Here is a 112,380-nt window from a genome sequence, read left to right on the forward strand (position 1 = left end):
GGCGGGCGCGGCGGCGCTGCTGAACTTGCCGATACGCGAGCCGGAAGCGGAGCGGTAAAGCTACCGCAAGAGGCCGTCTGAAAGCCCGTTTCCGAGCGGAAAAGGCGTTTTCAGACGGCCTTTTGCCCTGTGTGCCGCTGCTTTTGCCGCCGCGGCTTTTCCCGTAGAATGCGGCCTTTCCATTTTTCAGACGGCCTGCGATTACGCAGGCCGTCTGAAATACGCAGAGCAAACAACAATATGATTAAAAAAATTTTTTCCTGGTTTGAAAACCGTATCGAAACCTATCCCGACGTGGCGCCGATGACGCCGAAAAAGGGGCTGTTTCCCTTTATCTGGTCGGCCACCGACGGCGTGCGCAAATGGATTGCCGTACTCGCGCTGATGACGGCGGGCATCGGCATTATGGAAGCCTTGCTGTTTCAGTTTATGGGCAAAGTGGTCGACTGGCTGGGCAGATACACGCCCGATACGCTGTTTGCCGAAAAAGGCTGGGCTTTGTTCGGTATGGCGGCGATGATGGTGTTCGGCGTGTTTTGGACGTTTTTCACTTCCAACGTGCGCCTGCAAACCTTGCAGGGCGTGTTCCCCATGCGCCTGCGCTGGAATTTCCACCGCCTGATGCTGGGGCAGAGCCTCGGCTTTTATCAAGACGAATTTGCCGGACGCGTGTCGGCCAAAGTGATGCAGACCGCGCTGGCGCTGCGCGACGTGGTGATGACCGTGGCCGATATGGTGGTGTATGTGCTGGTGTATTTCATCACGTCGGGCATTATTCTGGTGTCGCTCGACGGCTGGCTGCTTTTGCCCTTTGTCGGCTGGATTGTCGGCTTTGTGCTGGTGATGAAGCTGCTGATTCCCAAGCTGGGCAAAACCGCCGCCGCGCAGGCCGATGCCCGCAGCCTGATGACCGGCCGCATCACCGACGCCTATTCCAATATCACGACGGTAAAACTTTTCTCCCACGGCGCGCGCGAGGCGGCTTATGCCAGGCAGTCGATGGAAGAATTTATGGTAACGGTACACGCGCAGATGCGTTTGGCTACGCTGCTGCACACGTCCAGCTTTATCGTCAATTCCTCGCTGACGCTCTCCACCGCCGCGCTGGGCATCTGGCTGTGGCATCAGGGTCAGGTCGGCGCGGGCGCGGTGGCCACCGCCACGGCCATGGCCTTGCGCGTCAACGGCCTGTCGCAATACATCATGTGGGAATCGGCGCGCCTGTTTGAAAACATGGGCACTGTTTCAGACGGCATGGCCACACTCTCCAAACCGCAGACGATTTTGGACAAACCGGCCGCGCTGCCGCTGAAAGTGAGCGCGGGCGAAATCAAGTTCGACCACGTCGATTTCTCCTACGAAGCGGGCAAACCGCTGCTCAACGGCTTCAACCTCACCATCAAGCCGGGCGAAAAAGTCGGCCTTATCGGCCGCAGCGGCGCGGGGAAATCCACGATCGTGAACCTGCTCTTGCGCTTTTACGAGCCGCAAAGCGGCACGATTTCCATCGACGGGCAAAACGTCGACAGCGTTACCCAAGAGAGCCTGCGCGCGCAAATCGGCCTGGTGACGCAAGACACCAGCCTCTTGCACCGCTCTGTGCGCGACAACATCGTTTACGGCCGCCCCGATGCCGGCGACGAAGAAATGGTGGCCGCCGCCGAGTTGGCTGAAGCCGCCGACTTTATCCCCAACCTGTCGGATGCCAAAGGGCGGCGCGGCTACGATGCCCATGTGGGCGAGCGCGGCGTGAAACTCTCCGGCGGCCAGCGCCAGCGCATCGCCATCGCCCGCGTGATGCTCAAAGACGCGCCGATTCTGCTTCTTGACGAAGCCACCAGCGCGCTCGATTCGGAAGTGGAAGCCGCGATTCAGGAGAGCCTCGACAAAATGATGGACGGCAAAACCGTAATCGCCATCGCCCACCGCCTCTCCACCATCGCCGCAATGGACAGGCTCATCGTGCTCGACAAAGGCCGCATCGTCGAAGAAGGCAGCCACGAAGAGCTGCTGGCGCAAAACGGGCTGTACGCCAAACTCTGGTCGCGCCAAAGCGGCGGTTTCCTCAACAGCGAACAGCACGGATAAACAGGCACAGAGGCCGTCTGAAAGGTTTTCAGACGGCCTGAAATTTTACGCCTGAGGCCGTCTGAAACCCACGAAACCCGCTTTCAGACGGCCTCAGGCCGTGTTCCCACACCAAACAAAGGAGCAAACGGATATGGAACAAACAGCCGAACGCCAATCCTGGCTGAAACTCGCCCTGATGCCCCATATCGGCGCGGAAACCTTTTTGCAGCTGGTCGGCCACTTCGGCAGCGCCGCCGCTGCGTGGCAGGCCGGTGCGGATGCCGTGCGGCCGCTGCTTGCCCGCAAACAGGCGCGGGAGGCTTGGGCAAACAGGCGCGGCGAGGCCGAACGCGCCGCCGAAGCCGCCCTGCGCTGGGAAGAAGGCGAAGGCTGCCGCCTGCTGATGCTGTGCGACGGCGACTTCCCCTCCATGCTCGGCGAGGGCATGACGCCGCCGCCTTTGCTGTTTGCACGCGGCAATACCGCGCTGCTGCACCGCCCGTCCGTCGCCGTGGTCGGCAGCCGCCACGCCACGCCGCAGGCCGAACGCATCGCCCGCGATTTCGGCCGCGCCCTGTCGCAGCAGGGCATCGCCGCCGTTTCCGGCATGGCGGCGGGCATCGACACCGCCGCCCATCTGGGCGCGCTCGAGGGCGCGGGCGGCACGGTGGCCGTGTGGGGCACGGGCATAGACCGCATCTATCCGCCGTCGAACAAAAACCTTGCCTACCAAATCGCCGAACGCGGTCTGATTGTCAGCGAGTTCCCGCTGGGTACGCGGCCGCTGGCGGGCAACTTCCCGCGCCGCAACCGCATCATCGCCGCGCTGGCGCAGGCCGTTTTGGTGGTGGAAGCCGCTGTGGAATCGGGCTCGCTCATCACCGCGCGGCTGGCGGCGGAAATGGGACGCGAAGTGATGGCCGTGCCCGGCTCGATCGACAACCCGCACAGCAAGGGCTGCCACAGGCTGATTAAAGAGGGCGCGAAACTCACCGAATCGCTGGAAGACATTCTGAGCGAATGCCCGCAACTGTTGCCAAACGGCGCGGCTTCATCATATTCTATAAATAGAGAAACGCGGCAGGACACGCCGCGCCAAGTTCAGACGGCCTCTGCCCAAGTGCGGCAGAGGCCGTCTGAAACGCAGGAAAAGGCGCAAACGGCAGACGGCGGCACGGGTAGCTTGCTTGATAAAATGGGCTACGACCCCATACACCCCGACACTTTGGCCGAGCGCCTCGGCCTGTCTGCCGCCGACATTTACGCCGCGCTGCTCGAAATGGAACTGGAAGGCCGCGTGGCGGCGGCATCGGGCGGGCGCTACCAGAGAATCCGCTAGAAAGCGCAGGCGCGGCGAGGCCGCATCACAGTAAGAGGAAACAGCACTATGGCGGAACTCATCGCCTTTCTGATCGAACATTTCCAAGACTTCGACGCCTGCCCCTCGGGCGGCGATTTGGGCAGCCTGCTGGAAGAAGTGGGCTTCGGCGAAGACGACATCCACAAAACGCTGATGCTGATCGACGTGTTGAACGAAGAATCGCAATGGCAGGCGGCGGAGCAGGGCAGCGGCGCGCTGCGCGTCTACTGGCCGGAAGAATGCGACCGTCTGCCGCCCGAAGTGCGCGGACTGCTGCACCAGCTCGAACAGGCGGGCGCACTGAGCACTGGCCAGCGCGAGTTTGTCGTCAACGCCCTGATGTTCATGCCGACGGAAGAAGTGACGGCGGACACGGCCAAAGTCGTGTGCCTTTTGGTATTGTGGGCGCAGAAAGCCGAGCTGCCCGTGCTCATCGGCGACGAACTGATGGCCGCCCTGCACGGCAAGGCGACCATGCACTAGGGCTGTTGACAATCAGTCAAGGCCGTCTGAAAACAGGCGGCGGCAGACGCAGGAAAACCTTTTCAGACGGCCTCATCCCCCCTTAATGAGGCCGTCTGAAACACCCGAAAACCATTCAGACACAGAGAAGAGCGATGGCAAAAAACCTTTTAATCGTCGAATCCCCGTCCAAAGCCAAAACCCTGAAAAAATACCTCGGCGGCGATTTTGAAATTTTGGCCTCCTACGGCCATGTGCGCGATCTCGTGCCGAAAAACGGCGCGGTCGATCCCGACAACCATTTCGCCATGAAATACCAGCTGGTCGCCCGCAACGCCAAACACGTCGATGCCATCGTGGCCGAAGCCAAAGAAGCCGAAAACATCTATCTGGCTACCGACCCGGATAGGGAAGGCGAAGCGATTTCATGGCACTTGCAGGAAATCCTCAAATCCAAACGCGGTCTGAAAAACATCCATCCCAAGCGCGTGGTGTTTCACGAAATCACCAAAAACGCCGTGCTCGATGCCATCGCCCACCCACGCGAGTTGGAAATCAACCTCGTCGATGCCCAGCAGGCTCGCCGCGCACTCGATTATCTGGTCGGCTTCAACCTCTCGCCGCTGTTGTGGAAAAAAATCCGTCGCGGCCTCTCCGCAGGCCGCGTGCAAAGCCCCGCGCTGCGTCTGATTTGCGAGCGCGAAAACGAAATCCGCGCCTTTGAAGCGCAGGAGTATTGGACGGTACACCTCGACAGCCACAAAAGCCGCAGCAAATTCACCGCCAAGCTGGTGCAGTTCGACGGTAAAAAACTCGAACAGTTCGACATGCCGTCTGAAACCGCGCAGGCCGAAGTGCTGGCCGCGCTCGAAGGCAGAGAAGCCGTTGTCTCCGCCGTGGAAAAGAAAAAACGCAGCCGCAACCCGGCCGCGCCGTTTACTACATCGACCATGCAGCAGGACGCAGTACGCAAGCTCGGCATGACCACCGACCGCACCATGCGCACCGCCCAGCAGCTTTACGAGGGCATCGACGTAGGGCAGGGTGCAATCGGTCTGATCACTTATATGCGTACCGACAGCGTGAATCTTGCCGACGAAGCGCTCACCGAAATCCGCCACTACATCGAAAACAAAATCGGCAAAGAATACCTGCCAAGCGCGGCCAAGCAGTACAAAACCAAATCGAAAAACGCGCAGGAAGCCCACGAAGCCATCCGCCCGACTTCCGTTTACCGCACGCCCGAAAGCGTGAAACCGTTTCTCACCGCCGACCAGTTCAAGCTCTACCAAATGATTTGGCAGCGCACCGTCGCCTGCCAGATGACGCCCGCCAAATTTGACCAAACCACGGTGGACATCGCCGTGGGCGAAGGTGTGTTCCGCGTAACTGGCCAAGTGCAGACCTTCGCCGGTTTCTTGAGCGTCTATGAAGAAGGCAGCGACGACGAAGAGAGCGAAGAAAGCAAAAAACTGCCCGAAATGGCCGAGGGCGACACACTGCCGGTTGACAAACTCTACGGCGAACAGCATTTCACCACTCCGCCGCCGCGCTACAACGAAGCCACGCTGGTCAAAGCCCTCGAAGAATACGGCATCGGCCGCCCCTCGACCTACGCCAGCATTATTTCCACGCTCAAAGACCGCGAATACGTTACCCTCGAGCAAAAACGCTTCATGCCCACCGACACCGGTGACATCGTCAACAAATTCCTGACCGACCACTTCGCCCAATACGTCGATTACCACTTCACCGCCAAACTCGAAGACCAGCTCGACGAAATCGCCAGCGGCAAACGCGAGTGGGTGCCCGTGATGGACAAATTCTGGAAGCCCTTCCACAAACAAGTGGCCGAAAAAGAAGGCATCGAGCGCGCCAAATTCACCACCGAAGAGCTGGACGAAACCTGCCCTAAATGCGGCGAACACAAACTGCAAATCAAGTTCGGCAAAATGGGTCGTTTCGTCGCCTGCGCCGGCTATCCCGAATGCAGCTACACCCGCAACGTCAACGAAACCGCCGAAGAGGCAGCCGAGCGCATCGCCAAAGCCGAAGCCGAACAGGCCGAACTCGACGGGCGCGAGTGCCCCAAATGCGGCGGACGGCTGGTGTACAAATACAGCCGCACCGGCAGCAAATTCATCGGCTGCGCCAACTATCCCAAGTGCAAACACATCGAACCGCTGGAAAAACCCAAAGACACCGGCGTCGAATGCCCGCAATGCAAAAAAGGCCATCTGGTCGAGCGCAAATCGCGTTACGGCAAACTGTTTTACAGCTGCAGCACCTACCCCGACTGCAACTACGCCACCTGGAACCCGCCGCTCTCCGAAGAATGCCCCAACTGCCATTGGCCGATTTTAACCATCAAAACCACCAAACGCTGGGGCGTGGAAAAAGTCTGCCCGCAAAAAGAATGCGGTTGGAAAGAGCAGATTGAACCGCCTGCGCCCAAAGAATAGCGTGTTTGGTTTAATGGATAAAAAAGGCCATCTGAAACCCTGCAACAGGTTTCAGACGGCCTTTTATAGTGAGCCAAAATAGAAAAGATACAAGGCAGCAAGCCGCAGACAGTATGGGTAATACGGCAAGGCGCAGCAACGCCGTATATTTTTTATTTTGGCTCACTATATTGTCTGCGGCACGGATATCATGCGCGGCACGATTGGAAGGCCGTCTGAAAGTGCGGCCGGCCGTTTTCAGACGGCCTCGGCCTGCCTTTACCGCAGGATTGGCTATATAGTGAAACAACACGAAAATCTACGGCGTTGCTGCGCCTTAGCTCGAAGAGGGCGGTTTTCTACGGTATTGGAAATGCCAAGAAAACCTGCCCCGTACTACTTGTACTGTCTGCGGCTTGCTGCCTTGTATCTTTCCTATTTTGTTTCACTATAATGCGCCGCAGACAAAACGACAGAGGCCGTCTGAAAGCCTGAAAAACGGAGACGGTTTCCGTTCCGCGCCATATTTTCAGACGGCCTTCGGATATCCGCGATAAGGCCGTCTGAACACCACAGAGAGAAAATCATGCGTACAACCAAACCCATCCTGCTTTTGCCCGTCACACTCGTCCTGCTGGCGGCCTGCGGCCAACACGCGGAAGAAAGCGCCCCCGCCGCCTATGCCCCCGCCGCCGCGATGGAATACAGCGAAGCTGCGCCCGAGCGCGAGCAGGAAAACGCCGTCCGCGCCGACAACATGGTGCTGGCACAAAAGGCGGAAGGGCGGCAACTGGTAGTGGAAGCTGATATCGAGTTTAAAACCGAAAACACGCGTCAGACCGTGGCGGAAGTGGAAAAACTCACGCTGCAATACGACGGATTTATCGAAAAAAGCGGCATTTCCGCCTCGGTGTCCGACGAACAGACCTATCCGCAGCAGGACGGACAGCTGCTGGTTATCCGCCGCTACGGGCAGGCGGGCGATATGACCGTGCGCCTGCCGAAAGACAAAACGGCAGACTTTTTGCGCGATATGCAGAAACACATTGTGTTTTTGCAGGAACAGAATTTCAGCGCGGCCGATGTCGCTCTCGATTTGCGCCGCGCTGCTTTGGAAGCCGCACGGCAGCGCGAGTTGGCCGAGCGTTTGCAGAACACCGCCGATTCGGCGGAAAAAAGCGACAAAAGCGGCACGGCCGACGTGCAGGTCAGGCAGTCCGACGCCCGCGCGCAGCAGGAATACGCCGAATTGCAGCGGGCATACTGGCAGGACAGAGTGGATTTCGCCACCGTTCGCCTGCGCTTCGAGCAGCCCGAAGCCGTGTTCCGCTACACCCGTCCTGACAGCGACGCCGAAGCGCGGCAGTATGCGCCGGGCTTCTGGCAGTCGGTCGGCGTGATGCTGAAACAGGGCTGGGCGGGCTTTTTACGCGGCGTTCTGTTCCTGTTCGGCCTGTGGCCTCTGGTTTTATTGGCTGCCGCATCGCTGTTCGGCTGGCGCAAAATCAAACGGATGAAAAAGAAAACAAAATGAAAAATGCCAAACACAACAATCAGGTGCGCATCGTCGGCGGGACACATCGTGGTCGGAAAATCGCTTTCGCCGATTCAGACGGCCTGCGTCCCACGCCCGACAGCGTGCGCGAACGCCTGTTCAACTGGTTGGGGCAGGATTTGACAGGCAAAACCGTGCTGGATTTGTTTGCGGGCAGCGGCGCGCTCGGTTTTGAAGCCGCTTCGCGGGGGGCGGCAAAAGTGGTGATGGTCGAATTTGAACGTAGGGTTGCGCAGAATCTTGTGCGTCAGGCAGAAATTTTCGGTTGGGATGCCGCCGTATCCGTCGTCCGCCAAGATGCCGCTGCGTATCTGCAAAGCGCAGCGGTGCAATTTGATGTCGTGTTTCTCGATCCGCCGTTCTCCTGGCAGGGGTGGGACGATTTGTTCGGATTGCTGTCAGGCCGTCTGAAACCCGGTGCCGAAGTCTATATCGAAGCGGGAAAAATACCCGATTTGCCGCAATGGCTCGACGTCCGCCGAGAGGGACGGGCGGGGCAGAGCAAATACCTGCTTGCCGTGTATCAGAGCAGCTCCCGATTTAATGATAATTATTCATAAATATATAAAAAACAATCATCTAGCGAAAAGCGTGCTATAATCCGCGCCCGCTAAATTTCAGACACACACATTTCAGAAGGATTCCGATATGTCACTCTTTATTACAGACGAGTGCATCAATTGCGACGTTTGCGAGCCCGAGTGCCCCAACGACGCCATCTCGCAGGGCGAAGAGATTTATGAAATCGACCCGAATCTCTGCACCCAGTGCGTCGGCCACTACGACGAACCACAATGCCAGCAGGTCTGCCCTGTGGACTGCATTCTGATAGATGAAGAACATCCTGAAACGCATGACGAGCTTTATGCCAAGTATATTCGTATCATCGAAGAAAAATAATTAAAACAAGTATAAATATAAACTTAATGCGGATTGGCAGGGATTTTTAAATATTTTTCTTGACGAAGATGGGCGGTGTAAGTAATATTCCGCTTCTCTTTGGTGGGATTCCCGAGCGGTCAAAGGGGGCAGACTGTAAATCTGTTGCGAGAGCTTCGAAGGTTCGAATCCTTCTCCCACCACCAAATTCCAATTTGTTGGAGCTGGATTACAGGCAGTAAGTCTGCGGGTGTAGCTCAATGGTAGAGCAGAAGCCTTCCAAGCTTACGGTGAGGGTTCGATTCCCTTCACCCGCTCCAATATCTATTGGCCCATGTAGCTCAGGGGTAGAGCACTCCCTTGGTAAGGGAGAGGCCGGCAGTTCAAATCTGCCCATGGGCACCAAATAATTACCCTTAAACTCATTTTCTTTATTAGTAAGCTTTAGATAGGAAATTTGCTATGGCAAAGGAAAAATTCGAACGCAGCTTAAAGAGCCTTCGGTCATTATTATGGATAACGCCCGTTTTCACAGGATGGCGGTACTGCGTGAAATGGCACAGAGGGAGGGACACATCATTCTGCCGCTGCCGCCATATTCGCCTGAGTTGAACCCGATAGAAAAGGTGTGGGCGAATATCAAACGGCATCTGGGGAAAGTGATGTCCGGCTGTTTGTCTTTTGAGCAGGCTTTGTTGGATATTTTTTGTTTTGTTTGACTATATATCGGCAGGCCGTCTGAAAATCGATTTACTAAGGTCACATGCTTTCAGACGGCCTTGACAATAAAAGAGCCTGCTTTCGCAGGCTCTTCAATTTTATCCAATCATTAGATTAGAATTTGTGACGCAAACCAACCAAACCACCAGTTGTTTCTGTTCTGTCTTCTTTTTTACCGGCACGTAACCAACCTGCTTGCGCGAAAGCGGTAGTGCGTTTGGAGAAGTCGTAGTCAGCACCCAAAACAACTTGGTTGTACTCAGTGTGGGCTTTATCTGCGTTGGAAAGGTTTTTGCCTTTAGCTTTAAAACCGTGAGCGTAGGAAACACGAGGAGTAACGTTACCCATGGTGTATGCACCAGTTACCGCAACTTCGTGAGTTTTCAAACCAGCACTTTTATCGGAATCAGCATCGTAGTTGTCATTGCTTGCCAATGCAGCTTTATAGCTGTTTACGCTATCCCAGCCGTTGGTATATTGGTAAGCAGCACCGACAAACAGGTTGTTTGCATCGTAGCCAGCTTCAACACGGTGAGCCTGGCCGGATTTGCTTTGGTTATTAGCAGTTACATAAGCAGATTTTTTGTAACCGAAACCATACTGGGCGAAGAAACCAGCATTTTCATAGTTCAAACCAGCATAGTAAGCGGCATTGTCTTTTGCAGGAGAGGCATCACGACCGGAAGTCGGGTTAGCAGTACCACGAACAGTGTTTACTTTGTTATCACGCGGAGTGAACTGTACGTTTGCGCTGAAACCTGCGAAAACAGGGCTGTCGTAACGGACAGAAACGATTTTCTGACCAGTACGGGTCAGCATACCCAGACCCAAAGCGCTGTTGGAGTACTCCCAAGCGTCAACTTTGTCCATATCGTCCAGTTGAGTCGGGATTTTACCAGCGCGAATAGTACCGGCGGTAGTTTCCAAACCAATGTAAGCTTGGCGGTTACCCCAGCCTGCGTTATTACCTGCTACGGAAGTTTTAGATTCAACTTTCCAAATTGCATTCAGGCCGTTACCCAAGTTTTCATGACCTTTAAAGCCGATACGGGAACCGAAGTCGGCAATAGCTGTTTCGGTATGGCCTTTGTATGTTGTTTGACCGTTAGTAGTTTGTTTTACACGTGCAGTCTCAACACCGGCTTTGATAGTGCCGTACAAAGTCACGTCTGCCATTGCAGCAGAAGACAAAGCGGCCAAAGACAGAGCAATCAGAGTTTTTTTCATTGCTGTATTCCTTTTCTATGTTTAAGAAAATCAGGCAGAACCGGATGACTCCGATTAAGCTGTTGCGTCGACCACCCGCTCGGGTGATTACATGACTGCTAATATAAATGCTCCGCTGTAAAAAAACAAACTTTATTGCCTTTTTGTCAGACGGATGCGGCAAAAAAGTGTGGGATTTATCCAACAGATTTTAATTTATTGCTGGAATTTCATTTTGTTATCCGTTTATCGGTTTTGCAGCAGAACAACGGCAGGCGCTTTATCGATTTGTTGCCTTTGTACACTTCAAACGCAATCAAGCAGGCCGAAGCTGCTTAAAAGGCCGTCTGAAAACCCTGTCTTCATTTTAAAAACAAGGTATTTTCAGACGGCCTTTTATCCGCAGCGGCACGGTCAGCGGCATTTATTGCGGCTTAGTCTGCCATAGCTGCCGACGATGTTTTGGATGGCTTTTGCATCGGCATCGTTGACGGTCATAAACGTCACCTGCATTTTTGCCACGCTCTGCCCGCCCGAGCCTGCGGAATTGATTTCGCGCAGCTGCCCGCTGAAACCCGCGCCCTGCAAACGGGACAGCAACGCCTGCGCCTGCGCACGGTCGGCGCGGATACCGACGCTGATTCCGCCTTCCATCAGAACGGTATTGAAGCCTTTTTCCTGCAATGCCTGCATTTGGCTGCCTGCGTCAATCTGTATCGGCGTCCACACGGCATAGGTGGTTTTGCTTTTCGGCGCTTCGCGGCGTTCGACGGTACGGTTGGCGGCGTGCGGCCATTTTACCAGCAGGCCTTTGATGCGGTGGTAGTCGTCTTCGGGCATGGTGACATTGGCTGTGGCCGTGCATTGTCTGCCGCCTGCTGCCTGCGGGGCGGGCGGCTCGCCGCCGTAAGAACCGCCGTTATCGGCAAAGCCTCTGTTTTGCCGGTTGCGGCGCTCGGCTTCTTCTCTGGCAAGACGGAGTTTGTTTTCTTCCTGCCATCTCTCGCGTTCGGAAATGCGTTTGGCAACGTCTTCTTCCGTGTCGGTGGGCTCGATGAACACGTCTTGTGCGCCGCCGTTGTCGTGCAGCCAGTCGCCCGAAGCGGGGGCGGATGCGGGACTTTCAGTCGGCCTTATGCCGCCTTTTGGTTTGACCATAGGCTCTGCCAGCGAAGCCGAGGTCTGCGCCAGTTTTTCTCCCGCGGCTTTGCGCCGCGCGAGCATTTCAGCTTCCTGTTCGGCGGCAATTTTATGAAGCGTTGTTCCGCCGAATACAATGAGGTTGAGCGCGACGAGCGCAAAAAACAGCCATTTCATTCTTGTCCTACCCAGCTTGACAGTCCGTAGATAACGAGGTTGTCCACGACTTTGATATTGTTTTCCGAAGCGAGGGCCTGCGGCATGGCTTGTGCCACTCTGGCCGCTCCGCCTCCCGTAATGACGATGTCGACAGGTTTTTCCTGCCCCACTTTTTCTTTCAGACGGCCGTGCATCAATATGATGGCGCCGCATACGGCATCCATCATACCGCCCGCTAGCGCGTTAGGGGTGGTGGTGGGGAAGGGGTATGCGCGGCCGATAGGGCGGTTGAGGTTGGCGGTTTTCTGTGCCATCGCTTCTTTCATAAGATGGAAACCGGGCATGATGCTGCCGCCGAGATAGTGGTTGTCGTCGGTGAGGGCGTCGATGGTAACGGCTGTTCCACAGCTGACAACCACGCAGGCATTGGTGCTGAACATACGGCTGCCGAGCGTGTTAAACCAGCGGTCGGCGCCGTGTTCCGCAGGATTGCGGTAGTGGTTGCGGATGCCGAGCGCCTGTGACATCGAAGACAGCCAGCTTACCGGCTTGCCTAGCTGCTCTTCCACCAGTTTTTTCTTTTCTTCGCCGCATACGGCGCTGCCGACGATAACGGTATCTTCGCTACCTCCCTGCCGCCAGGCATCGCCCAGCGGTTTCAAATCGCGGTAGGGCGCGTTTGATACGGCGCCGAGTCTGCCGTTTTCCAGCCATGCCCATTTCAGACGGCTGTTGCCGCCGTCGAGCAGCAGATAGCGGCGCGGGGCATTCTCCAAACGCACGGGATGGCGGCGCAGGCTGATTTCGCCGCAGACAATCTGTTTTTCGCCCGCCGCCGTTTGCAGGCGCAGCGCACCCTGTTCGGCAACGCCTGCCACGATACCCTCTTCCAGAGCCTGCCCGTCAAGCAGCAGGCGGACGTATTGCCCGTGGTCACGGTTGGCTTGCGAATAGTCGGCAAGAAAAGGGGCGAAACCGTGTTCGGCAAAGCGCGGCAGCACATCGGCCAGCTCTTGCGTCAGCGTCCGCAACAATATGTCTGCGGTGGGCGGCGCAGTTTTACAGACGGCCTGCACCGAGGCAGCGTGCTCCACCTCTTTGGGCAGGACGAAATTCAAACCGATGCCGATAACGGCGGCCGTTTTGCCTTCGGCGCGGACGGTTTCAATCAGAATGCCGCCGAGCTTGCCGTCTCCCGCCACCAAATCGTTCGGCCATTTAACCTGCGCGGCGACATTCAGCTTGGCAAGTGCGTTGCGGCAGGCCAGCCCCACCACCAACGACAAGGCGCCCAGCTGCGCCTGCGGCACATCGAACACCCAACCGAAGCTGAATGTCAGGCATTCGCCGATGCGGCTGTGCCAGTTGCGCCCCTGCCTGCCGCGCCCGTGCGTCTGTTCGTGCACCAGACAGAGGCGGCGGTGGGCGGCGGTGATACTCTGTTTGGCCTGCGCGAGAATGACATCGTTGCTGGACGGATGCCTGTGCAGCAGTTCGACGGAAAAACCGGGCGCGGCAGCGGCAAGGCTTTCCGCAGAAAAAACCGCCAGCGGTCGGATAAGGCGCCAATAGCCGTCGTGTTGGCGCAGCAGGCCGCGGATATGGCCGGGCATTTTCAGCCACAGGCCGTTGAGCTGCTGCGGCTTCTCTCCGACTTGGCGCGCCAGTTGGGAAATATGCTGCGGCAGGCCGTCTGAGAGCGCGGCCAACAGCCGCCAATGCGCTTCCTGCATGTTATTTCCGTTCCGTTTGGCGGATTTTCGCCAGCGTCTGCGTGGTAGACGTTTGGTGCAGGAAGGGAATGGAAAACACTTTGCCGCCGCGCGCCAGCGTTTGTTCCGCGCCGACGATTTTCTCCACCGGCCAGTCTCCGCCTTTAACCAATATGTCGGGCTTGATCTGCTCGATCAGTTCCGCAGGCGTATCCTCGTCAAACCAGGTCACCAAATCGACATCGGCCAAAGCCGCCGCAACGGCCGCGCGGTCGGCTAACCCGTTAATCGGACGGTCGTCGCCTTTTCCCTGCCGCCGCACGGAAGCGTCGGTATTCAAGGCCAGCACCATCGCCGCGCCGGTTGCGCGCGCCTGCGCCAGATAGGTTGCATGGCCGCGGTGCAGGATGTCGAAGCAGCCGTTGGTAAACACCAGCGGGCGCGGCAGTTCGGCAAGCCGCACCGCCAATTCTTCGGGCGGGCAGATTTTTTGTTCAAACGCGGGCAGCGGCCAAGTTTCCATGTTTTTACTCGGGCGGGCGAAAAGCGCAAATCATACCGAAAGCATGGGATTACGGCAACGGAAGCGGCCTTTACCCACCCCGGGCGCACACGGCCGGTGCAACAGTTTTCAGACGGCCCCCGCATCGGAATTGCCGGAAAACAGAAAACCCGCTTCGCAAACGAAGCGGGTTTGTATGCTGGGGTGGCTGATGGGGCTCGAACCCACGACAACCGGAATCACAATCCGGGGCTCTACCAACTGAGCTACAGCCACCACAAAAAACTTTAATTTCAAAATCTGCCGTTTTGGCGCGCCCGACAGGAATCGAACCTGTAACCGCCCGCTTAGAAGGCGGGTGCTCTATCCGGTTGAGCTACGGGCGCATCAACTTTTGCGGGCTTTGTTTTCCGTCGGGTATCTGGTCGGGGCGGTGGGATTCGAACTCACGACCCTCTGCTCCCAAAGCAGATGCGCTAACCGGGCTGCGCTACGCCCCGACGAGAAGACGCGCACTATACAAGCCGTCTGAAAAAGCGTCAAGCAAAAGGCGGCGGATTTTTTCAGACGGTCTGTTTAGCCCTTATTTCCGCAACGCATTTATTTTCTTTCAGACGGCCTTTCCCGCGCGTGAAAAGCGCGGCACGACATGACATAATGCGCGCTTTCCCATCCGCACAAACGAAAGGTTTTCCGATGTCCGCACAACTTATCGACGGCAAAGCCGTATCGCAGCAACGCCTGTCCGCATTGGCGGAGAAGGTTGGCGAACGCAAAAACAAAGGGCTGCGCGCGCCCTGTCTGGCCGTGGTTTTGGTCGGATCCGACCCCGCCAGCCAAGTGTATGTGCGCAACAAAAAAACCGCCTGCGCCAAAGTCGGTTTCGAATCGCTCTCTTATGAGCTGCCCGCCGATACCGCAGAGGACGAACTTTTAAACCTGGTAGACAAACTCAATGCCGACGAAGCCGTGGACGGCATCCTCGTCCAGCTGCCGCTGCCGCAGCAAATCGACAGCCAGGCCGTGCTCGAACGCATCGCGCCGCACAAAGACGTCGACGGCTTCCATCCCTACAACGTCGGGCGGCTGGCGGTGAAAATGCCGCTGCTGCGCCCCTGCACCCCCAAAGGCGTCATGACGCTGCTGGCACACTACGGCATCGATCCCGAAGGCAAAAAAGCCGTGGTCGTCGGCGCGTCCAACATCGTCGGCCGCCCGCAGCTTTTGGAACTGCTGCTCGCCCGCGCCACGGTCACCGTCTGCCACAGCAAAACGCAAAACCTCGCCGCCGAAGTGGCGCAGGCCGACATCGTCGTGGCCGGCGTGGGCATTGCCAACTTCGTCAAAGGCGCGTGGATCAAACCCGGCGCGGTGGTGATCGACGTGGGCATCAACCGCCTGGACGACGGCTCGCTGTGCGGCGACGTGGAATTTGCCGCCGCGGCCGAACGCGCCGCGATGATTACGCCCGTTCCCGGCGGCGTCGGCCCGATGACCATCGCCTCCCTGCTGGAAAACACCTTGCAGGCCGCCGAGCTGCACGACCGCAACGGAACCGCGGCCTGATTCGGGGAGCAGCCGATGAAACCCATCTAAATCAGGGCAATCACATCGTCAAACCGAACACTTTGTTTGCCAAAAAAACGATGAAAGAGGCCGTCTGAAAATGCCAACCGCCCTTCCGCCCTGCCGTATCCGCTGGCACGACCCGACCCGCCCGCTGCCCTATGTTTCCCGCCTCTACACCCAGCTTCGCCCGTTCGACGGCAAAGACGCATGGAGCGTGGTATTTGAGTTTGACGAAGGGCACACGCCATACGAGCAGAACACCCAATCATTCGCCGCCGACCGCGTATTCTTCCTCGTCGAAACTGCGCCGCACCACCTGCTGCAACCCGGTTTCGCCTTCCCCTTTATGGACGGCGGGCGCGAAATCGGCGTCTGCACCGTTGAAGCGGCCTGACTGCTTTAAGCCGTTCCCGCCTGTGCGGAAATGACGTCTCCGAAAGCGGTTTTGCAGTCTTCCGCGAAGCAGAAACACAAAACGGTAATAATATGAAACTCTCCCTCATCCCCATCCTGCTGGCTTTGGCAGGCTGCGCCCCCGTACCCCACGTCGTCCGCATCCAAGCGCAAAACGGCAATCTGGTGCCCAACCTTGCCACGGAAACCAATCCCGACTGCGGCAGCATCAGCCTGGGCGCGGAACGTATCAGCTACATCATTGCCTGCAAACAGGGAGGCAAGGCCAACCTGCCGCGCCACAGCGTCCGACTGGACCGGCAGGCAGGAGAACTCGCCGCCACCCGCGCCGACAGCGGCAAACCGCTCTTCAACATCCGGTGCAGCCGCGCACAGTTCGACCAAATCAACGCATGGCAAAACGCCGCGCCCGCACAATAAACACAGGCCGTCTGAAAGCCTTTCAGACGGCCTCAACACAGGAAACCCCGCCATGGACGACCGCGACCTGCTGCGCTACAGCCGCCACATCCTGCTTGACGAAATCGGCATTGAAGGACAGGAAAAACTCCTGTCCGCCACCGCCCTCGTTATCGGCTGCGGCGGCCTCGGCGCAGCCGCCCTGCCCTATCTCGCCGCAGCGGGCATAGGCCGTCTGAACATCGCCGACGGCGATACCGTCGACGAAACCAACCTGCAACGGCAAACCGCCTTTGGCGAAGCCGACATCGGCCGCAACAAAGCCCAAGCCCTCGCAGACCGACTGAAAAGCATCAACAGCCGCTGCACCGTCCGCGCCCTGCCCGACTTTCTCGACGCAGAACGCTTGGCGCAACATGCCGCAGAGGCCGACATCGTGCTCGACTGCTGCGACAACTTCGCCACCCGCCAAGCCGTCAACCGCGCCTGCGTGTACCACAAAAAACCCCTCGTCTCCGGCGCGGCCGTGCGCTTCGACGGCCAGCTCGCCGTCTACCGCCCCGACCTGCCCGACAGCCCCTGCTACGCCTGCCTCTTCGACGGCGAAACCGCCGACGACGGCGCCTGCGCCCTCTTCGGCGTGTTCGCTCCGCTGGTCGGTATCATCGGCACCATGCAGGCCGCCGCCGCGCTGAACGTCCTGCTGGGCACCGGCACGCCCGCCCACGGAACACTGCAAACCTACAACGCATTGGGCGGCCGATGGCACAGCTTCGCCATCCCCAAAGACCCTCATTGCCGCGTCTGCGGCTGCACATCACAAAAGACCGTCTGAACGCCCCGCATCCGCTTTCAGACGGCCTCTGCCGCTAAGGTAGGGGGTACCGTCAAAGCGGCACATGCGATTTTTGGCAGACAGCCGCGCAGACACACGCCTACGGCATTCAAATAAAAGGCCGTCTGAAAACTTTTCAGGCGGCCTTTGTCAGCACGAAAGCAAAGAAGGCATAAGGTATCGCATGGAACGCGTACGTTGCCGTGCAACACGCCCACACACGGCTTTCAGACGGCCTCTGCATAAAGACACCGCCGCCGTCATTCCCGCGCAGGCGGGCATCTTTTTGACGATACGGAAATTGCCGAACCGCAAGATTGTTTTGATTCCGCCAAGATTCCCGCCTGCGCGGAATGACGCCGCTCGGGCGGATTCGGGGTTGCGAAGCCTGCAAGCCATAGAAAGGCCGTCTGAAAACCCGTTTCGTTTTTTATAGTGAGCCAAAATAAAAAATATACGGCGTTGCTGCGCCTTGCCGTATTATCCATAATGTCTGAGGCTTGCTGCCTTGTATCTTTTCTATTTTGGCTCACTATAACTCCGTTGAAGCTGCGCTTTCAGACAGCCTGTACATAAAAACCGCCGCCGTCCGCAAACGGCAGCGGTTTATCCGATATGGCCGGGAATCTTTGCCAAGCCTCGAAGGCCGTCTGAACGGCAAGGATGCCGTTATGCCCGCGGGGCGGGCGTTTGCCAAGGCGGCAGACGGGTCAGAGAATCAGGAAATGGCAGTGGTCAATGGCGTCGCGCTTGGCTTTAAATTTCTCTTTCAAGGCGTTGTCTTCTTCACGCCACCGTTCCCAAACCTCTTTGCCGCCGCCTACCTGCGGCTGGGGATGGGCATCCCGCGCTGCCTGGTATTCTTTTTTCGCCGCTTCGCAAAGCTGTTCGTTTTTCGCATATTCGGCGTTTTCCTGCTCGACTTGCTGCCGGATGCCGTCGAAGTCGCCGGAGCTGATTTTGTCATATGCCCTGCGTTCCGCACGCAGGGTTTTGCCGTCTTCCGACAGCATCAGCGGAATGCTGCCGAAGCCGGTGTCTACGGCCAGCGTGCCGTCGTCTTTCTGCGAGAGGACGAGGCTTTTTTCGTGCACTTCGCCTTTGCGGTTGGGCAGCAGGTTTTCTTTGAGCAGATAGGTTTTGCTGTCTTCTTTCACGATTTGCACGACGTCCGGCCGCTTGTCGCCGTCGCCCTGCCGTTTCCAATAGCCTTCATATTGCTCGTGACCGCCGCCGCAGGCCGCCAGCAACAGCGCGCCCAATACCGCCAAAGACAATTTCTTCATGTTTTCTGTTTCCTATGTGTTAAAAAACGTGCGGATTATATAACCGTTTTAAGCGGAATACATATCAACCGTAGACAAAACCTGTCCGCCCGCCCCGCAAATCGGGTAGATAAGGCCGTCTGAAAGCCTGTTTCCCGCGTTCAGACGGCCTTATCGGCTTTTCCCGCGTTCGGCTTGCGGCGGCAGATGCGTTATAGTGAGTCAAAATAAAAAAGATACAAGGCAGCAAGCCGCAGACAGTACAGGTAGTACGGGGCAGGTTTTCTTGGCATTTCCAATGCCGTAGAAAACCGCCCTCTTCGAGCTAAGGCGCAGCAACGCCGTAGATTTTTTATTTTGGCTCACTATACAATCCTTAACGAAAACATTTACACGAAAGGAACAAACCATGCGTGCCGTTATCCAAAAAGTCACCCGTGCCGAAGTCGGGATTGTGCACGGGGGCGGCTGTGAAACCGTCGGGCAGATTTCAGACGGCCTCTTGGTGCTGCTGGGCGTGGGGCAGGACGACGGCGAAGACGACGCCCGCTATATCGCCGACAAAACCGCCGGCCTGCGTATTTTTGAAGACGAAGCGGGCAAGCTGAATCTGTCGCTGCGCGAAACGGGCGGAGCGGTGCTTTTGGTATCGCAGTTCACGCTGCACGGCGACGCGCGCAGCGGCAGGCGGCCGTCGTTTTCCGCCGCCGCCAAGCCCGACGAGGCGGAGCGGCTGTATCTTTTGACGGCGCAGATGCTGCGCGATCGGGGCATCCGCGTGGAGACGGGGCGTTTCCGCACGCATATGCAGGTGTCGTTGTGCAACGACGGGCCGGTGACGCTGCTGCTCGATTCGAAAAAACTGTTTTGAGACCGAAATGAAGACTGCACGCGATACCGCGCCGCTTGCGCTGTTTCTGATTGCCGTCGCGCTGCTGGCGGCCAACCTGCGCGCGCCGCTGGCCGCTTTGGGCCCGCTGGTGGGGATGATACGGGCGGATTTGGGCAGCTCGGGCACGTTTATGGGCGTGGTGGCCGCGTTGCCCATGCTGGCGTTCGCGCTGTTTTCGCCGCTGGCGGTGCGCCTGTCTGCCCGTTTCGGCGCGGAGAGGGTGCTGGCGGCGGCGGCGGCGCTGATGGCGGCGGGCATGGCGGTGCGCTCGTGGGGGCCGTCTGAAACGCTGCTGGCACTCGGCACGCTGCTGCTGGCGGCAGCGGTGGCGATGGGCAATGTGCTGCTGCCGGCGCTGGCCAAACGCAATCTGCCGACGCGCGTCGGGCTGGTGGTGGGCACGCTGTCGGCGGGGATGTCGCTGTCGTCGGCGCTGGCTGCCGCAGCCGCCGTGCCACTGGCGGTGCGTTTCGGCTGGCAGTGGTCGCTGGCGGTGTGGCTGTTTGCCGCGCTGGCCGCGTGTGCCGCCTGGCTGCCGCTCTGCCGCCGGGGTGCCCAAAGGCCGTCTGAAACGGCGGTTTCAGACGGCCTCAATGCGTGGAAACTGCCCGCCGCGTGGTGTTTGAGCGCGTTTATGGGCGTGCAGTCGCTGCTGTTTTACACGCTGGTGAACTTTCTGCCCTCGCTGCTGGCGGAAAAAGGGGCGGACGCGGCAGCGGCGGGCAATTATGTTTCGCTGTTCCAAGTCGGCACGCTGGCTGGCAGCCTGGCGGTGTCGGCACGGTTTGCCCGCAGCGGGCGCAGGCAGCTTTTCAATCTGGCGGTGGCCTCGCTGATGCTGTTCGGCGTGCTGGGCTTGTGGCTCGCGCCTGCGGGCAGCGCGTGGCTGTGGGTAATGCTGGCTGGCGCAGGCGCGTCGGGCAGCTTTTCTTCCGCCCTGATGCTGTTCGCTCTGCGCGCCTCCGACAGCCGCACCACCGCCGCGCTCTCGGGCATGGCGCAGACGGTGGGCTACTCCATCGCCGTCGCCGGCCCGCTGGGCATGGGCATGCTCTACGACCGCTTCGGTTCGTGGTCGGCATCGCTGTCGCTGCTGGCGGCGCTGATGGTGTTCGAGTGCGTGCTGGCATGGTTTGCCGCCAAGCCGGAAATTATCCGCTGAGGAGGCGGACACGGGATACGGAAAGGCCGTCTGAAAGGGCTTTCAGACGGCCTTTTGGGCAAGACGCAGCTGCGGTTTCACTTCGTTATAGTGAGCCAAAATAAAAAATCTACGGCGTTGCTGCGCCTTAGCTCGAAGAGGGCGGTTTTCTACGGCATTGGAAATGCCAAGAAAACCTGCCCCGTACTACCTGTACTGTCTACGGCTTGCTGCCTTGTATCTTTTTTATTGGGGCTGTACTAGATAAGCAGTCATGTCAGACTGCAAAAATGAAGATAACCCGTTGTAAACTAAAAAAGAGTATTCAAAAGAAACTGCTTCAGTTTTTTGTACTCGAAGTTACTGCCCGTTCGGCTGCTGATTTATTGGGCATCCACCCTAATTCGGCAGTGCTGTTTTACCGCAAGATTCGGTTTGAAGCGTGGTTTGGGCAGTTTCTGTTGAAGGAACTTAAAGAGCCTTCGGTCATTATTATGGATAACGCCCGTTTTCACAGGATGACGGTACTGCGTGAAATGGCGCAGAGGGAGGGACACATCATTCTGCCGCTGCCGCCATATTCGCCTGAGTTGAACCCGATAGAAAAGGTGTGGGCGAATATCAAACGGCACCTGGGGAAAGTGATGTCCGGCTGTTTGTCTTTTGAGCAGGCTTTGTTGGATATTTTTTGTTTTGTTTGACTATACAAAGAAAGGATGCAGAACAGCCTGCCCGTCAGCCAGAGGGCGGCGGCATACCATGCGGAAAAACCGGCGGCGAAGGATGCAATCAGAGCAGCAAAGGCGGCCAACGTGCAGTAGTCGGAGGCGGCACGCAGCAGGTCGTCGGCGCGGGAGCAGCGGGCAAAGCCGATGCGTTCGACTTCGTGGCACCACATCGGGGAAAACAGGAGCATGGTTTCCTTTCGTCAAAACGGGCGGCGGATATTCAGACGGCCTGACGCAAAATGCGTCAGGCCGTCTGAACTGGCTTATTTGAAGAAATCGCCTATGCCTGCGGGCAGTCTTTGGGTGAACTTGCCCATGGTGGAGGCGGTGAGCGATTCGGCGGCCTCGTGCGCGGCATTGACGGCGGCGAGGACGAGGTCTTCCAGCATTTCTTTGTCTTCGGCGGCTTCGGCGATCAGCTCGGGGCTGATGCTGACGCTGCGGATTTGGTGGTTGCAGGTCATGACGACTTTCACCAGGCCGTTGCCCGCTTCGCCGCCCACTTCGGTGGCGGCCAGCTCGGCCTGTGCTTTTTTCATGTTTTCCTGCATTTTTTGAGCCTGCTGCATCAAGCCGCCCAGTCCTGCTTTTCCGAACATCGAGGATACTCCTGTGGTTGGTGGTTTAAAAAAGAAAAAGATGATGCCGCGCCCTTTGACTCGGCGTTTTTCACTCCGTTAAAACTTCGTTTTCAGACGGCCTGAACGCCGTATTCTTCGAGATCTTCCGCACGCAGCAGGCTGTTTTCGTGCCAGCCTTCGGCGTTTAGGGCGACCATCAGCGCGCGGCAGTCGGGGTCGGCTTCGAGGCGGCGGCGGGCTTCTTCACGGCCTTCGCGTTGCAGGCGCGCGCGGCGCATAGCGGGGGTTTCCCAGCCTTTGTCTTCCTGCCACGGCACGGTTTGCAGGCTGAGGCCGTTCAGGCCGTAGGCTTCGGCGAGGGCGTTGCGGATTTTGTCGAAATATTCTTTGGTGGTGGTGGCCGGGGCGTTGCCGTTGAGGGCGAACAGAAGGCGGTTTTGCGCGGTGTCGTAGTTTGTCCAAGCCATGTGGTCGGCCAGCATCTGCGCAGCACCGAGACGTTTGTTCAGACGTTTGATCACGGCGTGCCAGTTGGCGGCGGACAATTCGGGCAGAGGAGCGAAGTCGGCTTCTTCCGTGCCTTCTTCTTCCGCGTTTTCCTGCTCCTGCGCGGGCTCTGCGGTGGGCAGTTCGTCGAAGGGGATGTCTTCGTCGCGCTGCCATGCGGCGGGTGTGGCGGGCAGGCTGCCGTTTTGTTCTGTGCGGCCGTCTGAAACGGGCGCGCTTGGTGCCGCTGTTTCGTCCTGTGGGTTTTCAGACGGCCTTTCTGTAACGGGTTTCGCGCTTTCGGATTCGGTAACGCGGTCTGCGGCGGGTGTTTCAGACGGCCTTACTTCTGTTTGCGGCGCGGCGGTGAGGCCGTCTGAAACGGGGATTGTTTCGACGGCGGCGTCTTCCCACGGCGGGGTTCCGTCTGCGTCGTTTTGTTCTGCCGTGTGGTTTTCAGACGGCCTTTCGGCTGCGGCAGTTGTTGTAGTGCTTGCTGGCAAGCTGTTTGCGGGGCTTTCAGACGGCCTCTGTTGTCCGGCCTGCGTGTCGGCGGGCGTTTTGTGGCCGTCTGAAACGGGGGCGGCGGTTTCAGACGGCCTGTGCTTTGTTTCTACCGCTCCGTTATCGGCAGAAGCGGGGGCGGGGTCGCTGAGGCCGCTGCCGGCGATATGGCCGCCGACATGGGCGGGGGCGGCCATGGGGGCGAAGGCGAGCATGCGCAGGAGGGTCATGACGAAGCCGGCGTATTCGTCGGGGGCGAGGCTCAAATCCTGTTTGCCGCGGATGGCGCATTGGTAGTAAAGCTGGATTTGTTCGCCGCCCAGTTGCGCGGCGAGGGCGGCGAGGGCGGGACGTTCGGGGTCGTCAGCGGGCACGGCGGCGGGTACGGTCTGCATCAGGGCGAGGCGTTGCAGCAGCAGGGCGAGTTCGCTCAGGGCGTTGTCGAAACCGACGGCGCGTTCGGCCATTTCCTGCGCTTTTTGCAGGAGGGCGGCGCCGTTTTGTGCGGCGATGCTGTCGAGCAGTTCGTATAAATAGCGTTTGTCTACCGCGCCTATCATTTGCCGCACGTCATTTTCCGTTACCTGCCCCGAGCCCATGGCGATGGCCTGGTCGAGCAGGCTGAGGGCGTCGCGCATCGAGCCTGCGGCGGCGCGGCCGAGCAGTTGCAGGGCGGCGGGCTCGAAGGGGATTTGTTCGGCGGTGAGGACGTGTTCGAGGTGGGCGGCCACCTGCTGCGCGGTCATGTTGCGCAGGACGAATTGCAGGCAGCGGGAGAGGACGGTGACGGGGACTTTGTGCGGGTCGGTGGTGGCGAGGATGAATTTGACGTGCTCGGGCGGCTCTTCGAGGGTTTTGAGCATGGCGTTAAACGCACTTTTGGAGAGCATGTGCACTTCGTCGATGATATAGACTTTGTATTTGCCCGCGGTGGGGGCGTATTGGGCGTTTTCCAGTACTTCGCGGATGTTGTCGATGCCGGTGTTGGAGGCGGCGTCGATTTCCAGAAGGTCGACGTAGCGTCCGGCGTCGATGTCGCGGCAGCTTTGGCATTCGCCGCAGGGTTCGCCGTGCTGCGGCTTTTCGCAGTTGAGGCTTTTGGCGAGGATGCGGGCGATGGTGGTTTTGCCGACGCCGCGCGTGCCGGTGAGCAGGTAGGCGTGGTGCAGACGGCCTTTGTCGAGGGCGTTTTGCAGGGCTTTGACGACGTGTTCCTGGCCGACTAGGTCGGCAAAGGTTTTCGGACGCCATTTGCGGGCGAGGACTTGGTATGCCATAGGGAAAGCTCGTGTGGCCGTCTGAAAGGCGGCGGGGGAAAAACGCGGCATTATAAACGAAACGCTATGCGCGGCGGCGGAAGAAAGGCCGTCTGAAAACGCCTGAGGCGGTTTTCAGACGGCCTGATGGGAAGTTTAAGACGGGTTTACACGGCGGCGGCGCTGGTTTCTTTTTCAAAGTCCAGCTCGGCTTCTTCTTTGCCGGCATTCCAGCCGATGCGTACGAAGCCGCCGTCGGCGAGGCGGCCGAAGAGGAGTTCGTCGGCGAGGGCGCGGCGCAGTTTGCTTTGGATGAGGCGGTGCATGGGGCGGGCGCCCATTTGCGGATCGAAGCCTTTTTCGGCGAGGTAGGCGCGCAGTTCGGGCGTGAACTCGGCTTCCACTTTTTTCGCCAGCAGCTGTTGTTCGAGTTGGAGCAGGAATTTGTCGACGACGCGGGCGATGACGGCGGCATCGAGCGGAGCGAAGGGGATGACGGCATCAAGGCGGTTGCGGAATTCGGGGGTGAAGGTTTTGCTGATGGCCTGCATTTCGTCGCCGCGTTCGCGTTTGGCGGTGAAGCCGAGGGTCGGGCGGCTGAGGCTTTCGGCGCCGGCGTTGGTGGTCATGATGAGGATGACGTTGCGGAAGTCGGCGCTTTTGCCGTTGTTGTCGGTGAGCCTGCCCGCGTCCATCACTTGCAGGAGGACGTTGAAGATGTCGGGGTGGGCTTTTTCGATTTCGTCGAGAAGCAGCACGCAGTGCGGCTGTTTGTTCACGGCTTCGGTGAGCAGGCCGCCCTGCTCGAAGCCGACGTAGCCCGGCGGCGCGCCGATAAGGCGGGAGACGGCGTGGCGCTCCATGTATTCGGACATGTCGAAGCGTTGCAGGGGCACGCCGAGGGAGAAGGCGAGCTGGCGGGCGACTTCGGTTTTGCCGACGCCCGTCGGGCCGGAAAAGAGGAAGCTGCCGACGGGTTTGTCGGGCAGGCCGAGGCCGGAGCGGGACATTTTGACGGCGGCGGCGAGGGCGTCGATGGCGGCATCTTGGCCGAACACCATGTTTTTCAGGTTGCGGGCGAGGTGTTTGAGGATTTGTTTGTCGTCGTGCGACACGGTTTTTTCGGGGATGCGGGCGATTTTGGCGACAACGGCTTCAATCTGCGCTTTGCCGATGACTTTTTTCTGTTTGGACTTGGGCAGGATTTTCTGCGCCGCGCCCGCTTCGTCCATGATGTCGATGGCTTTGTCGGGCAGGAAGCGTTCGTTGATGTAGCGGGCGGAAAGTTCGGCGGCGGCTTCGATGGCGCCGTTGGTGTAGCGCACGTCGTGAAACTGTTCGAACATGGGTTTGAGGCCGCGCAGGATGTCGGCGGTTTCGGCCACGCTGGGTTCGGCGACGTCGATTTTTTGGAAACGGCGGCTGAGGGCGTGGTCTTTGCTGAATATGGTGCGGAATTCGTCGTAGGTGGTGGCGCCGATGCAGCGCAGGCGGCCTTTGGCGAGGGCGGGTTTGAGCAGGTTGGAGGCGTCCATCGTGCCGCCCGATGTGCTGCCCGCGCCGATGATGGTGTGGATTTCGTCGATAAAGAGAATGGCGCCGTCGGTTTCGTCGAGGGCTTTGATGACGTTTTTGATACGCGCTTCAAAGTCGCCGCGGTATTTCGTGCCCGCCAAAAGCGCGCCCATGTCGAGCATGTAGACGGTGTCGCCCGCCAGCACGTCGGGCACTTGGCCGCCGACGATTTGGTGCGCCAGCCCTTCGGCCAGCGCGGTTTTGCCCACGCCCGCCTCGCCGACGAGCAGCGGGTTGTTTTTGCGGCGGCGGCACAAAACCTGCACCAGCCGCTCCATTTCGGCTTTGCGGCCGATCAGCGGGTCGATGCGTCCGGCGCGCACTTCGGCGTTGAGGTTGACGGTGTATTTGGCCAGCGCGTCGCCGCCTACGGCGGGTGCGGCTTCGTCTTCTTCGTTTTCAGACGGCCTCTGCACCTCTTCGCCGGTTTCGCCGTGGGCGAGATAGCGCAGGATTTCCACGCGGCCGACGGATTGCAGTTGCAGGAAATACACGGCGGGACAGTCTTTCTCGCCCATCATCGACACCAGCACGTCGACCGGGCGCACTTCGCGTTTTTCCACCGACTGCGCGTGGATAATCGCCCGCTGCATCACGCGCTGGAAGCCGAGCGTGGGCTGGGTGTCGGTTTTGTCAAGCAGACCGGCGGGCAGCATGGGCGTGTTGTCCTGTATGCTGCTCAAAAGCTGGCCGGAGAGCACGTCCAAATCCACATGCAGCGCTTCAAGCACTTTCTGCACTTCGTCCGACTGCTCCAACAATGCCAGCAGGAGCTGTTCGAGCGTAATCATCTCGTAGCTGCGCGCGCGGGCGTCGGCGTAAAGCTCCTGCAAAATCTGTTCCAAAGCATCCGAAATCATGAAACCTCCTCTATCGTACATTTGAGCGGGAAACCCGCATCGGCGGCGCGGCTGTGCACCTGCATCTGCTTGGTTTGCGCCACGTCGCGCGTGTAGGTGCCGCAAAGGCCTTTGCCCTCGTGGTGCACCAAGAGCATCACGGCCACGGCGCGCTCCTCGGGCAGCATAAATACTTCGGTAAGTATCTTCACCACGAAATCCATGGTGGTGTAGTCGTCGTTAATCAGGAAAACGCCGTATTGGCGCGGCGGACGCAGTTTCAGGGCGCTGCCGCCTTCCGATTGTTGGTGCTGTGTTCCCATAGGGCAGGTCTTCTTGTCGGTGTGGTCGAATCCGCCCATATATTGCCTGCGGCCGCGTTTTTCAATCTTTCAGACGGCCTGTGCGCCCGCAGCGGCAATGAAATAAGAATAATTATCTTATCACAGACAAATCACGTCCGCCCGCCGATTTGCACAAGAAACGGCAATAATTTGACATCCGTCAGACCCTACTCTTTTCAGACGGCCTCCATTACAATCCGTCCGCCATATCCTCGTTTCACAAGCCAAATACCAACAGCCTCCAATACGTTAAAGGCCGTCTGAAAACCTTTCAGACGGCCTCAAACACGAAAGCCCCTCATGCTATACGCCCTCTACCCGCACAAAAAAACCGACATATTAAGCATCGACTGGACATCGGAAAACTACGATCTGCTAGACCAAGAAGGCTGGCTGGACACCCAGTCAGTGCAACTGAAATTCAACCTGAAAGCAGGCAAACCCCCCGCCGCACTCAACCGTTACGACATCATTTTCCATTTGGGGTATTTAATCATCAGCCAAAAAGTCAAAACCCTTTTGCAGCCCGAAGCCGAGCGGCGCTGGGTGCAGTTTTTAGGCATTGCCATCAACGGGCACGGCGTATCCGATGATTTCTTCGCCCTGCACGTTACCAACCACGAACACGCCACCGATTTTTCCCGCAGCGTTTACGAAAAAACGGGCTTTGACGGCTGCGAAGAATACGAATTTGACGTGCAGCAGCTTAAAGACGCATTTGACTGGGACGTATCCATCGTCGCAGACGCCGATTACCCCACGCAAACCATCGTCAGCGGCGATTTGTGCCGACGGCTGATGCAGGCGGGCTTGAAAAACACCGTCCGCTTTTACCACCGCATCGACAACCGCGACGCGGAACAATCCGTATGGCTTGCCAGCGAGTAGTTCAGCCATCCATGCCCGACAAAACACCGATAAACCCGACAACCGCCCGTTATCGAGAAAGACCAACCCATGCCCCACACCCCTGAACCAGGCACCGTTTACGCCGTCCATTCGCCGCTCGACCAACGCTGGCATGCCTACCAGCTTGTCCACGCCGTTTCCGCGAAAGCCAACAAACGCAGCCATGTCCATATTTGGGAGATGCAGGGCGCGTTTGCGCGTTTGGAAGACATCGTATTAGGCAAACTCAAACACGCGCCTGCTTACATCTTGGCGCACGACCCCGCCCCGCGCCTGCCGATTAAAAGCTATATGGGTAAAATCCCTGCTGACCATATTCCGCTGGGCGTACTGCCCCTGCCCGGCGACGAACCGCCTAACTCCTACTGCGGCGACATCAACTGCTTCCCCTTCGTGCCCGAAGCAGCGCATATAACGGATGCCGCAGACATTGAGCAAGCGCATTACCGCAGCCAAGAAACCGCCCCGTTCGACTGCGCCGCCTTCGCCCGACAATACCCGAAAATGCGCGTGCTGTCCCTGTTCGATTCCGAAATCGCCCACTTCGCCGCCCTCGCGCAACTGCCCGAACTGCGCAGCCTCACCCTTATCCGCTGCTTCCCGCTCGGCGGCGGCCTGCCCGATTTGTCCGCGCTGCCGCATCTCAATTTCCTGTGGATAAGCGGTTTTCCCTATGCCGCAGGCAGCGCACTCAAAGCCCAAGCAAAAAAACTGCCGCAGCTGGGCTACGAAATCACGGGTTTGCGCAAACCCGAATGGTATGCCGCCAACCGCGACAACCCGCTCGCCGCCCTTGCCGATGCCGAACACATCCGCGCCGCCGATGCCAAAGCCGCCGCCAAAATCTACACAGGCAGCCTAAAAACGGCTCTCGCCCTGCCCGCCGACGGCTTTCAGACGGCCTTGGAACAGCTTGCCGCCCAATACGCCGCCGCGTTCAACGGACTCAACGCCCAACGCGGCTGGATAGAAACCGAAGAACGCGAAACCCTGTGCGATGCGTTTCACACCCTTGCCCGCCTCGCCGCCGAAACCGTCGGCGCAAGCGCGGATGCCGACGCGCTGCAAGCCGCGTTGGACAAAGCGCGCGATTGGTAAAGGCAGCCTGAAAGCCGTAGCTCGGGCATTCATGCCCGACAAAACACCGATTAATCCAACAACGTCGGGCATCCATGCCCGACCTACATTTTCAATCCCAAAAACCATGACCCACCCCCTTCCCACAAAATCCGCCCCGCGCGTGCGCTGGCTGAACCTTACCGCCGGCAGCCTGCCGTATTTTTTAACACAAAACCTGCCGCCCAAAACGCTGAAAATCGTGTTTACGCCCGATGCGGAGAGTGCGTTGCGGCTGCAAACGGCGTGGCAGTTTTTCCGACCGCAGGACAACGCGCTGTTTCTGCCCGACTGGGAAACGCTGCCCTATGAGCGTTTTTCGCCGCATCAGGATTTGGTGTCGGAGCGGCTGTCGGTGTTGTGGCAGCTGAAAAACGGTTTGGCGGATGTGTTGTTCGTACCGGTTGCCACGGCGATGCAGAAGCTGCCACCCGTGCCGTTTCTGGCGGGGCGCACGTTTTGGCTGAAAACGGGGCAGACTTTGGATATAGGCCGTCTGAAAACCGATTTGGTGGATGCGGGTTACAACCATGTTTCCCATGTTGTCGCGGCGGGTGAGTTTGCCGTGCGCGGCGGGATTGTCGATTTATTCCCAATGGGCAGCGAGATGCCATACCGCATCGATTTGTTCGACGATGAAATCGACAGCATCAAAACCTTTGACCCCGACAGCCAGCGCACCATCGCGCCCGTATCGGAAATCCGCCTGCTGCCCGCGCACGAGTTTCCCACCGACGATGCGGCGCAAAAAATCTTCCGCAGCCGTTTCCGCGAGGAAGTGAACGGCAATCCGAACGCGGCGGCGGTGTACAAAGCCGTGAGCGGCGGGCAGTTTGGCGCGGGGGTGGAATATTATCTGCCGCTGTTTTTTGAAGGGGGCTGCGCGACGCTGTTTGACTACATCGGCGGCGACGCGCTGGCGGTGTGCGTGGGCGATGTGCACGCCGAGGCGCGGCGGTTTGAGGCGGAGGTGAAATCGCGTTTCCAGATGGCGCAGGGCGACGAAACCTATCCGCCGCTGCCGCCGCAGCATCTGTATTTGGCGGCAGACCAGTTTTCAGGCTGCCTGAAAGCCTATCCGCAGATTCTGCCCGAGCTGGGCGGCGCGGCGTTTGCGTTGCCAAATGTGGCGGTGAACCGCCAAGCCGAGCAGCCTTTGCAGGCCTTGCAGGATTTTCAGGCTGCCTTTGAAGGACGGATTTTGCTGTGCGCCGAAAGTTTGGGACGGCGCGAAACCATGCTCGGCTTCTTGCAACAAAACGGCTTGAAGGCCAAACCGGTGTCCGACTGGCAGGCGTTTTTGAATGACGATGCACCACTGTGCATCACAGTAACGTCATTGACACACGGTTTTCAACTGCCGTTCGATGCAGCGGAATGCCTTCCCAACAGCCATGCCTGCTTTGTGGCGGGCACACTGGTGCATACTGACAAAGACCTTGTTCCCATCGACCAAATCAAAGTCGGCGATATGGTCTTGTCGCGCGATGAGAATAACCCCGACGGCGAAAACGCCTACAAGCGCGTACTTTCCACCTTCAAATCGGCAGAAAAACAGCGGATTATTTATCAGAGTTATATTACAGAAGACGGATATGGCTATCTGTTCTGCACCGAAGACCACCCGTTTTGGGCGGACAGGCTGATTGATCAAGAGATTGATATTGATGAAAACGGTAGGAAAATACTGCACCGCGAACCGGTAGGCTGGACACCTGCGCTGGAATTGGAAGGAACGGAACGTCATTTTTTACGAACATTTGATGACATTCTGGTTGGTGTTGGTACATTTGAAGATTCTGCAAAATTATTAGGCACTGCCTTTCCCGACCCCGACTGTCAAGTTGTTCTTCTGTATAATCCCAGCGATGCAGCTGGTATCATTGATTTTAGTGCGGGGCGGCCTGTGATTGTTGATGATGAAACTCTCGGCCTTCTATTGCCCACCGAAGAATGCAGCGATACGTTGATGACGGAGAAAAGCCGTGCCATGTCGGAGAATTTTAAGGCGGCTATTAAAGATGCTGACAGGTCTTATATTGGTGGATACCATCAGGAATATCACGACTATGTTTATAACATTGAAGTGGAGGACTATCACACTTATTTTGTCGGTCATACGGGTATTTGGGTGCACAACTGCGCCCCATCCACCACGGAGCGGGCTGTAAACGCCATCGCCCTCATCACCGAATCCGATCTCTACCAATACGTCGCCAAAAGCCGCAGCAGCACGCGCCGCAAGAAGCATGCCGCCGTTTCAGACGGCCTGTTGCGCGACCTGGCCGAAATCAGCATCGGCGACCCCGTTGTCCACGAAGAACACGGCATCGGGCGCTATATGGGCTTGGTGTCTATGGACTTGGGCGGCGAAGCGCAGGAGATGATGTTGCTCGAATACGCAGGCGAAGCGCAGCTTTATGTGCCTGTTTCGCAACTACATTTAATCAGCCGCTACTCCGGCGCGGCGCATGAAAACGTGCAGCTGCACAAGCTCGGCAGCGCGGCATGGAACAAAGCCAAGCGCAAGGCCGCCGAAAAAGCCCGCGACACCGCCGCTGAGCTGCTCAACCTTTACGCCCGCCGCGCCGCGCAGGAAGGCTACAAATTCCAGTTTGACGAAGAAGGCTACCGCGCCTTTGCCGACGGCTTCGGCTACGAAGAAACCGAAGACCAAGCCGCCGCCATCGCCGCCGTGATTGCCGATTTAACCCAAGCGCGCCCGATGGACAGGTTGGTGTGCGGCGACGTGGGCTTCGGCAAAACCGAAGTCGCCCTGCGCGCCGCCTTTGTTGCCGTGATGGGCGGCAAACAAGTCGCCGTGCTCGCCCCGACCACGCTGCTGGTAGAACAGCACGCGCAGAATTTCGCCGACCGCTTTGCCGATTTCCCCGTGAAAGTCGCCCAGCTTTCGCGCTTCAACAGCAGCAAAGAAACCCGCGCCACGCTCGCAGGCATGGCAGACGGCACGGTGGACATTGTCATCGGCACGCATAAGCTGGTTCAGGACAATATTTCTTTTAAAAACCTAGGCTTGGTGATTATCGACGAAGAACACCGCTTCGGCGTACGCCAAAAAGAGCAGCTGAAAAAACTACGTGCCAACGTCGATATTCTCACCCTCACCGCCACGCCGATTCCGCGCACATTAAGCATGGCATTGGAAGGGCTGCGCGACTTCTCGCTGATTACCACCGCCCCCAGCCGCCGCCTTGCCGTGAAAACCTTTGTCAAACCGTTTAGCGAAGGCAGCGTACGCGAAGCCGTGTTGCGCGAACTCAAACGCGGCGGGCAGGTATTTTTCCTGCACAATGAAGTAGATACCATCGAAAACATGCGCGAGCGGCTGGAAACCCTGTTGCCCGAAGCCCGCATCGGCGTGGCGCACGGACAACTGCGCGAGCGCGAGTTGGAGCAAGTTATGCGCGACTTTTTGCAGCAACGATTCAACGTGTTGCTCTGTTCCACCATCATCGAAACCGGCATCGACATCCCCAACGCCAACACCATCATCATTAACCGCGCCGACAAATTCGGACTGGCGCAACTGCACCAGCTTCGCGGGCGCGTCGGCCGCAGCCACCACCAAGCCTACGCCTACCTGCTAACGCCCGAATACATCACCAAAGACGCAGAAAAACGCCTCGACGCCATTGCGGCGGCAGACGAACTCGGCGCAGGTTTCACCCTCGCCATGCAGGATTTGGAAATCCGCGGCGCAGGCGAAATCCTCGGCGAAGGACAATCCGGCGAAATGATACAGGTCGGCTTCACGCTCTACACCGAAATGCTCAAACAAGCCGTGCGCGACCTCAAAAAAGGCCGCCAGCCCGATTTGGACGCGCCATTGGGCGTAACCACCGAAATCAAGCTGCACAGCCCCGCCCTGCTGCCCGAGGGCTACTGCCCCGACATCCACGAACGGCTGGTACTCTACAAACGCCTCGCCACCTGCGAAACCGAAGCCCAAATCAACGCCGTGCACGAAGAACTGGTTGACCGCTTCGGACTGCCCGAACAACCCGTAACCACCCTGCTGGAAAGCCACCGCCTGCGCCTTGCCGCCAAAGCCTTGGGCATCACCGCGATTGATGCTTCATCCGACGCGCTCACGCTCACCTTCGGCAAACACACCATGGTCGAGCCTGCCGATATTATTCTGCTGATGCAGAGCAATAAAAATTATCGTATGGCGGGCGCGGACAAGCTGCGCGTGAGCGCGGTGATGGAAGACATCGAAACACGCATCAAAACCGTGCGCGCCGTATTGAGAAAACTGGCGAACAAAGAAACCTAGCAAACAAAGGCCGTCTGAATCTTTCAGACGGCCTCAAGCCCAACCCACGTAAAACCATGTCCCAACCCGATTTCACTTTTTTCATCTACGACTACGAAAGTTTCGGCATCAGCCCCGCCGCCGACCGCCCCGCGCAGTTTGCCGGTATCCGCACCGACGCGGATTTCAACATCGTCGGCGAACCGGTCATGTTCTACTGCCGCCAAACAAGCGACTATCTGCCCTCGCCCGAAGCGGTGTTGCTTACGGGTATCACGCCGCAGGAATGCAACGCAAAAGGCGTGTCCGAGCCGGAATTTGCCGCGCGGATTTGGGCGGAGTTTGCCCGCCCCAACACCTGCATCATGGGCTTCAACAACATCCGCTACGACGATGAAATGACGCGCTACCTGTTTTATCGCAACTTCATCGACCCCTACGAATACAGCTACAAAAACGGCAACTCGCGCTGGGATTTGCTCGATGTCGTCCGCGCCTGCTATGCGCTGCGCCCCGAGGGTATCGAGTGGCCGCGCGATTCAGACGGCCTGCCCGTGTTTAAGCTGGAACAACTCACCGCTGCCAACGGCATCGCCCACGAACACGCCCACGATGCAATGTCCGACGTGTACGCCACCATCGAAACGGCCAAACTCATCAAGCAAAAACAGCCGCGCCTGTTCCAATATTTCTTTGAACACCACAGCAAAGAAGCACTCAAAGCCATGATCGACACCCAAGGCCTCACGCCGCTGGTGCACGTATCGGGCATGTTTGGCAACCGGCGCGGCAACACCGCCCTCATCGCGCCGCTGGCGTGGCACCCCACCAACGCCAACGCGCTGATTGCCTGCGATTTGTCCGCCGACTTGGGCGATTTGCTGACCCTCGATGCCGACACCCTGCGCGAGCGGCTGTACAGCAAAAAAGAAACCCTGTTGGAACAAGGCATTCTGCCCGTGCCGCTCAAACTGGTGCACATCAACAAATGCCCGATACTCGCGCCGCTGAACACTTTGCGCGCCGAAGATGCCGAACGTTTGGGCATCAGCCGCGCCGAGTGCCTCGACAATCTCAAAGAGCTGCAAAGGCCGTCTGAAATCCGCAGCAAAGTACAGGCAATCTTCCGCCAAACGCGCGAATTTGCGCCCGGCGACAATGTGGAAACCGAGCTTTACAACGGCTTTTTCAGCCCCGCCGACAAAAACAGCATGACCGCCCTACGCAGCCTGCCGCCCGAAAAACTCGCCGACAGCGGCCTGGTTTTCCAAGATACGCGCATCGGAAAGCTGCTGTTTCACTACCGCGCCCGCCATTTTTACCCCAGCCTCAGCCGCGCCGAACAAATCCGCTGGCAGAAATACCGCCGCAAAAAACTGGAAACCGCCCTGCCCGACTTCAGCCTGAGCCTGCAAAGCCTCGCCGAACAATACGCCGGCAATCCCGACAAACTCATGCTCCTGCAAGACTTGTACGAGTACGCCGAAAAGCTGGTTGGCTGACCGCCTATCGCGCTGCGTAAGAAATAACCGTCAGGCCGTCTGAATAATCTCGCAGGTATGTGAATTTATTGTTTAGACCCAAGTCCCGATAGATTCTTAAAGAGGGGTAGTTTTAGCTTTTTTGCTCATTTTGCAGAACTCCAATTGAATGGGCGCAATATAAGGCCGTCTGAACACCCGAAAGGGTTTTCAGACGGCCTTTTTCAAACAGTCTTTCGGAAACGTCAACCCCGCGCAGGCGGGGGCGGCCTAACGTATCACGTTGCGCCAGTCCTGTTCAAAATAATTCACCAACGCCTGTGTGTTCAGATAGTTGGGTTCGACTTCGCGCCGCGCCATGTCGGGCGGGAAGCGGAACATTTCGGCGGCGGTGTCGGCGTTGAGGTAGCGCGTGGGTACGTCAAACCGCTGCGGCACGGCAAAATCCGTGTTGAAACCGGCCAGCACAAAGCCCCATTCGCCAAACGAAGGTACATACACATGATAGGGCGCGGTGTGGAGTCCGGCCGCTTCGAGCGTGGCGACCACCGACCAGAAGGCATTGGGTGCGAAATAGGGTGAGGTGGATTGGACGACGATTTTGCCCTGCGGCGCGAGATGGCGGGCGACGAGGCGGTACATCGGTACGGAGTAGAGTTTGCCCAGCGAAAAATTCGACGGGTCGGGCAAGTCGATGATAATCACGTCGAATTTCTGCGGCGCGGTTTCCAGCCATTTGGCGGCATCGTCGTTGATGACGCGCATTTTCGGGTGCGACAGAGAGCCGTGGTTGAGCGCGCTTAGGGTGGCGGAATTTTTGAATACGGCGGTCATGTCGGGGTCTAAATCGACCAGCGTGATTTGCTTGACCTGCGGATATTTCAACACTTCGCGTGCGGCCAGGCCGTCGCCGCCGCCGAGTATCAAAACGTGTTCGGCGCGTGAGGCTGTCTGCATGGCGGGCAACACCAGGGCTTCGTGGTAACGGGCTTCGTCGCGCGAGGAAAATTGCAGGTTACCGTTGATATAAAGCCGCGTGTCGTCTTTCCAGCGCGTGACCACCAGCCGCTGGTAGGGCGAGTGGCTTTCAAATACAACCGGGTCGCCGAAGTAGCTTTGTTCGGCTTTGAAAGTGATTTGGTTGGCGTAAACAAAGGCGGCGGCGAGCGCGGCGAGTACGAGAAAGGCGCGCAGGCGGATGGCGCGGTAGCGGGGCAGCTCGGCTTGGAACACGCGGGCGGTGAGATAAGCGACGGCGGCGTTTAACAGGCCGAACAGCAAGGCCGAACGCGCCATGCCCAGCTTGGGCGCGAGCACCAGCGGAAACAGCAGCGATACGGCCAACGCGCCGAGATAGTCGAAGGTTAATACGCGCGAGACGAGTTCCTTAAAATCCGTATCGCGGCGGTTGAGCACGCGCATCACCAGCGGAATTTCCATGCCGACTACCGTGCCGACTATCAGCACAAAGGCGTAAAGCAGCGTGCGGAACGGCGCGGCCGACAGCCCGAAGGCGACAAACAGAGCCAGCGCCGACAGCCCGCCGATGATGCCCACCAGCAATTCGATTTCGACAAAACGCGAGAGCGTGTCTTCTTCTTTGATGTATCGGGTCAGGTGCGCGCCGATGCCCATCGAGAAAAGATACAGGCCGATAACCGACGAAAACTGCAAAATGCTGTCGCCCAAAAGATAGCTCGCCAGCGCGGCGATGATGAGTTCGTAAGCCAGGCCGCAGCTGGCAACGATGAAAACGGAGATGATGAGGATGCGTTGGGACTGGGATTTCATGTTTCAGACGGCCTCGACGGAAGCGGGCGATTATACGGCAAACGCAGCGGGAGGCCGTCTGAAAAACGGGGCGGCTTTCAGACGGCCTCTGCGCTTGGCCGCGGCACTATACTTTTTGCTTATGCCGTTGTGCCGATAAAGCCGTCTTGGCGCTTTCTGTATCATTCCTTACCCTGATTTACACAACATAACGCAAACCCATGAACGCCAAAATTCTTTTTTGTTCGGCCGCCTCTTTGCTGGCGGCCTTTCCCGTGTCTGCTGCCGAAACGCAGGAAGGCGGCGCGCAGGAGAGTGCCGTATCCGGCGGGCAGCTCGAAACCGTACGCGTACAAGGACGCAACCGTTCCACCCGAACCGAAAACCGCGATTCCTTCACCACCTCCGCCATGCGCACCACCACCGGCCTTGCGCTTTCGCCCAAAGAAACCCCACAGTCGGTCAGCGTGATTACCAAAACCCAGCTCGACGGCCGCGGCATCAGCAATCTCGAAGACGCACTACGCACCACCACCGGCGTAACCGTACTGCGCGATTCCGACCGCGCCCGTTTCCAATCGCGCGGTTTTTATATCGACCAAATCGAAGAAGACGGCATTTCTTCTTCCATTTCCGGCTTTGTCGGCGACACCATCCACAACGCCGAAAGCCTTACCGACCTTGCCCTGTACGACCACATTGAAGTCGTGCGCGGCGCAACCGGTCTCACCCAGGCCGACGGCGAACCCGGCGGCACCGTCAACGCCGTGCGCAAACGCCCCACCGCCGAGCGCACATTCGGCGGCAACATCAGCTTCGGCCGCTATGATGCCTACCGCGCCGACATTGACGCTTCAGGCAGCCTGAACGGCAGCGGCAGCATCCGCGGCCGTTTTGTTGCCGCCGGCGAAAAATCCGGGTCGTTCACCGAGCGCGTCAACAGCCGCCAGCGTCTGCTTTACGGCGTGATGGATTTCGATCTCGGCGACAATACCATTCTCACCGCCGGCGCGATGCACCAGCACCGCGATGCCGTGCCCGACGTGTTCGGCCTGCCGCGCGGCAGCGTCGATCACCCGCTGGATCTGCCGCGCAACAGCTACTCCGGTGCATATTGGAACGACAGCCGTTTTAGCAAACTCAACTTTTTCACCGAACTGCGCCACCAGTTTAACGACAACTGGCGGCTTACCAGCACCCTCGACTACCGCCGCGACCGCGCTTTCCGCGAATACTCCGCACTCAACAGTACCCAAGTCTGGCAGAACAGCAACGGCACCATCTTCACCAGTGGCAGCCGCCGCTCCGACAACGATGCTAAACAGCTCGTCTTCCAAAACATTCTTACCGGCCGTTTCCAAGCACTCGGCCGCAGCCACGACGTGTTCGCCACCTACAGCTACAACCGCCGCCGCACCGAATCCGAAACCATGCAGCACTGGGATTTGTGGCTCGATCCCAATGATCCGAACAACCAATTCTGCGCCGGCATGGGCTGGCCGCGCTGGTGTGATCCCATGCTCAGCCGCGATTTTCCGCTCAAACCGTTTAACGGCGCACTGATTCCCCGTCCTCAATGGGACAAACTCGCCGAACTGGACTACCGCTACAACCCCATCCACCGCCGCCAGGAAGAAAAAACCGTCTCGCACGCCGTCAGCGCAGGCATCCGCTTCAACCCCACCGACAAGCTGCACATTCTTGCGGGTGGCCGCTATACCCGCTGGAGCTACCGTCTTGATGCCTACAACATCCTACGGTCCGACCAACCCAAATACCTTGAAGACCTCGCCCAAGACAGCAAACGCAGCCGTTTCGTTCCCTATTTGGGCATCACCTGGGACATCACCCCTCAGCAAAGCCTGTATGCCAGCTACACTTCCATCTTCAAACCCCAGCTTGACAAACGCGGCGCAGGCGGCAACTACCTGCCGCCCGTAACCGGCACCAACTATGAAATCGGCTGGAAAACCGCCCTGCGGCAAAACCGCCTCAACACTGCCGTCGCCCTCTTTTGGATAGACCAGAAAAACCGCGCCGTCTTCTCGCACGACGACGACGGCATCGCCGTGTACAACAACAGCGGCCGCGTCGTCAGCCGGGGCATGGACGCCGAAATCTCCGGCCACCTCACCGACAACTGGCAGCTGTTTGCCGGCTACACCCTCAACGCCAGCAAACACCGCAACACCGGCGACGAAGGCGAAGCCGGCGCGAATTACAGCCGCCACACCCCGCGCCACATCTTCCGCCTCTACACCCGCTACCGCCTGCCCGGCGCGGCGGCCAAATGGAGCATAGGCGGCGGCCTCAGCAGCCAGAGCCGCACCTCCGACTACTACGACCAGCCCCACCTGCGCCAGGGCGGCTACACCCTGTGGAACGCCGACATCCAATACCGGCCCACCCCCAACATCCGCCTCAGCCTCATCGGCAACAACCTGTTTGACAAGCATTACTTTGAAAACAACGCCAACCGCAGCAACGGCGGCTACAACTTCTACGGTACCCCGCGCACGCTGACCTTCAAAGTCAATTGGCAGTTTTAAGCCGCCTACAATCGGCAAGGCAGCCTGAAAGCCTTTTCAGGCTGCCTTTTGCAAACAAACGGACGGTTTCAGACCGCATTCCCCATACTGATCCGCAGGCCGTCTGAAAAACCTTTCAGACGGCCTTTCGGCAATGGGCGGATACTTTCAGACGGTCTGCCCGAACCATCATAAATGCCGTCTGAAAGCCCGTTTTTTGCTTTCAGACGGCCTCTTTTCTGAATTATTCCAACGGCGGCGCGGAAAGCAAAAGGCCGTCTGAAAACCTTAAAACGGTTTCAGACGGCCTCTGACAAACTAAGCAACGGCGTTTACATCAAAAAGAAATACGCCCACGCCGCTACCAGCGCGATGCTGAGGATATTGAGCACCATGCCCACTTTGAGCATATCGCGCTGGGTGACGATGCCGGTACCGAACACAATCGCATTCGGCGGCGTGGCTACGGGCAGCATAAAGGCACAGGAGGCACCGATGCCGATGATGAGCACCATCACTTCCTTGGGCATACCCATCTGTTCGGCCACGCTGGCGAACACCGGCACGAGCAGGGCGGCGGAGGCGGTGTTGCTGGTGAATTCGGTGAGGAAGATGATGAAGGCGGACACGGCGAGGATCACGATAAAGGGATGCGCCAGCACGAAGGTGCTCGCCATTTCCTGCCCCAGCGCGGCGGAGGCGCCCGATTTTTGCAGCAGCGTGCTCAGGGTGATGCCGCCGCCAAAGAGCAGCAGCACGCCCCAGTCGGTATTGCGCGCCACTTCGCGCCAGCGTACCACGCCGAAAATCACCACGGCTACGGCGGCGGTGAGGGCGACGAAAGAGTCGGGGCTGGAAATGCCCAGCTCTTTTTTCAGCGTGTCGCCGAAGATCCACGCCACGGCGGCAGCCAGGAAAATCAGCATGGCAATCACACGGTGCAGCGTCCACGGGATGTCTTCGTGCTCCACCTCTACTTTGGCCGACAAATTGGGCTTGAGCACGATAAACAGCGAAAACAGCATCAGCGGCAAAAGCGCCAGCATCATCGGCAGGCCGAACTTCATCCAGCCGGCAAAATCCAAATTCAGCGCTTTGGCGGCAATCGCGTTGGGCGGCGAACCGACCACCGTGCCCAGGCCGCCGATGCTGGCGCAGTAGGCGATGCCCAAAAGCACGAAGACAAAGGTGTTGCGGTCTTTTTCCTTGTCCAGATGGCTCATCAGCCCCATTGCCAGCGGCAGCATCATCGCCGCCGTGGCCGTGTTGCTGATCCACATCGACAAAAAGGCGGTAACGGCAAACAGCAGGTGCACGGCGACAAAAGTATTGCCGCGCGAGAGCGAAATCAGCCACACGGCGATTTTGCGGTCGAGCTTCTGCATATGCAGCGCCGTCGCCAGCGCAAAGCCGCCGAAAAACACATAGATAATCGGATCGGCAAAGCCCGCCAGCGCGGCCTTGGTGTCCATATCGGGGATTTTGAACAGAATGGCAAACAGCGGCACGATCAGCGCGGTCACGGTAATGTGCACCGCTTCGGTAAACCACATAATCGCCACGAAGGCCAAAATGGTCAGCCCCTTATTGACATCGCTGTCGTAGGGCAGGATTTGGTAGAGCACCGCACTGATAAGCGCGGCAACGATGGCGATCACCAGCCCGCGAAAATCGGTTATCGGCGCCTGCGCGCTCAATAACTCGACGTTTTCCGGCTGCTGTTCGCTTTTCGGTTTGTCGGTCATGGAAATCTCTCCCGGGTTGGATTTTTCTTGCGGCGGTTTACCCGCCTGCCGCATAAGATAACATAAGTTTACACGGCTGCGCAAAAGGATTGCGCGAACGGCGGGAGGCCGTCTGAAAAAGGCTGCGGAACGGCTTTGCGGGCGGCACAAGGGCAGGGCGGCAGACACAAGGCCGTCTGAAAAGCGGGGGCTGCGTGTTTGGCGGTGGCAAGGCAAAAGGCCGTCTGAAAGCCCTGTTTCGGGTTTCAGACGGCCTTTTCAGACGGCCTGTTTGCCCGCATCAGGCAAACAGGCGGCAGGCCGCGTAGGAGAGCGCGCCGCCGCCGATCAGCAGCCAGAGCGCCAAAAGGGCGGCCAGCAGCAGAGGGCGCATCCCCGCCTGACGCACGCTCTGCCAGCGCGTGCTGAAACCGAGGGCGCACATCGCCACCGTCAGCAGAAAAGTGTCGGCCTGCAAAATGCCGCCGTGCAGCGCTGCGGGCAGCGGTATGAAGCTGTTGAACACCGCCGCCGCGAGAAAACCGAGGGCAAACCACGGCACGGACGCGCCGCCGCCGCCCGCATCCGCGCCGCCGTTAAAATGCCGCATCAGGCGCGGCAGCAGCAGCAAAAAGGGCGCGAGCAGCAGCACGCGGATCATTTTGGTAATCACCGCCACGTCGGCCGTTACCGGGTTCGCCGCCGCGCCTGCCGCCGCCACCTGCGCCACTTCGTGCACCGTCGCGCCCGTGTAGATGCCCCAGCCAAACCACGCGGCAGCGGGCGCATCGTGCGGCAGCAGCGCCGCCGCCATCAGGGGATAAACAAACATCGCCAGCGTGCCGAACACCACCACCGTCGCCACCGCCACGCCCACGGCCGCCTCTTTCGCCTTCAACACCGGCTGCGCCGCCAGCACAGCCGCCGCGCCGCAAATCGCGCTGCCCGCGCCCACCAGCGCCGCCGTGTCGGCATCCAGCCGCAGCCGTCTGCCCAGATACAGCGCCAGCACAAACGTGCCCGCCACAACGCACACATCCGCCAAAAGCGCCGGCCAGCCCGCGTAAAGCAGCTGCGGCACGGTGATGCGGAAACCGTAAAACACGATGCCCAGCCGCAGCAGCGTGCCCTTGGCAAACAGCACGGCATCGCCCAAAGCCGCCGTGTGGCGGTTAAGCGGGCTGTTGCCCGCCGCCATGCCCAGCACGATGGCGAGCGTCAGCGGGCTGACGCCCGACTCGCGGAAAAACGGCAGCGAAGCGGCGGCCATGCACAGCACGGCCACCGCCGCAAAGGGAATCAGTGTGTGGATTTTTTGGGGGGACATGGTTTTCTCCTTTGTTGTTTTGTTTTTTCACTTCGTTGAAACTGCGCTTTCAGAAACGTCATTCCCGAGCAGGTGGGAGTGGCCAAAACCGCAGGGTGCGGCTTCGCACGGCGGGCTATCTTAACACCGATTTACTTTATGACGGCAGGGGAGGGCGTGAGGAGAAGAGGGAAGAGGCCGTCTGAAAAACGGCAAAGGACTTCTGTTGTGCAGAAGCCCTTTGCCGTTTTCATTTCTTTGAAACCTTGTTTTCAGACGGCCGGATATGTCGGATATTCAGTTGCGCTTGAATTTTTTCGGCAGGTTGACCCGGGCGGTTTTGTGTTTTTGTTCCAGCCTGTCGGGCGCGGAAATATCTTGTAGGTTTTTGGCGTAGACGGTGTGTTTTGCCGCATCCGAATAGGTTTTCAGACGGCCTTTGCGGCCGTCTGAAAACAAAAAACGGAAAACGCCGTTTACAGCAGCAGCGATTTGCCGTTGTGGGGATTGGCGGCTTTGGCGGCGGCGAGGAGGGCGGGGAAGTCGAGGCCGTATTGCTGCGCGAGTCGGCCGGCGCGTTTTTTCAGGGCGTCGAAACGCATCTCGCGCGGGCTTTGTTTGAAGGCGGCAACGGCGATGTTGCCGTGGCTTTCGGCGGGGATGTGCAAAACGCGTCCGTCGAAGCAGTTAGACAGGGTTTGCACGAAATGCGGGAAGCGGCGGTCGCCGCTCCACCAGTTGGTGACGAAGATGCCGTCTGAAGAGAGGGCGCGGCGGCAGTCTTGGAAAAATTCGGCGGTGACGAGGCTGTCGATGATTTGTTCGCCGTCGAAGCCGTCGACCAGCAGGATGTCGGTGCCGCCGAGCAGGGTTTTGACATATTGCGCGCCGTCGGCTTCGACGATTTCGAAGTTCTGTCCTTCAAACGGCAGTTCGAACAGGCTGCGGGCGACGGCGATAACCTGGGGATTGATGTCGACGGCGGTTTGCCGCGTGTCGGGCAGGTACGCGTCTATCCAGCGGGCGAACGAGCCGCCGCCGAGGCCGATTTGCGTGATGTGGGCGGGCGGGTCGGCAAAGAGCAGCCAGGCCATCATGGCGCGGCTGTACGAGAGGACGAGTTCGGCGGGCTTGTCGAGGCTCATCGAGCTTTGGATGGTGCTGCTGCCCAGATGCAGGGAGCGGATGCCGTTTTCTTCGGAGATGCCGACTTCGGGCAGGGCGTCGCGGGCGGGGCGCAGGCGGCGGTAGGGATGGCGGGGCGGCATTATTCGGCTTCTTCAATCCAAGCCTGCTGCACGGCTTCGAGGATGCGCTCGCCGCAGCGGGCAGGGTCGTCGTCAAACTCGGGCAGGGCGAGAATCATGTCGCGCAACTGGGTGAAGCGCAGGGTTTTGGGGTCGATGCTTTCGCCGTGCAAATCGTAAAGCTCTTCGGCGATGCGTTGGGTGTCGGTCCATTTCATCATCGGTTTCCTTATGTGTTGTTTTTCGTGAAGAGGCCGTCTGAAAGGTGCGGGCGGGCGTTGGGGCTTTGCATGGTTTGGAGTTGCCAAATTTGAGAGTCCGACCCGCGTAGTGGTTTGCGGACATCTGCAACCGCGTGTGTCGCAAAGCGGCATACCCTGCCAATGTATTCAGACGACCTTGGTTTTAATGGTCTTCGCGGGCGTGGTTGATGGTGTATTTGGGGATTTCGACCACCAAATCTTCGTCGGCCACCACGGCCTGACAACTCAGGCGCGAGTCGGCTTCCAAGCCCCAAGCCTGGTCGAGCAGGTCTTCTTCAAGCTCGGTCGGCTCTTCCATGCTGTCGAAACCTTGGCGGATGATGACGTGGCAGGTGGTGCAGGCGCAGGATTTTTCACAGGCGTGATCGACTTCGATGTCGTGATCGAGCAATACGTCGAGTACGGTTTTGCCCTCGGGTGCGTCTTCGATGACCGCACCTTCGGGGCAGAGTGTGGCGTGTGGGAGTACGGTGATTTTGGGCATTGTTTTTTCTCTTTATGAAAGTGGTTTGGGTTTTGCCGTTTCAGACGGCCTGTGTGCCGTCTGTATGGTTTATGTCGATTTCGATGCCTTTGTTTTTTAGGTTTTGCAGGCATTCGGCCAAATAGGCGTCGTCGTGTTCGGGGTAAACGGGGCTGCTTTGGGTTTCAACGGTTTCCATCTGCTCGGCCGGCAGGCTTTTGCCGCGATATTCGGACGCGAGCCATTGTGCGTTGGGGCGGTAGCCGCGTTTTTGCATTTCCTGCATGATAAGCAGGTGGTAGCGGTAGAGCAGATAACGCGGATGGCGGAACACATAATTCACCGTCGCGTGCGGCCTGCCCCAGCCCGCGCCGCGTAGGGCGGCGCATTCGCGGTGCTGTCCCAAAAGCTGGGCGCGGGGCAGGTGGGGAATGAGGGCTTCGTGCCAGAGGCGCATATTGTTTTACCTTTTCAGACGGCCTTTGGTGTGCCAATGTTTCAACAGGCCGTCTGAAACCGTTGTCCGTTTAAATATTAAATATCGTCCACGCTTTGGCCGGTGAGGGCGCGTTGGATATTGCGGTTCATGCGTTTGGCAGCGAAGTTGTCTGTGGCGTTGCCCAAGTCGGACACGGCGGCGCGGATTTCTTCGGCGCTGCCGCTGTTCAGACGGCCTTCGAGCGCGGCGATGCTGCTTTGGATGGCGGCAAGCTCGGCTTCGTCGAGCAGGTCGGCATCGAGTTCCAGCGCGGCGGCTACGGCACCGAGCAGCCCTTCGGCTTCGACGGCGGCTTCGGCGCGGGCGCGGGCGGCCATGTCTTCAGCGGCGTTGGCCATGCTGTCTTTGAGCATCTGCGTGATGGTGTCGTCGTCGAGGCCGTAAGAGGGTTTGACTTCGATTTGCGCCTGCACGCCGGTGGACTGCTCCTGCGCGGATACCGACAACAGGCCGTCTGCATCGACTTGGAAGGTAACGCGGATACGCGCCGCGCCGGCGGCCATCGGCGGAATGCCGCGCAGGGTGAATTTGGCGAGGCTGCGGCAGTCGGACACCAGTTCGCGCTCGCCCTGTACGACGTGCACGGTCATGGCGGTTTGGCCGTCTTTAAAGGTGGTGAAATCTTGGGCGCGGGCGGTGGGGATGGTGGAATTGCGCGGAATGATTTTTTCGGCAAGGCCGCCGTAGGTTTCAAGGCCGAGCGATAGGGGAATCACGTCGAGCAGCAGCCATTCGCCGGCAGTTTTGTTGCCCGCGAGCACGTCGGCCTGCATGGCCGCGCCCAGCGCGACGACTTGGTCGGGGTTGAGGTTGTTGAGCGGCGTTTGGCCGAAGAATGTGGCTACGGCCTGTTGGATATGCGGCATACGGGTCGAGCCGCCTACCATAATCACGCCTTTGATGTCGGCTTTGGATACGCCCGCGTCTTTGAGCGCCTGCTTCACCGGTTCGATGGTTTTTTGCACCAGATGGCGCGTTAACTCTTGAAATTCTTGGCGGGTAACGGTGGCGCGGATTTGGCGGCCGTCTGAAAGCGCGGTTTCGATAAGGGTTTGCTCGTGTGCGGTCAACTCTTCTTTGGCGCGGCGGGCGAGCGAGAGCAGGAGCCGGCTGTCTTGGTCGGATAATTGCGACAGGCCGTGTTGTTCGAGCAGGTGGCAGAACAGGCGTTGGTCGAAATCGTCGCCGCCCAAGGCGCTGTCGCCGTTGGTAGATTTGACTTGAAACAAGCCCTTGCTCAATTCGAGTACGGACACGTCGAACGTACCGCCGCCGAGGTCGTACACCACAAACGTGCCTTCCGAGCCGTTGTCGAGGCCGTAGGCGATGGCGGCGGCGGTCGGCTCGTTGAGCAGGCGTAACACATTGATGCCGGCCAGACGCGCCGCGTCTTTGGTGGCTTGGCGTTGCGCGTCGTCGAAATAGGCGGGTACGGTAATCACCGCGCCGACCAGCGCGCCGCCGAGGCTTTCTTCGGCGCGGGTTTTGAGGGTTTTGAGGATTTCGGCGGATACGTCGATGGGGTTTTTCACGCCCTGGCGCGTGGCCAGACCGATGATTCGCTCGCTCTCGTCAAACCGATATGGCAGCGAGGCGGCGTCGATGTCTTCGAGTTTGCGGCCGATAAGGCGTTTGGCCGAGCTGATTGTGTTTTGCGGGTCGGTTTTTTGCGCGGCGAGGGCTTCATGGCCGACGGTGATGCCGTCTGAAAGATAGCGTACGACCGAAGGCAACGCGGCGTGGCCTTGTTCGTCGGGCAGGCAGGTGGCGCTGCCGCTTTTAACGGTGGCAACGAGGCTGTTGGTGGTACCCAAGTCGATACCGACGGCGAGACGGTGTTGGTGTGGGGCGGCAGACATGCCGGGTTCGGCGATTTGCAAAAGAGCCATGGTGTTTTGGGAAGTTTGTGTGTTCGGGTTGGAAGGAGACGTTTCAGGTTTCAGACGGCCTGTCAGGCTTGGCGGATTTCGCGCAGCAGTTTGTCGAAAAAACGTCCCTGCCGCACTAGCTGCGCCGCCTCGTCGTGCCGCTTGTCGGCAAATGCCTGATGCAGTTCGGCAAACAGTTTTTCTGCTTCGGCGGCGATCTCGTTTTCCAGATTTTTCAGCGCGGCGGCTTCGTTTTCCATCTGTGCTTCCATCAGCGTTTCGCGCCATTCCATCTGCTGCATCAGAAATTCGGGCGCAAACGAAGTATGTTCGGGCGCGTCGGCGTCGATGCCCTGCTCTTTGAGCAGGTAGGCGGCGCGATCGATGGGGCTTTTCAGCGTGCGGTAGGCTTCGTTGACGGTGGCCGACATCATCACGGCCTGCTTCTGTTCAAACGCGGATGCGGCGGCAAAACGATCGGGGTGGAAACGCGCGGCCAGCGTGCGGTAGCGGCTTTCCAGCGTATCTTCGTCAAGCGTAAAGCCTGCGGGTAGATTGAACAATGTAAAGTATTGGTTCATAAAAATATATAGTGAAACAAAATAGAAAATCTACGGCGTTGCTGTGCCTTGCCGTATTACTCATGCTGTCTGCGGCTTGCTGCCTTGTATCTTTCCTATTTTGTTTCACTATTTTTGCCGTTTCAGACAGCCTTGTATATAATCCGCCGTCCGTAAAACAAAAGGAAAATCAAATGAGTGCGAAAGTGCAGCACAATAAAGGCAAAATCCGCGACAATGCCTTAAAAGCCCTGGTGAAATCCAATTTGTTCCGCCACAAAACGGAGCGGAAGAAAAAAGGCAAAGGCAGCTACCACAGGCAGTCTGCTAAAAAATGGCGGGACGGTTTTGAAAACTGTCCCGTCTTTTTTGCGCGTCTCAAACGTGGAAACTCTCGCCACAGCCGCATGATTCTTTGACATTCGGGTTTTCAAATTTGAAACCTTCCTGCAAGCCTTCTTTGGTGTAATCCACCTGCGTGCCGTCGAGATAAACCAGACTTTTGGGGTCGATGAACACTTTGGCGCCGTGCTCTTCAAATACCATGTCTTCGGCGGCGGGCTCGTCGACAAATTCGAGGTTGTAGGCCATACCCGAGCAGCCGCTGGTTTTTACGCCCAAGCGCACGCCGATGCCTTTGCCGCGTTTGGTCAGGTAGCTGTTGATGTATTTGGCGGCGTTTTCTGTGATGGTAATCATGTTTTTCCTTTGCTTTGTTTTTCAGACGGCCTTTCGGGTTTTAGAGGCCGTCTGAAACGGTTTGTTTAGCCCATGCGACTGCGGCGGCGATGGCGGCTTTGGCCTGCGGGCCGTTTTTCCAACAGGTCGAGCCGGTTAAAGCCGCGCCCTGCTGCAAAATATCGGCGGGGTCGGCGGCGGCGAGTTTTTCCGCATCATCCAAACCCATTTGCTGCAAACGCTGCAATACCGTTTTGCCCACGCCTTTCACAGCCAAGAGCGAGACGGTTTGCGCTTCGGTAAAAGGCATAAATGCTCCCGATTCGGTTTCAGACGGCCTCTGTCGTCGGCCAAGGCTTAGGCCGTTACCGCTTCTTTTTTCTTGCGGTAGTCGGCTACAGCGGCTTTTACCGCATCTTCGGCCAGAATCGAGCAGTGGATTTTTACGGGCGGCAGCTCCAACTCTTCGGCGATGTCGCTGTTTTTAATCGCCAAAGCATCGTCGAGACTTTTGCCTTTGACCCATTCGGTAATCAGGCTGGAAGAGGCAATGGCCGAGCCACAGCCGTAGGTTTTGAATTTGGCATCTTCGATGATGCCCTCATCGTTCACTTTAATCTGCAAACGCATTACGTCGCCGCAGGCCGGTGCGCCGACCATGCCGGTGCCGACCGAGTCGTCGCCTTTGTCGAACGTGCCGACGTTGCGGGGGTTTTCGTAATGGTCAATTACTTTGTCGCTGTATGCCATGATGTGGTTTCCTTGTGTATTTGCGTTTGTTGACAATATGTTGTCGTTTCGCTTGGTTTCAATCCGGTTGGTTTCAGACGGCCTCATGAAGGTGGGTAGAGGCCGTCTGAAAGGCTTATTCCTGTTTCTGCAAATTGTATCGGCTGTTTTCTTTAAAGCCGCTCTGCTCTGCCGCGAGCATTTGCACATAGCCCTCGGCCACGAAAAAACGTGCTTGAGCGGCGTGTTCGTCTAGCTTCACGATGCTGCCGTCGCCCTCCCATGTAAAGCTGCCTTTTTCTACCGTTTTCAGCGGCTCTTTGCCGCCTTGCGAATCGGTGGTCAGGATATAGGTTTTATCGTCATTGAGCTGCAAAGTAACGAGGTTTTTGCTGCAATCGGCGCAGGGCAACGCTCCTTGATAAATACCCGGCCAGTCGAGCGAGTTTTCGGCATTGTGGCCGTCTGAAACGGCTTCTGCCGATGTTTCCGACGCATTGCTTGCGGCTGAAGCGGTTTGCGTCGGTACGGAAGCGGCTGCGTTATCGGGCTGATGGTTTTCCGCCTGGCCGCCGCAGGCTGCCGAAAGCAGCACGGCGGCAAGGGCGGAGAGTTTGGTAGAAAGTAATGGTTTCATTTTTACTGTATCGGGTTAAGAGCGTTTCAGACGGCCTGAGTCATTCGCCGTGCCATTCGATAACGGGCTTTTTATGTTTGGCTGCACACTCGTGTAAAAACGAATGAATCAGGACTTGATACGGCACACCCATTTCTTTCGCCAGATTTTGAAAATAGGCCATATCGGTTTCATCAATGCTGACGAGCACGTTTTTTTTCAACTGCTTGGCGTAGGGGTTTTTGACTGCTTGGCTGAAGTCGTATTCGGACTGCATGACTATCTCCTGTTCCTATACTGTTTGTTCTCATTGGTGGTGGCACGACGCGCGGAAATGATGCGGATATTATCTCCGCGTTCACAATGTACGACCACCAAAACCCGCAAGGATTCGCTCATGCCTAAAAGAACAAAGCGGTCTTCGTCGTCAGAATGCTCGGTATCGGCAATCAACAAAGCGTTTTCATCCCAAAAGACTGTAACTGCCTCTTCAAATGAAACACCGTGCTTTTCCAAATTAAGCGAAGCCTTTACCGAATGCCATTCAAACCCTTCAATCATCAATGCGCTGCCCACTCGATCGAGTTCAAATCGATGCCTTCTTTAAACATTTCCCACAGGGGCGACAGCTCGCGCAGTTTGCCGATTTTGGACTTAATCAACTCGGCGGCGTAGGCGGCTTCTTCTTCGGTGGTCATGCGGCCGAAGGTGATACGCAGTGATGAGTGTGCCAATTCGTCGTTGCGGCCGAGTGCGCGGAGTACGTAGCTGGGTTCGAGGCTGGCGGAAGTGCAGGCGGAGCCGCTGGATACGGCCAGCTCTTTAACGGCCATAATCAGGCTTTCACCTTCGACGAAGTTGAAGCTCACGTTCAGATTGTTGGGCGCACGGTGTTCGAGGTCGCCGTTGATGTACACTTCTTCGATGCCTTCGATGCCTTTGAGGAAGATGTCGCGCAGTTTCAGGTAATGCGCGGTGTCTTGCTCAAGCTCTTCTTTGGCGATGCGGAAGGCTTCGCCCATGCCGACGATTTGGTGCGTGGGCAATGTGCCGCTGCGGAAGCCGCGCTCGTGGCCGCCGCCATGCATTTGCGCTTCGAGGCGCACGCGCGGTTTACGGCGTACATACAATGCGCCGATACCTTTGGGGCCGTACACTTTGTGGCCGGACATGGAAAGCAGATCAACTTTGGCGGCTTCTACGTCAACGGGTACTTTGCCGCAGGCTTGGGCTGCGTCAACGTGGAAAATGATTTTGCGTTCGCGGCAGATTTCGCCGATGGCGGGAATGTTTTGCACCACGCCGATTTCGTTGTTCACCCACATTACGGAAACCAAAATGGTGTCGTCGCGGATGGCGGCTTTCAATACTTCAAGGTCGATCAGGCCGTTTTCCTGTACATCAAGATAGGTTACGTCGTAGCCCTGACGCTCGAGTTCGCGCATGGTGTCGAGTACGGCCTTGTGCTCGGTTTTGACGGTGATTAAATGTTTGCCTTTGCTTTTGTAAAAATGCGCCGCGCCTTTGATGGCGAGGTTGTTGGACTCGGTTGCGCCGCTGGTGAAGACGATTTCTTTCGGGTCGGCGTTAATCAGTGCGGCGATGTTGGCGCGGGCTTGGTCAACAGCTTCTTCGGCCACCCAGCCGAAGCTGTGGCTGTTGGAGGCGGGATTGCCGAAAGTTTCGGTGAGGTAGGGAATCATTTTTTCGGCAACGCGTTTGTCAACCGGAGTGGTGGCGGCGTAATCGAGGTAAACGGGGGTTTTGACGGTCATGGTGTGGTCTTTCTGATGTTTGTGTGTCGGGTTCAGTTTATATGGGTGAGGTTGATGACTTTGCCGGAGTGGTGGTCTTTTTGGCTGAGCACGCTTTGCAGGGTGACGCTGCTTAAGTATTGGTTGATGGTGCGGTTCAGGTTTTCCCACAAATCGTGGGTCAGGCAGGGGGTGCCGTTGTGGCAGTTGGCTTTGCTGCTGCATTGCGTGGCGTCGAGCTTGTCTTCTGCGGCAGTGATGATTTGGGCGATGCTGATTTGGCCGGCGTCTGCCGCCAGTACATAACCGCCGCCGGGGCCGCGTATGCTGTCTACCAGCCTGGCGCGGCGCAGTTTGCCGAAAAGTTGTTCCAGATAAGAGAGCGAGATGTTTTGGCGCTCGCTGATGTCGTTTAGTTTGACCGCGCCGTTTTGCGCGTGCATCGCCAAATCAAGCATGGCGGTAACGGCGAAGCGTCCTTTGGTAGTCAGTCGCATGGCGGTTTCGTGATGTTATGTTTTGTAGACGCGATTGTGCTATAGTTGAGTGAATCGGTCAAGTATTTGAGGCTTGTTTGACGATAGTCAAGGCTTGGCTAAATTTTAAATGATATGTGTTTGCGTTCTCTTGTTTATTTCGATAGAGTGCGCGGTTTTGCGGCTTTCTGCAAAAGGCCGTCTGAAAATCCGGTATTGCCTGCCGATGTGTGAGGGGATGCCGTTTTCGGGAATGCAGATAACGAAGGAAAAGGAACAAAACAATGCGTGATTTAAGCAAAATGACCTGCATCGAAGATTTGCGCCGCGTGGCGAAATTCAAAATGCCGAAGATGTTTTACGACTACATCGACTCGGGCTCGTGGACGCAGCACACCTACCGCGCCAACAGCACCGATTTCGAGCCCATCCAGTTCCGCCAGAAAGTGCTGGTAAATATGGAAGGCCGCTCGTTGGAAAGCGAGATGATCAGCCAGAAAGTGAAAATGCCGCTGGCCATCGCGCCGACCGGTTTTACCGGCATGGCCTGGGCCGACGGCGAAATCCTCGCCGCGCGGGCGGCCGAGAAATTCGGCGTGCCGTTTTCCCTGTCCACCATGTCCATCTGCTCGATTGAAGACGTGGCCGAAAACACCTCCGCGCCGTTTTGGTTCCAGCTTTATGTGATGCGCGACCGCGAATTTATGGAAAACCTGATCAAGCGCGCGCAGGATGCCAAATGCTCCGCCCTGATTCTCACCGCCGATTTGCAGGTACTCGGCCAGCGCCACAAAGACATCAAAAACGGCCTGTCCGCGCCGCCCAAGCCCACCATCATGAACTGCATCAACCTGGCAACCAAATGGGAATGGTGCTGGAACATGCTGCACACCGAGCGCCGCACCTTCCGCAACATCGTCGGCCATGCCAAAAATGTCGGCGATTTGTCTTCGCTTTCCTCTTGGACATCCGAGCAGTTCGACCCGCGCCTGTCGTGGGACGACGTTGCCCGCATCAAAGACTTGTGGGGCGGCAAACTCATCATCAAAGGCATTATGGAGCCCGAAGACGCCGAACTGGCCGTCAAACACGGCGCGGACGCCATCGTCGTGTCCAACCACGGCGGCCGCCAGCTCGACGGTGCCCCCTCGTCCATCCATGCCCTGCCAAATGTCGTGCAGGCCGTCGGCAGCCAAACCGAAGTCTGGCTCGACAGCGGCATCCGCAGCGGCCAAGACATGCTTAAAGCCTGGGCGATGGGTGCGCGCGGCTTCATGACCGGCCGCGCCTTCCTCTACGGCTTGGGCGCATACGGCGAAGACGGTGTGCGCCGCGCCCTCGAAATCATGTACAACGAAATGGACGTCACCATGGCCTTCACCGGCCACCGCAACCTGTCCGAAGTGGACAGCAGCATTTTGGTGGGCGGCACCTATCCGCTGCCGACCCGCTGATTGTCCGAATGGCAAAAAGGCCGTCTGAAAAAGCCCGAACAGGTTTTTCAGACGGCCTTTTCTTGTTTCTGCCGCTTTTCGTTAGGAAAACGGCAAACCGAGCCGGAAGAGGGCGGCAGGGTAGGAAATGGCGTGCCGGTGCGGCGTGCCTTATATAGTCAAACAAAATAAAAAATATCCAACAAAGCCTGATCAAAAGACAAACAGCCGGACATCACTTTCCTCAGGTGCCGTTTGATATTCGCCCACACCTTTTCTATCGGGTTCAACTCAGGCGAATATGGCGGCAGCGGCAGAATGATATGTCCTTCCCTCTGCGCCATTTCACGTGTTAGAAAAGTTCGCGTTATTTACACCACAGGTTGAGAAAAATAAGCCTGCAGCACTTCAAAGGGCGTATCCCCTTTCAGGCTGCTGTGGGGCTTGACGGTATTGTAGAAATTCACAAAACGGCACAGCTCTTTTTGCCCCAAGACTTCCTGCTTTTTCTAGAAAAATTTTCCGCCGAAGCGGCAAAGGGCGGCCTCACCAACGCAAGCCTGCCCGAATTCCTCGCCGCAATGGCAGGCTGGATAGAAGACATGGACGGCTACTACACCAATATGAACCAACCCTTTTGCGACGGCGAAACCCTCACTTGGCGCACACTGGCCGACATCCTCTGCGCGGCGGCGGTGTACGAATAAAGGCCGTCTGAATTTGGCCGTCTGAAAAACCTGCTTCGCAGGTTTTTCAGACGGCCTTTTCGCGTTGTGCCGCCGTTTACAGCCCGCCGTAGGAGTGCAGGCCGCTGAGGAACATGTTGACGCCGACGAAGGCGAAGGCGGTTATCAGCAGGCCGACAATCGCCCACCAGGCAAGGATTTTGCCGCGCCAGCCGGCAACGAGGCGCAAGTGCAGCCAGACGGCGTAGTTGAGCCAGACGACAAACGCCCAGGTTTCTTTCGGGTCCCAGCTCCAATAGCGTCCCCATGCGTCGGCCGCCCACAGTGCGCCGAGGATGGTGGCGAGGGTGAAGAAGAGGAAGCCGACGGCGATGGCTTTGTACATGATTTCTTCGATGAGGGCGGAATCGGGCAGGCGGCGGGGGGTGTCGGCTTCTTCGGCGCGGATCGCCAAAAGCTGCGCCACACCGAGCATGGCGGCGATGCAGAAGGCACCGTAGCCGATGAAGTTGGCGGGGACGTGGATTTTCATCCACCACGATTGCAGGGCGGGGATGAGGGGCTGGATCTGCTGGGCGTTGCGGCTGAGGCTGTACCAGAGGACGAAGCAGACGACGCCGGCCATGAAGAGGTAGACGAAGCCGCCGAGTTTCTGTACGGCAAAGCGGCTTTCGTAGTACCAGTACATCAGGGCGCAGATGACAAGGAAGAGGATGAAGACTTCGTAGAGGTTGGACACGGGGATGTGCCCCGCGCTGCCGAGGATGAGGTAGCTTTCGTGCCAGCGCACGAGCAGGCCGGTGAAGCCGGCCAGTGCGGAGAGCCAGCCGAAGGCGGTGGCCATGCCCAGGAGGGTGTTGCTCTGCCGTTGTTGGCGCACGGCGATGAGGCCGCCTGAAAGATAGGCGAAGAGGGCGCAGAAGATGAGGGCGCACTGCCACATGATGGCGGACTGGCTGCTGAGGAAGTAGCGCAGCAGGAAGCGGTCGTGGTTGGCGAAGTCGCCGCCGTAGAGGGCGACACCGCCGTAGGCCAGAGCCAGGGCGAGGGGGACGAACCAGCGCAGGGGCTTGAAAAACCAGCCGATGGCGGCGGCGGCGGCGGCGCTGAGCCAGAGCATGACGGTTTCGTAGCCGTCCATGCGGTACGGCAGGCTGTATTGGGCGAAGGCGGCGACGGCGAACATCAGGGCGGCATAGAGCCAGTCGGCGGCGGAGAGGGTCTGCCAAACGGTGTGTTGCGCGAGCAGGCGGTGTTCGGGGACGGGGGAGTCAGTGGGGCGTGTCATGGTTCAGGTCCTCGGCAAGCTGTTGCAGGTTTGCCAGATGGGCGGGAAATTCGGTTTTCAGGTCGCGCTCGTGGCGGTTGGACGACATGGCGAAGCGGATTTGTCCGCCGTCATACAGCAGCCAGGCGCGTTTTTCGCGGATATAGAACATGAATACCGTGCCGAGCACCAGCAGCAGGGAGCCGAGGTAGACCAGTGAGGCGCCGGGCGATTTGGTCATTTGCAGGCCGGAGGAGCGGACTTCTGTGAAGCCGTCCAGTTGCAGCAGCACGGGGGCGGGGTATTCGGTGAGGCCGGTGTAGGCGTCCATGGCGGCGAGCAGGTAGCGTTTGTGCGCTTCGTCGTCCATAGGCGGCAGGTTTTGTTTTTTCAGGGCTTCGTCGAGTATGGGGCGGGCGCCGGCGAAGAGCATTTGGTAGAAATATCCGTTCATTTTGTCGCGCTCGTTTTCGGGAACGGCGGTTTGCACGAAGCGGTCGAGTTCGAGATAACCGCCGCGCGCGAAGAGGGCGAGGGTGTTTTCCACGGCGGTGGCAAACTGGGCGCGCACGGCCTCGGGCGCGGCCTGGGCGGCATCGGCGGCGGTACGGCGGCGCAGGGTTTCGTCGTTCATCAGTTCGCGCCAGAGCATAAAGGTGTCGATGTTGTTTTTGCCGTCGGCGGGAATGCGCAGCCAGCGGTATTGCTGCTCCAAGCCCGAGCGCGTGCCGGTGACGAAAAACAGGCCGTCTTCCTGTTTGACGGGCAGCATGTAGTTTTTGAATTCGACGGCCTGCCCGGCTTTGTCGCGCAGGCGGTAGATGATGCTGGGGCCGAGGTTGGTGAATTTTTTGTCCTGGCGCACGCTGCGCACGTCGTTGATTTTGCCTTGGAGGCCGTCTGAAGCCTTTTCAGACGGTCTGCCCATGTCTTCGACATTGGTGGAGGCGAATTGGTCGAGTTCGAGCGCGTATTTCTGTTCGCCGCCCATATTGAGCGGGAAGGTGTTCATCGAGCGGCCTTTCAGCTCGGCGAAGCGGCTGCTGGCGGAGGCGAGATTCCAGGCTTTGAAGGCGACGTCGGAGCCGCCGTCGGCAAAGCTGGCCTGATAGATGGTGACGCCGTGCAGGGTGTAGGGATGGTTGACGCGCACGGTGTGCGTTTCGCGTTTGCCGCTGGCTTTGTCGGTGATTTCCAGCTCGCTGGCAAAATCGCTGGGCATGCCCGTGTGGTAGAAGTCGATATTGAATTTTTTCAGTTTCACGGCAAAGGGCAGCTTCTGCACCAGCATGCCTTTGTCGGCGTTGAGAAACACCACGTCGGCTTCCTGTCCCTCGCTGAGGCTGACATTGCCGCGAAACGACAGGTTGCCCGCGCCCAGCACGCTTTGCGGCTTGAAATCGCGGGCGAAAACGGCGGCATCGTCGGGGACGATTCTGCCCGTGAGCATGCCGATTTTCAGCAGCAGGTTGCTGTCGATCAGGCCGCCGACGCAGATAACGATAACTGCCAGATGGGCGAAAATATAGCCCCATTTGTTCATCGCCCCTTTTTTCGCCGCCACCAGCACCGAGCCGTCTTCGCGCGCGCTCTGTTTGACGGCGAAACCCTGCACGGCGAAATAGCGTGCCGCCACTTCGGGGGCAACCGCGCTTTCCAGCAGCGCGCTGTGTTTCATCGCCGCGAGCGAGCGTTTGGAAGCTTTCAGGCGGAAAGAGCGCATTTCTCGCCAAAACGGCGGCACGTTGCGCCACAGGCACAGGCCGGTACTGAGGACGAGAAACAGCATGATAACGACGAACCAGCCCGAGGCGTACACGTCGTAAAGGCCGAGGAACTCGAAAATCTTCGCCCAAAACGGGCCGAACTTGACGATGTAGTCCGCCGGCGCCTGGTTCTGCTGCAATACCGTGCCGATCACCGAAGCCACCGCCAGCACGCACAGCAGCGCCACGGCAAAGCGCATGGAGCTTAGAAAGGCAAACCACGGGCGGCGGATAAGGGGGATTTTTTCGGAACGGGTCATTTTGAAGAGAGGGAAGGGACAGGCGGGAAACGGAAGGCGCGGATTTTACTACAAACCGGGCTGCCGATACGCTGGACGTAGCGGCAGCCCGATGTCTGATTGACCGAATCAATCGCAGCTGTTTTCAGACGGCCTCCTGCAGCGCAAGAGGCCGTCTGAAAACCAAGATGCCGTCTGAAAGCCGCGTTTTGCAAAAAACGCGGCTGCTGCGGTTTGGGGTGTGTCGACATTTGGCTTGCGAAGCGGTTTTTTGAAGAAAATTCGCGAATGCAAGGAAAAGAGCACAGCAGAATTGGACATCTGCGGGCATTTTTGACGCGGCAGGCGTGGATTTTTACCAAAAATACCGCTGCAGAGCCGAATGTCAACACACCCTAGTGCAGGCCTTGGATGAAGTTGGCTACAGCGTTGATTTCTTCTTCCGACATGCGTTTGACGATGTCTTCCATCATGCCGTTCGGGCTGGTACGCTGGCCGGATGCGTAGGCTTTGAGCTGGGTGACGGTGTAGTCTTTGTGCTGGCCGCCCAGTCGGGGATAGGCGTTGACATCGGTGCCGCCGCCGACCATACCCGCGCCGCTGGGGCCGTGGCAGGACATACAGGCGGGCAGTTTTTTGCCGGCGAGGCCGCCGCGGTAAATCTGCGCGCCGAGTTTGAGGTTGTCTTTCGGATTGGCTTCGCCCGATTTGGGGGTCTGCGTGGCGTAGAAGGCGGCAACGTTGGCGATATCCTGCTCGCTGAGGCTCATCACCATCGGCTTCATCGCCGCCGCGCCGCCGGTGGTGCGCTTGCCGTCTTTGATGGCCGCTGTTTCCACGGCGATGTATTTCGCGTGCTGCGCCGAGAGTTTCGGATAGGTGGAAATACCGCTGTTGCCGTCGGCGGCATGGCACGCCGCGCAGACGGTTTGGGCAATCTGCTTGCCTTTGGCCACGTCGGCCTTGGGCGCGGCAAAAGCCGTACCGGCGGCCAGTGCCAGAGTCAGTAGGGTTAAACGTTTCATGGAGGCTCCTGATTGCAGCATTGCGGTATCCGCAACACCCTTTTTTCTATATTTTCGATACTCGATACGCGGCGCTTTTTTACCGCTGCGTTAAACCGTTGGTCTGCAAACGTGGTATTCTATACCAAATTTAACTATTTTTTCCATAGTTATGAACTTATTTCAAAACGCAAAATTCTTCACTACGGTCAACCATTTGAAAGACCTGCCCGACACGGGCGCGGAAATCGCCTTCGTCGGCCGCTCCAATGCGGGCAAGTCCAGCGCCATCAACACGCTGTGCAACCATGTGCGGCTGGCCTATGTGTCGAAAACGCCCGGGCGCACGCAGCACATCAATTTTTTCGAGCTGGCCGACGGGCATTTCATGGCCGATTTGCCGGGCTACGGCTACGCGCAGGTGCCCGAAGCGGTGCGGCGGCACTGGGTGGCGCTGCTGGGCGACTATCTGCGCACGCGCCGCCAGCTGGTCGGGCTGGTGCTGATTATGGACTGCCGCCATCCGCTCAAAGAGCTGGATATGCAGATGCTGGATTTCTTTGCCGAAACCGGCCGTCCTGTGCATATCCTGTTGTCCAAAGCGGACAAATTATCTAAGAACGACCAAATCAAAACCTTGTCTTCTGTCAAGAAAGCGTTAAAACCGTTTTCCGAGCGGCAGGAGGTGACGGTGCAGCTTTTTTCCAGCCTGAAAAAGCAGGGCATGGCGGAAACGGAAGCGGTTGTCGCGGGCTGGTTCGCGCGTTTGAACGAAGGGCAGGCGCAAGAACCGCAGAAACCTGCAAAACCGGATTGAAACTGTCCGCAGGAGGCCGTCTGAAACGCTTTCAGACGGCCTTTTTTCTTGGTGTGCGGTTTGAAAGCCGTGCGGCGGCTGTTTTCAGACGGCCTACTCGGCCATCTCGCCGTCTATCAAACGGTAAAGCTCGGCGAAATCGGGTTCGCCGACAAAGGTTTTCAGCACCCTGCCCTCTTTGTCGACCAGAAAAGAGGTGGGATATACCGCCGTGCCGAAGGCGCGGGCGGCGGCTTTGTCGGCGTCGTACACCACGGTGAAATCCATGCCGCGCTCTGCGGCGTAGGTTTTCACGCTCTCGAGCGGGTCGTAGGGTTCGGCGACGGCGAGGATTTGGAAGCCGTCGCGGTTTCGGTAGTCGTGCGACATTTTCACGATTTTCGGCATTTCCGACACGCAGCCGGGGCAGGAGGGAAACCAGAAATTGATAAAGGTGACCTTGCCGCGCAAAGCGGCGTCGGACACGGTTTTGCCGTGCAGATCAGGCAGCGAGAAGGCGGGGGCGGGCGTACCCGAAGGAATCAGGATAAAGGCCAGCAGGCCGCAGACCAGCGCGGCGGCGGCGAAAACGGCGGTTTTTTTCATGAGCGGAACATCTGTTGCAGGGTTTGGAAGACGGCGGCGGGAAACTCGGTGCTGCGGCCGTCTGAAACGGGCACGAGGGTGACATCGGCCTGCGCGGAGGTTTTGCCGCTGTCGGCAAAGGAGACAATCTGGCGGATAACGGCCAGACGCGGCTCGACGGTTTTGACGCGGTTGCGCACGGTAAGCACGTCGCCCGCCACCGCGCTGCGGCGGTAGCGGATATCGACGCGGGCGACGACTATCTGCACGCCTGCCAGCCCGCCGAGCAGGCCGTGCTGTTCGAAAAAGTGCCAGCGCGCTTCTTCGAGAAATTCGAGGTAGCGCGCGTTGTTCACATGGCCGTAGCCGTCGAGGTGGTAGCCGCGTATGCGGAAAACGGCGTCTTCCATCTCAGTGCGTTTCAAAGGGCACGAAGCTTTCGCGCGCCAGCGGTTCGGCAGACAGGTCGGTAACGAGGGAGGCGGGGCGGATGTCGAACCATTCGGCGAAAATGTCGGGATGGAGATCCGGCCACAGGCTTTCGTCTTCGCACCAGTCGGCCAGTTCGGCGGCGAAAATCTCGGCGGCGCGGTGTTCGATGATGTCCCAAACATCGTCGGCATGGTCGCACGGATCGGTAAGGTAGGCGTTGGCGTCGGCCTGCAAATCTTCGAGGGTGACATCCCTGACACCGACCGAGTGCAGCCAGTGCAAAAAGGGCTCTTGCGGAATCAGAAGAAAGGCGCTGCGGTTGACTTCATACATGGTTTTGCTCCTTGGTAAACAGCGGGAATGACGTTTCCGAAAGCGGGGCTTCAACAAAGTGAAAGCGTTTCAGAAGGCCTTTTCGGTTTCGCTCCACCCGGCATACGGGTGTTTGCTCAGATAGGCGTTGGTAAAGCGGCCGTCGGAGGTGATTTCGCGGCCGAGCCAGGCGGGGCGGGGAAAGGCGGCGTCTTCGGCGGGCAGCTCGATTTCGGCCACGACCAGCGGCGCGTTGTCGCCCGCGTATTCGTCGATTTCAAAGGTAAAGCCGTCGCGGCGGATTTCGTAGCGGCGCTTTTCCATACGGAACGGGCACATGGTGTGCAGAACCTCCCGCGCGTGCGCTAGTGGGATTTCATACTCGAATTCGCTGCGCGTCACGTCGGAAATATAGCCTTTGAGCGTCAGCCACGCTTGTTCGCCGACGATGCGCACGCGGATGGTGCGCTCTTTTTCCACGCTCAGATAACCCTGGCTCAGCAGGAGCGGTTCGCCCGCTTCGGCGCGCCAAAGCTCGTTTGCCAACAAAAAACGGCGTTCGATTTCCACAGTCATTCAGACGGCCTCTTTGCTTAAAACGGTTTGAAAACCACCAGATACAGCGCGGCAATCATTGCCAGCACGGGAATTTCGTTAAATACGCGGTACCATTTGTGGCTGCGGCGGTTGCGGTGCGCGGCAAAACCGCGCAGCAGAAAAAAACAGCAGACATGATAGGCGGCGAGAAACAGCCCCAGCGCCAGTTTGCCGTACACCCAGCCCTGCCCCCACCAGCCCGCGGCAAAGGGCACAAGCAGGCCGAACACCAGCGCACCCGCACCCAGCGGCGTCATAAAACGCAACAGCCGCCGCGCCATGTCGAGCAGACGGCGGTATTCGGCCGAACCTGCGTCTGCCTGCGCCAGATTCACATAAATACGCGGCAGGTAAAACAAACCCGCAAACCACGAAATGATGAAAAACAGATGGAGAAACTTAAACCACAAATACATTTTTCAGACGGCCTCCCCCCGAGAGGCGCGCATTATATAGCAGCCCGCCGCGGCCTGCGGCGGCTTTTGCGCTATAATGCGCGCCTTTCAAACCAACCGACAAAAAGGGAAACAAAGTCATGCTCAACCAGTTTGAAATCCACGGCGGCGTGGTGAAAAACCTCAACGCCTTCCTCGCCGAAAAAGCCGTCGATCTGAAAACCGCAATGGACGACGAGGCGCTGAACAAAGAAGTCGCCGCCATCATCCACGCCGGCCTGCCCGGCATGGTGCGCCGCATCTACTCCCTGCAAAAAATGGAAACCTTTTTCTGGGAGAAAAAAGACCTGATGGTGGACTACGTAGCCGCCCGCCTGGAAGCGTCGGCAAAAAAAGCCGAAGCGCGCGAAAAGAAAGAAAAGAAATAAGGTCTGCAATACACAAGGCCGTCTGAAACCCGTTTTTCAGACGGCCTTTTGCCTGCCTGCCGCACTATTGAGGCCGTCTGAAAGCCCGTTTCCCGCCATCACTTCGTCGAGGCTGCGCTTTTGGAAACGCTATCCCCGCGAAGGCGGGGACGGCCTTGTCCAATGTTGCCTTTTGTTAAGCCGCCCGCTATATTCCGCCGCAGACCAAAACATTCATCCTTTAACTACAACTACAAGGAGCACGCCGCCCATGCACCTCATCCGCGCCCTGAGCATTATTTTCGGTTTTCTCGCCGCCGGAGAGGCGGTGATTCATTTCACCGGCCTGCAACTGCCCGGCAGCATCATCGGCATGGCGCTGCTGTTTGCCGCCTTACAGGCCGGCTGGGTGAAAACCGCGTGGCTGCAGGGCGCGGTGGACACGATGATGGCCAATTTGTCGCTGTTTCTCGTACCGCCCTGCGTGGCGGTAATGGAATATCTCGATCTGGTGGCGCGCGACTTTTGGCCGATTGCCGTGTCCACCGTGTTCAGCACGCTGGCGGTAATGTTCGTCACCGGCAAAACGCACGAACTGCTGCGCAAACGCTGATGGATATGCTGCGCCACCCCGCCGTGCTGCTCTGGCTCACCGTCACCGCCTACTGGCTGGTCAACATTGTGCGCGCCCGCACCGGCAACGTCCTCTTCAATCCCGTGATGTGCACCACCGCGCTGGTCATCATCTATCTGAAACTCTGCGGTATCGCCTATCCCGACTACCACCAGGCGGCGCAATTCATCGATTTCTGGCTCAAACCCGTCGTCGTCGGCCTGGCCGTGCCGCTGTATCTCAACTGGGACAGAATCCGCCGCCAGTGGCTGCCGATTATCCTGTCGCAAACCGCAGGCAGCGTCACCGGCATCGTCAGCGCGGTCTACCTCGCCAAACTCGCGGGCGCGGGGCGGGAAACCGTGTTGAGCCTCGCCGCCAAATCGGTCACCAGCCCCATCGCCATCGAAATCACCCGCAGCATCGGCGGCCTGCCCGCCATCACCGCCGCTTCAGTGATTGCCGCCGGCATGATCGGCCAGACGGCGGGCTACCGCATCCTGCAACTGGGCACGGTGAAAAAACCGATGTCGCAGGGCATGTCGGTGGGCGCCGCCTCGCACGCGATGGGCATGGCCGCCTCGCTCGAACGCAGCAAGAAATACGCCGCCTACGCGGGCTTGGGCCTAATCGTCAACGGCGTGCTCACCGCCTTTCTCGTGCCGCTGCTGCTGCCGCTGATGGGTTATTGAACCCTGCCAAACAGCACAGAGGCCGTCTGAAAAAGGCCGTCTGAAACTTTTTCAGACGGCCTCCCGCCATGCCGCTGCGTTAATTTTGCTTTACAATACCGCCCTTTTCCCCCAACCCTCCCCGCGCATGATTCACGACACCCCATCCCCCGTTTCCGACCACGACACCCTGCTGCTCGGCCAATACGCCGAACGCGCCTATCTCGAATACGCCATGAGCGTGGTCAAAGGCCGCGCCCTGCCCGAAGTTTCAGACGGCCAAAAGCCCGTGCAGCGGCGCATTCTCTACGCCATGCGCGACATGGGGCTGACTTCGGGCGCGAAGCCCGTGAAATCCGCGCGCGTGGTCGGCGAGATTTTGGGCAAATACCATCCGCACGGCGACAGCTCGGCCTATGAAGCGATGGTACGCATGGCGCAGGATTTCACGCTGCGCTATCCGCTTATCGACGGCATCGGCAACTTCGGCTCGCGCGACGGCGACGGCGCGGCGGCGATGCGCTACACCGAAGCGCGGCTCACGCCGATTGCCGAACTGCTATTGTCGGAAATCCATCAGGGTACGGTGGATTTTGTGCCCAACTACGACGGCGCGTTTGAAGAACCCGTTACCCTGCCCGCGCGTTTACCGATGGTATTGCTCAACGGCGCGTCGGGCATTGCAGTGGGCATGGCTACGGAAATCCCGCCGCATAATTTAAACGAAGTGACCCAAGCCGCCGTCGCGCTACTGAAAAAACCGCATCTCGACACGGCCGACCTGATGGAATACATCCCCGCGCCCGACTTTGCCGGCGGCGGCCAAATCATCACGCCGGCGGCGGATTTGCGCCAGATTTACGAAACGGGCAAAGGCAGCGTGCGCGTGCGTGCGCGTTACGAAATCGAGCGGCTCGCGCGCGGCCAGTGGCGCGTGATTGTTACCGAGCTGCCGCCGAACGCCAATTCCGCCAAAATCCTCGCCGAAATCGAAGAGCAGACCAATCCCAAGCCCAAAGCGGGCAAAAAGCAGCTCAACCAAGACCAGCTCAACACCAAAAAGCTGATGCTCGATTTAATCGACCGCGTGCGCGACGAGTCCGACGGCGAACATCCCGTTCGCCTTGTGTTCGAGCCGAAATCCAGCCGCATCGACACCGACTCGTTTATCAACACGCTGATGGCGCAGACTTCGCTGGAAGGCAATGTGTCGATGAACCTGGTGATGATGGGTTTGGACAACCGCCCGGCGCAGAAAAACCTGAAAACCATCTTGCAGGGATGGCTGGATTTCCGCGTGGTAACGGTTACGCGCCGCCTGAAATTCCGCCTGTCGCAGGTGCAAAAACGGCTGCACATCCTCGAAGGCCGTCTGAAAGTGTTTTTGCACATCGACGAAGTGATTAAAGTCATCCGCGAATCAGACGACCCCAAAACCGATTTGATAGCCGCGTTCGGCCTGTCAGAAATCCAAGCCGAAGACATTTTGGAAATCCGCCTGCGCCAGCTTGCGCGCTTGGAAGGTTTCAAGCTGGAAAAAGAGCTGGTCGAATTGCGTGAAGAAGAAGGCCGTCTGAACCTGTTGCTTGGCGACGAAAACGAAAAGAAAAAGCTCATCATCAAAGAGATGCAGGCCGACATGAAGCAATACGGCGACGCGCGCCGCACACTGGTGGAAGAAGCAGGCCGCGCCGTACTCACGCAAACCACCGCCGACGAGCCGGTTACGCTGATTCTGTCGGAAAAAGGCTGGATACGCAGCAGAGCCGGCCACAATCTCGATTTGAGCCAAACCGCGTTTAAAGAAGGCGACGCCCTCAAACAAACCCTCGAAGGCCGCACCGTGTGGCCGGTGGTGATACTCGACACACAAGGCCGCACCTACACGCTCGATGCCGCCGAAATCCCCGGCGGACGCGGCGACGGCGTGCCCGTATCTTCATTAATCGAGCTGCAAAACGGCGCAAAACCCGCCGCCATGCTCACCGGCCTGCCCGAGCAGCATTACCTGTTGGCAGGCAGCGGCGGCTACGGCTTTATCGCCAAACTCGCCGACATGGTCAGCCGCAACAAAAACGGCAAAGTGCTGATGACGCTGGAAACGGGCGAAACCGTTTTGCCGCCCGCGGCCTTGTACGCCTCCTCGCTCATCAATCCCGACTGCAAAGTCGTTACTGCCGACAGCGGCAACCGCCTTTTAGCCTTCCCGCTGGGCGAACTCAAAGTCATGCCCAAAGGGCGCGGTTTGCAGCTTACCCCGCTTTCGGACGGCCTCACGCTCGAACACACCGCCGTGGTATCCACGCCCGAATTTGTCGTCGAAACCGTCGGCAAACGCGGCGCGGTGCATCAGGAAAAACTGCGTATCCAAGACATCGCGGGCAAACGCGGCCGCAAAGGGAAAATTTTGGAAGTTTCAGGCCGTCTGAAAGCCATTAAAGCCAAAGATTAACCGCAAATGCCGTCTGAAAAACGGGCGCGGCCGCAATTTGCGACAATGCGCGCACCAAACACAAAAAGGCCGTCTGAAACCTTTTAACTCCGCTTTCAGACGGCCTATACGGAAAAATGCCAAACAACAATATGAAAAACTCCTTCCTCAGCAGAACCGACGACTGGGAAGAGCAGATCGACCGCATCCCGTGGCTCATCAACATCTGCCGCCTCACCATCGTCACCGCCATGACCGCGCTGCACCTGATGGCCATGTTCTCCGACAACGCCGGCCTGCGCAAAATGGTCACCCCCGCCACCTTCTACCTGTGGGCGGCGGTTTACGCAGGCATCACCCTGTTTTCCTTCGTCCGCCCGCACTGGGTGCAGCAGAAAACCGACCGCCTGCCCAACGCCAGCGCCGTCATCGACATCCTGATGATTATGGTGCTCGTCTACCTCACCGGCGGCATCGGCACTGGCATCGGCATCCTCGTGCTGCCCTTCATCGCCACCTCCTGCATGCTCAGCTACGGCCGTTTCCCCGCGCTTTACGCCGGCTTCACCACCCTGTGCATCGTCTGCGTCATGTTCCTCACCGACCAGCTCGTCCTCGACACGCAGCAGTGGGACGGCCGCAACATCGGCACGGGCATAGTCCTCATCGCCGCCTCCTTCGCCGTCGCCTACCTCACCTCCTACAGCGCCAAATTCCTCAAAGCCGCCAACGCCTCCGCGCTCAAACACAAGCGCAACTACAACCGCGTGCGCGGCCTCAACCTGCTGGTGCTCAACCGCGTGCAGGAAGCTGTCATCGTCATCGACCCCGAGCTGAAAGTCTGGCTGTTCAACCGTCAGGCCAAAACCTACTTCCCCGGACTCGCGCCCGAACAGAAAGAGCCGATTTTCGAAGACCTGGCCGGACGCTGGCTCTACAACCCCGACCGCCCCTTCGAAACCGACATCCACCTGCACCAGCATTCGATGCACGTGCGCGCCGTGCCGCTGGTTCAGGAAGACGGCCAGCTCCTCATGCTCTTCGTGCGCTCGCTGCGCGAAATCGCCGCCGAAGCGATGGCCACCAAACTCGCCTCGCTCGGCCAGCTCACCGCCAACCTCGCCCACGAAATCCGCAACCCCATGTCGGCCATCCGCCATGCCAACGACCTCTTGCAGGAAGGCGTGGAAGACCCGATGAGCCGCAAGCTGCACGGCATCATCGACGGCAACATCCGCCGCATCGACAAAATGCTCGAAGAAGTGTCGATGCTCAACAAAAAAGACAACCTCGGCCGCGAACACATAAACCTGATGAAATTCTGGCTGGCGTTCAAACAGGAATTCACCCTCAGCAATCCCGACGCGGTGCACTGCATCAAAATGGAAATGCAGGGCAAACAGCTGGCCGTCACCGCCGACCCGATGCACCTGCAGCAAATCATGTGGAACCTGTGCAACAACGCCTGGCGGCACAGCAAAAAAGACGAAAGCGCCATCCGCGTGCTGATACGCCCCAGCGGCAAACTCAACATTTCGATAGTGGTGTCCGACAACGGCGCAGGCGTGCCGCCCGACATCCGCAACCAACTCTTCGAGCCCTTCTTCACCACCGAAAAAACCGGCACCGGCCTCGGCCTCTACGTCGCCCGCGAACTGGCACACGCCAACCTCGGCCAGCTGCACTACCACCCCGAAATGAACGGCTTCGAGCTCATCCTTCCGAAGGACAACAACCATGAAGAACAGTGACCTGCAACACCCCGTACTGGTCGTAGACGACGAAGCGGACATCCGCGACCTGATGGAAATGACCCTGATGAAAATGGGGCTGCGCGTCGACACCGCCGTCGGCGTGGAAGACGCCAAAGACAAGCTGGAAAACAGCGACTACTCGCTGGTGCTCACCGACATGCGCATGCCCGACGGCTCGGGACTGGAAGTCGTCCAGCACATCAACCGCCTGTCGCTGGACACGCCCGTTGCCGTCATCACCGCCTTCGGCAACGCCGACCAGGCCGTCGAAGCCCTGAAAGAAGGCGCGTTCGACTACCTGCAAAAACCCATCACCCTCTCGCAGCTGCGCTCGCTGGTGAAATCGGCGGTGAAAGTGAACGAACCCGAAGCCGCCGAAACCAAACCCGCAGCGCCCGCTCCGCAGCCCGCGCCGGCCGCGCCCTATATGCCGCCGCCCGTGCCGCCGCGCCCGCAGCCCGTCGCCGCCACGCCCGCCCGTGCGCCCGACGCGCCCAAACCCGTGCGCAAAGGCATTTCCGGCGGCATCGACCGCCCCGTCACCCCGCCCAGCGCCCTCAGCTCCCTGCGCGAACGCTTCCGCAGCGCCACGCCGCAAACCGCGGCCGCATCAGACGCGCAGGCGCCCGCACACCACGAAAACGAAGTCGGCGGCGATGCCGACATGCCCCGCCTGCTGGGCATGTCGCCGCAGATGGTCGAAGTGCGCCACCTCATCCGCCGTCTCGCCGGCAGCGGCGTGCCCGTCTACATCTCCGGCGAATCCGGTTCGGGTAAGGAACAGGCCGCCCGCAGCATCCACGAACTCTCGCCGCGCGCCGACGGCCCCTTTATCGCCGTCAACTGCGGCGCGATTCCCGAAAACCTGATGGAAAGCGAGTTTTTCGGCTACAAAAAAGGCAGCTTCACCGGTGCCGACCAAGACCGCATGGGCTTCTTCCAACACGCCGACGGCGGCACCCTCTTCCTCGACGAAGTGGCCGACCTGCCGCTGGCCATGCAGGTCAAACTGCTGCGCGCCATTCAGGAAAAAGCCGTACGCCGCATCGGCGACGCCAAAGAAACGCCGGTAGATGTACGCATCGTCTGCGCCACCCACAAAAACCTCGAAGCGCTGGTAGAAAGCGGTGCCTTCCGCCAAGACCTTTACTACCGCCTCAACGTCGTCACCCTGCACATGCCGCCCCTGCGCGAAATGCGCGAAGACCTCGGCGGCCTCATCATGCGCATGCTCAACAAACACGGCAACGGCATCCCCGGCGGCTACCGCCTCAGCCCCAAAGCACAGGAAGCCCTGCTCTCGTACAGCTACCCCGGCAACTTCCGCGAACTGGAAAACATCCTCGAACGCGCCGTCGCCCTCACCGCCGGCAGCGTCATCCAAATCGACGACCTGCAAATCACCGCCGGACACGGCCCCCGCCCCGCCGACCTTGCCCCCGCCGCCGCACCGGCAGGCGAAACCCGCGCCCCGCGCCCAGAACCGGCCGCCGAAAGCGAAGAGCTGCCGCCGATGAACTTCGACGCCATGCCGCCCTTCGTCCCCGGCCAAAGCCAGATACAGGAATACCTCGACCTGCTCGAGCGTTCCATCATCGAACAGGCGCTGAACATCACCCGCTACAACCGCACCCAGGCCGCCAAACTCCTCGGCATCAGCTTCCGCTCCATGCGCTACCGCATGGAAAGGCTGAACATCGAATAAGGCCGTCTGAAATCAGGCCGTCTGAAAACGCAGCCCCGACGAAGTGAAAAACACGGCGGGCAAAACGGATCATCCGCAAAGCATCCCACCCCGTCCGCCGCCCAAAAAGGCCGTCTGAAAAAAGGGTTTCCCCCTTCAGACGGCCTCTGTCCGCCAACCACCGCCCCGCTGCCATGCCCAAACGCCTACCCTTCCTGCTCCTGCTTGCCACCCTGTCCGCAGCGCGTGCCGACGAGTTGCCGAACCCCGCCGCACGCTCCGCCCTCAGCCAACCCGACACCCGCTTCGACCTCACCGGCTCCGACGAACTGCCCGCCCCCGCATCCGCACCCGAGAGCAGCGTTTCCCAAAACGGCGGCACCCTCACATGCAGCAACCCCGAAGAACTGCTGCAACACCCCGGCCTGCTGCACCGCGCCCTCTCCTCCTCCGTCATCGCCGCCAACACCGCCGCCATCAAACTCCTCCTGCCCGTCTACCGCCGCCTGCCCGAAGGACAAGACCCCGTCCTGCTCGAGACGGCCGAAGGCATGGCCGCCCAAAGCGACGGCCGCTACCGCGAAGCCGTCAGGCGCCTGCAAAACGCCCGACGCCAAATGCCCGACGCCTTCCTCGTCCGCCTCCGTCTGGCGCAGGCACTGAAAGACGACCGCCGCAACGTCTCCGCACAAGCGCACTACACCAACCTGCTCGCTCCTCCCGACCTCGACCCCCAAACCCGCGCCGCCCTGCAAAGCCAGCTCGACGAAATCCGCAGCCGCAGCCGCTGGACGCCCCGCCTGAGCGCCAACTACACCCGCGACAACAACGTCAACAACGCCGCAAAAGAACACACCCTGCGCTACGGCAACGGCGAATGGACGCTGCCCGCCCCCGAAAAAGCCCGCGGCCTCTCCTACTCCGCCGGCCTCGCCCGCGACTTCAACCTCGCCGACAATCTGCTCCTGCGCAGCGAAACCGACCTCTACGGCAAATTTTATTGGGACAACCACCGCTACAACGATCTCACCGTCCGCACCGCCCTGGGCGCCGCCTACCAAAGCGGCCGCAGCGAAGCCGCCCTGCTCCCCTATTACGAGCGCCGTTGGTACGGTACCGAACCCTACTCCCGCGAAACCGGCCTGCGCGCCGAATGGCAGCGCAGCCTCAGCCCGCGCCACCGCCTCGCTGCCGCCGCCGAATCGGACTACCAGCACTACGACACGCGCAAATTCCTCGAAGGCCGCAACAGCAGCCTGTCCGCCACCTGGATATTCCAACACAGCCCGCGCCAATACTTTACCCTCGGCGCCAACTTCTCCCGCAAACGCGCCCGCACCGACGACGCCTACCACAGGCGCGGCATCCGCGCGTCCGCCGTGCGCGTCTGGGGAAAAGGACTCGGCACCGCCCTCTCCGCCGGCTACGGCCGCCGCTACGACGCCGCCGACTTCCTCGCCATCCGCCGCGACGACAAAGAATACTCCGCCTCCCTCTCCCTCTGGCACAAGCGCCTGAGCCTGTGGGGCGTCACCCCCCGCCTCGTCACCGTGTGGCAGAAAACCACAAGCAACCACCCGCTATACGGCTACCGCAAAGCCAACGCCTACCTGCAAATCAGCAAATCCTTCTGACCCGCCTTTTCAATTCGTCAAAACCATACTTTCAGACGGCCTGATGTTCCGTGAGGCCGTATGAAAGCACGGTTCACAGCCAAAAACGCGGCAGCGTCCAACGCCCTCCGCCGCACACAATGACGGCGCATCCCACCGCCCCGCCTGTTTTCAGACGGCCTCACAGAACATCAGGCCGTCTGAAAGCATAGCCCCCAACGAATCAAAAAACCGAAGCCGCCCGCCGCAAAGATTGCTGTTCCCGACAAAAAACGGCCTGAAACCGCAAAGGTTTCAGGCCGTCCGCACACGGCTTGGTCAGAATGTGTACTGCAAACCTGCGCCGAGGTAGTGGTTGGCTTTCCAAGTGAACTTGTCGCCGTCGGTTTGCGACTCTTTCTTGCGGAAATAGTAGTCGTAGTCGGCACGCAGGGCGAGGTTGTCGGTGAAATTGTAGGTCATGCCCACGCCCACGGTCGGGCGCGCTTTGGTTTTCGAGCTGACTTTTTCGCCGTCGGCATCGGTGATTTTGTGCTTCACGCCCGCCACGCCCGCTTTGCCGAACAGGCGGAATTTGTCGGACACATTGCCGCCGACGGTGGCGCGTGCGCCGTAAGTGTGGTTTTGCGTGCGCACTTCGTCGTTCGAGCCGTCGTCGTAGCGGTAGCGGTGTTTCTGGCCGCCCTGGTAGAAGGCTTCCGCGCCCAAGAGTTCGTTAAACTGCACGCCCGCGCCGACCTGTCCGGCAAAGCGGGTGTCGTGCGCCTGCTCGGTTTCGGCGGCGCTTTCGTATTTATAGCCGTCGCGCAGCGCGCCCAATGTGCCGAACACATAGGGGCGCACGGACGATTTGGCCTGCGGCTCGGGTACGGGCTGCGGTGCGGGTTCGGGCGCCGCAACCGGCTCGGGCTGGCGCTCGGGCATCGGCACGGGGCGCGGAACGTTGTCGGAGAAGCGGTTGTCGCACTGCTGCATGCTGACGCGCACGGGCTGCCCGGCAGCATCGGAATAAACGTTCACCGCCATGTCGGGGCTGTAGGGCACATATTTGCCCTGCAAGGCTCTGGCGACGCCGTCGCGGTTGAATTTGCGGCCGACGCCGATGTCGCACGCGCCCAGCGCGTACTGCGGGCCGAGATCGCGCAGAGTGGCGGTGGCGACGGAGCGCTCGCCTTTGTGCAGCAGCGGTTTTTGATGGGTGGCCGACTGGTAGAAACGCGCCGTGCCGTTTTGAACGGCGGCGTCGCACTCGGCGGCGGTGTCGTAGCCGACGTTGCCGTGCGCGTCGCTGACCATGCCCGCCTGCGCCGATGCCGACATCAGGGCAAGGGCGGAAACGGTGAGGGCGGGAAGAAGTTTCAAATGCTTCATAATCTGTCTCCTGTGTGGGGTAGGGAAACCGCCGCACCGAAAGGCTTCGGTTTTGCGGAGGACTTGCCGGAAGTTTACTATCGGCAGCGTTTTTGCGCGTATCTTGGAACAAAAGGGAAGGCGCACCGACAGGCGGCGCGTTCAGACGGCCTCTGAAGCCCTAAGGCCGTCTCGCGCTGCTGTTGCCGATACGCCAAGCAGGCAGAAAGATTGTCTATAGTGAACCAACACGAAAATCTACGGCGTTGCTGCGCCTTGCCGTACTACCTGTACTGTCTGCGGCTTGCTGCCTTGTATCTTTCCGTGTTGTTTCACTATGCATTTTCACGGCCGCTGCTGCGTGCACCGCGAAAATAACGGATAATGTGCGCCGCAAAAACATCCGCCGCGCCGTTTCAGACGGCCTTTTTCCTGCCCGAATTTTCCGATTCACCCGATGCAAAGGAACATCATGTCCACCGTAAAAATCCAACGCGCCCTGATTAGTCTCTCCGACAAAAACGGCGCAGTCGAATTTGCCCGCGCCCTGCACGAAGCGGGCGTAGAAATCCTCTCCACCGGCGGCACCGCCGCGCTTTTGGCCGATGCGGGCATCCCCGTTATCGAAGTGGCCGACTACACCGGCTTCCCCGAAATGCTCGACGGCCGCGTGAAAACCCTGCACCCGAAAATCCACGGCGGCATCCTCGGCCGGCGCGATTTGGCCGAACACGTCGCCAAAATGCAGGAACACGGCATCGGCAACATTGACCTGGTGGCTGTAAACCTGTATCCCTTCGCCGCTACCATCGCCAAGCCCGGCTGCACGCTGGAAGACGCGATTGAAAACATCGACATCGGCGGCCCGACTATGGTGCGCTCGGCGGCGAAAAACTGGAAACACGTCGCCATCGTTACCGACAACGCCGACTTTGCTGCCGTGATTGCCGAGTTGAAATCTTCAGACGGCCTCAGCGACAAAACCCGCTTCAACCTGTCGCGCAAAGCGTTCAGCCACACCGCGCAATACGACGGCATGATTTCCAATTATCTGACTTCGCTGTCAGACGACAAACTCGCGGGCGAACCCGAAATCGGCGAATTTCCGCAGCAGTTCAACCAAAGCTGGCTCAAAGTGCAGGAAATGCGCTACGGCGAAAACCCGCACCAGCGCGCCGCGTTTTACCGCGACGTTTATCCTTTTTCAGGCTGCCTGTCGAATTACACCCAGCTTCAAGGCAAAGAGCTGTCCTACAACAACATCGCCGATGCCGATGCCGCGTGGGAAGCCGTCAAATCGTTTGACGCGCCCGCCTGCGTGATTGTGAAACACGCCAACCCCTGCGGCGTGGCCGTGGCCGACAACACGCTTGCCGCCTACCGCCTGGCCTACGCCACCGACACCACCAGCGCATTCGGCGGCATCATCGCGTTTAACCGCGAAGTCGATGGCGACACCGTGAAGCAGATTACCGACAACCAGTTTATGGAAGTGCTGATGGCGCCCAAGTTCACCGCCGAAGCGCTGGAAATCGCCGCCGCCAAGAAAAACGTGCGCGTGCTGGAAGTGCCGATTGACAGCGGCGCCAACCGCTTCGAGCTCAAACGCGTCGGCGGCGGCCTGTTGGTGCAAACGCCCGACATCCACCGCATCCGCCGCGAAGATTTGAAAGTCGTGTCCAAACGCCAACCCACCGAGCAGGAATGGAAAGACCTGCTGTTTGTGTGGAACGTGGCCAAATACGTCAAATCCAATGCCGTCGTGTTCGGCAAAGGCGGCCAAACCTACGGCATCGGCGCCGGCCAGATGAGCCGCGTCGATTCCACCCGCATCGCCGCCCGCAAAGCGCAGGACGCCGGCTTGGATTTAAACGGCGCGTGCGCAGCTTCGGACGCATTTTTCCCCTTCCGCGACGGTGTGGACGTGATTGCCGAACAGGGCATTAAAGCCGTCATCCACCCCGCAGGCTCGGTACGCGATGAAGAAGTGTTCGCCGCAGCGGATGAACACGGCATGGCGATGGTCATCACCGGCGTGCGCCACTTCCGCCATTAAGAATAAAACGCCAAGGCCGTCTGAAAGCCAAAAGAGTTTTCAGACGGCCTCTTCACAACCAAGCCGCAGGTAATTCCCCAAATAAAAAAGGCCGTCTGAAACACCGTTTTCGGGTTTCAGACGGCCTTTTCTTTGCGCCGCTGTTTTTTAACTTTGTTGAAGCGGCGCTTTCAGACGGCCTCTTCCGCTTCCCCATCCGTGCCGAAGACTTGGCGCTGCAAGGCGCGCACGGCGGTGTAGGCGGAGAGGGTTTCGCTGTCGGCGGCGGGGGTTTGCGCTTCGTCGAGGACGGCGCTGTGCTGGCAGGCGCGGAAGCGGCGGTAGGCGCGGCGGGCTCGGCCGCAGAGGGTGGGGTCGGCGAGACCGTTTTCCGCCGCCGTGCCCAAAAGGGCGATGTTGCCGTAGTTGTCGAGCAGGGCGGGAAATTCGCGGGCGTGGGCGAGGATGAGGTATTGCACGGTGAATTCGACGTCGACGATGCCGCCGCGTGCGTATTTGACGTCGTTATCCTGCGGCGGGTGGGCGGCGGCGATTTTTTCGCGCATGGCGAGGATGTCGTTTTTGAGGGCGGCTCTGTCGCGCGGCAGGGTGAGGATGTCGCTGCGGATGCGTTCGAAGGCCGTCTGAATGGCGGCATCGCCGCAGACGAAGCGGGCGCGGGTGAGGGCTTGGTGCTCCCATGTCCAGGCGTGGCCGCGCTGGTATTTTTCAAAGGCGGCGAGGCTGTGGACGATGAAGCCGCTGTCGCCGTCGGGGCGCAGGCGCAGGTCGGTTTGGTAGAGCGTGCCCGCGCCGGTGGCGGCGGAGAGCCAGTTGGTGAGGCGGTTGGCGAGGCGGGCGTAGGTGTGGGCGGCATCGGGATGGGGGTCGTCGTAGAGGTAGACGAGGTCGAGGTCGGAGGTGTAGCCGAGTTCTTTGCCGCCGAGTTTGCCGTAGCCGATCACGGCGAAGGCGGGGTGTTGGCGGTGTTTTTTCGGCATTTCGCGCCAGGCGTGTTCGAGGGTGAGGGTAAGGATGGTGTCGGCCAGTTCGGAGAGTTGGTCGGACAGGGCTTCCACCGTCCATTTGCCCGCCAAATCCTGTACGGCGAGACGGAAAACGCGGGCGTGGCGGAAGCGGCGCAGGGCGTCCATTTTCGCTTCGGCGTCTTCGCAGGCATCGAGTTCGGCGGCCAACTCGCACCGCAGCTGCGGCCAGTCGGGGCGGCTTTCGGTGAGTTGGGCGCTGAGCAGTTCGTCGAGGAGGGCGGGGTGTTGTTGCAGGTAGCCCGCTATCCAGGCGCTGCGGCTCATCAGGGCGGCGACGCGCGCGAGTTCGTTGGGGTATTCGAGCAGGAAGGCGAGGTAGGCGGGGCGGCGGCTGACGGTTTCGAGAAAGTCGGTGAGGCGGAAGAAGGTGTCGTCGGGGCGGGGGTATTCGGCGGCGGCTTCGGCAGCCTGCGGCACGAGGGTGTCGAAAAGGCGCAGGCTGCGCGGCGACAGGCTGCGGTAGCGGCTGCTGCGGGCGAGGCTGTTCAGACGGCCTGCCACGGCCTGCGGCGAGAAGCCTGCTTCGGCCAGTTGCGCGTAAACGGGGGCGTCGGGTTCGGCGGGCGGGTTCGGCCACAGGGCGGCGAAGCGGGCGGCGTTTTGTTCTTCGGGCGCGGCAAGGATGTTGTCGAACTCGGCGGACACGGCGGCGCGGTGGGCGTTGAGGCCGTCTGAAAAGGCGGCGTAGCTGTCAAAGCCCATGCTCTCAGCGAGCAATTGCTGCTGTTCGGGGTTGTGCGGCAGGGTTTGCGTTTGTTGGTCGTCCCAATATTGCAGGCGGTGTTCGACATCGCGCAAAAAGCGGTAGGCCGCCAGCAGCGTTTGCGCGGTTTCAGACGGCATGATGCCCTGTTCGGCCAACACGGCGAGCGTTTCCTGCGTGCCTTTCAGTTGCAGGGCGCGGTTTTGGCCGCCGCGTATCATTTGGAAAATCTGCGCGACAAACTCGATTTCGCGGATGCCGCCCGCGCCGAGTTTGATGTTGTTTTCCATGCCTTTGCGGGCGACTTCGGCGCGAATTTGGCTGTGCAGGCCGCGCATGGCTTCGTATGCGCCGTAATCGAGATATTTGCGGAACACAAACGGCCGCACCAAAGCCGCGATGCCGTTGGCGTGCGGCGTGACCACGCGGCCTTTGCACCACGCATAACGCTCCCACTCGCGGCCGTGGGCAATCAGGTATTGCTCCAGCGCGGTTTCGCTGCACACCAGCGTGCCCGAGTCGCCGTCCGGCCGCAGGCGCATATCGACGCGGAACACTTGGCCGTCGGCGGTGATGTCGTTCAAGAGCGCAATCAGTTTCTGCCCCACTTTGGTGAAAAATTCCTGATTGCCGCGCTCGCGCCGCCCGTTAGTGTCGCCCGATTCGGGATAGACGAAAATCAAATCGATGTCGGACGACACGTTCAACTCATAGCCGCCCGCCTTGCCCATCGCCACCACGCTCAAATGCTGCGTTTCGCCCGTGTAGCGGCCGATGGGCGTGCCGTACATATCGCGGTAATAGGCATAGGCAAAATCCAGCGCGGTATTGACGGCAAAATCGGCAAACAGCGTAATCGTACGGGTAACTTCGTTTAAATCGCTGATGCGGTTCAAATCGCGCACCATAATCTGCGCCACCACATAGCGGCGCAATTCGCGCAGCTTTTGCGCCAGCGTTTCTTCGTCTTCCGCCGCCAAAATGCCCGGCCAGTCGGCAAAATCATGAAAATCCTGCGCGGTGAGCACCTTATCCGTCATGACGCGCAGAATGTCGGCATTCAGACGGCCTGAATCGAGGTTGCGGGCAAGAAAAAGCGAAAAGCGGCGGGCGTATTCGATTGGGTTCATGGCGGTTTTACCGGAGCGGATAGGGAGGAAAATATGCGTGAGGCCGTCTGAAAATGCCTGTGCGGGTTTTCAGACGGCCTCCTGCTGCATGGCGGCGGATTATTTCAGGCGCACATCGACAAAGGCGCCCTCGTGCAGCTGCTGCAAGAGCTGCGAACCGGCTTGGGCGGCTTTCTGTTCCATGATGTATTGGCGCACGGCGTTGCGGCGGCGCTCTTCGGGCGTGCCCGCCTCGCGGGTGTCGGTGAGCTTGATCAGGTGCCAGCCGAACTGGGTTTTGACGGGGCGGCTGATCTGGCCTTTTTTCAGTTTTTTCACCGTGCTTTCGAATTCGGGCACCATCACGCCGTCGCCGAACCAGCCCAAATCGCCGTTTTGCTGCGCGCTGCCGGGGTCTTGCGAATACTGCCGCGCCAGCTCGCCGAAATCGCGCCCGGCGGCGGCCTGGTTTTGGATTTTGCGGATAACGGCTTCGGCGGCGGCCGAGGCGTTTTCTTTTTCGGCTTTGATCAGGATGTGTTGGGCGCGGTATTGGCGCACGGGTTCGCCTGCGGGGATGGCGATGCCCTGCTGCTGCGCGCGGGCGATGGCGGCATCCACTTCGGCGTCGCTGACGCGCGCGCTCTGCAATACGGCCTGCTGCTGCACTTTTTCGGCGATGATCTGCTCTGCGGTTTCGCGGCGCACGGCGGACTTGGGCGCGCCTTCTTTCAAGGCGTCGGCATAGAATTTGTCGATGGAAACGTGTTTTTGCGCGGCTGCCAGGGCGATGGCTTCGTCTACCTCGGCCTCGCTGGCGGAGAGGCCGCGCCGTTTGCCCGCCTGTACGACAAGCGCGCGGTTGACGAGTTGGGCGAGGACGTGGCGGCGCAGTTCGTTTTCAGACGGCCTCTGCGCGGCGGGGATACGGCGTTTGGCTTCCGCCAGCGCGCGTTCGAACTGGCTCATGGTGACGACGCTGTCGCCCGCTACGGCGGCGATGCCGTCCACGGTTTTGATGTCGGCGGCAAAGGCCGTCTGAAAGGCTGCGCCGATAAGGGCGGCAGCGAGGATTTTCGTGTGGGATTTCATTTGACTACCTCGTTGGTCTTTTTGTAGCCCGGAATGGCCGGGCGCAGGGTTTCGTCGGCTTTGTTGCCGATGTTGCTCAGGTTTTTCAGTTGCAGGGTGAAGAAGAAGGCGTTTTTGTAGCTCGGTTTGTTGCGTTCGGTATCCCAGCCGGAAACGTAGCGCTGGGCGGCGGCGCTGACGCTCCAGCAGCCGCAGTCGTTTTTGTATTCGAGTCCGGCGAGGATGTCGAGCGGCTTGCGTACGTTGAGGGCGTAGTTGTAGCGCGCGAGGGCGTAGAGGTTGGAGGTAATCGGCCATTGCGCGCCGAGGTCGATCTGGCTGATTTTGTCGCGGTAGTAGCTGCCGTCGTCCTGCAGCCAGATGGCTTTGTCGCGGCCGTAGCGGTAGCGGGCGGACAGGGTTTTGCCGTCTTCGGGCGTGTAGCGGATGCCGGCGGCAAGGTTCTCGAAGCGGGATTGGTTTTCGTTGAAGTGGGCGGTGGCGTAGCCGCTGACGCTGCGGCTGATTTCGCCGTCGGCAAAGGCTATCCAGTCGGAACGGTTGCGTTTGCCGCTGCCGATGTTGCCGTCGGCCAAAACGCTGTCGTTTTTGAAATAGAATTTCTGGCCGATGCCCGCGCGTATGCGCTCGGCGCCGCTTGCGCGGTCGAGATAGCGGGTTTGCAGGGCGAGGCTGAGGCTGTTGGCGGCGTTGATGCGGTCGTTGCCGGAATAGAGGTTTTCGCGGAAGAGCTGATCGTAGCTGAAGCTGTTTTCGGAGCTGTCGAAGTTGGGCAGGTCGTTCTGCGATTTGGTGGGGATGTAGTTGTAGAACAGGCGCGGTTCTAGGGTTTGGATGTGGTCGCGGCCAAAGAAGCGGGTTTCGCGCTCGAAGGCCATACCCGCATCGATGTTGGCAATGGGGATGCTGCGTCCTGCGGTGCGGCCGCTTTTGTCGTTGAAGCCGTCGAGGATGTAGTGGGTGTAGTGCAGGCCGACTTTCGGGCGGATGTAGCCCCAGTCGTTGTGGATGTTGCGGCTGAGTGAGGGATAAAGGACGAAGCGCTGTCCTGCCTGTTTGCTGTCGTGGGCAAAACGGGTGTACTGGCCGCTGAGGGAAAAGAGGTTGCCGGCAAAGTTTTTCTGCCAGCTGCCCGACAGGCGCGGCAGGATGGCGTAGGGTTCGTTTTTGTAACCGTCGGCGTTGGCGAGGGTTTGGTATTTCTGGACTTTCAGATTGGCTTCGAGCCACTCGCCAAGCACGTCGGTTTTGTAGTCGAGACGGGCTTCGCGGTTGAGGTTGACGTTGCGGGCGATGTCGGTGCGGTTGTAGAAATCGCGGTAGTAGTCGTCGTCGGAGACCTGGTTGAAATCGACTTTGCCGCTCAGGCCTTTGCCGAAGTCCTGCGTGTGCCGCCATTGGGCGGTGTAGCGGTTGTTGTGGCGGCTGCGGCGGTCGTCGGGCATCCATTTGCCGGCAATTTCGCCGTTGTATTTGGGCTGCAGGTAGCGGAACTCGCCGCCCAGCTGCACGCCGCGCGCGCTGATGATGCCGGGGGTGAGGGTGGCGTCGTAGTTGGGGGCGAGGTTGAAATAATAGGGCTGGTCGATTTCGGTGCCGTTGGAGCCGATTTTGAGGGTGGGCACGAGCAGGCCGCTTTTGCGGTTGCCGTTGAGCGGGAAATCCGCCCACGGGGTGTAGAGCACAGGCACGCCGTGGAAGACGAGTTTGGCGTGTTTGGCCACGCCGACGCCTTTGCCGTAGTCGGCGTCGATGCTGTCGGCGGCGATATACCACGATGCGTCGCCCTTTTGGCAGGTGTTGAACTGCACGTCGGTGAGCTTGTAGCGGTTTTTGCGTTCGATTTCGGCTTCTTTGCCGACGGCCTGCAAACGGCGGCCGTCGCGCTCGGCTTCGATTTCGACGTTTTGCGCCGTGCCGCTGCCTTCGGTCAGGTTGTATTGCAGCTTGTCGCCGCGCACGGTCGAGCCCGCATCGTCCAAAATAAAGCCTTCGCCCGCTTTGACGGTGTCTTCGGGCTGGTCGTAAACGACGCGCTCGGCGTTGAGCACCTGCGCGTTGCGTTCGATGATAACGCCGCCTCGCGCTTCGACGCCGACGCCCGTTTGGCCGCGCACGTCGTCGGCGGTGATGCGGGTGTAGTCGGCGGGCAGCGTTTCTTCGCCGCTGCGCCGTACGGCGTTTTCGGGTTGGGAGGCCGTCTGAACCGGTTTGCCGTCTTTGCATTGCGGGCAGGTGCTGCCCAATGCGGACGTTGCGGCGGCGGCGCTGCCCGCAGCGGCGGCCATGCCCACGGCGATCGCCAGCGGTTTGACTGAAAATAAACGTGCCAAAGTATCACCCAAGCGGTTTTGACGGTTAAAATGGCGGCCATTCTAACACCGTTTCACCGAAAAACCGTCATGCAGCGCCAATCCGAACTGAAAAACTGGCTCGCCGCCGTTTATCCGAACCAAGCCTTCGAACTCTCTTTCGCCGCCGCCGATGCCGACTTCCGCCGCTACTTCCGTGCCGCGTTTTCAGACGGCCAAACCATTATCTGCATGGACGCGCCGCCCGACAAAATGAGCGTCGCGCCCTATCTCAAAGTGCAAAAACTGTTTGATATGGTAAACGTGCCGCAGGTTTTGCACGTTGACGAAGCGCATGGCTTTATGGCGCTCAGCGATTTGGGCAGTACTACCTACCTCGCCGCCATGCAGCACGATACGCGCGAGATCGTGCACAAAACCCTGCTGCTCGAAGCCATCGACGAATTGGTTACGCTTCAGACGGCCTCCAAGCCCGATGTGCTGCCCGAATACGACCGCGAAACCATGTTGCGCGAAATCAATCTGTTTCCCGAATGGTTTGCCGCCAAAGAGCTGGGCAAACCCTTGAATTTCAAGCAGCGCCAACTCTGGCAGCAGGCAGTCGATACCTTATTGCCGCCGCTTTTGGCGCAGCCCAAAGTGTATGTGCACCGCGACTACATCGTCCGCAACCTGATGCTCACGCGCGGCCGCCCGGGCGTGCTCGATTTCCAAGACGCGCTCTACGGCCCGATTTCCTACGATTTGGTTTCGCTGCTGCGCGACGCCTTTATTGAATGGGAAGAAGAGTTTGTGTTGGATTTGGTTATCCGCTACTGGGAAAAGGCCCGCGCCGCCGGTTTGCCCGTGCCGCAGGATTTTGACGAGTTTTACCTCTGGTTTGAATGGATGGGCGTGCAGCGGCATTTGAAAGTGGCCGGCATCTTCGCGCGGCTCTACTACCGCGACGGCAAAGACAAATACCGCCCCGAAATCCCGCGCTTTCTCAACTATCTGCGCCGCACTTCGCGCCGCTATGCCGACCTCGCGCCGCTTTACGCGCTTTTGGTCGATTTGGTCGGCGATGATGATTTGCAGACGGGTTATACGTTTTAAAACCTGTTCAAACATACACAGAGGCCGTCTGAAAGCATTCAGACGGCCTTTTCGTGCCAAGCTGCAAGCAAGTCTTACGCCCTGCGGCGGAACAAGGGAATCCAAACCATCGTACCAAGCAGGATGGCGGCGACAGAAGTGTAGATGTTGCGGTGGTAAAACTCGAGCCAGCCGAAGAAATAGCAGACGCCGTAAGCCGTCAGCACGCCGACCGTGCCCAGCAGCCAGGTGCGCAAAAAGCCCATGCCGTTGTCGCCCGGCAGCAGCGCGCGCGCCGTCAGGCCGATCAGATAGCCGGCTGCCAGCATCAAAAGCAGTTTCAATAAAAACGGATTCGACATTTTTTTCACTCCCTTAATGTAATGACCTTATTTTTAAGTCCTTAATAAGCATAACGCTGTTTGTATTGCAGGCCGTTTGAAAGCGTTCAGACGGCCTCGTTTTATTCTGCCGCTACGGGCGGCTCGGGCGCACCGGCGGGCTGTTTGTAGCGGTTGTAGGCGAAGAGATATTGCTGCGGGAAGCGGCGTATCCAGTATTCGGTGTTTTCGTTGATGATGCGGGCGTCGTGTGCCTTGTCGCCGTTGAGCGTGCCGCGCAGGGGTTCGATGTGGAGGACAAAGCCCTGCCCGTTGGGCAGGCGCTCGCCGCAGAAGAAAAAGGCGGCGACGTTTTTCACCTGCGCGAGCTTGCCGGCAAGGGTCATGGTGTAGGCGGGGCGGCCGAAGAAGGGCGCCCAAACGCCGTCGCCGCCCTCTTCCGGCGCGGGAACGTGGTCGGGCAGGACGATGGCCGCTTCGCCCGCGCGCAGGGTTTTGATGATTTGTTTGACGCCCTGGATATTGGTGGGCGCGGTTTTGCCCTTGCCGCGCACGCGCCCCGCCTGCATCACGGCGTCGAAAGCTTTGATTTTCGGCGGTTTGTACATGGCAGTCAGCGGAAAGGGCAGACGCTGGCTGATGTAGCGCCCAGCCAGATCGTAGCTGCCCAGATGCGGTGTGATAAAAAGCAGGCCGCGCCCTTCGGCCAGCGCCTGTCCGACGTGTTCCCAGCCGTGTACCGCTTTGAAGAGGGCTTCGATTTCTTCAGGCCGTCTGAAAAAGGCGACGGGCAGCTCCAAGCCGCCTTTGGCGGTTTCACGCAGAATGGTTTTGACGGCTGCGTCGCCACTCGGTAAATCGGCGGTTTGCAGGTTGGCGCGGATGCGGTCGCGGTCTTCGCGCAGGATGTAAAAGGCAAGGCCGCCCCAGAAGTGGGCGATGCGGTGCAGGACTTTGAGCGGCAGGGCGGCAAAGAGGCGGAAAAGGAAGAAAACGAGGCTTTGCATGGCGTTGGGGCAGGTTGGTTCAGCCGCGATTGTATAGTGAGTCAAAATAAAAAATCTACGGCCTTGCCGCGCCCGAATGCGCCCGTCAGGCAGCAGGAGGCCGTCTGAAAGCGCATCTTCAACGGAGTGAAAAGCGGTTTCAGAGGCCTTTCGCCTGCGCTAATTAAGCAAGGATGCCGCTTTCGTTCAACACAAACAGCACGGCGAAGCCGACCAGATACACCAGCCCGACCACGGCCAGCGCGTTCATGGCGGGGGTGAGCCTGTGTTTTTTGTCGCCGCGCACCAGGCGGTAGTTGAGCCAGGCGAAAACGGGGGCGGCGAGGAAGGCGGAAATCATGGCGAATTTCAAAAGTTCGGCCAGCGCGCTGTCGAACCACAAAATCAGGGCGAGGCCGGAGAAGGACACCCAGCCTATCCAGGCCAGAAGTTCGCGCGTACGGAAGGTTTCGCGGCCGCGCACAAGGCGCACGGATTCGGCCACGGCGCGGGCATAGCCGTCGATGACGGTAATCGTTGTGCCGAACATGCAGGCGAAGGCGATAAAGCCGACCAGCGGCCGCGACCACGCACCGATGGTGCCGGTGTACATATTGATAAGCTGGCCGACGTATTTGCCGCCCGCCATCTGCACCGCCTCGCCGTTGCCGTATTGCACGAATGCGCCCAGCGCGAGGAAAACGACGGCAAGCACCGCGCTGGTGATGTAGCCGACGTTGAAATCGAACATGCCGTCGCGGTAGCTGGCGGGGTCGCTTTTCTGCTTGGCCGTTACCCACAGCGAATTGATGGCGGAAATTTCAATCGGCGCGGGCATCCAGCCCATCAGGGCGATGATGAAGCCGAGTCCCGCCAGCGTCCACGGCGAGGGTTCGACAAAATCGGGCTTCATCTGCATGCCTTTCGAGGCGGCGATGGCGGCGGCGGCCACGGTGGTGATGCTGAGGCTGACCACAATGATTTTCGACAGATTGTCCAAAGCCTTATAGCGGCCGGTGAGCAGAATCAGCACGCATGAGCCGACCACAACCACCGACAACACGCCGACGGAAAACGGCAGCGAAGGCACGGCCATTTTGACGATGGCGGCAGTCAGCAGCGCCACCGCGCCCGTGCTGATGGTGGACGACAAAAAGCACATCACAAGAAACACCCACAAATAGGCGCGGCTTTTCTCGGCGTAGCCCTCAATCAGGCTCTTGCCGCTGTCGAGCGTGTAATGGGCGCTGAAACGGAAGAAAGGATATTTGAACAGATTGGTCAGCACGATAATCAGCGCCAGCTGCCAGCCGTAGAGCGCGCCCGCCTGCGTCGAGGCGATCAGGTGCGAACCGCCGATGGCGGCCGAAGCCATCAGGATGCCCGGCCCCAGCGCGCGCAGGCGGGTTTGCCAGGTGGAAACTGCGGGAGTGTTTGGTGTGTTTTCAGACATGTTTTTTCCGCCTTTTCAGACGGCCTCTGTAATCTCAAACGGCGGCAGTTTAACGCAAAGCCGCACAAGGTAAAATTTTCGGCTTTGAAATTTTATACTGCACAAGATGAAGAAAATTTGTCTGCGCTTCGTTTGAAATGCGAAAACGGCAGAAAATGGCAAAACGCCTGCGGACGCGGGAACAAGCGTGCTTTCGCCGCCGGACGTTTCAGACGGCCTTTTTACCCATTCTCAAACCGCGTACGTACCTGCGGCACACACCCTACTCATGGGAAAAAAGGCCGTCTGAAAGCGCAGCTTCAACGAAGTTAAAAACAGCGGCGCAAAGAAAAGGCCGTTCCCGCCTACGCTGGAACGGCCTTTTCTTTTGCTTATTCTTCGGGCAACGCGGCGGAACCCATGCGGCGCAGGATGATGTTGGTTTTGCTGCGCAGGCGTTTGCTTTGCGGGTGGTCGGCGTAGTACAGCGGGGCGGGGACGCGGGCGGCGAGGGCGGCGGCCTGCTGTTTGCTGAGATTGGCGGCGGGTTTGCCGTAGAACTTTTGTGCGGCGGCTTCCGCGCCGTAGACGCCGTAGTCCCATTCGATGATGTTGAGGTAGAGCTCGAAGATGCGGTCTTTGTCGGTGGTGGCTTCGAGCATGGCGGTGATGGCGGCTTCTTCGCCTTTGCGGATGTAGCTCTGCCATTCGCTCAAAAACAGGTTTTTCGCCAGCTGCTGGCTGATGGTGGAGCCGCCGCCTTTGATTCTGCCGCTTTTTTCGTTGCGTTTGATGGCGTTGCGGATGCCGTTCCAGTCGAAGCCGCCGTGTTCGGCGAAGGCGGCGTCTTCGGAGGCGATAAGGGCTTTTTTCAGGTTGGCGGAGATGTCGGGGTAGGCGCGCCAGCGGTAGTCGAGGGGGATGTCGCGCCCTTCGCGGCGGAACTCGGCCATGCGGGCGGTCATGAAGGCGCTGTGGTGCGGGGCGACGGCGCGGAAGGTAAGGATGCTGCCGTAGACATAGGCGTTAAAGAGGATGAAGAGGGCAAAGGGCAGGGCAAGTATCCATTTGAGCATTTTCAGACGGCCTTTCGCAATGCGGCGATAACGGGGGCGGTGTCGGGGGCGAAGCCGCGCCAGAGGCGGTAGGACTCGGCGGCCTGGCAGACGAGCATGCCGAGGCCGTCGGCGGTTTGTGCCGCGCCATTTTTTGCTGCAGCCGTCTGAAAGGCGGTGGCGGTGTCGGCATAGGCCATGTCGTAGGCGAGGGCGCAGTTTTGGAAGACGGCGGCGGGGATGTCGGGGGTTTGGCCGGAGAGGCTGCCCGATGTGCCGTTGACGATGATGTCGAAGCCGCTTTTCAGACGGCCTGTTTCCACGGCGGCGATGCCGAACTGCCGCGCGAGGGCTTCGGCTTTGGCGTGGGTGCGGTTGGCAATCGCGAGTTCTGCGGGGTTTTCGCCCAGCAGGGGTTGCAGTACGCCGCGCACGGCGCCGCCCGCGCCGAGGACGAGGATGCGTTTGCCGCAGAGGGAAATGCCGAGGTTGCGCGTGATGTCGCAGACGAGACCGAGGCCGTCGGTGTTTTCGGCGCGGATAAGGCCGTCTGAAAGGAGGATGAGGGTATTGGCCGCACCGGCGGCGGCGGCGCGTTCGGACTGTTCGTGCGCCAGTGCGAGGGCTTGGGTTTTGAACGGCAGGGTAACGTTGGCGCCCGCGCCGCCTGCGGCGAAAAACGCGGCGATGTCGCAGGCGAAGGTGTCGGGCTGCGACAGGCGGCGCTCGTAAACGATTTGCACGCCTTCCTGCGCGGCAAACATTTGGTGGATGGGCGGCGATTTGCTGTGGGCGACCGGGTTGCCGAACACGGCGTAGAGCGGGGTTTGCGTCATGGGTTTTCCTTTCAGAAACGTCATTCCCGCGTTTATGCCCCGAAGGGGTATAGGCGGGAACGGCCTTTTCAGACGGCCTGATTGTTGCGGTAAATCTTTTTGTCCACCAGATACACCAGCAGCAGCACGGGCAGGCCGAGCAGGGCGGTGAAGAGGAAGAAGCCGGGGTAGCCTATGCTTTCCACCATCGTGCCCGAGTAGCCGCCCAGCGTTTTCGGCAACAGGGTCATCAGCGAACTCAAAATGGCATATTGCACGGCGGTGAAGCGGATATTGGTGAGCACCGACAAAAAGGCGACGAACACCGCGCCCGCCAGCCCCGAGGCAAGATTGTCGCTGCCGACGGCCAGATACATCAGCGTCAGATCGCGGCCTTGGTAGGCCAGGGCGACAAAGAGCAGGTTGGTGGCCGCCGCCAGCACCGCGCCCAGCATCATCATTTTCATCAGCGAATAACGCTGCGACAGCGCGCCGCCGACAAAACCGCCCGCAATCGCCATCAGCACGCCGAAGGTCTTCACCGCCCAGGCGATTTCCTCTTTGCTGAAGCCCAAGTCCTGATAGAAAACATTGGAAATCACGCCCGCCACGATGTCGGAAATGCGGTAGAGGCCGATTAAGGCCAGAAGCAGCAGGGCTGAGCGGCCGTAGCGGCGGAAAAAATCGGTTACGGGCGATACCCAGGTCTGCACGGCCAAAGCGGCGGGCGCGACTTTCGCCGTCACCAGCAGCGCACCCGCCGCCGCCGCCGAGGCCAACGCCGCGGCCAGCCGCAGCGTCTCCCACGCCAGGCCCGACAAAGCGCCGTCCGCCTTCGGCAGCAGGCCGCCGACCCAAACGAAGGCGGCGACAAAAGCCGACACCGCGCCCAAAAACAGCAGCACCAGCCGCAGATGGTCGAGCGGCGGGCAAGACGTTTGCACGGCAGCAGCCGCTTCCGGCTCGCGCATCAGCAGCGTCGTCAGCACACCCGCCGCCATTACCGCCGCCATCGCCAGATAAGTCTGCCGCCACGCCTCATAAGAATAATGTTCTGCCGCCGAGCCCAGTTTCGCCGCCAGAAACAACGCCCCCGCCCCCGACACCACCATGCCGATGCGGTAGCCCGCGCTATACGTTGCCGACATCACCGACTGCATCGCCGCATCGCCCGCCGCCGCCTCGATGCGGTAGGCGTCGATAACGATGTCCTGCGTCGCCGAAGAAAAACCCAGCAGCACCGCCGCGGCCGCCATCAGCCGCAGAGCCTGCGGATCGGCGGGGTCGACCATCGCCATCGCCGCCGCCGCCGACACCACGCCCGCCTGCGCCAGCAGCAGCCACGAGCGACGCCGCCCCAGCATTTTGTGCAAAAACGGCAGCGGCAGGGAATTGACCAGCGGCGCCCAGACGAATTTGAAGGAATAGGCCAGCGCCGCCCAGCTGAACATCGTCACCGTCTCCCGCGCCACGCCCGCCTCGCGCAGCCACAGCGACAGGCTGGAAAAAATCAGCAGAATGGGCATGCCGGCGGAAATGCCTAGGAAAAACAGGATAATGGCGCGGGAGTCGGTGTAGGCGGCAAAGGCGGAACGCCGGCCGGGAGAAGGTTTGTTCATGGGGAATACGGGTGCGGGCAAAGGCGGCATTGTAGCAAAAAGGCCGTCTGAAAGTTTTCAGACGGCCTTTGCGCTCGGCGGACACCGGATTCCCAAATATTCCGTTGTAAAATGCGCGCCCCGAAAGCAATCAACAATCAATAAGGAAAACATCATGCGCGACACAGAAAACTATTACGGCTACGGCGGCTACGGCAGCGACTACGATAACGGCGTGCCCTATCTGCTCGATGCCCCTTCGTGGCGGCCGATAGGCGACATTGCAGTATGGCTCAAACACACGCTGCTGCTGGTCGGCGGCAGGCTGCCCCAGTGGATTTTGGCGATACTGCTGATGCTGGTCAGCATTGTGGTCATGGCATGGGGATCGTTTTTTGCGATGGCCGCGCTGGATATACAAACGGCAACGGCGCAGCATAAATGGTGGGCTTATGTGCTGTCGTTTGCGGTTCTTTTATTTGTACAGATGCTGCCCCTGCTTTTTGCCGCCGGATTCGTCTCGATAGCGGCGGGGGTGTCGGAAGAGCGCTCGTTTGTGTTCGGCCGCCTGTTCAGCGGCTTTGGCGAACGGAAATGGGTATTGGTGAGGCTGTATCTGTTTTGGTTCTTGGCAGCGACGGCCTGTTTGATGGCAGTGGCAAATCTGAAAAATCCCGGCGAGAGCAGGATTTTTTGGGCACTTTTCGGCATCGTCCCCCTGTTTTTCCTGTGCAACTGGATGTCGCTGCCGCTGATTATGCTGCAAGGCGTGCCCGCCGCCAAAGCCATGTGGATGAGTCTGACGGGCAGCCTGAAAAATATTGCCCAGCTGGGCGTCTTTCTGTTGATAACGCTCGTGCTGGGATATGGCGCAGTGACATTGTTGCTGTTCAAAACCGCCAAAATGACAGTCGAACACAACAACCTGATATTTGCGGCCGGTCTGCTGCTGTTTTATGCAGTCGTGTTTCCGCTGCTTCCGGTAATCAGCTACGTCTCCTACCGCAACATCTGGACGACCAGCCCGCTGAAATAAGCATCCCGCAGCGAAAGGCCGTCTGAAAACCGTGTTTGCGGTTTTCAGACGGCCTCCTTGTTATAATCCGCCGCCAAGCAACCCACGAAAGCCCAGCCATGCAATTCTCCCGATTCGGCCAAAAATTCACCCGCCAAAGCGGCATCCTGCAACTGATGGACGACCTCGGCCGTGCCCTGTCTGAAGGCAAACCCGTCAATATGCTCGGCGGCGGCAACCCCGCCCACATTCCCGCCGTGCAGCAGGCTTTCGCCGACACCCTGCGCCAAATCGCCGACAACGGCGCCGCCATCGAAAGCCTCGCCAACTACTCCACCCCGCAGGGCGACGCCCGCCTGATCGCCGCCCTGGCCGCCTACTTCCGCCGCCAATACGGCTGGGACATCGGCGAAGAAAACATCGCCCTGACCAACGGCTCGCAAAACGCCTTCTTCTATCTCTTCAACCTGTTCGGCGGCCCATTCGACGATAACAACGACAAATCCATCCTGCTTCCCTTCGCCCCCGAATACATCGGCTACGCCGACGCCCACATCGATGCCCCCCGCTTCATCTCCGTCCCCCCGCAAATCGAGCACACACAATACCAAGGCCAAGACGGCTTCTTCAAATACCGCGTCGACTTCCCCGCCCTCGAAAACCTGCCCGAACTGCAAAACGGCCAAATCGGCGCCATCTGCTGCTCCCGCCCCACCAACCCCAGCGGCAACGTCCTCACCGACGACGAAATGGCACGCCTCGACGCCCTTGCCCGCGCCCACCACATCCCACTCATCATCGACAACGCCTACGGCCTGCCCTTTCCCGACATCATCCACGTCCCCGCCCGCCTTACCTGGCACGACAACATCATCCTCTGTTTCAGCCTGTCCAAAACCGGCCTACCCGGCGTGCGCACCGGCATCGTCGTCGCCGCCCCCGAAGTTATCCGCGCAATCGGCAGCCTGAACGCCATCACCAACCTCGCCCCCACCCGCTTCGGTGCCGCCATCGCCGCCCCCCTAATCGAAAGCGGCAAACTGCAACAGCTCTCCGCCGACGAAATCCAACCCTTCTACCAAAAACAGGCCGATCTCGCCGTCTCCATTCTCAAAAAACACTTTTCAGGCAACCTGAAAGAGCGCCTGCTTATCCACCAACCCGAAGGCGCCATCTTCCTCTGGCTCAACTTCCCCGGCCTGCCCGTCCCCGCGCAAACCCTCTACCAGCGCCTCAAAGCACGCGGCACCCTCATCATCCCCGGCGAGCCCTTCTTTATCGGCTTCGATACTGCCGACTACCCCCACGCCCGCGAATGCATCCGCATCAGCATCGCCCAAAACGAAGCAACGCTGGAACAAGGCATCGCCGCCATCGCCGAAGAAGTGAAACGCGCGTTCGCCGAAGCCTAAACCGCTCAGAGGCCGTCTGAAAACCCGTCAAACCGGTTTTCAGACGGCATCCCACCCAACCGAAAGGACAGCACCATGAACTTCCAAAACCTGCTCAACCAAGTACTCGACGGCGTACAAAAAACCGCCGGCGACAAAAACCTGCTCGGCAAAATCGGCGGCGGCACGGCCGCAGTCGGCCTCGCCTCCATGCTGCTGGGCAAAAAAACCCGCAAAAACCTGCTGAAAACCGGCTCGTCCGCCGCCCTCGGCGCACTGGCCTACCACGCCTACCAAAGCTGGCAGCAAAGCCGCAACACCGAAACCCCGCCCGCGCAAAACGCCTTCGCGCCGCAGGGCACGCAAAGCGAAGACAGCGGCCGCCTCATCCTCAAAACCATGATTGCCGCCGCCGCGGCCGACGGCAGCATAGACGAAACCGAACGCAGCCTGATCGAACAGGAAAGCGGCAGCAGCGAAGAGAGCCAATGGCTGCTGGCCGAAACCCGCAACCCTGCCGCCCCCGCCGAACTGGCCGCCCTGGCAGGCGGCAACACCGCCGCCGCAGCCGAAGCCTACCTTGCCGCCCGCATGGTGTGCGGCGAACTCTCGCGCAAAGAAATCGTCTTCCTCTCGCAACTGGCCGACGCCTTCCGCCTCGACCCGCAACTGGTCGAACAGCTCGAAAGACAGGCCGGGTTTTAAACCACTCGAAACAAAAGGCCGTCTGAAAACGTCTGCCCCCTTTCGGGATGCGATGTTTTCAGACGGCCTTCCCCGCCGCCAAGCAGATGCGGCAACGCATTCAGACGGCCTGACGGATTACGGCTTCGCATAAACCGTTTTCAGGCGGCCTTTGTGCACCCGTCCACCCATTCGCGCCGCGGATACTCCCAATCGTCGCTTTTCAGCACGAAGCCTTGGATTTCGTCGGGATAACGGCGGACGGTTTCGGCGAGGACGGCGCGGTAGAACCGCAGGGAGAAGGCGGTTGCCGCCGATCCCTCGGGCATAAAGCCGACGACCTGCCACAGACGGCCGTCTGAAACAACCTGCCAGTCCCTGTATTGCAGGGTAACGCTGCCGCGCCCGTATCGCGGGCATCTTTATCATCATCTTCGCTTTCGCCGCCATTCCCCATCTGCCTAGGGTGTGTTGATAATCAGCTTGCGAAGCGGTTTTTTGAGGAAAAATTCGCGCCTGCAAGGAAAAAAGCGCAGCAAGATTGGACATCTTGCGAGCATTTTTGACGCGGCAGGCGTGGATTTTTACCAAAAATACCGCCGCAAGGCTGATTGTCAACACGCCCTAGGCCGTCTGAAACCCGTTTTCAGGTTTTCAGACGGCCTCTGCCGCTGATGTAGGGTGTGCCGCGCAGCGACGCACGCGGTCTCGACTGACCGGCAAGCCATAGGGATTCGTTGCACGGCATAGAATGCGTGCGCCGCCTCGGGCGACACGCCCCACGAAATCCCCGCCGACGTCATTCCCGCGCAGGCGGGAATCTTCTCCAAAATTCGAAAATTACTGAAGAAACAACTATCTGACAAGATTACCAAGATTCCTGCCTGTGCGTGGATGAGGTTTCTGAAAAGGCGGTTTTCTGCTTTTCAGACTGCCTCAATCCGCAATCCGCCGTTTCAAACCGACGGCGCGGCTTCTTTCACCGCCTGCAAAACGCAGGCGATGTCTTCGGGCAGCACGGCCAGGGTTTGGCGCACGGTTGCGGCGGGGATGTCGCGGTAGTATGCCTCGGCGATGCTGCCGGTGATGGCGGCGATGGTGTCGGAATCGCCGCCCAGCGACACGGCAAGGCGCACGGCGTGTTCGAAGTTTTCGCTCTCGAAAAACGCCGCCAGCGCGTCGGGCACGGTTTTCATGCAGCTTTCGTCGAAGGTGTTGGCCGCTCGGATGGCGTCGCAGCCCGCATCCGAAGCATAGCCGAAACGCTCGCGGATTTCGTGGCGGATAAAGGCTTTGTCCCGCCCGCAGCGCGCCCAGAAAATCGCGGCGGCCACGGCCTGCGCGCCTTTGATGCCTTCGGGGTGGTTGTGGGTGACGGCGGCGGATTCGGCGGCATAGTGCAGCACCTCGTCCAGACTGCCGAACGCCCAGCCCACGGCGGACACGCGCATGGCCGAGCCGTTGCCCCAGCTGTTATAAGGCTGCGGCTCGGCCATGCCGATCCAGCGGCCGAACATGCCGCCGTAGCTGCCTTTGGGGTGCGGATAGCGGCGGCACCAGTCTTGCAGAATCCGCGACAAATTACCGCCGCAGCCCTGCGCCACCCAGTCGGCCACGGCGGCGGTGCAGATGGTGTCGTCGGTGAAACTGCAATCGGGATGAATCAGTTCGAAATCGGTGCTGCGACAGTTGTCAAACTCAAACCGCGAGCCGGCAATATCGCCGATGGCTGCTCCTAACATAATGTTTCTCCTTGAAAAGGATATAGTTAGTCAAAATAAAAAAGATACAAGGCAGCAAGCCGAAGACAGTACATATAGTACGGCGAGGCGCAGCAACGCCGTAGATTTTTGTGTTGGCTCACTATAAAACGCGCTTTCAGACGGCCTTTGTCTCTACCAAAAAGCGCAGGGCGGCTTCGTAGCCGTACACGCCCAGCCCGGCAATCACGCCCAGCGCGATGTCGGACAGATAGGAGTGGTGGCGGAAGGCTTCGCGTTTGTACACATTGGAAATATGCACTTCGACAAAGGGCAGCGCGGTGCCGGCCAGTGCGTCGCGCAGGGCGACGCTGGTGTGGGTGTAGGCGCCGGCATTGACAATGGCGGCGGCCGCACCCTCTTCGCGCGCGCGGTGGATGCGGCCGACCAGCTCGCCTTCGCTGTTGCTCTGATAACAGGCAACGGCCACGCCGAGCTGTGCGCCGAGTGCGGCAATGTGTTTTTCGATATCGGCAAGTGTCGTGCTGCCGTATATCTGCGGCTCGCGCGTGCCGAGCAGGTTGAGGTTGGGGCCGTTGAGCAGGAGGACGGATTTCATGGCGGGTTTCCTTTGTGGCGGACGGTTTCAGACGGCCTTTTACAATCGAGGCCGTCTGAAAAGGGGAACAGGAACTTTTCAGACGGCCGCACACCGCTTGGGCGCGGATGCCGTCTGAAAAGCACTACGGAGCGGATGATACGGGCAAACGCACAAGCTGTCGCGCCGGGTTTGCAGACGGCGGGCACGCGGTTGCACCAACATTGGGAAAAACGTGAGTGCCTGCGGCACACGCCTTACGCGTTGGCCGACAGGTGGGAATACGGTTGCTGTACGGTGTTGTGAAAACGCCGTTTCAGTGCGGTTCGGGCTGGATGTTTTTATCAGGCATTCCACTCTGGCCTCAGTTTGAAAAAGGCCGTCTGAAACCCGGAATCGGGTTTCAGACGGCCTTTGAAGTCCAAACCTGTTTAGAACGACATTTTCAGGCTGCCGTAGAAGGCGCGGCCGGGTTCGTTGTAGGTTTGCGCGCTGGCGTTGTTGGCGCTGCGGTAGAGCTGTTTGTTGAACAGGTTGTTGATGCCGACGCGGGCATTGAGGTTTTTATTGAAACGGTAGCCTGCGTTGATGCCGACCAGGCCGTAGGGGCTGACGGTGTGGCTGGTCAGGTTTTCATAGCTGTCCTTGTTGTTTTCTTTGACGCCGCGCGATTCCTGTTTGCCGTAGTAGGTAACGTTGAGGGCGGCGTCGAATTTTTCGTTCGGCTGCCAGTTCAGGCTGCTGTTGACGGTGTATTTCGGAATCACCGACAGGGGGTTGCCTGTGTCTTTGTTCACCGATTTGCGCATATAGGTGAAGTTGGTCGTCCACTTCAAGGTGCTGTGCAGCGGCAGGGTGAGGTTGCCCTCGAAGCCTTCCACCAGTGCTTTTTTGGCGTTCGCCCAGCGGTAGAGGTAGTTGCCGAGGTTGCTCAGGGCAACGGGTTCGTCGCCGGCAACGATTTTGTTGCGGTAGTCGTTGTGGAAGTAGGCTGCCGATGCCAGATAGCCGTTGCGGGCAAACTCGAAGCCGATTTCCTTGTTCAGGCTGGTTTCGGGTTTCAGGTTTTCGTTGCCGATCAGGTAGCAGCGGATGGTGTTGGGGGTGCCGACTTTACAGCCTTGGCCGCGTGTGTAGAGGATGTAGTTGGGGTTGCTTTGGTACAGGTTGGGCGCTTTGTAGGCGCGGGCGATGCCGCCTTTGATGTTCCAGCCTTCGCCGATGCGCTGTACGAAGTTGAATGCGGGACTCCAGTTGCCGCCCGATTTGCTGTTGTGGTCGAAGCGCAGGGCGGAAATCAGCTTGGTGCTGCCGCCGTTGAGATCGATATGGTCTTCGACATAGAGGGCAAAGTTTTTCTGGCTGTTTCTGCCTGCACGGTTGGTACCCAATCCTGCAAAGACGTCGGTTTTGCCTTGGTCGGTAAAGCCTTGTGTCATTGAGCTTTGGTCGTCCAGTTGGTCGCGGATGTATTCCGTGCCGACGGTAACGACGTGCTCCGCACCCAGTTTGAAGGGGATATTGGCTTCGGCGGCAAAACGGCCGGTTTTCAGGGTGCTTTCGGTGAACTGTTTGGGCGATTGGTAACGGCCTTCGGGGCCGCCCATCAGACCTTCCACCAAATGTTCGTTTTCGGTGCGGTCGAACTGGGCGGTGACTTTGGTGTCGCCCCAGTTCCAGACGCCTTCGTGGACGAGCGCGCTGCTGGTACGTTTGAGGATGGCGGTTTCTTCGCCGTAGAGCGATTTGGTGAAATCGTCGGGGTTGTTGTTTTGGTTGTCGCCCGCGTAGATGTTGCCCTGGCGGCTGTACATGGTGTCCCAGGTCAGGGTTTGCTCGGGCGTGATGCGCCAGGCGAGACGGCTCGCGATGTCGCGGTTGCGCACGCCGTCGCGGCCTGCGCCGAGTGTTTCGGTGCGTACCAGGCGTCCGCCGCGGTTGACGTAGCTGACGACGGTCGGGTTGATGTCTGCCGCGTCGGCATCGGTTTTGTTGAGGCTGCCGTAGAGGCGGAAGCCGAGTTTGTCTTGGACAACGGGGCCGCTGACGTTAAAGCCGATGCGGTTGGTTTTGCCTTCTTTGCTGTCCTGCGGGCGGTTGGTAAACAGGTTGAGCGAGCCGTGCCATTCGTTGCTGACTTTTTTGGTAACGATGTTTACCACGCCGCCGGCCGCGCCCGAGCCGTAGCGGGCGGCGGCGGGGCCGCGCAATACGCTGATGGATTCGATTTCTTCGGGCGGCACCCAGTTGCTGTCGCCGCGCGTGTTGCGCTCGCCGCGCCAGCTGTAGCGTTCGGCGTTGCGCGAGGTGACGGGGCGGCCGTCGATCAGAATCAGCGTGTTTTCCGGCCCCATGCCGCGGATGTCGATCTGGCGTTTGTTGCCGCGCTCGCCCGAGGCGGTATTGCCGGTGAGGTTGACACCGGGCATGGTGCGCACGATGTCGGAGATGTCGTTTACCGCAGGGCGGGTTTCCAAGTCTTTGGCGGTGATGCGCGACACGCCCAGCGACTGTTGGAGCTGGCGCTGGGCGCTGACATAGACGGTTTCCAGTTCTCCGCCTTCGTCGGCTGCGGTGTCGGCCTGCGCAAAAGCGGCAGCAAGCGCCAGCGGCAGCACGGCCAGGGCGGAACGGGGGAAGGGGTTGCGTTTCATCGGGTCTCCTTGAAATTATGTAAAGCAAAATTTACAAAGCCGGAATATAAAGGACGGTTGCGCCGCTGCCAACCAAAACAGGAACAAATCACATTATTTTTCCCCGCTGTCGGCAGAATGCAACAAGGCCATCTGAAACGGCATACGCGGGAAAACGCCCGCGCCGCGCCATGGCAAACGGATTATTTGCTATACTCCGCGCTCTGCAAACGACACACTCTATGGAAAACACCGTCATGAACATCCGATCCGCCGCCCTTGCTGCCGCCGCCCTGTTCGCGCTGGCCGCCTGCGACACCAAAGTCAGCAACCCGCAATCCGCCGACGCCGCGCCCGCTGCCGCTTCCGAAGCTGCGGCCGAGGCGCCCGCACCCGCCGTTTCGGCACAAACGCTTACCAGCCGCGACGGCGCGGTCAGCATTTCCGTTACCGGCAATTTCCAAGACCAAAGCGGCAACGCCGGGCTGCTGCCCGAAGGCACCAGCGCCGAAGAAGTGACGCTGCTGCAACGCGACGAAGACGCCGACATCACGCTCTCCGTTATCGATTTGGGCAAACCCGCCAAACCCGCCAAAGAATACTATGCCGGCCTGAAAAGCGCCTTGCAGGCGGCAGAACTGGCCGACCTGAAAGCGGGCGCGGCCACCGAAAACCGCATGGACTATTCCTTCACGCAGGCTGACGGCAGCAGCGAAAACTGCATCGCCATCTATCATCCCGAAAATCTCTACACCGTCTGCGCCAACAGCGCCACCGCGGGCAACGCCCGTCTGGCCGAAGCGCTCAAAGACGTGAAGCTGATAAAAAAGGCCATGTAAGGCCGTCTGAAACGCCAAAAGGCCGTCTGAAAAGTTTTCAGACGGCCTTTTTGTCTTTGCGTACGGATGCGGGTTCTTACAAAAAGCCGATAATCAGCGACGTCATGGACAGCGATTTGCCGACGATTTCGTCGTTAAAAAATTCCAGCGGCTCTTTTTCGCCGCGCAGGGCGAGGGCGTAGAGCAAGGGATAGAAGCAGCGGCGGTCGTGCAGCGCCTGACGGATGGCGACGGGGTAGTTTTCCTCGTCGAGCAGGCGGTCGTAACGGCGGCCGTTTGCCCATTTGTTAATCAGCTCGCGCGCCAGATCCGCCCACGGATAGGCGTTGCCCGGGCGGTCGGGATGCTGCCAGTCCTGCAACTGCGGATTGGAAACGGTGTGGCCGGTGGCAACGACAAGCACGCCTTCTTTGCGCAGCGGCGCGAGTTTGCCGGCCAAATCGAAATGCCCCTGCGCGTTCAGGCGGCGGTCGAGGCTGAGCTGGACGACGGGGACGGAAGCGTCGGGAATCAGGCGTTTGAGCACCGTCCATGCGCCGTGGTCGATGCCGCGCTGCGCGTCGGCCTCCGCTCCCAGCAGGGCGCAGACGCGCTCCGCCAACTCGGGACTGCCTGCGGCGGGGTAACGGATTTCGTGCAGCTCGGGCGGGAAACCCGAAAAATCGTGCAGGGTGGGCGGCTCGGCGGCGGCGGTGACGCGGCTGCCTTCCGTCACCCATTGCGAAGAAACGCACAGCACGGCGCGGATTTCGCCGTCGAACTCGTCGAGCAGCTCGTCGCCGTAGTTTTGCCACTCTTCCGTGTAGGCGTTGTCGCGCACGGCATTGAGCGGGCTGCCGTGGGCAACGAAGAGTACGGGCAGTTTCATAACATTCTCCTGTGCGAAGGGGCGCAGATGATAGGCCGCGGCGGCGGTTTGGGCAAGCGCGCGCTTTCAGACGGCCTGCCGCAGCCTGTATAGTGAGTCAAAATAAAAAAGATACAAGGCAGCAAGCCGCAGACAGTACAGGTAGTACGGGGCAGGTTTGCTTGGCATTTTTAATGCCTTAGCAAACCGCCCTCTTCGAGCTAAGGCGCAGCAACGCCGTAGATTTTTTATTTTGGCTCACTATACAATGCCGCGTTTTCCGACTGACGGCACACACGAAAGACCCCATGAAAGCGATGATACTGGCCGCCGGGCGCGGCGAAAGAATGCGCCCGCTTACCGACACCACGCCCAAGCCCCTGTTGCAGGTCGGGCGCGAGCCCCTTATCGGCTGGCACCTGCGCCGCCTCAAAGCCGCGGGCATCGAAGAAATCGTGATTAACCATGCCTGGCTCGGCCGCCAAATCGAAGAGCGTTTGGGCAGCGGCGCGGACTACGGCGTCTCCATCGCCTACTCGCCCGAAGGCGGTCAGGGTTTGGAAACCGCGGGCGGCATCGCCACCGCCCTGCCGCTGCTGGGGAACGAACCGTTTTTGGTCGTCAACGGCGACGTGTTCACCGACATCGACTTCGCCGCCGCCGTGCACCAGGCCGAAACCCTGCTTTCAGACGGCCTCGCCCACCTCTGGCTCACCGCCAACCCGCCGCACCATCCCGAAGGCGATTTCGTCCTGCGGGCAGACGGGCGCGTGCACAGCGAAGGCGAAGGCGTGCGTCTGACCTTCAGCGGCTGCGGCCTCTACCGCCCCGAACTCTTCGCCGCAACGCCGCCGCGCCAAGCGGCCAAACTCGCGCCGCTGCTGCGCCTTGCCATGACGCAAAACCGCGTCGGCGGCACGCACCATACGGGATTGTGGCTCGACGTCGGCACGCAGGAGCGGCTGGAAGAAGCGCGGCGTCTGGCGGCAGATTGCCAAATATAAGCCGCCGTCGGTGCGGATTAAATGGACAGAGGCCGTCTGAAAACCCCCGAACGGGGTTTCAGACGGCCTCCTGCCTTTTACGCCCCGTCCGTAAAGGGTTTCGTTTCGCGGACACTCCATCCGCCGATACGGTTTCGCTGCTTCGTCCCAATTAACAGGACAAATGTCCTGCCGCATATTTTTGCAACGCGGGCAACGGCCAATCTTTTACCGCCTACGCCGCCGTCGGCGCACGAAAAACCGACAGAGGCCGCCTGAAAGCCCCCGAACGGGATTTCAGACGGCCTCCTGCCTTTTGCGCCCCGTCCGCAGGCGTTTTCGCGGCGCGGGTATTCCCGCCGCCAATACACCCGCCCGATGCGGAACGGCATGGGTCGACAAACGCCGCCGCCCGTTCCCCGCCCCGCTTTCAGACGGCCTGTCCTGCGCGGCCGCCCGCCTTTCTGCTACACTCCGCGCTCTTTCACGGAGGGCGCGCGATGCGTTTTGTTTTTTCGCTGCCGGTTTGGGCGGTGCTGGCAGACATGATTTACACCTTTATATTGAACGTGATGCAGAGCGTGGCGCTGGGGCAGCGCAAAACCGCACCCGCCGACGGCCTGCCCGTGTCGCCCGAAATCGCTTTCAACGGCTTGCAGGTGCTGGCCAACGGCGGCATGGTGCTGGTGGTCGGCTTCGGCCTGTTGGTGCTGCTGCGGCTCAACCGTACCGTACCGCGCGGCGAGGCCGTGCCCGTCGGCGTGTTTTCCACGCTGGGGCTGCTGGCCGTGCTGGCGTTTTCGCTGACTTCGGTGTGGCAGTGGGGTTGGGCGCTGTTGCGGCTGGCGGGCGGCGAACCTGCGGTGTCGGCAGCCAACCCGCGCTACCTCGCCGTGGCCGCCTGCCTGCCCTTTGTCGCGCTGCTGTGCCTGTGGCGGCTGGCGGGCTGGTACCGCATCACCAAACGGCACGCGGCCGCCGACAGATTGGCGGATATCGGTCAGGACGGTGTTTGACCCGCCGCGCCGCCAAGCATGAGGCCGTCTGAAAGCGAAGCTTCAACGAAGTGAAAAGGCTTTTTTCAGACGGCCTTTATGCTTTCAGACGGCCTCAATGCTTTGTGCGGCGGCAAGTCTAACGCGCTTCCTGCCTGCGTATCAGCCACACCGCCCAAACGGCGAAGATCAGGGTGGGCAGCACGGCGGCGATAAAGGGCGGGATGCCGTAGAGCTGGCTGGTGAAGCCGAACAGGCGTCCGGCGAAGTGGAAGGCGAGGCCGAGGCAGATGCCGCCGAAGAGTTTGAGCCCCATATTGCCGTGGCGCGTCGATTGCGGGGTGAAGGCGAGTGCGACAAGCGCCATGACGACGGTGGCGACGGGATACATGAGTTTGCGCCACCATTCGATGCGGTAGAGGTCGGTTTTCTGGCGGTTGTCTTCGAGGTGGGCGATGTAGGCGGTCAGCGCGGTGACGGACATTTGGTTGGGGCTGACGAGGAGGACGTCGAGCAGGCCGCTGCGGATGTCGGCCTGCCAGTTTTCGCTGTCGTGCCGCTCGGTGCGCACGCGCTCTTTTTCGAGGATGCTGCGACGGACGTTCTGCAGATGCCATGTGCCGTCGGCGGCAACTGTGGCGGCGTCGGCCTGCCAGCTTTCGGCCAGTTGGAAGGCGTCGTTGAGGCGGAAGGCTTTGATGCCGCGCAGGCTTTGGTCGGGCAGCATTTCGCGCACGTTGACGATGGTGCTTTTTTCTTTAATCCACAGGCCTTCGGCGCCGGTGCTGATGCGGCCGTTTTTGGCGGTGGTTTTCAGGTTTTCGGCGTAGCGGTTGGCGGCAGGCGCGGCCCATTCGCCGAGAACGGCGGTGCCGCAGGCGAAAATCAGGCCGAAGGCAAGGAGGATGGAGATGAGTCCGGCGGTGCTCATGCCGCTGGTTTTGATCACGGTGAGCTCGCTGTTGGCGGCGAGGCGGCTGAGGGCGATGAGGCCGCCGATTAAGACGGCCAGCGGCATCATCTGATAGGCGTGGTCGGGAATTTGCAGCAGGACGTACTGCATCATTTTGACGCCGTTGTAGCTGCCTTCGCCGATGTCGCCCACTTCGCCGACGATGTCGAAAAAGCTGTAGAGGGTAAGCAGGGCAAACATGGCATAAAGGCTGGCGCCGGCAAGCTGCCTGACGAGATAGCGGGCGATGAGTTTCATGGTTTGCTGCCTTTCAGGGCGGCTTTGAGCGCTTGGCCGAAGGGCTGCGCAGGCATGGAGCGGATGCGCAGCAACAGGAAGGCGGCGGCCAGCATGGCAAGATGCGGCGGCAGGAGTCCCGCCCAAAAGCCGATTTTGCCGTTTTCGATGGCGTTGCGCAGGAAGGTGAGGCCGTTTTGGTAAATCAGGAAAAAGCCGATGGCAAACAGGATGTTGTAGGTATGGCCGGTGCGTGGGTTGTAATAGGAGAGCGGCACGGCAAGCACGGCGAGGATGAGCGCGGCCAGCGGCAGGCTGACGCGCCACATCAGTTCGGCGCGGTATTGCGGGTTGTCGCTGCCGATAAGGCGGGCGGTGGGAATGGTGCGGCGGTGGTCGATGGGGTTGATGATTTTCGGCGTGGTGCTGATGACGAGGCTGAGGCGCTCGAAGCCGACGCGGTTGTAATCGGCTTCGCCGGGGATGCCGCTGTAACGGTAACCCTGCGTCAGTTCGAGCGTGCGTTTGTGGTCGTTGAGGGCGAAGCGGCCTTCTTTGGCGAAGACGACGTTTTCCCGTCCTTTACTATCCTGCTCGCGCAGAAAGAGGTTTTTCATCACGCCCGATTCGGTGTTGAAGGTTTCGACGAAATACACGCGGCCGTTGCGTTTGCCCAGCGTGCGGAACTCGCCCTCTTCCACCAGCGACAGTTCCTGCTTCTGCTTCAAAAGTTCGGCAAACTCGCGGCTGCGCAGTTCCGCCCACGGCAAAACGGAAAGCTGCATCACGGCAATCAGCACGGCAAAGGGCAGGGCGAAGGCAAGCACGGGACGCAGCCACTGTTTCAGCGACAGGCCGCAGGAGAGCCACACCGACATTTCGCTGTCGCGCCAAAAGCGCGTGAGCACGGCGAGGGTGGAAATATAGGCGGTGAGCACCAGCAGAAGCGGCGTCATGCCCAGCGTCCAGAAGCCGATCAGCGCGGCAACGGCGTCCACCGCCACGCGCCCGTCGGCGGCGCGGCCGAGCAGGTTCACGGCCTGCGTGGACACCAGCACCGCCAGCACCACGGCAAAAATGCCGACGGCGGCGAAGGTGAGTTCTTTAATGAAGTTTTGGCGGTAAATCATAAACGCATTATCGGCAAAGGCCGTCTGAAAAGGCGCGGCGGCGGTTTCAGACGGCCTGTATGATGGAGTACAATCCTGCGGATTCTCACAGCAACCGACAGGAAATTAGGAAAATGGAATTTATCACAAAAGCCGAATCTTTGCAGCCGCAGGCCGCAGGCGCAGTGCTCTATATCGTGCCCGCAGGCATCACCGTCCGCACCGACGAAACCGCCGCCCTGCTGCTTGCTTCGCTGGAAAACGGCGACACCTTCGCCGCCGCGCAAACCGTGTCCGAAGGCAAACTGCGCGCCGTCGCCGTCTGCCGCCCCGCCGCCTTTGCCCGCGCCGAGCTGGAAAAAGCCGCCGCCGAAGCCGCCGCCTGGGCGCAGAAGCAGGAAAGCATTGCCGTCGATTTGTCCGCCCTCTCCGCCGCCGAAGCCGCCCTGACTGCCGAAGTGTCCGCCCTCGCCTTCGGCGCGGCCGTTTACCGTTTCGACCGCTTCAAAAAAGAAGCCAAACCCGCCAAGCTGCAAAGCGCCGCTTTTTACGCCCCCGAACACGCCGCCGTCGTTCAGACGGCCTTAGCCGCCGCCGAAGCCGCCCTCTACGGCATCAACCTGTGCAAAGACCTCGGCAATACCGCCCCCAATGTCTGCACCCCGCAATACCTCGCCGAAACCGCCAAAGCCGAAGCCGAAAAATTCGGCGCCTCGGCCAAAATCCTCGATAAAGAATACATCCGCGAACACATGGGCGCGTTTTGGTCTGTCGCCAAAGGCAGCGTGCAAAACCCCTACCTGATCGAGATGCGCTGGATGGGCGCCTCCGACCCCGCCGCCGCGCCTGTCGTCCTCGTCGGCAAAGGCATCACCTTCGATTCAGGCGGCATCTCCCTCAAACCCGGCGAAGCAATGGACGAAATGAAATATGATATGTGCGGCGCGGCAAGCGTAATCGGCACATTCGTTGCTGCCGTCAAAGCCAGGCTTCCCGTCAACCTGATTGCCGTCGTCCCCACCTGCGAAAATATGCCCGACGCCGGCGCAAGCAAACCCGGCGACATCGTCACCGCCATGAACGGCACCACGATCGAAATCCTCAATACCGACGCCGAAGGCCGCCTCATCCTCTGCGACGCCCTCACCTACGCCGCACAATTCGAGCCTGCCGCCGTGATCGACGTCGCCACCCTCACCGGCGCCTGCATCATCGCCCTCGGCCACACCGCCAGCGGCCTGCTGGCCAACAACCAGGAGTTGGCCGACCAACTCCTCGCCGCCGCCCGCGCCGCCAACGACAAAGCCTGGCAGCTCCCCCTGTTCCCCGAATACAAAGAACAGCTCAAATCCAACTTTGCCGACCTGCAAAACATTGGCGGCCGACCCGCCGGCACGATTACCGCCGCCGCCTTCCTGTCGCACTTCACCGAAACCTACCCGTGGGCACACCTCGACATCGCCGGCACCGCCTGGAAATCCGGCAAAGAAAAAGGCGCCACCGGCCGCCCCGTCCCCCTCCTGCTGGAATTCCTGCGCAACAGAGCGTAAACCCCTTCCGCAACACAAAAGGCCGTCTGAAAACCGCAAAGGTTTCAGACGGCCTTTTAATATTGGGTAGGGCGTACCGCACGGGGCAACGCCCCACTTGTAACCCAAAGGCCGTCTGAAAAACAAAATCTTTACAAAAAATCAAAAGCAGTTACAATGCCGATCTATACCGCTTGTCAAATAATCAAACCGTTTATATAAAGCAAAAAAAAAAAAACAATTTCAAAACAATCGACTAATAAAAACATCAAAAACCCGTTTTTGCCACGACAAATCCTGTCGCAGCACCCGCGCATACTGTCGCCCATCCAAACACAGCGAACCGAAAACATGGCTTCACCCAGCAAAAACCAGCTCAAAATCGCCGAAAGACTGGCCGACATCCTCACCCGCCTCAACAACGGCGAAATCCTCGTTCCGCAGCAACTGGCCGCCAAATACGAAATCTCATTGCGCACCATCCAGCGCGACATCGGCCGCCTCTCCCACCTGCTCGACAAAAACAGCAAAGGCTACTTCATCGACAAAAACCGCCACGGCCACCTCGGCGCGGGCGAAATCGAACGCATCTGCCGCTTCGCCAGCATTCAAGACCTCTTCCCCGAACCCGACCGCAAATTCTTCCGCGAAGCCCTGCGCCAAAGCGTCACCGTCAAAGGCTTCCAATACGAAGACATCAAAGAGCGCCAAAACGAATTCGACCTCATCACCCAAGCCGTCGAACAGCGCAACATCCTCTCCTTCGCCTACGTCAAAACCGACGGCAGCATCAAAAACTACCGCCTCGAACCCTACCGCCTCGTCAACAAAAACGGCATCTGGTACCTCGCCGGCCTCGATTGCGGCAAACAGAAAACCTTCTGTTTCAGCCAAATCCGCAACCCGCAAAAAGAGCGCGACACCTTCCTGTTCGACGAAGACCTCTCCCGCCGCATCGAAGAGAGCGACAGCCTCTACCACGGCAACCACATCGGCGAAATCGTAGTCCGCATCGCCGCACGCGCCGCCCCCTACTTCACCCGCCGCGCCCTGCTGCCCAACCAGGAAACCGTGCGCAGCCTCGAAGACGGCAGCCTGCTTCTGGCCTGCAAAAACGTCAGCCCGATGGAAGTCGTGCCCATCGTCCAATACTGGATACCCCACGTCTCCATCGTCAGCCCCGCTGGTTTGCAGGAACAGATGGAACGCAAACTGCGCGCCTATCTCGACGGAAAGGATGAAAAATGGGAAAGATGATCGGCGAACTTCTTGAAATACTCCTACGGCTGATAGGCAACGCCATCTCCCATTCCGGCGGCTGGCTGCCCTATCTGCCCACATGGGCGGCGATATTGCTGGTTTTGGCCGCTTTCGCGCTCGGCCTGTTTTTTATGACCCGCAACAGGAAATAAACAAAAGGCCGTCTGAAAACCCTTTCAGACGGCCTCAGGAAAAGAAAACCATATATTGCAGCCGTAAAAGACCCCTACCGCTTTGCAACCCAAAGCTGCCCGCAACACCATACCGCCAAAACAAGCAAAAGGACAAGCCATGACCGAAACCCGAAAAATCGCCCTCGCCGACCTGAACGGACAACTGCCGCAACTGATCGAAAGCCGCAGCAGCTTCCAAATCTGGGACGTCGATTTGGACGCCCTGACCGACACCGTTCTCGCCGTCGAGGCCGAAATCGAAAAACAGCGGCTCACCTGCCGCATCTACACCCGTGGACGCCTGGCCGCCGCCGCAGTCGGCATTTTCCACGCAGGCGCAGGCATCGCCACAGCCGTCGGCATCGCCGCCCACAATATCGCCACCTACAACCCCGATTACGAAGTCTGCAAAGACTTGGCGAATAACCGGCTGATTGTGGAATTTAAGAAATAACCGTTTTTCGCGGCATCCGCCGCATTTCCGCCGCAAGGCTTTTATCTGAAACCAGTGTAGGAGAGTAAAACCATGTTTAATATTTTTGATGTTTTGGAAAACAGTGAAATTCAAGGTTTAAGCAAATCGCAACTTAGAGAATTAACCAACAGACTGCGAAGCACCAAAGTCAATGTTCTGCTGGTTGGCGGAACAGGTGTCGGCAAAAGCTCTACCATTAACGGGCTGTTCAAAGATAATCGTGCACCTGTCGGACAAGGCGCAGAACCCGAAACTGCCGAACTTAAAGCCTACAAATGGGACAACCTGATTATTTGGGACACTCCGGGATTTGGCGACTCTGCTGCTAATGACCGGCGTTATAAGGAGCAAATCGAGAAAAAACTGCATGAAAAGGATGAAAACGGCCAGCCGTTAATCGATATGGTGCTGCTGATATTGGACGGCGCCAGCCGCGACTTTAGCTCTGCCTACACCATTATCAAAGAAGTTATCAGCCCGAATTTAGCCGAAGCAGATAAAAACCGCCTATTGGTTGCCATCAATAAAGCCGATATGGCCAACAGCGGGCGCGGATGGGACAGCGAAAACAACCGTCCCACTAAAAAATTGGAAACCATATTACAGGAAAAACTCGAATCCACCCGCAAACGGATTCAGGAAGATACCGGTTTGAATGCCGACATGATTTACTATGTGGCTGGTTTTAAAGACGGAGACGAAACACAACAGCCGTACAATATGGAAAAACTACTGAGCCATATCCTGACCCATCTGCCATTGAAAAAAAGGGCAATCGTCATGCAGGATGTAAATCAGGACGAGTCTGTTTTTCAAGATAATGACAAAGACTATCAAGATGAAATAAAAGAAAAAATTGAAGAATCTCTTTGGGAAAACATCAAATTGTTTGCAACGGATATGGGGCTTAAAATTATTGACTCCACCAAAGAGGTAGCAGAAAAAACTGTTGATTTTGCAAAAGATACAGTTGTTGCCGTACTTTCATCAAAAGAAGCTCGTGAAGCCGCTTTTAACTGGGCTATATCGCTGTTTAAAGAAAAAGCAAACAAAAATAACGAATAAAGGATCGAAACATGGCATATCGTGAAGACAAAGATCTAGAATTTCTTGCGGAAATGGAAAGCCGTGATTTGAATGATTTGGTGTACTGCCTAATCTACGATACCGATGGCAAAGAACGGATTACCGAAGAATTAAGCAAATCTGAATCCTACAAAAAATACGTTCCCGATCATCAGAAATACTGGCAGGAGATTGCTGCTGAAATCCAAACGTTTGGCGCAAACTCCTTTGCCACAATGGCACGCGGCGGAAAAGGCGTGCTTTATCGGGAAGTTTTGTCTGATGTGGCTGAAAAAATGAAAGTCAAATTTGACAAAAACGTATCAACTGCTGATTTGGAAAGTGCACTTTTAGAGAAAATCCTTGAGACTGGCGCCAGCAAACTCGATAGCAAAGATTTACAGAAATTAGCGAACAAAATCGGTATTTCTTCTGCCACTTCCCTGAGCAAAGAAGCATTGCTAGCGGCATTTATCACTGCTTTTCGTTCGGGCGGCATTCAATCTTACCAATTGGCATCAATCATTATTGATAGCGCATTGACTGCTATTCTTGGCAGAGGCTTGGCCGTTGCAGGCAGCTCTTTATTGGCTCGAACAGTATCTTTTCTTACCGGTCCAATTGGTTGGGCAATTATAGGGGCATGGACAGCGATTGATTTCGCAGGGCCGGCCTACCGTGTAACCATTCCTGCCGTATTAAATATTGCCTGGCTGCGTCGACAGGACGAATTAGAGAAAAAACATCTACTTACCGAATACCAACGTGAATTGGAGAGGTACAAACGCGAAGAAAGCGATTTAACCTCCCAGTAATCCGCAAATACCGGCCGTCTGAAAGCAAAGCTTCAACGAAGTTAAAACCTTTCAGACGGCCTCAACCTTATAAGGAGCTTCCCATGACGGCAAATCTTGACAGCACCAACTCCTACTACCGCCAACACCGCGACACCTACCCCGAATCCTTCCGCCTGCGCATCCACCGCGCGCTAAGCTGGCTCAAAGCCGCCGCAGAGGCGCAAAGGCCGTCTGAAAACAGCGAAGGTTTGGATTTCCGCTTTATCGCCCTGTGGATTGCCTTTAACGCCGCCTACGCCAATGAAATCGACAGGCATTCGATGCCCACGGAGCGCAGCGATTTCAGGCAGTTTCTGCAAACCGTGTGCAGCCTGGACAAGGAGCGGCTGCTCTATAAGCTGGTTTGGCAGACCTATTCGGGCAGCATCCGCACCTTGCTGGACAACCGCTACACCTTCCTGCCCTTTTGGGATTTCCACAACGGCAAAATCAGCGAGGCCGCATGGCAGGAGGATTTTGCCCGCGCCAAAAAGAAAGCGCATGCCGCATTGGCCGCGCAGGATACCGATACCGTGCTGGCCGTGTTGTTCGACCGTCTTTACACCCTGCGCAACCAGATGGTGCACGGCGGCGCGACCTTCGGCAGCAGTGCCAACCGCCGCCAGCTTAAAGACGCCTGCCATATCCTCGCCGACCTGATTCCCGCCGTGCTGCACATCATGCAGCAGCACCCGCAGCGCGATTGGGGCAGGCCGTTTTATCCTTATGTCAAAGACAACGGTTAGGCGGAAGCAGGTTTAAAAAGGCCGTCTGAAAACCCGATTAAAAGGTTTTCAGACGACCTCTATCTGCAAAACTCATCCGGCAAACGGCGCAATATCGACCGTTTCGCCGCAGGCGGCGGACAGCACTTCGGAGAGTACGGCGAAAAACTCCTGCCCGTCGCGCGTGGCGAGCCATCGGCCGTTCTGCTCGGCGAAATGGTAGCCGCCGCTTTTGGCCGCAATCCACAATTCCTGATTGGGCGTGTGGCGGTTGACAATCACCTGCGTGCCGTCTTCCGCCTCTATCGTCAGCACATTGCCCGCGCGCTGGCAGTCGAAGTCCAAGCCGCTGCCGTCGATTTCGTCTTCTATATAGGCAAACAGCGCGTCCGAATGCTGCAAAAATTCACTTTCCGTCATCATTTGCTTTGTCAGATTGGGTTAAAATGGCGCGCATCTTGCCACAGAGAACGCAAAAAAACCATGAAAACCCCCGTCGCGGCCGCTTTGGCCGCCCTTCTGCTGCTGGCCGCCTGCGGCTTCAAAGGCGACCTCTATCTGCCCAAAGAAAACGACAAAGCGGGCTTCGGCGCGGTACAAACCGGTCTGAAAAAACCCGTCCGCCCCGCCAAAACACCCGCACAATCCACGGAAACCCGACCATGACCCTGCGCTGCGAAAACCTCAGCTACACCGAGCTGGCCGAACGCTACGGCACGCCGCTTTACGTTTACAGCCAAGCCGCCCTCGACCAAGCCTACGCCGCCTACCAAACCGCCTTTGCCGCCCTCAACCCCCTCATCTGCTACGCCGTCAAAGCCAACGGTAACCTGGCCGTTATCCGCCGCTTCGCCGAGCTGGGCAGCGGCTTCGACATCGTTTCCGGCGGCGAACTCGCCCGCGTCCTGGCCGCAGGCGGCAGCGCGGCGAAAACCATTTTCTCCGGCGTCGGCAAAAGCGAGGCCGAAATCGAGTTTGCCCTCAAAGCGGGCATCAAGTGTTTCAACGTCGAGAGCCTGCCCGAGCTCGAACGCATCAACGACGTTGCAGGCCGTCTGAACCTGCGCGCGCCCGTTTCCCTGCGCATCAATCCCGATGTGGACGCGCAAACCCATCCCTATATCTCCACCGGCCTGAAAGAAAACAAATTCGGCATCGCCATGCGCGACGCCGAAGCCGCCTACCGCCGCGCCGCCGAACTGCCGCACCTGCGCGTCGTCGGCATCGACTGCCACATCGGTTCGCAGCTCATCAAACTCGACCCGCTCGTCGAAGCCTGCGAACGCATCCTTAGTCTCGCCGACCGCCTCGCCGCGCAGGGCATCGCCTTGCAGCACATCGACTTGGGCGGCGGCGTCGGCATCGTCTACCGCGACGAAGACACACCCGATCTCGCCGCCTACGCCGCCGCCGTGCGCGAACTTATCGGCAGCCGCACACTCGGCCTGATACTCGAACCCGGCCGCAGCCTCGTCGGCAACGCGGGCGTTCTGCTCACCCGCGTCGAATACGTCAAACACAACGAAAACAAAAACTTCGTTATCACCGACGCCGCCATGAACGATTTGATGCGCCCCGCCCTCTATCAGGCCTACCACCACATCGAACCTGCCGAAACGCCGTCCGCCGCCCCCTTCGCCGCCGACATCGTCGGCCCGATTTGCGAAACGGGCGACTTCCTCGCCAAAGACCGCAGCATCGCGGCACAGGCGGACGATTTGCTGGTTGTGCACAGCGCGGGGGCTTACGCCTCGAGCATGGCGGGCAACTACAACACCCGCCCCCGCGCCGCCGAAGTGCTGGTTTGCGGCAGCCAAGCCCGCCTTGTGCGCCGCCGCGAAACCATCGAAGAAATGCTGGCCAACGAAAGGGAATGCCTGAACGCGGCGGACTGATTGCTGCGGATGCAAAAAGGCCGTCTGAAAACCGAAAAACGGGTTTCAGACGGCCTTGATGATGCTCCGCCGACGCGCCGCGCGATAAAGGTTTGAGGCCGTCTGAAACAGCGGCGGCAGTCGAACGGCAGCACGGTTTGCGTTTTCAGACGGCCTGATGCCTTTTGCTCAGCCGTTTTGCTGTTGCGCCGTCCACACCAAATCGCACAGGCCGTCTTGCGGGTTGAAGGCGGTGGGGGCGGCGAGCAGGAGGCGGCGGATTTCGGGCTGGTCGCCGCGGTCGCAGGCGGCGGCGATTTGGTCGAGCAAAACGGAGAGCTGCGGCCAGGGCAGCATGGTTTCGCTGGCGGTGAGGATGCGCGGGTGGCCGGTGGGGGCGGCGTTGTCGCCGATCAGCAGCTCTTCGTAGAGTTTTTCGCCCGGGCGCAGGCCGGTAATGCGGATTTCGATGTCGCCCTGCGGGTGGGTATCGTCTTTCACTTCGAGGCCGGAGAGGCGGATCATTTGGCGGGCGAGGTCGATGATTTTGACGGATTCTCCCATGTCGAGCACGAACACGTCGCCGCCTTTGCCCATCGCGCCGGCCTGGATAACGAGCTGGGCGGCTTCGGGGATGGTCATGAAATAGCGGGTGATGTCGGGATGGGTGAGGGTGACGGGGCCGCCTGCGGCGATTTGTTTTTCAAAGGCGGGGACGACGGAGCCGGACGAGCCGAGCACGTTGCCGAAGCGCACCATACAAAAACGGGTGTGGCAGGCGGGTTCGGCGGCGAGCGCCTGTAAGACGAGTTCGGCCATGCGTTTGCTCGCGCCCATGGTGTTGGTGGGGCGCACGGCTTTGTCGGTGGAAATCAGGACGAAGGTGGAGACGCCGCTTTCTTGTGCGGCTCGGGCGCAGGCGAGTGTGCCGAAAAGGTTGTTGCGCACGCCTTCGACGGTATTGAGGGCAACCATGGGGACGTGTTTGTAGGCGGCGGCGTGGTAGATGGTGTCGACATCGAAGGCGGACATGACGCTTTTCAGACGGCCTTCGTCCTGCACCGAGCCTAAAAGCGGCAGGATTTCGCAGCCGCCGCCGTGCTGCTGCCGCCATTCGGCCAGCTCGCGTTCGATGGTGTAGAGGGAAAATTCCGACAGTTCGAACAGCACCAGCCGCGAGGGCGCGAGGGCGATAATCTGGCGGCACAGCTCCGAGCCGATAGAGCCGCCCGCGCCCGTTACCATCACGCTCTTGCCCGCGATGTCGCGCGCCATCAGGTCGGGGAGCGGGGCGACGGGTTCGCGTCCCAAAAGGTCGGCGGCGGAGATTTTTTTCAATACGCCGGTGTGGATGCGTCCGTCAACCAAGTCTTTCATGCCGGGAATGGCGAGTACTTCGCAGGGATAGGCTTCGAGGCGGCGCAGGATGTCACGCCGCTGTTGTGCGCCCGCGCTGGGGATGGCGAGGAGGATTTTGCGGATGCCGTATTGTCTGATCAGCCGTTCGATTTCTGCGGGGGCGAACACGGGCAGGTCGCTGACGGTGGTGTTTTGCAGGCGCGGATTGTCGTCGACAAAGGCGGCGGGGCGGTATTCGTGTACCTGTCGCACCGCTTCGGCCAGCTGCCGCCCCGACTGTCCCGCGCCGTAGATAATCACCGCCGCCGCGCCGTGGCGCTCGCTGCGTTCGGTGAGCACCAGCCGCAGCAGCAGGCGCGAACCGGCAATCAGCACCACCATCAGAAAGAAAAACACCACGGGCAGGGCAAGGCGCAGCTGGCGCTCGAACAGCAGCACGCTGAAAAAAAACGCCAGCATGGAGGCGAAGCTGCCGAACAGGGCGACGGCGAGAATGCGCAGGCTGATGTAGCGCGTCACCGCGCGGTAAAGCCCCAGCCGTACGAAGAGCACGACGGTGAAGGCGGTGGTGGCGGCCAGCGCATACCAGTTGGCGGGGTCGGCCCATTCGTTGTCGTAATCGGCTTTCAGGCTTTGGGTAAACCAGAAGGCGCAGAAAACCAGCAGGATGTCGTGGACGACAAACAGCAGTTTTTTCACATTGCGCGGCAGCGCCAGCAGGGTTTCGAGCATCATTCGGGAAAGGTGTCGGAAAGAAATGACGGACAGGCCGTCTGAAAACAGGGTTGCGGCAAAGCGGGCAAAACGTGTTTCAGACGGCCTGCATTATAGCGCGGCGCCGCTTGCATCTGCGGCGTGGGAGGCCGTCTGAAAACGTGGCGGAACGGGATGCGGGCAGGCGCATTTGTGTCTTTCGGCTGCCCCGTTTTCGCCATGCGGCGTTCGGTTGGTTTTGAAGTCGGCCTCCAAGCTTCAGACGGCCTCCAAGTTATCGGTGAAAGACAGCGCATGCTGCCGATACCCGAAGCGCCGCGGGCGGCGGCAAGACACAAAAAACCCGCCCAAAGGACGGGTTCGCTGCATACTGTCTGCCGTTTACGCTTCTTCCGCGCCGGTGTAGGGGCGCACGCTCACGGTTTTGCGGTTCAAACGGCCTTTGACGGCGAATTCCACATAGCCGTCCACTTTGGCGAACAGAGTGTGGTCTTTGCCCATGCCGACGTTGTCGCCTGCGTGGAATTTGGTGCCGCGCTGGCGCACGATGATGGAACCTGCGGGAATCAGCTCGTTGCCGTAGGCTTTCACGCCCAAGCGTTTGGCTTCGGAATCGCGGCCGTTGCGGGTACTGCCGCCTGCTTTTTTACTTGCCATGTTGGATACTCCTGACTTGGATTAGAAATTAGGCGATGGCCACGATTTCGATTTGGGTGAAATTCTGGCGGTGGCCCTGGCGTTTCTGGTAGTGTTTGCGGCGGCGCATTTTGAAAATGCGGATTTTCTCGCCGCGGCCGTGTGCCACTACTTTGGCCGTTACTTTCGCGCCTTCGATAAAGGGCGCGCCTACTTTTACAGATTCGCCGTCAGCAATCATCAAAACTTCGGTCAGTTCGATTTGGCTGTCGAGTTCGGCAGGTATCTGTTCTACTTTCAATTTTTCGCCAACGGCAACTTTGTATTGTTTGCCGCCGGTTTTTACGACCGCGTACATACTCAACTCCATAAATGGGATTTCGGTTAAACAAAAATTCCGCGCACCATGCGCGAAACGGCGCATTCTAGGGACAAGTGTCTGTTTTGTCAAACCGTATGCCGCATATATGGCCGCCTGCCCACGCAACATCCCGTTTTTCAGATGGCCTTTGTGCTATAATCCCACGCTTTCTGACTTCTGCCCGCCGCGCAGCAACCCTTCCGCCGCCGATACCGCCATGCTCGAACATCTGCCCTATTTCCAACAAAACCTTGCCGCCGACCTTGGCCGCGTCAATCAGGTGGTCGAACGCGCGGTACAGTCGGAAGTCGCCCTGATTTCGCAGATAGGCAACTATATCATCGGCGCGGGCGGCAAGCGTTTGCGGCCGATTATCACCATTTTGGCAGGCAAATCGCTGGGCTACGACGACGACAAACTCTACTCCCTCGCCGCGATGGTGGAATTCATCCACACC

At 59.2% G+C, this 112,380-nt stretch carries 106 protein-coding genes, 6 tRNA genes and 5 pseudogenes (2 of these 117 only partly in view); 55 read left to right on the plus strand and 62 right to left on the minus strand.

Annotated features, from left to right (window positions below; all coding sequences use genetic code 11):
* The 12 genes and pseudogenes from CGZ77_RS04165 to CGZ77_RS04220 all read left to right on the plus strand — a co-directional run.
* A protein-coding gene (locus tag CGZ77_RS04165; RefSeq protein WP_009425399.1) for an MFS transporter crosses the window boundary here: on the plus strand, positions 1-58 show its 3' portion. Its footprint begins 1,160 nt before the window's first position; only the last 58 of its 1,218 coding nucleotides appear in the window; its start codon lies beyond the left edge, outside the window; the stop codon is at positions 56-58.
* A gap of 182 nt (positions 59-240) precedes the next feature.
* Positions 241-2,088 (plus strand): ABC transporter ATP-binding protein, encoded by a 1,848-nt coding sequence (locus CGZ77_RS04170; protein WP_009425400.1) that lies wholly within the window; start codon positions 241-243, stop codon positions 2,086-2,088.
* A 133-nt stretch (positions 2,089-2,221) separates the two neighbouring features.
* The gene (dprA, locus tag CGZ77_RS04175) at positions 2,222-3,409 is read left to right on the plus strand and encodes a DNA-processing protein DprA (RefSeq protein ID WP_009425401.1); all 1,188 of its coding nucleotides are present in this window, start codon (positions 2,222-2,224) and stop codon (positions 3,407-3,409) included.
* 48 nt (positions 3,410-3,457) lie between these two features.
* Positions 3,458-3,913: a DUF494 family protein gene (locus CGZ77_RS04180; protein ID WP_009425402.1), complete on the plus strand. Its 456-nt coding sequence runs from the start codon at positions 3,458-3,460 to the stop codon at positions 3,911-3,913.
* Between the two features lie 134 nt (positions 3,914-4,047).
* Positions 4,048-6,354: a type I DNA topoisomerase gene (gene topA / locus CGZ77_RS04185; protein ID WP_009425403.1), complete on the plus strand. Its 2,307-nt coding sequence runs from the start codon at positions 4,048-4,050 to the stop codon at positions 6,352-6,354.
* Positions 6,355-6,919: 565 nt separating this feature from the next.
* Positions 6,920-7,867 (plus strand): DUF4349 domain-containing protein, encoded by a 948-nt coding sequence (locus CGZ77_RS04190; protein ID WP_009425407.1) that lies wholly within the window; start codon positions 6,920-6,922, stop codon positions 7,865-7,867.
* Entirely contained in the window at positions 7,864-8,448 is a 585-nt protein-coding gene (gene rsmD, locus CGZ77_RS04195) for a 16S rRNA (guanine(966)-N(2))-methyltransferase RsmD (protein ID WP_009425408.1), read from the plus strand. Before CGZ77_RS04190 ends, rsmD begins: the two co-directional genes overlap by 4 nt.
* An 88-nt stretch (positions 8,449-8,536) precedes the next feature.
* Positions 8,537-8,788: a YfhL family 4Fe-4S dicluster ferredoxin gene (locus CGZ77_RS04200; RefSeq protein ID WP_009425409.1), complete on the plus strand. Its 252-nt coding sequence runs from the start codon at positions 8,537-8,539 to the stop codon at positions 8,786-8,788.
* A 101-nt stretch (positions 8,789-8,889) separates the two neighbouring features.
* A tRNA-Tyr gene (locus CGZ77_RS04205) sits at positions 8,890-8,973 on the plus strand.
* Between the two features lie 40 nt (positions 8,974-9,013).
* Positions 9,014-9,087: transfer RNA gene (locus CGZ77_RS04210), tRNA-Gly, on the plus strand.
* 10 nt (positions 9,088-9,097) lie between these two features.
* Positions 9,098-9,172, plus strand: a tRNA-Thr gene (locus CGZ77_RS04215).
* 80 nt (positions 9,173-9,252) lie between these two features.
* Positions 9,253-9,486, plus strand: a pseudogene (locus CGZ77_RS04220) (transposase); the annotation flags it as partial.
* Positions 9,487-9,601: 115 nt separating this feature from the next.
* On the opposite strand, the gene porB reads toward CGZ77_RS04220, so the two are convergent.
* From porB to CGZ77_RS04255, 7 genes are all read right to left on the minus strand, one after another.
* The gene (gene porB, locus CGZ77_RS04225) at positions 9,602-10,714 is read right to left on the minus strand and encodes a trimeric porin PorB (protein WP_094030961.1); all 1,113 of its coding nucleotides are present in this window, start codon (positions 10,712-10,714) and stop codon (positions 9,602-9,604) included.
* Between the two features lie 393 nt (positions 10,715-11,107).
* Positions 11,108-12,010 carry a hypothetical protein gene (locus CGZ77_RS04230; protein ID WP_009425869.1) on the minus strand — a complete coding sequence of 301 codons (903 nt, stop codon included), beginning with the start codon at positions 12,008-12,010 and terminating at the stop codon, positions 11,108-11,110.
* Entirely contained in the window at positions 12,007-13,725 is a 1,719-nt protein-coding gene (locus tag CGZ77_RS04235; protein ID WP_009425870.1) for a bifunctional biotin--[acetyl-CoA-carboxylase] ligase/type III pantothenate kinase, read from the minus strand. The genes CGZ77_RS04230 and CGZ77_RS04235 overlap by 4 nt, the downstream gene beginning before the upstream one ends.
* A 1-nt stretch (position 13,726) precedes the next feature.
* Complete coding sequence (locus CGZ77_RS04240; protein WP_036495909.1) at positions 13,727-14,227, minus strand: adenylyltransferase/cytidyltransferase family protein; 501 nt, start codon at positions 14,225-14,227, stop codon at positions 13,727-13,729.
* 179 nt (positions 14,228-14,406) lie between these two features.
* Positions 14,407-14,482 (minus strand) — tRNA-His (locus tag CGZ77_RS04245).
* Between the two features lie 33 nt (positions 14,483-14,515).
* Positions 14,516-14,592: transfer RNA gene (locus tag CGZ77_RS04250), tRNA-Arg, on the minus strand.
* A gap of 36 nt (positions 14,593-14,628) precedes the next feature.
* Positions 14,629-14,706: transfer RNA gene (locus tag CGZ77_RS04255), tRNA-Pro, on the minus strand.
* Between the two features lie 196 nt (positions 14,707-14,902).
* On the opposite strand from CGZ77_RS04255, the gene folD reads away from it, so the two are divergent.
* From folD to CGZ77_RS04275, 4 genes are all read left to right on the plus strand, one after another.
* On the plus strand, positions 14,903-15,772 hold the full coding sequence (gene folD / locus CGZ77_RS04260) for a bifunctional methylenetetrahydrofolate dehydrogenase/methenyltetrahydrofolate cyclohydrolase FolD (RefSeq protein WP_009425872.1): 870 nt from the start codon (positions 14,903-14,905) through the stop codon (positions 15,770-15,772).
* Between the two features lie 100 nt (positions 15,773-15,872).
* A complete protein-coding gene (locus CGZ77_RS04265; RefSeq protein WP_009425873.1) occupies positions 15,873-16,169 on the plus strand; it encodes a hypothetical protein in 297 nt (98 codons plus the stop codon).
* Positions 16,170-16,261: 92 nt separating this feature from the next.
* Positions 16,262-16,609: a hypothetical protein gene (locus CGZ77_RS04270; protein WP_094030962.1), complete on the plus strand. Its 348-nt coding sequence runs from the start codon at positions 16,262-16,264 to the stop codon at positions 16,607-16,609.
* 52 nt (positions 16,610-16,661) lie between these two features.
* Positions 16,662-17,423, plus strand: coding sequence for a HesA/MoeB/ThiF family protein (locus CGZ77_RS04275; protein WP_009425875.1), 762 nt, complete (start codon positions 16,662-16,664; stop codon positions 17,421-17,423).
* A gap of 710 nt (positions 17,424-18,133) precedes the next feature.
* On the opposite strand, the gene CGZ77_RS04280 is transcribed toward CGZ77_RS04275, so the two are convergent.
* Entirely contained in the window at positions 18,134-18,709 is a 576-nt protein-coding gene (locus CGZ77_RS04280) for a hypothetical protein (RefSeq protein WP_009425878.1), read from the minus strand.
* A gap of 388 nt (positions 18,710-19,097) precedes the next feature.
* On the opposite strand from CGZ77_RS04280, the gene dtd reads away from it, so the two are divergent.
* The 4 genes and pseudogenes from dtd to CGZ77_RS12250 form a co-directional block, all read left to right on the plus strand.
* A complete protein-coding gene (gene dtd, locus CGZ77_RS04285) occupies positions 19,098-19,559 on the plus strand; it encodes a D-aminoacyl-tRNA deacylase (RefSeq protein ID WP_009425880.1) in 462 nt (153 codons plus the stop codon).
* A 7-nt stretch (positions 19,560-19,566) separates the two neighbouring features.
* Complete coding sequence (locus CGZ77_RS04290; protein WP_009425881.1) at positions 19,567-20,742, plus strand: MFS transporter; 1,176 nt, start codon at positions 19,567-19,569, stop codon at positions 20,740-20,742.
* A 269-nt stretch (positions 20,743-21,011) separates the two neighbouring features.
* Positions 21,012-21,155, plus strand: a pseudogene (locus CGZ77_RS12245) (IS1595 family transposase); the annotation flags it as partial.
* Positions 21,156-21,422 (plus strand): annotated as a pseudogene (locus CGZ77_RS12250) (transposase); the annotation flags it as partial.
* A 290-nt stretch (positions 21,423-21,712) separates the two neighbouring features.
* Here the strand turns inward: CGZ77_RS12250 and CGZ77_RS04300 are convergent.
* The 4 genes from CGZ77_RS04300 to CGZ77_RS04315 all read right to left on the minus strand — a co-directional run bounded on the left by CGZ77_RS04300 (position 21,713) and on the right by CGZ77_RS04315 (position 27,013).
* On the minus strand, positions 21,713-22,048 hold the full coding sequence (locus CGZ77_RS04300; RefSeq protein WP_009425350.1) for a YbaB/EbfC family nucleoid-associated protein: 336 nt from the start codon (positions 22,046-22,048) through the stop codon (positions 21,713-21,715).
* A gap of 92 nt (positions 22,049-22,140) precedes the next feature.
* On the minus strand, positions 22,141-24,297 hold the full coding sequence (gene dnaX, locus CGZ77_RS04305; RefSeq protein ID WP_036495563.1) for a DNA polymerase III subunit gamma/tau: 2,157 nt from the start codon (positions 24,295-24,297) through the stop codon (positions 22,141-22,143).
* 146 nt (positions 24,298-24,443) lie between these two features.
* The gene (clpA, locus tag CGZ77_RS04310) at positions 24,444-26,711 is read right to left on the minus strand and encodes an ATP-dependent Clp protease ATP-binding subunit ClpA (RefSeq protein WP_009425354.1); all 2,268 of its coding nucleotides are present in this window, start codon (positions 26,709-26,711) and stop codon (positions 24,444-24,446) included.
* Positions 26,708-27,013 (minus strand): ATP-dependent Clp protease adaptor ClpS, encoded by a 306-nt coding sequence (locus CGZ77_RS04315; protein ID WP_036495564.1) that lies wholly within the window; start codon positions 27,011-27,013, stop codon positions 26,708-26,710. The genes clpA and CGZ77_RS04315 overlap by 4 nt, the downstream gene beginning before the upstream one ends.
* A 321-nt stretch (positions 27,014-27,334) precedes the next feature.
* On the opposite strand from CGZ77_RS04315, the gene CGZ77_RS04320 reads away from it, so the two are divergent.
* The 5 genes and pseudogenes from CGZ77_RS04320 (at position 27,335) to sbcB (ending at position 34,837) form a co-directional block, all read left to right on the plus strand.
* Positions 27,335-27,922: a hypothetical protein gene (locus CGZ77_RS04320; RefSeq protein ID WP_009425357.1), complete on the plus strand. Its 588-nt coding sequence runs from the start codon at positions 27,335-27,337 to the stop codon at positions 27,920-27,922.
* 69 nt (positions 27,923-27,991) lie between these two features.
* Positions 27,992-29,041, plus strand: a complete 1,050-nt coding sequence (locus CGZ77_RS04325; protein WP_009425358.1) for a hypothetical protein — start codon at positions 27,992-27,994, stop codon at positions 29,039-29,041.
* Between the two features lie 433 nt (positions 29,042-29,474).
* Positions 29,475-31,193 (plus strand): annotated as a pseudogene (locus tag CGZ77_RS12735) (transcription-repair coupling factor); the annotation flags it as partial.
* Entirely contained in the window at positions 31,191-33,356 is a 2,166-nt protein-coding gene (mfd, locus tag CGZ77_RS12740; RefSeq protein WP_369830585.1) for a transcription-repair coupling factor, read from the plus strand. The pseudogene CGZ77_RS12735 and the gene mfd, both read left to right, overlap by 3 nt.
* 56 nt (positions 33,357-33,412) lie before the next feature.
* On the plus strand, positions 33,413-34,837 hold the full coding sequence (gene sbcB, locus CGZ77_RS04335; protein ID WP_094030965.1) for an exodeoxyribonuclease I: 1,425 nt from the start codon (positions 33,413-33,415) through the stop codon (positions 34,835-34,837).
* A 249-nt stretch (positions 34,838-35,086) separates the two neighbouring features.
* Here sbcB and CGZ77_RS04340 read toward each other — a convergent pair whose 3' ends face one another.
* A complete protein-coding gene (locus tag CGZ77_RS04340; protein ID WP_009425362.1) occupies positions 35,087-36,607 on the minus strand; it encodes a polyamine aminopropyltransferase in 1,521 nt (506 codons plus the stop codon).
* A 200-nt stretch (positions 36,608-36,807) separates the two neighbouring features.
* On the opposite strand from CGZ77_RS04340, the gene CGZ77_RS04345 reads away from it, so the two are divergent.
* On the plus strand, positions 36,808-39,135 hold the full coding sequence (locus tag CGZ77_RS04345; protein ID WP_094030966.1) for a TonB-dependent siderophore receptor: 2,328 nt from the start codon (positions 36,808-36,810) through the stop codon (positions 39,133-39,135).
* A 311-nt stretch (positions 39,136-39,446) separates the two neighbouring features.
* On the opposite strand, the gene CGZ77_RS04350 is transcribed toward CGZ77_RS04345, so the two are convergent.
* The 9 genes from CGZ77_RS04350 to hscB all read right to left on the minus strand — a co-directional run bounded on the left by CGZ77_RS04350 (position 39,447) and on the right by hscB (position 47,065).
* Positions 39,447-40,859, minus strand: a complete 1,413-nt coding sequence (locus CGZ77_RS04350) for a DASS family sodium-coupled anion symporter (RefSeq protein ID WP_369799214.1) — start codon at positions 40,857-40,859, stop codon at positions 39,447-39,449.
* Positions 40,860-41,139: 280 nt separating this feature from the next.
* Positions 41,140-42,165 carry a YeiH family protein gene (locus CGZ77_RS04355; protein WP_009425369.1) on the minus strand — a complete coding sequence of 342 codons (1,026 nt, stop codon included), beginning with the start codon at positions 42,163-42,165 and terminating at the stop codon, positions 41,140-41,142.
* 276 nt (positions 42,166-42,441) lie between these two features.
* Positions 42,442-42,603, minus strand: coding sequence for a hypothetical protein (locus tag CGZ77_RS12000; protein WP_157058105.1), 162 nt, complete (start codon positions 42,601-42,603; stop codon positions 42,442-42,444).
* A 17-nt stretch (positions 42,604-42,620) separates the two neighbouring features.
* The gene (locus tag CGZ77_RS04360; RefSeq protein WP_009425372.1) at positions 42,621-43,412 is read right to left on the minus strand and encodes a polyamine aminopropyltransferase; all 792 of its coding nucleotides are present in this window, start codon (positions 43,410-43,412) and stop codon (positions 42,621-42,623) included.
* Entirely contained in the window at positions 43,412-43,609 is a 198-nt protein-coding gene (gene iscX, locus CGZ77_RS04365) for a Fe-S cluster assembly protein IscX (RefSeq protein WP_036495570.1), read from the minus strand. The genes CGZ77_RS04360 and iscX overlap by 1 nt, the downstream gene beginning before the upstream one ends.
* Before the next feature lie 187 nt (positions 43,610-43,796).
* Positions 43,797-44,138: an ISC system 2Fe-2S type ferredoxin gene (gene fdx / locus CGZ77_RS04370; RefSeq protein ID WP_094030967.1), complete on the minus strand. Its 342-nt coding sequence runs from the start codon at positions 44,136-44,138 to the stop codon at positions 43,797-43,799.
* 40 nt (positions 44,139-44,178) lie between these two features.
* Positions 44,179-44,574, minus strand: coding sequence for a TIGR02328 family protein (locus CGZ77_RS04375; protein WP_094030968.1), 396 nt, complete (start codon positions 44,572-44,574; stop codon positions 44,179-44,181).
* Positions 44,575-44,651: 77 nt separating this feature from the next.
* Positions 44,652-46,505, minus strand: a complete 1,854-nt coding sequence (hscA, locus tag CGZ77_RS04380; protein ID WP_094030969.1) for a Fe-S protein assembly chaperone HscA — start codon at positions 46,503-46,505, stop codon at positions 44,652-44,654.
* Between the two features lie 62 nt (positions 46,506-46,567).
* Positions 46,568-47,065 carry a Fe-S protein assembly co-chaperone HscB gene (gene hscB, locus CGZ77_RS04385; protein ID WP_009425377.1) on the minus strand — a complete coding sequence of 166 codons (498 nt, stop codon included), beginning with the start codon at positions 47,063-47,065 and terminating at the stop codon, positions 46,568-46,570.
* 173 nt (positions 47,066-47,238) lie between these two features.
* On the opposite strand from hscB, the gene arfA reads away from it, so the two are divergent.
* Positions 47,239-47,463: an alternative ribosome-rescue factor A gene (arfA, locus tag CGZ77_RS04390; protein ID WP_094030970.1), complete on the plus strand. Its 225-nt coding sequence runs from the start codon at positions 47,239-47,241 to the stop codon at positions 47,461-47,463.
* Here the strand turns inward: arfA and iscA are convergent.
* From iscA to iscR, 8 genes are all read right to left on the minus strand, one after another.
* The gene (gene iscA / locus CGZ77_RS04395; RefSeq protein WP_009425379.1) at positions 47,423-47,743 is read right to left on the minus strand and encodes an iron-sulfur cluster assembly protein IscA; all 321 of its coding nucleotides are present in this window, start codon (positions 47,741-47,743) and stop codon (positions 47,423-47,425) included. The genes arfA and iscA overlap by 41 nt on opposite strands.
* 40 nt (positions 47,744-47,783) lie before the next feature.
* Positions 47,784-48,032, minus strand: a complete 249-nt coding sequence (locus CGZ77_RS04400) for a recombinase RecA (protein ID WP_094030971.1) — start codon at positions 48,030-48,032, stop codon at positions 47,784-47,786.
* 47 nt (positions 48,033-48,079) lie between these two features.
* Positions 48,080-48,472 carry a Fe-S cluster assembly scaffold IscU gene (gene iscU, locus CGZ77_RS04405; RefSeq protein WP_036495573.1) on the minus strand — a complete coding sequence of 131 codons (393 nt, stop codon included), beginning with the start codon at positions 48,470-48,472 and terminating at the stop codon, positions 48,080-48,082.
* Between the two features lie 115 nt (positions 48,473-48,587).
* On the minus strand, positions 48,588-49,088 hold the full coding sequence (locus CGZ77_RS04410) for a copper resistance protein NlpE (RefSeq protein WP_009425382.1): 501 nt from the start codon (positions 49,086-49,088) through the stop codon (positions 48,588-48,590).
* Positions 49,089-49,128: 40 nt separating this feature from the next.
* Positions 49,129-49,344: a hypothetical protein gene (locus CGZ77_RS04415; RefSeq protein WP_009425383.1), complete on the minus strand. Its 216-nt coding sequence runs from the start codon at positions 49,342-49,344 to the stop codon at positions 49,129-49,131.
* Between the two features lie 2 nt (positions 49,345-49,346).
* Positions 49,347-49,643 carry a BrnT family toxin gene (locus tag CGZ77_RS04420; RefSeq protein ID WP_232304372.1) on the minus strand — a complete coding sequence of 99 codons (297 nt, stop codon included), beginning with the start codon at positions 49,641-49,643 and terminating at the stop codon, positions 49,347-49,349.
* On the minus strand, positions 49,628-50,842 hold the full coding sequence (locus tag CGZ77_RS04425) for an IscS subfamily cysteine desulfurase (RefSeq protein WP_094030972.1): 1,215 nt from the start codon (positions 50,840-50,842) through the stop codon (positions 49,628-49,630). Before CGZ77_RS04425 ends, CGZ77_RS04420 begins: the two co-directional genes overlap by 16 nt.
* A 32-nt stretch (positions 50,843-50,874) precedes the next feature.
* Positions 50,875-51,318: a Fe-S cluster assembly transcriptional regulator IscR gene (gene iscR / locus CGZ77_RS04430; RefSeq protein WP_009425386.1), complete on the minus strand. Its 444-nt coding sequence runs from the start codon at positions 51,316-51,318 to the stop codon at positions 50,875-50,877.
* 263 nt (positions 51,319-51,581) lie between these two features.
* On the opposite strand from iscR, the gene CGZ77_RS04435 reads away from it, so the two are divergent.
* Positions 51,582-52,751 carry an alpha-hydroxy acid oxidase gene (locus CGZ77_RS04435; protein ID WP_009425388.1) on the plus strand — a complete coding sequence of 390 codons (1,170 nt, stop codon included), beginning with the start codon at positions 51,582-51,584 and terminating at the stop codon, positions 52,749-52,751.
* 158 nt (positions 52,752-52,909) lie between these two features.
* Here CGZ77_RS04435 and CGZ77_RS04440 read toward each other — a convergent pair.
* A pseudogene (locus CGZ77_RS04440) lies at positions 52,910-53,095 on the minus strand (transposase); the annotation flags it as partial.
* Between the two features lie 120 nt (positions 53,096-53,215).
* On the opposite strand from CGZ77_RS04440, the gene CGZ77_RS04450 reads away from it, so the two are divergent.
* Positions 53,216-53,437 (plus strand): hypothetical protein, encoded by a 222-nt coding sequence (locus CGZ77_RS04450; protein ID WP_094030974.1) that lies wholly within the window; start codon positions 53,216-53,218, stop codon positions 53,435-53,437.
* Positions 53,438-53,513: 76 nt separating this feature from the next.
* On the opposite strand, the gene ccsB is transcribed toward CGZ77_RS04450, so the two are convergent.
* The 3 genes from ccsB to CGZ77_RS04465 all read right to left on the minus strand — a co-directional run bounded on the left by ccsB (position 53,514) and on the right by CGZ77_RS04465 (position 57,713).
* Positions 53,514-54,704 (minus strand): c-type cytochrome biogenesis protein CcsB, encoded by a 1,191-nt coding sequence (gene ccsB, locus CGZ77_RS04455; protein ID WP_009425572.1) that lies wholly within the window; start codon positions 54,702-54,704, stop codon positions 53,514-53,516.
* Positions 54,688-56,709 (minus strand): cytochrome c biogenesis protein ResB, encoded by a 2,022-nt coding sequence (locus CGZ77_RS04460; protein WP_009425571.1) that lies wholly within the window; start codon positions 56,707-56,709, stop codon positions 54,688-54,690. The genes ccsB and CGZ77_RS04460 overlap by 17 nt, the downstream gene beginning before the upstream one ends.
* Before the next feature lie 374 nt (positions 56,710-57,083).
* Positions 57,084-57,713 carry a cytochrome c gene (locus CGZ77_RS04465; protein WP_036495693.1) on the minus strand — a complete coding sequence of 210 codons (630 nt, stop codon included), beginning with the start codon at positions 57,711-57,713 and terminating at the stop codon, positions 57,084-57,086.
* Positions 57,714-57,864: 151 nt separating this feature from the next.
* Here CGZ77_RS04465 and yihA point away from each other — a divergent pair, with 151 nt between their 5' ends.
* Positions 57,865-58,509, plus strand: a complete 645-nt coding sequence (gene yihA, locus CGZ77_RS04470; protein WP_009425566.1) for a ribosome biogenesis GTP-binding protein YihA/YsxC — start codon at positions 57,865-57,867, stop codon at positions 58,507-58,509.
* Positions 58,510-58,602: 93 nt separating this feature from the next.
* On the opposite strand, the gene CGZ77_RS04475 is transcribed toward yihA, so the two are convergent.
* From CGZ77_RS04475 to CGZ77_RS04495, 5 genes are all read right to left on the minus strand, one after another.
* Positions 58,603-59,094 carry a peroxiredoxin gene (locus CGZ77_RS04475; protein ID WP_009425565.1) on the minus strand — a complete coding sequence of 164 codons (492 nt, stop codon included), beginning with the start codon at positions 59,092-59,094 and terminating at the stop codon, positions 58,603-58,605.
* Positions 59,091-59,483 carry a thioesterase family protein gene (locus CGZ77_RS04480; protein ID WP_094030975.1) on the minus strand — a complete coding sequence of 131 codons (393 nt, stop codon included), beginning with the start codon at positions 59,481-59,483 and terminating at the stop codon, positions 59,091-59,093. The genes CGZ77_RS04475 and CGZ77_RS04480 overlap by 4 nt, the downstream gene beginning before the upstream one ends.
* A 1-nt stretch (position 59,484) precedes the next feature.
* The gene (locus CGZ77_RS04485) at positions 59,485-59,838 is read right to left on the minus strand and encodes a hypothetical protein (protein WP_009425563.1); all 354 of its coding nucleotides are present in this window, start codon (positions 59,836-59,838) and stop codon (positions 59,485-59,487) included.
* 69 nt (positions 59,839-59,907) lie between these two features.
* Complete coding sequence (locus tag CGZ77_RS04490) at positions 59,908-60,393, minus strand: CYTH domain-containing protein (RefSeq protein WP_009425562.1); 486 nt, start codon at positions 60,391-60,393, stop codon at positions 59,908-59,910.
* A gap of 17 nt (positions 60,394-60,410) precedes the next feature.
* Positions 60,411-60,830: a CopD family protein gene (locus CGZ77_RS04495; RefSeq protein ID WP_009425561.1), complete on the minus strand. Its 420-nt coding sequence runs from the start codon at positions 60,828-60,830 to the stop codon at positions 60,411-60,413.
* A gap of 119 nt (positions 60,831-60,949) precedes the next feature.
* Between CGZ77_RS04495 and CGZ77_RS04500 the strand changes: the two genes are divergently transcribed.
* The 7 genes from CGZ77_RS04500 to CGZ77_RS04530 all read left to right on the plus strand — a co-directional run bounded on the left by CGZ77_RS04500 (position 60,950) and on the right by CGZ77_RS04530 (position 70,003).
* On the plus strand, positions 60,950-61,237 hold the full coding sequence (locus CGZ77_RS04500; RefSeq protein WP_009425559.1) for a hypothetical protein: 288 nt from the start codon (positions 60,950-60,952) through the stop codon (positions 61,235-61,237).
* A 250-nt stretch (positions 61,238-61,487) separates the two neighbouring features.
* Positions 61,488-61,829, plus strand: a complete 342-nt coding sequence (locus CGZ77_RS04505; RefSeq protein ID WP_009425558.1) for a CidA/LrgA family protein — start codon at positions 61,488-61,490, stop codon at positions 61,827-61,829.
* Positions 61,826-62,521, plus strand: a complete 696-nt coding sequence (locus CGZ77_RS04510) for an LrgB family protein (RefSeq protein ID WP_198142880.1) — start codon at positions 61,826-61,828, stop codon at positions 62,519-62,521. The genes CGZ77_RS04505 and CGZ77_RS04510 overlap by 4 nt, the downstream gene beginning before the upstream one ends.
* Before the next feature lie 127 nt (positions 62,522-62,648).
* Positions 62,649-64,952 carry a DNA topoisomerase IV subunit A gene (gene parC / locus CGZ77_RS04515; protein ID WP_009425556.1) on the plus strand — a complete coding sequence of 768 codons (2,304 nt, stop codon included), beginning with the start codon at positions 62,649-62,651 and terminating at the stop codon, positions 64,950-64,952.
* 131 nt (positions 64,953-65,083) lie between these two features.
* Complete coding sequence (locus CGZ77_RS04520) at positions 65,084-66,682, plus strand: nitrogen regulation protein NR(II) (RefSeq protein WP_036495688.1); 1,599 nt, start codon at positions 65,084-65,086, stop codon at positions 66,680-66,682.
* Positions 66,669-68,390 carry a sigma-54 dependent transcriptional regulator gene (locus CGZ77_RS04525; RefSeq protein WP_094030976.1) on the plus strand — a complete coding sequence of 574 codons (1,722 nt, stop codon included), beginning with the start codon at positions 66,669-66,671 and terminating at the stop codon, positions 68,388-68,390. The genes CGZ77_RS04520 and CGZ77_RS04525 overlap by 14 nt, the downstream gene beginning before the upstream one ends.
* Positions 68,391-68,563: 173 nt before the next feature.
* Entirely contained in the window at positions 68,564-70,003 is a 1,440-nt protein-coding gene (locus CGZ77_RS04530) for a surface lipoprotein assembly modifier (RefSeq protein WP_009427026.1), read from the plus strand.
* A gap of 297 nt (positions 70,004-70,300) precedes the next feature.
* Here CGZ77_RS04530 and CGZ77_RS04535 read toward each other — a convergent pair whose 3' ends face one another.
* Entirely contained in the window at positions 70,301-71,353 is a 1,053-nt protein-coding gene (locus CGZ77_RS04535) for an outer membrane beta-barrel protein (RefSeq protein WP_009427024.1), read from the minus strand.
* 451 nt (positions 71,354-71,804) lie between these two features.
* On the opposite strand from CGZ77_RS04535, the gene purH reads away from it, so the two are divergent.
* Positions 71,805-73,388: a bifunctional phosphoribosylaminoimidazolecarboxamide formyltransferase/IMP cyclohydrolase gene (gene purH, locus CGZ77_RS04540; protein ID WP_036496556.1), complete on the plus strand. Its 1,584-nt coding sequence runs from the start codon at positions 71,805-71,807 to the stop codon at positions 73,386-73,388.
* Positions 73,389-73,558: 170 nt separating this feature from the next.
* Here the strand turns inward: purH and glnE are convergent, their stop codons facing one another.
* The 3 genes from glnE to CGZ77_RS04555 all read right to left on the minus strand — a co-directional run bounded on the left by glnE (position 73,559) and on the right by CGZ77_RS04555 (position 79,653).
* The gene (gene glnE, locus CGZ77_RS04545) at positions 73,559-76,249 is read right to left on the minus strand and encodes a bifunctional [glutamate--ammonia ligase]-adenylyl-L-tyrosine phosphorylase/[glutamate--ammonia-ligase] adenylyltransferase (RefSeq protein ID WP_009427020.1); all 2,691 of its coding nucleotides are present in this window, start codon (positions 76,247-76,249) and stop codon (positions 73,559-73,561) included.
* A 99-nt stretch (positions 76,250-76,348) separates the two neighbouring features.
* Positions 76,349-77,320, minus strand: coding sequence for a peptidylprolyl isomerase (locus CGZ77_RS04550; RefSeq protein ID WP_009427019.1), 972 nt, complete (start codon positions 77,318-77,320; stop codon positions 76,349-76,351).
* Positions 77,317-79,653 (minus strand): LPS-assembly protein LptD, encoded by a 2,337-nt coding sequence (locus tag CGZ77_RS04555; RefSeq protein WP_036496555.1) that lies wholly within the window; start codon positions 79,651-79,653, stop codon positions 77,317-77,319. Before CGZ77_RS04555 ends, CGZ77_RS04550 begins: the two co-directional genes overlap by 4 nt.
* Before the next feature lie 69 nt (positions 79,654-79,722).
* Here CGZ77_RS04555 and amgK point away from each other — a divergent pair, with 69 nt between their 5' ends.
* Positions 79,723-80,727 carry an N-acetylmuramate/N-acetylglucosamine kinase AmgK gene (amgK, locus tag CGZ77_RS04560; protein WP_036496554.1) on the plus strand — a complete coding sequence of 335 codons (1,005 nt, stop codon included), beginning with the start codon at positions 79,723-79,725 and terminating at the stop codon, positions 80,725-80,727.
* 74 nt (positions 80,728-80,801) lie between these two features.
* Here the strand turns inward: amgK and CGZ77_RS04565 are convergent, their stop codons facing one another.
* From CGZ77_RS04565 to CGZ77_RS04590, 6 genes are all read right to left on the minus strand, one after another.
* Positions 80,802-81,068 carry a hypothetical protein gene (locus tag CGZ77_RS04565; protein WP_009427016.1) on the minus strand — a complete coding sequence of 89 codons (267 nt, stop codon included), beginning with the start codon at positions 81,066-81,068 and terminating at the stop codon, positions 80,802-80,804.
* Between the two features lie 101 nt (positions 81,069-81,169).
* A complete protein-coding gene (locus CGZ77_RS04570; RefSeq protein ID WP_009427015.1) occupies positions 81,170-82,054 on the minus strand; it encodes a lysophospholipid acyltransferase family protein in 885 nt (294 codons plus the stop codon).
* A 163-nt stretch (positions 82,055-82,217) separates the two neighbouring features.
* A complete protein-coding gene (locus CGZ77_RS04575) occupies positions 82,218-83,486 on the minus strand; it encodes an NRAMP family divalent metal transporter (RefSeq protein ID WP_009427014.1) in 1,269 nt (422 codons plus the stop codon).
* Positions 83,487-83,857: 371 nt separating this feature from the next.
* Positions 83,858-84,541 (minus strand): monofunctional biosynthetic peptidoglycan transglycosylase, encoded by a 684-nt coding sequence (gene mtgA / locus CGZ77_RS04580; RefSeq protein ID WP_009427012.1) that lies wholly within the window; start codon positions 84,539-84,541, stop codon positions 83,858-83,860.
* Between the two features lie 2 nt (positions 84,542-84,543).
* Positions 84,544-85,356 carry a shikimate dehydrogenase gene (aroE, locus tag CGZ77_RS04585; protein WP_036496552.1) on the minus strand — a complete coding sequence of 271 codons (813 nt, stop codon included), beginning with the start codon at positions 85,354-85,356 and terminating at the stop codon, positions 84,544-84,546.
* 68 nt (positions 85,357-85,424) lie between these two features.
* Positions 85,425-86,954, minus strand: coding sequence for an MFS transporter (locus CGZ77_RS04590; protein ID WP_009427010.1), 1,530 nt, complete (start codon positions 86,952-86,954; stop codon positions 85,425-85,427).
* A 154-nt stretch (positions 86,955-87,108) separates the two neighbouring features.
* On the opposite strand from CGZ77_RS04590, the gene CGZ77_RS04595 reads away from it, so the two are divergent.
* The 3 genes from CGZ77_RS04595 (at position 87,109) to CGZ77_RS04605 (ending at position 90,044) form a co-directional block, all read left to right on the plus strand.
* The gene (locus tag CGZ77_RS04595) at positions 87,109-87,969 is read left to right on the plus strand and encodes a hypothetical protein (protein WP_094030977.1); all 861 of its coding nucleotides are present in this window, start codon (positions 87,109-87,111) and stop codon (positions 87,967-87,969) included.
* 98 nt (positions 87,970-88,067) lie between these two features.
* Positions 88,068-89,360 (plus strand): valine--pyruvate transaminase, encoded by a 1,293-nt coding sequence (locus CGZ77_RS04600; RefSeq protein WP_036496549.1) that lies wholly within the window; start codon positions 88,068-88,070, stop codon positions 89,358-89,360.
* 75 nt (positions 89,361-89,435) lie between these two features.
* The gene (locus tag CGZ77_RS04605; RefSeq protein ID WP_009427005.1) at positions 89,436-90,044 is read left to right on the plus strand and encodes a tellurite resistance TerB family protein; all 609 of its coding nucleotides are present in this window, start codon (positions 89,436-89,438) and stop codon (positions 90,042-90,044) included.
* 140 nt (positions 90,045-90,184) lie between these two features.
* Here the strand turns inward: CGZ77_RS04605 and CGZ77_RS12005 are convergent, their stop codons facing one another.
* From CGZ77_RS12005 to CGZ77_RS04625, 5 genes are all read right to left on the minus strand, one after another.
* The gene (locus tag CGZ77_RS12005; protein ID WP_157058147.1) at positions 90,185-90,352 is read right to left on the minus strand and encodes a hypothetical protein; all 168 of its coding nucleotides are present in this window, start codon (positions 90,350-90,352) and stop codon (positions 90,185-90,187) included.
* Between the two features lie 627 nt (positions 90,353-90,979).
* Entirely contained in the window at positions 90,980-91,765 is a 786-nt protein-coding gene (locus tag CGZ77_RS04615; protein ID WP_009427003.1) for an ADP-ribosylglycohydrolase family protein, read from the minus strand.
* 136 nt (positions 91,766-91,901) lie between these two features.
* Positions 91,902-92,342: a type II 3-dehydroquinate dehydratase gene (gene aroQ, locus CGZ77_RS04620; RefSeq protein ID WP_009427001.1), complete on the minus strand. Its 441-nt coding sequence runs from the start codon at positions 92,340-92,342 to the stop codon at positions 91,902-91,904.
* A complete protein-coding gene (locus CGZ77_RS12010) occupies positions 92,339-92,530 on the minus strand; it encodes a hypothetical protein (protein WP_009427000.1) in 192 nt (63 codons plus the stop codon). The genes aroQ and CGZ77_RS12010 overlap by 4 nt, the downstream gene beginning before the upstream one ends.
* 222 nt (positions 92,531-92,752) lie before the next feature.
* Positions 92,753-94,975 (minus strand): FepA family TonB-dependent siderophore receptor, encoded by a 2,223-nt coding sequence (locus CGZ77_RS04625; protein WP_009426999.1) that lies wholly within the window; start codon positions 94,973-94,975, stop codon positions 92,753-92,755.
* Between the two features lie 221 nt (positions 94,976-95,196).
* Here CGZ77_RS04625 and CGZ77_RS04630 point away from each other — a divergent pair, with 221 nt between their 5' ends.
* Complete coding sequence (locus CGZ77_RS04630) at positions 95,197-95,793, plus strand: hypothetical protein (protein WP_051040467.1); 597 nt, start codon at positions 95,197-95,199, stop codon at positions 95,791-95,793.
* A 76-nt stretch (positions 95,794-95,869) separates the two neighbouring features.
* Here the strand turns inward: CGZ77_RS04630 and CGZ77_RS04635 are convergent, their stop codons facing one another.
* On the minus strand, positions 95,870-96,661 hold the full coding sequence (locus CGZ77_RS04635) for a dioxygenase (protein WP_009426997.1): 792 nt from the start codon (positions 96,659-96,661) through the stop codon (positions 95,870-95,872).
* Between the two features lie 287 nt (positions 96,662-96,948).
* Between CGZ77_RS04635 and murU the strand changes: the two genes are divergently transcribed.
* Positions 96,949-97,644 (plus strand): N-acetylmuramate alpha-1-phosphate uridylyltransferase MurU, encoded by a 696-nt coding sequence (gene murU / locus CGZ77_RS04640; protein ID WP_009426995.1) that lies wholly within the window; start codon positions 96,949-96,951, stop codon positions 97,642-97,644.
* A gap of 479 nt (positions 97,645-98,123) precedes the next feature.
* Entirely contained in the window at positions 98,124-98,639 is a 516-nt protein-coding gene (locus CGZ77_RS04645) for a hypothetical protein (protein ID WP_009426993.1), read from the plus strand.
* A gap of 118 nt (positions 98,640-98,757) precedes the next feature.
* Here CGZ77_RS04645 and lptG read toward each other — a convergent pair whose 3' ends face one another.
* Both lptG and lptF read right to left on the minus strand, forming a co-directional pair.
* Positions 98,758-99,828 carry an LPS export ABC transporter permease LptG gene (gene lptG, locus CGZ77_RS04650; RefSeq protein ID WP_009426992.1) on the minus strand — a complete coding sequence of 357 codons (1,071 nt, stop codon included), beginning with the start codon at positions 99,826-99,828 and terminating at the stop codon, positions 98,758-98,760.
* The gene (gene lptF, locus CGZ77_RS04655) at positions 99,825-100,937 is read right to left on the minus strand and encodes an LPS export ABC transporter permease LptF (RefSeq protein ID WP_009426991.1); all 1,113 of its coding nucleotides are present in this window, start codon (positions 100,935-100,937) and stop codon (positions 99,825-99,827) included. The genes lptG and lptF overlap by 4 nt, the downstream gene beginning before the upstream one ends.
* Before the next feature lie 113 nt (positions 100,938-101,050).
* Here lptF and CGZ77_RS04660 point away from each other — a divergent pair, with 113 nt between their 5' ends.
* From CGZ77_RS04660 to CGZ77_RS04685, 7 genes are all read left to right on the plus strand, one after another.
* Positions 101,051-102,466: a leucyl aminopeptidase gene (locus CGZ77_RS04660; protein ID WP_036496547.1), complete on the plus strand. Its 1,416-nt coding sequence runs from the start codon at positions 101,051-101,053 to the stop codon at positions 102,464-102,466.
* Positions 102,467-102,796: 330 nt separating this feature from the next.
* Positions 102,797-103,702 (plus strand): YafY family protein, encoded by a 906-nt coding sequence (locus CGZ77_RS04665; RefSeq protein WP_094030978.1) that lies wholly within the window; start codon positions 102,797-102,799, stop codon positions 103,700-103,702.
* Positions 103,690-103,857, plus strand: a complete 168-nt coding sequence (locus CGZ77_RS12015; protein WP_157058146.1) for a hypothetical protein — start codon at positions 103,690-103,692, stop codon at positions 103,855-103,857. Before CGZ77_RS04665 ends, CGZ77_RS12015 begins: the two co-directional genes overlap by 13 nt.
* 139 nt (positions 103,858-103,996) lie before the next feature.
* Entirely contained in the window at positions 103,997-104,332 is a 336-nt protein-coding gene (locus CGZ77_RS04670; protein ID WP_009426987.1) for a hypothetical protein, read from the plus strand.
* A 72-nt stretch (positions 104,333-104,404) separates the two neighbouring features.
* Positions 104,405-105,418, plus strand: a complete 1,014-nt coding sequence (locus CGZ77_RS04675) for a GTPase family protein (protein ID WP_094030979.1) — start codon at positions 104,405-104,407, stop codon at positions 105,416-105,418.
* An 11-nt stretch (positions 105,419-105,429) separates the two neighbouring features.
* A complete protein-coding gene (locus CGZ77_RS04680; RefSeq protein WP_009426985.1) occupies positions 105,430-106,233 on the plus strand; it encodes a DUF3944 domain-containing protein in 804 nt (267 codons plus the stop codon).
* 83 nt (positions 106,234-106,316) lie between these two features.
* Positions 106,317-107,000: a HEPN domain-containing protein gene (locus CGZ77_RS04685; RefSeq protein WP_036496546.1), complete on the plus strand. Its 684-nt coding sequence runs from the start codon at positions 106,317-106,319 to the stop codon at positions 106,998-107,000.
* 72 nt (positions 107,001-107,072) lie between these two features.
* Here the strand turns inward: CGZ77_RS04685 and cyaY are convergent, their stop codons facing one another.
* Complete coding sequence (cyaY, locus tag CGZ77_RS04690) at positions 107,073-107,402, minus strand: iron donor protein CyaY (RefSeq protein ID WP_009426983.1); 330 nt, start codon at positions 107,400-107,402, stop codon at positions 107,073-107,075.
* 60 nt (positions 107,403-107,462) lie between these two features.
* Here cyaY and CGZ77_RS04695 point away from each other — a divergent pair, with 60 nt between their 5' ends.
* Entirely contained in the window at positions 107,463-107,645 is a 183-nt protein-coding gene (locus CGZ77_RS04695) for a lipoprotein (RefSeq protein ID WP_009426982.1), read from the plus strand.
* Positions 107,642-108,874 (plus strand): diaminopimelate decarboxylase, encoded by a 1,233-nt coding sequence (gene lysA / locus CGZ77_RS04700; protein WP_009426981.1) that lies wholly within the window; start codon positions 107,642-107,644, stop codon positions 108,872-108,874. Before CGZ77_RS04695 ends, lysA begins: the two co-directional genes overlap by 4 nt.
* Positions 108,875-109,042: 168 nt before the next feature.
* On the opposite strand, the gene CGZ77_RS04705 is transcribed toward lysA, so the two are convergent.
* The 4 genes from CGZ77_RS04705 to rplU all read right to left on the minus strand — a co-directional run bounded on the left by CGZ77_RS04705 (position 109,043) and on the right by rplU (position 111,920).
* On the minus strand, positions 109,043-110,947 hold the full coding sequence (locus CGZ77_RS04705) for a nucleoside-diphosphate sugar epimerase/dehydratase (protein ID WP_009426980.1): 1,905 nt from the start codon (positions 110,945-110,947) through the stop codon (positions 109,043-109,045).
* Entirely contained in the window at positions 110,944-111,147 is a 204-nt protein-coding gene (locus CGZ77_RS04710; RefSeq protein ID WP_009426979.1) for a hypothetical protein, read from the minus strand. Before CGZ77_RS04710 ends, CGZ77_RS04705 begins: the two co-directional genes overlap by 4 nt.
* Positions 111,148-111,307: 160 nt before the next feature.
* The gene (gene rpmA / locus CGZ77_RS04715; RefSeq protein ID WP_009426977.1) at positions 111,308-111,583 is read right to left on the minus strand and encodes a 50S ribosomal protein L27; all 276 of its coding nucleotides are present in this window, start codon (positions 111,581-111,583) and stop codon (positions 111,308-111,310) included.
* Between the two features lie 28 nt (positions 111,584-111,611).
* Positions 111,612-111,920 carry a 50S ribosomal protein L21 gene (gene rplU / locus CGZ77_RS04720; protein WP_009117569.1) on the minus strand — a complete coding sequence of 103 codons (309 nt, stop codon included), beginning with the start codon at positions 111,918-111,920 and terminating at the stop codon, positions 111,612-111,614.
* 220 nt (positions 111,921-112,140) lie between these two features.
* On the opposite strand from rplU, the gene CGZ77_RS04725 reads away from it, so the two are divergent.
* Positions 112,141-112,380, plus strand: partial view of a polyprenyl synthetase family protein gene (locus CGZ77_RS04725; RefSeq protein ID WP_009426975.1) — the beginning only. 735 nt of this gene lie beyond the right edge of the window; only the first 240 of its 975 coding nucleotides appear in the window; the start codon lies at positions 112,141-112,143; the stop codon falls past the right edge of the window.

Origin of the sequence: Neisseria sp. KEM232 (assembly GCF_002237445.1) — a bacterium.
Lineage (GTDB): Bacteria > Pseudomonadota > Gammaproteobacteria > Burkholderiales > Neisseriaceae > Neisseria.

Bases quoted from the DNA above. Each gene is read 5' to 3' on its own strand.
- CGZ77_RS04170 (WP_009425400.1), top strand. From the start codon at position 241: ATGATTAAAAAAATTTTTTCCTGGTTTGAAAACCGTATCGAAACCTAT.
- dprA (WP_009425401.1), top strand. From the start codon at position 2,222: ATGGAACAAACAGCCGAACGCCAATCCTGGCTGAAACTCGCCCTGATG.
- CGZ77_RS04180 (WP_009425402.1), top strand. From the start codon at position 3,458: ATGGCGGAACTCATCGCCTTTCTGATCGAACATTTCCAAGACTTCGAC.
- topA (WP_009425403.1), top strand. From the start codon at position 4,048: ATGGCAAAAAACCTTTTAATCGTCGAATCCCCGTCCAAAGCCAAAACC.
- CGZ77_RS04190 (WP_009425407.1), top strand. From the start codon at position 6,920: ATGCGTACAACCAAACCCATCCTGCTTTTGCCCGTCACACTCGTCCTG.
- rsmD (WP_009425408.1), top strand. From the start codon at position 7,864: ATGAAAAATGCCAAACACAACAATCAGGTGCGCATCGTCGGCGGGACA.
- CGZ77_RS04200 (WP_009425409.1), top strand. From the start codon at position 8,537: ATGTCACTCTTTATTACAGACGAGTGCATCAATTGCGACGTTTGCGAG.
- porB (WP_094030961.1), bottom strand. From the start codon at position 10,714: ATGAAAAAAACTCTGATTGCTCTGTCTTTGGCCGCTTTGTCTTCTGCT.
- CGZ77_RS04230 (WP_009425869.1), bottom strand. From the start codon at position 12,010: ATGAAATGGCTGTTTTTTGCGCTCGTCGCGCTCAACCTCATTGTATTC.
- CGZ77_RS04235 (WP_009425870.1), bottom strand. From the start codon at position 13,725: ATGCAGGAAGCGCATTGGCGGCTGTTGGCCGCGCTCTCAGACGGCCTG.
- CGZ77_RS04240 (WP_036495909.1), bottom strand. From the start codon at position 14,227: ATGGAAACTTGGCCGCTGCCCGCGTTTGAACAAAAAATCTGCCCGCCC.
- folD (WP_009425872.1), top strand. From the start codon at position 14,903: ATGTCCGCACAACTTATCGACGGCAAAGCCGTATCGCAGCAACGCCTG.
- CGZ77_RS04265 (WP_009425873.1), top strand. From the start codon at position 15,873: ATGCCAACCGCCCTTCCGCCCTGCCGTATCCGCTGGCACGACCCGACC.
- CGZ77_RS04270 (WP_094030962.1), top strand. From the start codon at position 16,262: ATGAAACTCTCCCTCATCCCCATCCTGCTGGCTTTGGCAGGCTGCGCC.
- CGZ77_RS04275 (WP_009425875.1), top strand. From the start codon at position 16,662: ATGGACGACCGCGACCTGCTGCGCTACAGCCGCCACATCCTGCTTGAC.
- CGZ77_RS04280 (WP_009425878.1), bottom strand. From the start codon at position 18,709: ATGAAGAAATTGTCTTTGGCGGTATTGGGCGCGCTGTTGCTGGCGGCC.
- dtd (WP_009425880.1), top strand. From the start codon at position 19,098: ATGCGTGCCGTTATCCAAAAAGTCACCCGTGCCGAAGTCGGGATTGTG.
- CGZ77_RS04290 (WP_009425881.1), top strand. From the start codon at position 19,567: ATGAAGACTGCACGCGATACCGCGCCGCTTGCGCTGTTTCTGATTGCC.
- CGZ77_RS04300 (WP_009425350.1), bottom strand. From the start codon at position 22,048: ATGTTCGGAAAAGCAGGACTGGGCGGCTTGATGCAGCAGGCTCAAAAA.
- dnaX (WP_036495563.1), bottom strand. From the start codon at position 24,297: ATGGCATACCAAGTCCTCGCCCGCAAATGGCGTCCGAAAACCTTTGCC.
- clpA (WP_009425354.1), bottom strand. From the start codon at position 26,711: ATGATTTCGGATGCTTTGGAACAGATTTTGCAGGAGCTTTACGCCGAC.
- CGZ77_RS04315 (WP_036495564.1), bottom strand. From the start codon at position 27,013: ATGGGAACACAGCACCAACAATCGGAAGGCGGCAGCGCCCTGAAACTG.
- CGZ77_RS04320 (WP_009425357.1), top strand. From the start codon at position 27,335: ATGCTATACGCCCTCTACCCGCACAAAAAAACCGACATATTAAGCATC.
- CGZ77_RS04325 (WP_009425358.1), top strand. From the start codon at position 27,992: ATGCCCCACACCCCTGAACCAGGCACCGTTTACGCCGTCCATTCGCCG.
- sbcB (WP_094030965.1), top strand. From the start codon at position 33,413: ATGTCCCAACCCGATTTCACTTTTTTCATCTACGACTACGAAAGTTTC.
- CGZ77_RS04340 (WP_009425362.1), bottom strand. From the start codon at position 36,607: ATGAAATCCCAGTCCCAACGCATCCTCATCATCTCCGTTTTCATCGTT.
- CGZ77_RS04345 (WP_094030966.1), top strand. From the start codon at position 36,808: ATGAACGCCAAAATTCTTTTTTGTTCGGCCGCCTCTTTGCTGGCGGCC.
- CGZ77_RS04350 (WP_369799214.1), bottom strand. From the start codon at position 40,859: ATGACCGACAAACCGAAAAGCGAACAGCAGCCGGAAAACGTCGAGTTA.
- CGZ77_RS04355 (WP_009425369.1), bottom strand. From the start codon at position 42,165: ATGTCCCCCCAAAAAATCCACACACTGATTCCCTTTGCGGCGGTGGCC.
- CGZ77_RS04360 (WP_009425372.1), bottom strand. From the start codon at position 43,412: ATGCCGCCCCGCCATCCCTACCGCCGCCTGCGCCCCGCCCGCGACGCC.
- iscX (WP_036495570.1), bottom strand. From the start codon at position 43,609: ATGAAATGGACCGACACCCAACGCATCGCCGAAGAGCTTTACGATTTG.
- fdx (WP_094030967.1), bottom strand. From the start codon at position 44,138: ATGCCCAAAATCACCGTACTCCCACACGCCACACTCTGCCCCGAAGGT.
- CGZ77_RS04375 (WP_094030968.1), bottom strand. From the start codon at position 44,574: ATGCGCCTCTGGCACGAAGCCCTCATTCCCCACCTGCCCCGCGCCCAG.
- hscA (WP_094030969.1), bottom strand. From the start codon at position 46,505: ATGGCTCTTTTGCAAATCGCCGAACCCGGCATGTCTGCCGCCCCACAC.
- hscB (WP_009425377.1), bottom strand. From the start codon at position 47,065: ATGAACCAATACTTTACATTGTTCAATCTACCCGCAGGCTTTACGCTT.
- arfA (WP_094030970.1), top strand. From the start codon at position 47,239: ATGAGTGCGAAAGTGCAGCACAATAAAGGCAAAATCCGCGACAATGCC.
- iscA (WP_009425379.1), bottom strand. From the start codon at position 47,743: ATGATTACCATCACAGAAAACGCCGCCAAATACATCAACAGCTACCTG.
- CGZ77_RS04400 (WP_094030971.1), bottom strand. From the start codon at position 48,032: ATGCCTTTTACCGAAGCGCAAACCGTCTCGCTCTTGGCTGTGAAAGGC.
- iscU (WP_036495573.1), bottom strand. From the start codon at position 48,472: ATGGCATACAGCGACAAAGTAATTGACCATTACGAAAACCCCCGCAAC.
- CGZ77_RS04410 (WP_009425382.1), bottom strand. From the start codon at position 49,088: ATGAAACCATTACTTTCTACCAAACTCTCCGCCCTTGCCGCCGTGCTG.
- CGZ77_RS04415 (WP_009425383.1), bottom strand. From the start codon at position 49,344: ATGCAGTCCGAATACGACTTCAGCCAAGCAGTCAAAAACCCCTACGCC.
- CGZ77_RS04425 (WP_094030972.1), bottom strand. From the start codon at position 50,842: ATGACCGTCAAAACCCCCGTTTACCTCGATTACGCCGCCACCACTCCG.
- iscR (WP_009425386.1), bottom strand. From the start codon at position 51,318: ATGCGACTGACTACCAAAGGACGCTTCGCCGTTACCGCCATGCTTGAT.
- CGZ77_RS04435 (WP_009425388.1), top strand. From the start codon at position 51,582: ATGCGTGATTTAAGCAAAATGACCTGCATCGAAGATTTGCGCCGCGTG.
- ccsB (WP_009425572.1), bottom strand. From the start codon at position 54,704: ATGACACGCCCCACTGACTCCCCCGTCCCCGAACACCGCCTGCTCGCG.
- CGZ77_RS04460 (WP_009425571.1), bottom strand. From the start codon at position 56,709: ATGACCCGTTCCGAAAAAATCCCCCTTATCCGCCGCCCGTGGTTTGCC.
- CGZ77_RS04465 (WP_036495693.1), bottom strand. From the start codon at position 57,713: ATGAAACGTTTAACCCTACTGACTCTGGCACTGGCCGCCGGTACGGCT.
- yihA (WP_009425566.1), top strand. From the start codon at position 57,865: ATGAACTTATTTCAAAACGCAAAATTCTTCACTACGGTCAACCATTTG.
- CGZ77_RS04475 (WP_009425565.1), bottom strand. From the start codon at position 59,094: ATGAAAAAAACCGCCGTTTTCGCCGCCGCCGCGCTGGTCTGCGGCCTG.
- CGZ77_RS04480 (WP_094030975.1), bottom strand. From the start codon at position 59,483: ATGGAAGACGCCGTTTTCCGCATACGCGGCTACCACCTCGACGGCTAC.
- CGZ77_RS04485 (WP_009425563.1), bottom strand. From the start codon at position 59,838: ATGTATGAAGTCAACCGCAGCGCCTTTCTTCTGATTCCGCAAGAGCCC.
- CGZ77_RS04490 (WP_009425562.1), bottom strand. From the start codon at position 60,393: ATGACTGTGGAAATCGAACGCCGTTTTTTGTTGGCAAACGAGCTTTGG.
- CGZ77_RS04495 (WP_009425561.1), bottom strand. From the start codon at position 60,830: ATGTATTTGTGGTTTAAGTTTCTCCATCTGTTTTTCATCATTTCGTGG.
- CGZ77_RS04500 (WP_009425559.1), top strand. From the start codon at position 60,950: ATGCTCAACCAGTTTGAAATCCACGGCGGCGTGGTGAAAAACCTCAAC.
- CGZ77_RS04505 (WP_009425558.1), top strand. From the start codon at position 61,488: ATGCACCTCATCCGCGCCCTGAGCATTATTTTCGGTTTTCTCGCCGCC.
- parC (WP_009425556.1), top strand. From the start codon at position 62,649: ATGATTCACGACACCCCATCCCCCGTTTCCGACCACGACACCCTGCTG.
- CGZ77_RS04520 (WP_036495688.1), top strand. From the start codon at position 65,084: ATGAAAAACTCCTTCCTCAGCAGAACCGACGACTGGGAAGAGCAGATC.
- CGZ77_RS04525 (WP_094030976.1), top strand. From the start codon at position 66,669: ATGAAGAACAGTGACCTGCAACACCCCGTACTGGTCGTAGACGACGAA.
- CGZ77_RS04530 (WP_009427026.1), top strand. From the start codon at position 68,564: ATGCCCAAACGCCTACCCTTCCTGCTCCTGCTTGCCACCCTGTCCGCA.
- CGZ77_RS04535 (WP_009427024.1), bottom strand. From the start codon at position 71,353: ATGAAGCATTTGAAACTTCTTCCCGCCCTCACCGTTTCCGCCCTTGCC.
- purH (WP_036496556.1), top strand. From the start codon at position 71,805: ATGTCCACCGTAAAAATCCAACGCGCCCTGATTAGTCTCTCCGACAAA.
- glnE (WP_009427020.1), bottom strand. From the start codon at position 76,249: ATGAACCCAATCGAATACGCCCGCCGCTTTTCGCTTTTTCTTGCCCGC.
- CGZ77_RS04550 (WP_009427019.1), bottom strand. From the start codon at position 77,320: ATGAAATCCCACACGAAAATCCTCGCTGCCGCCCTTATCGGCGCAGCC.
- amgK (WP_036496554.1), top strand. From the start codon at position 79,723: ATGCAGCGCCAATCCGAACTGAAAAACTGGCTCGCCGCCGTTTATCCG.
- CGZ77_RS04565 (WP_009427016.1), bottom strand. From the start codon at position 81,068: ATGTCGAATCCGTTTTTATTGAAACTGCTTTTGATGCTGGCAGCCGGC.
- CGZ77_RS04570 (WP_009427015.1), bottom strand. From the start codon at position 82,054: ATGCAAAGCCTCGTTTTCTTCCTTTTCCGCCTCTTTGCCGCCCTGCCG.
- CGZ77_RS04575 (WP_009427014.1), bottom strand. From the start codon at position 83,486: ATGTCTGAAAACACACCAAACACTCCCGCAGTTTCCACCTGGCAAACC.
- mtgA (WP_009427012.1), bottom strand. From the start codon at position 84,541: ATGCTCAAATGGATACTTGCCCTGCCCTTTGCCCTCTTCATCCTCTTT.
- aroE (WP_036496552.1), bottom strand. From the start codon at position 85,356: ATGACGCAAACCCCGCTCTACGCCGTGTTCGGCAACCCGGTCGCCCAC.
- CGZ77_RS04590 (WP_009427010.1), bottom strand. From the start codon at position 86,954: ATGAACAAACCTTCTCCCGGCCGGCGTTCCGCCTTTGCCGCCTACACC.
- CGZ77_RS04595 (WP_094030977.1), top strand. From the start codon at position 87,109: ATGCGCGACACAGAAAACTATTACGGCTACGGCGGCTACGGCAGCGAC.
- CGZ77_RS04600 (WP_036496549.1), top strand. From the start codon at position 88,068: ATGCAATTCTCCCGATTCGGCCAAAAATTCACCCGCCAAAGCGGCATC.
- CGZ77_RS04605 (WP_009427005.1), top strand. From the start codon at position 89,436: ATGAACTTCCAAAACCTGCTCAACCAAGTACTCGACGGCGTACAAAAA.
- CGZ77_RS12005 (WP_157058147.1), bottom strand. From the start codon at position 90,352: ATGCCCGAGGGATCGGCGGCAACCGCCTTCTCCCTGCGGTTCTACCGC.
- CGZ77_RS04615 (WP_009427003.1), bottom strand. From the start codon at position 91,765: ATGTTAGGAGCAGCCATCGGCGATATTGCCGGCTCGCGGTTTGAGTTT.
- aroQ (WP_009427001.1), bottom strand. From the start codon at position 92,342: ATGAAATCCGTCCTCCTGCTCAACGGCCCCAACCTCAACCTGCTCGGC.
- CGZ77_RS04625 (WP_009426999.1), bottom strand. From the start codon at position 94,975: ATGAAACGCAACCCCTTCCCCCGTTCCGCCCTGGCCGTGCTGCCGCTG.
- CGZ77_RS04630 (WP_051040467.1), top strand. From the start codon at position 95,197: ATGGAAAACACCGTCATGAACATCCGATCCGCCGCCCTTGCTGCCGCC.
- CGZ77_RS04635 (WP_009426997.1), bottom strand. From the start codon at position 96,661: ATGAAACTGCCCGTACTCTTCGTTGCCCACGGCAGCCCGCTCAATGCC.
- murU (WP_009426995.1), top strand. From the start codon at position 96,949: ATGAAAGCGATGATACTGGCCGCCGGGCGCGGCGAAAGAATGCGCCCG.
- CGZ77_RS04645 (WP_009426993.1), top strand. From the start codon at position 98,124: ATGCGTTTTGTTTTTTCGCTGCCGGTTTGGGCGGTGCTGGCAGACATG.
- lptG (WP_009426992.1), bottom strand. From the start codon at position 99,828: ATGAAACTCATCGCCCGCTATCTCGTCAGGCAGCTTGCCGGCGCCAGC.
- lptF (WP_009426991.1), bottom strand. From the start codon at position 100,937: ATGATTTACCGCCAAAACTTCATTAAAGAACTCACCTTCGCCGCCGTC.
- CGZ77_RS04660 (WP_036496547.1), top strand. From the start codon at position 101,051: ATGGAATTTATCACAAAAGCCGAATCTTTGCAGCCGCAGGCCGCAGGC.
- CGZ77_RS04665 (WP_094030978.1), top strand. From the start codon at position 102,797: ATGGCTTCACCCAGCAAAAACCAGCTCAAAATCGCCGAAAGACTGGCC.
- CGZ77_RS12015 (WP_157058146.1), top strand. From the start codon at position 103,690: ATGGGAAAGATGATCGGCGAACTTCTTGAAATACTCCTACGGCTGATA.
- CGZ77_RS04670 (WP_009426987.1), top strand. From the start codon at position 103,997: ATGACCGAAACCCGAAAAATCGCCCTCGCCGACCTGAACGGACAACTG.
- CGZ77_RS04675 (WP_094030979.1), top strand. From the start codon at position 104,405: ATGTTTAATATTTTTGATGTTTTGGAAAACAGTGAAATTCAAGGTTTA.
- CGZ77_RS04680 (WP_009426985.1), top strand. From the start codon at position 105,430: ATGGCATATCGTGAAGACAAAGATCTAGAATTTCTTGCGGAAATGGAA.
- CGZ77_RS04685 (WP_036496546.1), top strand. From the start codon at position 106,317: ATGACGGCAAATCTTGACAGCACCAACTCCTACTACCGCCAACACCGC.
- cyaY (WP_009426983.1), bottom strand. From the start codon at position 107,402: ATGATGACGGAAAGTGAATTTTTGCAGCATTCGGACGCGCTGTTTGCC.
- CGZ77_RS04695 (WP_009426982.1), top strand. From the start codon at position 107,463: ATGAAAACCCCCGTCGCGGCCGCTTTGGCCGCCCTTCTGCTGCTGGCC.
- lysA (WP_009426981.1), top strand. From the start codon at position 107,642: ATGACCCTGCGCTGCGAAAACCTCAGCTACACCGAGCTGGCCGAACGC.
- CGZ77_RS04705 (WP_009426980.1), bottom strand. From the start codon at position 110,947: ATGATGCTCGAAACCCTGCTGGCGCTGCCGCGCAATGTGAAAAAACTG.
- CGZ77_RS04710 (WP_009426979.1), bottom strand. From the start codon at position 111,147: ATGGCGAAAACGGGGCAGCCGAAAGACACAAATGCGCCTGCCCGCATC.
- rpmA (WP_009426977.1), bottom strand. From the start codon at position 111,583: ATGGCAAGTAAAAAAGCAGGCGGCAGTACCCGCAACGGCCGCGATTCC.
- rplU (WP_009117569.1), bottom strand. From the start codon at position 111,920: ATGTACGCGGTCGTAAAAACCGGCGGCAAACAATACAAAGTTGCCGTT.